This is a genomic window from Serratia sp. root2, from assembly GCF_031931805.1.
Lineage (GTDB): Bacteria > Pseudomonadota > Gammaproteobacteria > Enterobacterales > Enterobacteriaceae > Serratia > Serratia inhibens.
The window spans coordinates 968,149-1,082,829 of the sequence record NZ_JAUJXB010000001.1; the positions used below are offsets into that span (position 1 = coordinate 968,149).

General features: G+C 56.6%; 106 protein-coding genes, 1 pseudogene and 1 riboswitch (2 of these 108 cut by a window edge). Of the genes and pseudogenes, 50 read left to right on the top strand and 57 right to left on the bottom strand.

Annotated elements, in window-relative coordinates; genetic code table 11:
• Together dacD and QZQ97_RS04570 are read left to right on the top strand one after the other, a co-directional pair.
• Positions 1-731: the 3' portion of a serine-type D-Ala-D-Ala carboxypeptidase DacD gene (dacD, locus tag QZQ97_RS04565; protein WP_311992435.1), read on the top strand. The gene continues 439 nt to the left of window position 1, outside the view; the window shows 731 of its 1,170 coding nt (coding positions 440-1,170); its start codon lies off the left edge, out of view; the stop codon is at positions 729-731.
• Positions 732-803: 72 nt separating this feature from the next.
• A complete protein-coding gene (locus tag QZQ97_RS04570) occupies positions 804-1,703 on the top strand; it encodes a LysR family transcriptional regulator (protein WP_311992436.1) in 900 nt (299 codons plus the stop codon).
• Here QZQ97_RS04570 and QZQ97_RS04575 read toward each other — a convergent pair whose 3' ends face one another.
• From QZQ97_RS04575 to sapA, 6 genes are all read right to left on the bottom strand, one after another.
• On the bottom strand, positions 1,704-2,894 hold the full coding sequence (locus QZQ97_RS04575; RefSeq protein ID WP_311992437.1) for a CMD domain-containing protein: 1,191 nt from the start codon (positions 2,892-2,894) through the stop codon (positions 1,704-1,706).
• A gap of 421 nt (positions 2,895-3,315) precedes the next feature.
• Entirely contained in the window at positions 3,316-4,128 is an 813-nt protein-coding gene (gene sapF, locus QZQ97_RS04580) for a putrescine export ABC transporter ATP-binding protein SapF (RefSeq protein ID WP_311992438.1), read from the bottom strand.
• A 1-nt stretch (position 4,129) separates the two neighbouring features.
• Complete coding sequence (sapD, locus tag QZQ97_RS04585; RefSeq protein WP_311992439.1) at positions 4,130-5,122, bottom strand: putrescine export ABC transporter ATP-binding protein SapD; 993 nt, start codon at positions 5,120-5,122, stop codon at positions 4,130-4,132.
• Positions 5,122-6,012: a putrescine export ABC transporter permease SapC gene (gene sapC, locus QZQ97_RS04590; RefSeq protein ID WP_311992440.1), complete on the bottom strand. Its 891-nt coding sequence runs from the start codon at positions 6,010-6,012 to the stop codon at positions 5,122-5,124. The genes sapD and sapC overlap by 1 nt, the downstream gene beginning before the upstream one ends.
• The gene (sapB, locus tag QZQ97_RS04595) at positions 5,999-6,964 is read right to left on the bottom strand and encodes a putrescine export ABC transporter permease SapB (protein ID WP_311992441.1); all 966 of its coding nucleotides are present in this window, start codon (positions 6,962-6,964) and stop codon (positions 5,999-6,001) included. The genes sapC and sapB overlap by 14 nt, the downstream gene beginning before the upstream one ends.
• Positions 6,961-8,613, bottom strand: a complete 1,653-nt coding sequence (gene sapA, locus QZQ97_RS04600) for an ABC transporter substrate-binding protein SapA (protein ID WP_311992442.1) — start codon at positions 8,611-8,613, stop codon at positions 6,961-6,963. Before sapA ends, sapB begins: the two co-directional genes overlap by 4 nt.
• Positions 8,614-8,819: 206 nt before the next feature.
• Between sapA and folE2 the strand changes: the two genes are divergently transcribed.
• From folE2 to zigA, 3 genes are read left to right on the top strand one after another with little or no spacing between them, the layout of a single operon-like run.
• Positions 8,820-9,749: a GTP cyclohydrolase FolE2 gene (folE2, locus tag QZQ97_RS04605; RefSeq protein WP_311992443.1), complete on the top strand. Its 930-nt coding sequence runs from the start codon at positions 8,820-8,822 to the stop codon at positions 9,747-9,749.
• Positions 9,739-10,299: a carbonate dehydratase gene (locus QZQ97_RS04610; protein ID WP_311992444.1), complete on the top strand. Its 561-nt coding sequence runs from the start codon at positions 9,739-9,741 to the stop codon at positions 10,297-10,299. Before folE2 ends, QZQ97_RS04610 begins: the two co-directional genes overlap by 11 nt.
• Before the next feature lie 12 nt (positions 10,300-10,311).
• A complete protein-coding gene (gene zigA / locus QZQ97_RS04615) occupies positions 10,312-11,499 on the top strand; it encodes a zinc metallochaperone GTPase ZigA (protein WP_311992445.1) in 1,188 nt (395 codons plus the stop codon).
• 193 nt (positions 11,500-11,692) lie between these two features.
• Here zigA and pspF read toward each other — a convergent pair whose 3' ends face one another.
• Complete coding sequence (pspF, locus tag QZQ97_RS04620; RefSeq protein ID WP_311992446.1) at positions 11,693-12,700, bottom strand: phage shock protein operon transcriptional activator; 1,008 nt, start codon at positions 12,698-12,700, stop codon at positions 11,693-11,695.
• Positions 12,701-12,884: 184 nt separating this feature from the next.
• On the opposite strand from pspF, the gene pspA reads away from it, so the two are divergent.
• The 7 genes from pspA to tyrR all read left to right on the top strand — a co-directional run bounded on the left by pspA (position 12,885) and on the right by tyrR (position 18,893).
• Positions 12,885-13,550: a phage shock protein PspA gene (gene pspA, locus QZQ97_RS04625; RefSeq protein WP_311992447.1), complete on the top strand. Its 666-nt coding sequence runs from the start codon at positions 12,885-12,887 to the stop codon at positions 13,548-13,550.
• 59 nt (positions 13,551-13,609) lie between these two features.
• Positions 13,610-13,837 carry an envelope stress response membrane protein PspB gene (pspB, locus tag QZQ97_RS04630; protein WP_006319541.1) on the top strand — a complete coding sequence of 76 codons (228 nt, stop codon included), beginning with the start codon at positions 13,610-13,612 and terminating at the stop codon, positions 13,835-13,837.
• A complete protein-coding gene (gene pspC, locus QZQ97_RS04635; RefSeq protein WP_311992448.1) occupies positions 13,837-14,196 on the top strand; it encodes an envelope stress response membrane protein PspC in 360 nt (119 codons plus the stop codon). The genes pspB and pspC overlap by 1 nt, the downstream gene beginning before the upstream one ends.
• Positions 14,197-14,291: 95 nt before the next feature.
• Complete coding sequence (gene pspD / locus QZQ97_RS04640; RefSeq protein WP_006319543.1) at positions 14,292-14,558, top strand: phage shock protein PspD; 267 nt, start codon at positions 14,292-14,294, stop codon at positions 14,556-14,558.
• On the top strand, positions 14,539-15,936 hold the full coding sequence (locus QZQ97_RS04645) for a YcjX family protein (RefSeq protein ID WP_311992449.1): 1,398 nt from the start codon (positions 14,539-14,541) through the stop codon (positions 15,934-15,936). Before pspD ends, QZQ97_RS04645 begins: the two co-directional genes overlap by 20 nt.
• Positions 15,933-16,994 carry a YcjF family protein gene (locus tag QZQ97_RS04650; protein ID WP_062870999.1) on the top strand — a complete coding sequence of 354 codons (1,062 nt, stop codon included), beginning with the start codon at positions 15,933-15,935 and terminating at the stop codon, positions 16,992-16,994. The genes QZQ97_RS04645 and QZQ97_RS04650 overlap by 4 nt, the downstream gene beginning before the upstream one ends.
• Positions 16,995-17,321: 327 nt before the next feature.
• Positions 17,322-18,893 carry a transcriptional regulator TyrR gene (gene tyrR / locus QZQ97_RS04655; protein WP_311992450.1) on the top strand — a complete coding sequence of 524 codons (1,572 nt, stop codon included), beginning with the start codon at positions 17,322-17,324 and terminating at the stop codon, positions 18,891-18,893.
• Positions 18,894-18,955: 62 nt separating this feature from the next.
• Here tyrR and tpx read toward each other — a convergent pair whose 3' ends face one another.
• On the bottom strand, positions 18,956-19,459 hold the full coding sequence (gene tpx / locus QZQ97_RS04660) for a thiol peroxidase (RefSeq protein ID WP_006319550.1): 504 nt from the start codon (positions 19,457-19,459) through the stop codon (positions 18,956-18,958).
• Positions 19,460-19,682: 223 nt separating this feature from the next.
• Between tpx and ycjG the strand changes: the two genes are divergently transcribed.
• Positions 19,683-20,663, top strand: coding sequence for an L-Ala-D/L-Glu epimerase (gene ycjG / locus QZQ97_RS04665; protein ID WP_311992451.1), 981 nt, complete (start codon positions 19,683-19,685; stop codon positions 20,661-20,663).
• Here the strand turns inward: ycjG and mpaA are convergent.
• Positions 20,660-21,367, bottom strand: coding sequence for a murein tripeptide amidase MpaA (gene mpaA / locus QZQ97_RS04670; RefSeq protein ID WP_311992452.1), 708 nt, complete (start codon positions 21,365-21,367; stop codon positions 20,660-20,662). The genes ycjG and mpaA overlap by 4 nt on opposite strands.
• A gap of 207 nt (positions 21,368-21,574) precedes the next feature.
• Between mpaA and QZQ97_RS04675 the strand changes: the two genes are divergently transcribed.
• Both QZQ97_RS04675 and QZQ97_RS04680 read left to right on the top strand, forming a co-directional pair.
• Positions 21,575-21,925, top strand: a complete 351-nt coding sequence (locus QZQ97_RS04675; RefSeq protein ID WP_311992453.1) for a hypothetical protein — start codon at positions 21,575-21,577, stop codon at positions 21,923-21,925.
• Between the two features lie 158 nt (positions 21,926-22,083).
• A complete protein-coding gene (locus QZQ97_RS04680) occupies positions 22,084-23,718 on the top strand; it encodes a peptide ABC transporter substrate-binding protein (protein ID WP_311992454.1) in 1,635 nt (544 codons plus the stop codon).
• Positions 23,719-23,781: 63 nt separating this feature from the next.
• Here the strand turns inward: QZQ97_RS04680 and QZQ97_RS04685 are convergent, their stop codons facing one another.
• Complete coding sequence (locus tag QZQ97_RS04685; protein ID WP_311993870.1) at positions 23,782-24,843, bottom strand: hypothetical protein; 1,062 nt, start codon at positions 24,841-24,843, stop codon at positions 23,782-23,784.
• 146 nt (positions 24,844-24,989) lie between these two features.
• Here QZQ97_RS04685 and zntB point away from each other — a divergent pair, with 146 nt between their 5' ends.
• Positions 24,990-25,973, top strand: coding sequence for a zinc transporter ZntB (gene zntB / locus QZQ97_RS04690; RefSeq protein WP_311992455.1), 984 nt, complete (start codon positions 24,990-24,992; stop codon positions 25,971-25,973).
• Between the two features lie 219 nt (positions 25,974-26,192).
• Here the strand turns inward: zntB and QZQ97_RS04695 are convergent, their stop codons facing one another.
• The 4 genes and pseudogenes from QZQ97_RS04695 to QZQ97_RS04705 form a co-directional block, all read right to left on the bottom strand.
• The gene (locus QZQ97_RS04695) at positions 26,193-26,591 is read right to left on the bottom strand and encodes a VOC family protein (RefSeq protein ID WP_311992456.1); all 399 of its coding nucleotides are present in this window, start codon (positions 26,589-26,591) and stop codon (positions 26,193-26,195) included.
• A 142-nt stretch (positions 26,592-26,733) separates the two neighbouring features.
• Positions 26,734-27,672 carry a tRNA 2-thiocytidine(32) synthetase TtcA gene (gene ttcA / locus QZQ97_RS04700; protein ID WP_311992457.1) on the bottom strand — a complete coding sequence of 313 codons (939 nt, stop codon included), beginning with the start codon at positions 27,670-27,672 and terminating at the stop codon, positions 26,734-26,736.
• Between the two features lie 139 nt (positions 27,673-27,811).
• Positions 27,812-27,957 (bottom strand): annotated as a pseudogene (locus tag QZQ97_RS24535) (site-specific integrase); the annotation flags it as partial.
• A 15-nt stretch (positions 27,958-27,972) separates the two neighbouring features.
• Complete coding sequence (locus QZQ97_RS04705; RefSeq protein ID WP_311992458.1) at positions 27,973-28,686, bottom strand: B3/B4 domain-containing protein; 714 nt, start codon at positions 28,684-28,686, stop codon at positions 27,973-27,975.
• A gap of 43 nt (positions 28,687-28,729) precedes the next feature.
• Between QZQ97_RS04705 and QZQ97_RS04710 the strand changes: the two genes are divergently transcribed.
• Positions 28,730-29,332, top strand: coding sequence for a helix-turn-helix domain-containing protein (locus QZQ97_RS04710; RefSeq protein ID WP_311992459.1), 603 nt, complete (start codon positions 28,730-28,732; stop codon positions 29,330-29,332).
• 69 nt (positions 29,333-29,401) lie between these two features.
• Positions 29,402-30,643, top strand: coding sequence for an alginate lyase family protein (locus QZQ97_RS04715; protein WP_311993871.1), 1,242 nt, complete (start codon positions 29,402-29,404; stop codon positions 30,641-30,643).
• 4 nt (positions 30,644-30,647) lie between these two features.
• On the opposite strand, the gene nifJ is transcribed toward QZQ97_RS04715, so the two are convergent.
• Positions 30,648-34,181 (bottom strand): pyruvate:ferredoxin (flavodoxin) oxidoreductase, encoded by a 3,534-nt coding sequence (nifJ, locus tag QZQ97_RS04720; RefSeq protein WP_311992460.1) that lies wholly within the window; start codon positions 34,179-34,181, stop codon positions 30,648-30,650.
• Between the two features lie 248 nt (positions 34,182-34,429).
• Between nifJ and QZQ97_RS04725 the strand changes: the two genes are divergently transcribed.
• Both QZQ97_RS04725 and QZQ97_RS04730 read left to right on the top strand, forming a co-directional pair.
• Complete coding sequence (locus QZQ97_RS04725) at positions 34,430-34,762, top strand: SMR family transporter (protein WP_311992461.1); 333 nt, start codon at positions 34,430-34,432, stop codon at positions 34,760-34,762.
• Between the two features lie 550 nt (positions 34,763-35,312).
• Positions 35,313-35,573 carry a DUF333 domain-containing protein gene (locus QZQ97_RS04730; protein ID WP_311992462.1) on the top strand — a complete coding sequence of 87 codons (261 nt, stop codon included), beginning with the start codon at positions 35,313-35,315 and terminating at the stop codon, positions 35,571-35,573.
• Positions 35,574-35,617: 44 nt separating this feature from the next.
• On the opposite strand, the gene hslJ is transcribed toward QZQ97_RS04730, so the two are convergent.
• Both hslJ and QZQ97_RS04740 read right to left on the bottom strand, forming a co-directional pair.
• Positions 35,618-36,046 (bottom strand): heat shock protein HslJ, encoded by a 429-nt coding sequence (hslJ, locus tag QZQ97_RS04735; protein WP_311992463.1) that lies wholly within the window; start codon positions 36,044-36,046, stop codon positions 35,618-35,620.
• Positions 36,047-36,065: 19 nt separating this feature from the next.
• Entirely contained in the window at positions 36,066-37,058 is a 993-nt protein-coding gene (locus tag QZQ97_RS04740) for a 2-hydroxyacid dehydrogenase (RefSeq protein ID WP_311992464.1), read from the bottom strand.
• A gap of 473 nt (positions 37,059-37,531) precedes the next feature.
• Between QZQ97_RS04740 and QZQ97_RS04745 the strand changes: the two genes are divergently transcribed.
• Genes QZQ97_RS04745 through QZQ97_RS04755 form a run of 3 tightly spaced genes read left to right on the top strand, consistent with a single transcriptional unit; the run spans position 37,532 to position 40,675 of the window.
• A complete protein-coding gene (locus QZQ97_RS04745) occupies positions 37,532-40,144 on the top strand; it encodes a YdbH family protein (protein WP_311992465.1) in 2,613 nt (870 codons plus the stop codon).
• Entirely contained in the window at positions 40,141-40,338 is a 198-nt protein-coding gene (locus QZQ97_RS04750; RefSeq protein WP_311992466.1) for a YnbE family lipoprotein, read from the top strand. The genes QZQ97_RS04745 and QZQ97_RS04750 overlap by 4 nt, the downstream gene beginning before the upstream one ends.
• 13 nt (positions 40,339-40,351) lie before the next feature.
• The gene (locus tag QZQ97_RS04755; RefSeq protein WP_311992467.1) at positions 40,352-40,675 is read left to right on the top strand and encodes a YdbL family protein; all 324 of its coding nucleotides are present in this window, start codon (positions 40,352-40,354) and stop codon (positions 40,673-40,675) included.
• Between the two features lie 128 nt (positions 40,676-40,803).
• Here QZQ97_RS04755 and azoR read toward each other — a convergent pair whose 3' ends face one another.
• Positions 40,804-41,409: an FMN-dependent NADH-azoreductase gene (gene azoR / locus QZQ97_RS04760; protein ID WP_006319569.1), complete on the bottom strand. Its 606-nt coding sequence runs from the start codon at positions 41,407-41,409 to the stop codon at positions 40,804-40,806.
• 269 nt (positions 41,410-41,678) lie between these two features.
• Between azoR and hrpA the strand changes: the two genes are divergently transcribed.
• Positions 41,679-45,566 (top strand): ATP-dependent RNA helicase HrpA, encoded by a 3,888-nt coding sequence (hrpA, locus tag QZQ97_RS04765; RefSeq protein WP_311992468.1) that lies wholly within the window; start codon positions 41,679-41,681, stop codon positions 45,564-45,566.
• 33 nt (positions 45,567-45,599) lie between these two features.
• On the opposite strand, the gene QZQ97_RS04770 is transcribed toward hrpA, so the two are convergent.
• On the bottom strand, positions 45,600-46,421 hold the full coding sequence (locus QZQ97_RS04770; protein ID WP_311992469.1) for a trypsin-like serine peptidase: 822 nt from the start codon (positions 46,419-46,421) through the stop codon (positions 45,600-45,602).
• Between the two features lie 303 nt (positions 46,422-46,724).
• A complete protein-coding gene (gene asr, locus QZQ97_RS04775; RefSeq protein WP_311992470.1) occupies positions 46,725-47,018 on the bottom strand; it encodes an acid resistance repetitive basic protein Asr in 294 nt (97 codons plus the stop codon).
• A gap of 186 nt (positions 47,019-47,204) precedes the next feature.
• Between asr and QZQ97_RS04780 the strand changes: the two genes are divergently transcribed.
• The gene (locus QZQ97_RS04780) at positions 47,205-48,110 is read left to right on the top strand and encodes an alpha/beta fold hydrolase (RefSeq protein ID WP_311992471.1); all 906 of its coding nucleotides are present in this window, start codon (positions 47,205-47,207) and stop codon (positions 48,108-48,110) included.
• A 172-nt stretch (positions 48,111-48,282) separates the two neighbouring features.
• Here QZQ97_RS04780 and QZQ97_RS04785 read toward each other — a convergent pair whose 3' ends face one another.
• From QZQ97_RS04785 to folM, 4 genes are all read right to left on the bottom strand, one after another.
• A complete protein-coding gene (locus tag QZQ97_RS04785) occupies positions 48,283-49,782 on the bottom strand; it encodes a carboxypeptidase M32 (RefSeq protein ID WP_311992472.1) in 1,500 nt (499 codons plus the stop codon).
• 65 nt (positions 49,783-49,847) lie between these two features.
• A complete protein-coding gene (gene rstB / locus QZQ97_RS04790; RefSeq protein WP_311992473.1) occupies positions 49,848-51,152 on the bottom strand; it encodes a two-component system sensor histidine kinase RstB in 1,305 nt (434 codons plus the stop codon).
• Positions 51,149-51,874, bottom strand: coding sequence for a two-component system response regulator RstA (gene rstA, locus QZQ97_RS04795; RefSeq protein WP_004945009.1), 726 nt, complete (start codon positions 51,872-51,874; stop codon positions 51,149-51,151). The genes rstB and rstA overlap by 4 nt, the downstream gene beginning before the upstream one ends.
• Before the next feature lie 73 nt (positions 51,875-51,947).
• Positions 51,948-52,670, bottom strand: coding sequence for a dihydromonapterin reductase (folM, locus tag QZQ97_RS04800; RefSeq protein ID WP_311992474.1), 723 nt, complete (start codon positions 52,668-52,670; stop codon positions 51,948-51,950).
• 130 nt (positions 52,671-52,800) lie between these two features.
• Between folM and QZQ97_RS04805 the strand changes: the two genes are divergently transcribed.
• Complete coding sequence (locus QZQ97_RS04805; protein ID WP_311992475.1) at positions 52,801-53,208, top strand: hypothetical protein; 408 nt, start codon at positions 52,801-52,803, stop codon at positions 53,206-53,208.
• A gap of 37 nt (positions 53,209-53,245) precedes the next feature.
• Here the strand turns inward: QZQ97_RS04805 and QZQ97_RS04810 are convergent, their stop codons facing one another.
• Entirely contained in the window at positions 53,246-54,637 is a 1,392-nt protein-coding gene (locus tag QZQ97_RS04810) for an amino acid permease (RefSeq protein WP_311992476.1), read from the bottom strand.
• Between the two features lie 245 nt (positions 54,638-54,882).
• Positions 54,883-55,833 carry a DUF1471 family protein YdgH gene (gene ydgH, locus QZQ97_RS04815; protein ID WP_006319620.1) on the bottom strand — a complete coding sequence of 317 codons (951 nt, stop codon included), beginning with the start codon at positions 55,831-55,833 and terminating at the stop codon, positions 54,883-54,885.
• Positions 55,834-56,420: 587 nt separating this feature from the next.
• On the opposite strand from ydgH, the gene pntA reads away from it, so the two are divergent.
• The gene (pntA, locus tag QZQ97_RS04820; RefSeq protein WP_311992477.1) at positions 56,421-57,950 is read left to right on the top strand and encodes a Re/Si-specific NAD(P)(+) transhydrogenase subunit alpha; all 1,530 of its coding nucleotides are present in this window, start codon (positions 56,421-56,423) and stop codon (positions 57,948-57,950) included.
• A 10-nt stretch (positions 57,951-57,960) separates the two neighbouring features.
• Positions 57,961-59,355: a Re/Si-specific NAD(P)(+) transhydrogenase subunit beta gene (gene pntB, locus QZQ97_RS04825; RefSeq protein WP_006319624.1), complete on the top strand. Its 1,395-nt coding sequence runs from the start codon at positions 57,961-57,963 to the stop codon at positions 59,353-59,355.
• A 56-nt stretch (positions 59,356-59,411) separates the two neighbouring features.
• On the opposite strand, the gene uspE is transcribed toward pntB, so the two are convergent.
• The 3 genes from uspE to ogt form a co-directional block, all read right to left on the bottom strand.
• Positions 59,412-60,374, bottom strand: a complete 963-nt coding sequence (gene uspE / locus QZQ97_RS04830) for a universal stress protein UspE (RefSeq protein WP_006319628.1) — start codon at positions 60,372-60,374, stop codon at positions 59,412-59,414.
• A 126-nt stretch (positions 60,375-60,500) separates the two neighbouring features.
• Positions 60,501-61,265 carry an FNR family transcription factor gene (locus QZQ97_RS04835; protein WP_006319629.1) on the bottom strand — a complete coding sequence of 255 codons (765 nt, stop codon included), beginning with the start codon at positions 61,263-61,265 and terminating at the stop codon, positions 60,501-60,503.
• A 376-nt stretch (positions 61,266-61,641) separates the two neighbouring features.
• Positions 61,642-62,166 (bottom strand): methylated-DNA--[protein]-cysteine S-methyltransferase, encoded by a 525-nt coding sequence (gene ogt / locus QZQ97_RS04840; protein WP_126482939.1) that lies wholly within the window; start codon positions 62,164-62,166, stop codon positions 61,642-61,644.
• 1,028 nt (positions 62,167-63,194) lie between these two features.
• On the opposite strand from ogt, the gene QZQ97_RS04845 reads away from it, so the two are divergent.
• From QZQ97_RS04845 to QZQ97_RS04860, 4 genes are all read left to right on the top strand, one after another.
• The gene (locus tag QZQ97_RS04845; RefSeq protein WP_311992478.1) at positions 63,195-64,916 is read left to right on the top strand and encodes a lysophospholipid acyltransferase family protein; all 1,722 of its coding nucleotides are present in this window, start codon (positions 63,195-63,197) and stop codon (positions 64,914-64,916) included.
• A gap of 318 nt (positions 64,917-65,234) precedes the next feature.
• Positions 65,235-66,956 (top strand): ornithine lipid synthase OlsF, encoded by a 1,722-nt coding sequence (gene olsF, locus QZQ97_RS04850; RefSeq protein ID WP_004944970.1) that lies wholly within the window; start codon positions 65,235-65,237, stop codon positions 66,954-66,956.
• A gap of 97 nt (positions 66,957-67,053) precedes the next feature.
• Positions 67,054-67,836 (top strand): N-formylglutamate amidohydrolase, encoded by a 783-nt coding sequence (locus QZQ97_RS04855; RefSeq protein ID WP_311992479.1) that lies wholly within the window; start codon positions 67,054-67,056, stop codon positions 67,834-67,836.
• Positions 67,837-67,909: 73 nt separating this feature from the next.
• Positions 67,910-68,623 carry a flagellar brake protein gene (locus tag QZQ97_RS04860; protein WP_311992480.1) on the top strand — a complete coding sequence of 238 codons (714 nt, stop codon included), beginning with the start codon at positions 67,910-67,912 and terminating at the stop codon, positions 68,621-68,623.
• A gap of 44 nt (positions 68,624-68,667) precedes the next feature.
• On the opposite strand, the gene pdxY is transcribed toward QZQ97_RS04860, so the two are convergent.
• The 3 genes from pdxY to QZQ97_RS04875 are packed head-to-tail and all read right to left on the bottom strand — an operon-like array spanning position 68,668 to position 70,475.
• The gene (gene pdxY, locus QZQ97_RS04865) at positions 68,668-69,507 is read right to left on the bottom strand and encodes a pyridoxal kinase (protein WP_311992481.1); all 840 of its coding nucleotides are present in this window, start codon (positions 69,505-69,507) and stop codon (positions 68,668-68,670) included.
• On the bottom strand, positions 69,508-70,224 hold the full coding sequence (locus tag QZQ97_RS04870) for a glutamine amidotransferase (protein ID WP_311992482.1): 717 nt from the start codon (positions 70,222-70,224) through the stop codon (positions 69,508-69,510). It lies immediately after the preceding gene.
• Complete coding sequence (locus tag QZQ97_RS04875; protein ID WP_311992483.1) at positions 70,221-70,475, bottom strand: hypothetical protein; 255 nt, start codon at positions 70,473-70,475, stop codon at positions 70,221-70,223. The genes QZQ97_RS04870 and QZQ97_RS04875 overlap by 4 nt, the downstream gene beginning before the upstream one ends.
• Before the next feature lie 68 nt (positions 70,476-70,543).
• Between QZQ97_RS04875 and QZQ97_RS04880 the strand changes: the two genes are divergently transcribed.
• The gene (locus QZQ97_RS04880) at positions 70,544-71,848 is read left to right on the top strand and encodes an aminotransferase class I/II-fold pyridoxal phosphate-dependent enzyme (RefSeq protein ID WP_311992484.1); all 1,305 of its coding nucleotides are present in this window, start codon (positions 70,544-70,546) and stop codon (positions 71,846-71,848) included.
• Positions 71,849-71,923: 75 nt separating this feature from the next.
• Here QZQ97_RS04880 and QZQ97_RS04885 read toward each other — a convergent pair whose 3' ends face one another.
• From QZQ97_RS04885 to QZQ97_RS04900, 4 genes are all read right to left on the bottom strand, one after another.
• A complete protein-coding gene (locus tag QZQ97_RS04885; RefSeq protein ID WP_311992485.1) occupies positions 71,924-72,910 on the bottom strand; it encodes an LLM class flavin-dependent oxidoreductase in 987 nt (328 codons plus the stop codon).
• Positions 72,911-73,055: 145 nt separating this feature from the next.
• Positions 73,056-73,889: a D-alanyl-D-alanine endopeptidase gene (pbpG, locus tag QZQ97_RS04890; RefSeq protein WP_311992486.1), complete on the bottom strand. Its 834-nt coding sequence runs from the start codon at positions 73,887-73,889 to the stop codon at positions 73,056-73,058.
• A 161-nt stretch (positions 73,890-74,050) separates the two neighbouring features.
• Positions 74,051-74,965: a polyphosphate kinase 2 gene (ppk2, locus tag QZQ97_RS04895; RefSeq protein WP_311992487.1), complete on the bottom strand. Its 915-nt coding sequence runs from the start codon at positions 74,963-74,965 to the stop codon at positions 74,051-74,053.
• 26 nt (positions 74,966-74,991) lie between these two features.
• Entirely contained in the window at positions 74,992-76,602 is a 1,611-nt protein-coding gene (locus QZQ97_RS04900) for an inorganic phosphate transporter (RefSeq protein ID WP_311992488.1), read from the bottom strand.
• Between the two features lie 204 nt (positions 76,603-76,806).
• On the opposite strand from QZQ97_RS04900, the gene QZQ97_RS04905 reads away from it, so the two are divergent.
• Entirely contained in the window at positions 76,807-77,835 is a 1,029-nt protein-coding gene (locus QZQ97_RS04905) for a transporter (RefSeq protein WP_311992489.1), read from the top strand.
• On the opposite strand, the gene QZQ97_RS04910 is transcribed toward QZQ97_RS04905, so the two are convergent.
• The 9 genes from QZQ97_RS04910 to QZQ97_RS04950 form a co-directional block, all read right to left on the bottom strand.
• Entirely contained in the window at positions 77,836-78,369 is a 534-nt protein-coding gene (locus QZQ97_RS04910; protein ID WP_311992490.1) for an SRPBCC family protein, read from the bottom strand. It lies immediately after the preceding gene.
• A 3-nt stretch (positions 78,370-78,372) separates the two neighbouring features.
• Positions 78,373-78,720 (bottom strand): ArsR/SmtB family transcription factor, encoded by a 348-nt coding sequence (locus QZQ97_RS04915; protein WP_006319643.1) that lies wholly within the window; start codon positions 78,718-78,720, stop codon positions 78,373-78,375.
• A 90-nt stretch (positions 78,721-78,810) separates the two neighbouring features.
• Positions 78,811-80,037 carry a Zn-dependent hydrolase gene (locus QZQ97_RS04920; RefSeq protein WP_311992491.1) on the bottom strand — a complete coding sequence of 409 codons (1,227 nt, stop codon included), beginning with the start codon at positions 80,035-80,037 and terminating at the stop codon, positions 78,811-78,813.
• Complete coding sequence (locus tag QZQ97_RS04925) at positions 80,034-80,525, bottom strand: L-2-amino-thiazoline-4-carboxylic acid hydrolase (protein WP_311992492.1); 492 nt, start codon at positions 80,523-80,525, stop codon at positions 80,034-80,036. Before QZQ97_RS04925 ends, QZQ97_RS04920 begins: the two co-directional genes overlap by 4 nt.
• Positions 80,526-80,547: 22 nt before the next feature.
• Complete coding sequence (locus tag QZQ97_RS04930) at positions 80,548-81,708, bottom strand: branched-chain amino acid ABC transporter substrate-binding protein (RefSeq protein ID WP_311992493.1); 1,161 nt, start codon at positions 81,706-81,708, stop codon at positions 80,548-80,550.
• A 34-nt stretch (positions 81,709-81,742) separates the two neighbouring features.
• On the bottom strand, positions 81,743-82,456 hold the full coding sequence (locus QZQ97_RS04935; protein ID WP_311992494.1) for an ABC transporter ATP-binding protein: 714 nt from the start codon (positions 82,454-82,456) through the stop codon (positions 81,743-81,745).
• The gene (locus QZQ97_RS04940) at positions 82,449-83,219 is read right to left on the bottom strand and encodes an ABC transporter ATP-binding protein (RefSeq protein WP_311992495.1); all 771 of its coding nucleotides are present in this window, start codon (positions 83,217-83,219) and stop codon (positions 82,449-82,451) included. The genes QZQ97_RS04935 and QZQ97_RS04940 overlap by 8 nt, the downstream gene beginning before the upstream one ends.
• A complete protein-coding gene (locus QZQ97_RS04945; RefSeq protein WP_311992496.1) occupies positions 83,216-84,328 on the bottom strand; it encodes an ABC transporter permease subunit in 1,113 nt (370 codons plus the stop codon). The genes QZQ97_RS04940 and QZQ97_RS04945 overlap by 4 nt, the downstream gene beginning before the upstream one ends.
• A 9-nt stretch (positions 84,329-84,337) precedes the next feature.
• A complete protein-coding gene (locus tag QZQ97_RS04950) occupies positions 84,338-85,288 on the bottom strand; it encodes a branched-chain amino acid ABC transporter permease (protein ID WP_311992497.1) in 951 nt (316 codons plus the stop codon).
• Positions 85,289-85,458: 170 nt separating this feature from the next.
• Between QZQ97_RS04950 and QZQ97_RS04955 the strand changes: the two genes are divergently transcribed.
• From QZQ97_RS04955 to QZQ97_RS04965, 3 genes are all read left to right on the top strand, one after another.
• Positions 85,459-86,370 (top strand): LysR substrate-binding domain-containing protein, encoded by a 912-nt coding sequence (locus QZQ97_RS04955; protein WP_442995020.1) that lies wholly within the window; start codon positions 85,459-85,461, stop codon positions 86,368-86,370.
• A 68-nt stretch (positions 86,371-86,438) separates the two neighbouring features.
• Positions 86,439-88,319 carry a potassium transporter Kup gene (locus tag QZQ97_RS04960; protein ID WP_311992499.1) on the top strand — a complete coding sequence of 627 codons (1,881 nt, stop codon included), beginning with the start codon at positions 86,439-86,441 and terminating at the stop codon, positions 88,317-88,319.
• Between the two features lie 99 nt (positions 88,320-88,418).
• The gene (locus QZQ97_RS04965; protein ID WP_311992500.1) at positions 88,419-88,724 is read left to right on the top strand and encodes a cupin domain-containing protein; all 306 of its coding nucleotides are present in this window, start codon (positions 88,419-88,421) and stop codon (positions 88,722-88,724) included.
• On the opposite strand, the gene QZQ97_RS04970 is transcribed toward QZQ97_RS04965, so the two are convergent.
• Complete coding sequence (locus QZQ97_RS04970; RefSeq protein WP_311992501.1) at positions 88,721-89,314, bottom strand: TetR/AcrR family transcriptional regulator; 594 nt, start codon at positions 89,312-89,314, stop codon at positions 88,721-88,723. The two genes, QZQ97_RS04965 and QZQ97_RS04970, sit on opposite strands and share 4 nt — an antisense overlap.
• Before the next feature lie 141 nt (positions 89,315-89,455).
• On the opposite strand from QZQ97_RS04970, the gene QZQ97_RS04975 reads away from it, so the two are divergent.
• The 3 genes from QZQ97_RS04975 to QZQ97_RS04985 are packed head-to-tail and all read left to right on the top strand — an operon-like array spanning position 89,456 to position 92,332.
• On the top strand, positions 89,456-90,511 hold the full coding sequence (locus QZQ97_RS04975; RefSeq protein WP_311992502.1) for a sugar phosphate isomerase/epimerase family protein: 1,056 nt from the start codon (positions 89,456-89,458) through the stop codon (positions 90,509-90,511).
• A 29-nt stretch (positions 90,512-90,540) separates the two neighbouring features.
• Positions 90,541-91,437 (top strand): alpha/beta fold hydrolase, encoded by an 897-nt coding sequence (locus QZQ97_RS04980; protein WP_311992503.1) that lies wholly within the window; start codon positions 90,541-90,543, stop codon positions 91,435-91,437.
• A complete protein-coding gene (locus tag QZQ97_RS04985; RefSeq protein WP_311992504.1) occupies positions 91,427-92,332 on the top strand; it encodes an alpha/beta hydrolase in 906 nt (301 codons plus the stop codon). The genes QZQ97_RS04980 and QZQ97_RS04985 overlap by 11 nt, the downstream gene beginning before the upstream one ends.
• Before the next feature lie 94 nt (positions 92,333-92,426).
• Here the strand turns inward: QZQ97_RS04985 and QZQ97_RS04990 are convergent, their stop codons facing one another.
• Entirely contained in the window at positions 92,427-93,860 is a 1,434-nt protein-coding gene (locus QZQ97_RS04990) for an NAD-dependent succinate-semialdehyde dehydrogenase (protein ID WP_311992505.1), read from the bottom strand.
• Positions 93,861-94,095: 235 nt separating this feature from the next.
• Between QZQ97_RS04990 and QZQ97_RS04995 the strand changes: the two genes are divergently transcribed.
• Positions 94,096-94,923, top strand: coding sequence for an AraC family transcriptional regulator (locus QZQ97_RS04995; protein ID WP_311992506.1), 828 nt, complete (start codon positions 94,096-94,098; stop codon positions 94,921-94,923).
• Positions 94,924-94,981: 58 nt separating this feature from the next.
• Here the strand turns inward: QZQ97_RS04995 and QZQ97_RS05000 are convergent, their stop codons facing one another.
• Positions 94,982-95,398 (bottom strand): MarR family winged helix-turn-helix transcriptional regulator, encoded by a 417-nt coding sequence (locus QZQ97_RS05000; RefSeq protein ID WP_311992507.1) that lies wholly within the window; start codon positions 95,396-95,398, stop codon positions 94,982-94,984.
• Complete coding sequence (locus QZQ97_RS05005) at positions 95,398-95,760, bottom strand: GIY-YIG nuclease family protein (RefSeq protein WP_311992508.1); 363 nt, start codon at positions 95,758-95,760, stop codon at positions 95,398-95,400. Before QZQ97_RS05005 ends, QZQ97_RS05000 begins: the two co-directional genes overlap by 1 nt.
• Before the next feature lie 361 nt (positions 95,761-96,121).
• Between QZQ97_RS05005 and QZQ97_RS05010 the strand changes: the two genes are divergently transcribed.
• Positions 96,122-96,784, top strand: a complete 663-nt coding sequence (locus QZQ97_RS05010; RefSeq protein ID WP_311992509.1) for a DUF2239 family protein — start codon at positions 96,122-96,124, stop codon at positions 96,782-96,784.
• A 135-nt stretch (positions 96,785-96,919) separates the two neighbouring features.
• Entirely contained in the window at positions 96,920-97,885 is a 966-nt protein-coding gene (locus tag QZQ97_RS05015) for a DMT family transporter (protein ID WP_311992510.1), read from the top strand.
• Between the two features lie 33 nt (positions 97,886-97,918).
• On the opposite strand, the gene fusA is transcribed toward QZQ97_RS05015, so the two are convergent.
• From fusA to QZQ97_RS05040, 5 genes are all read right to left on the bottom strand, one after another.
• Positions 97,919-100,024, bottom strand: coding sequence for an elongation factor G (fusA, locus tag QZQ97_RS05020; RefSeq protein ID WP_311992511.1), 2,106 nt, complete (start codon positions 100,022-100,024; stop codon positions 97,919-97,921).
• Between the two features lie 201 nt (positions 100,025-100,225).
• Entirely contained in the window at positions 100,226-101,263 is a 1,038-nt protein-coding gene (locus QZQ97_RS05025) for an ABC transporter ATP-binding protein (RefSeq protein WP_311992512.1), read from the bottom strand.
• Complete coding sequence (locus QZQ97_RS05030) at positions 101,260-102,843, bottom strand: ABC transporter permease (RefSeq protein ID WP_311992513.1); 1,584 nt, start codon at positions 102,841-102,843, stop codon at positions 101,260-101,262. The genes QZQ97_RS05025 and QZQ97_RS05030 overlap by 4 nt, the downstream gene beginning before the upstream one ends.
• 25 nt (positions 102,844-102,868) lie before the next feature.
• Complete coding sequence (locus QZQ97_RS05035) at positions 102,869-103,885, bottom strand: iron ABC transporter substrate-binding protein (RefSeq protein WP_311992514.1); 1,017 nt, start codon at positions 103,883-103,885, stop codon at positions 102,869-102,871.
• 251 nt (positions 103,886-104,136) lie between these two features.
• A complete protein-coding gene (locus tag QZQ97_RS05040) occupies positions 104,137-105,042 on the bottom strand; it encodes a LysR substrate-binding domain-containing protein (protein WP_311992515.1) in 906 nt (301 codons plus the stop codon).
• Between the two features lie 121 nt (positions 105,043-105,163).
• Here QZQ97_RS05040 and QZQ97_RS05045 point away from each other — a divergent pair, with 121 nt between their 5' ends.
• The 7 genes from QZQ97_RS05045 (at position 105,164) to QZQ97_RS05075 (ending at position 111,550) form a co-directional block, all read left to right on the top strand.
• Positions 105,164-105,559, top strand: a complete 396-nt coding sequence (locus tag QZQ97_RS05045) for a VOC family protein (RefSeq protein ID WP_311992516.1) — start codon at positions 105,164-105,166, stop codon at positions 105,557-105,559.
• Positions 105,560-105,668: 109 nt separating this feature from the next.
• Positions 105,669-107,333 carry an ABC transporter substrate-binding protein gene (locus tag QZQ97_RS05050; RefSeq protein ID WP_311992517.1) on the top strand — a complete coding sequence of 555 codons (1,665 nt, stop codon included), beginning with the start codon at positions 105,669-105,671 and terminating at the stop codon, positions 107,331-107,333.
• Between the two features lie 145 nt (positions 107,334-107,478).
• Positions 107,479-107,652, top strand: a riboswitch (M-box (ykoK) riboswitch).
• 72 nt (positions 107,653-107,724) lie between these two features.
• Complete coding sequence (locus tag QZQ97_RS05055) at positions 107,725-108,747, top strand: magnesium transporter (RefSeq protein WP_311992518.1); 1,023 nt, start codon at positions 107,725-107,727, stop codon at positions 108,745-108,747.
• A gap of 143 nt (positions 108,748-108,890) precedes the next feature.
• Complete coding sequence (gene mgtS, locus QZQ97_RS05060; protein WP_013813036.1) at positions 108,891-108,983, top strand: protein MgtS; 93 nt, start codon at positions 108,891-108,893, stop codon at positions 108,981-108,983.
• 113 nt (positions 108,984-109,096) lie between these two features.
• Positions 109,097-109,276, top strand: a complete 180-nt coding sequence (locus QZQ97_RS05065) for a hypothetical protein (protein ID WP_311992519.1) — start codon at positions 109,097-109,099, stop codon at positions 109,274-109,276.
• A 26-nt stretch (positions 109,277-109,302) separates the two neighbouring features.
• Complete coding sequence (locus QZQ97_RS05070) at positions 109,303-110,679, top strand: cation diffusion facilitator family transporter (RefSeq protein WP_311992520.1); 1,377 nt, start codon at positions 109,303-109,305, stop codon at positions 110,677-110,679.
• Positions 110,680-110,782: 103 nt separating this feature from the next.
• Complete coding sequence (locus tag QZQ97_RS05075; RefSeq protein WP_311992521.1) at positions 110,783-111,550, top strand: AraC family transcriptional regulator; 768 nt, start codon at positions 110,783-110,785, stop codon at positions 111,548-111,550.
• Positions 111,551-111,553: 3 nt separating this feature from the next.
• Here QZQ97_RS05075 and QZQ97_RS05080 read toward each other — a convergent pair whose 3' ends face one another.
• The 3 genes in view from QZQ97_RS05080 to QZQ97_RS05090 are tightly spaced (at most 2 nt apart) and all read right to left on the bottom strand, a layout consistent with a single transcriptional unit that may run on beyond the window.
• Positions 111,554-113,140 carry a DHA2 family efflux MFS transporter permease subunit gene (locus QZQ97_RS05080; protein ID WP_311992522.1) on the bottom strand — a complete coding sequence of 529 codons (1,587 nt, stop codon included), beginning with the start codon at positions 113,138-113,140 and terminating at the stop codon, positions 111,554-111,556.
• Positions 113,133-114,251, bottom strand: coding sequence for an HlyD family secretion protein (locus QZQ97_RS05085; protein ID WP_311992523.1), 1,119 nt, complete (start codon positions 114,249-114,251; stop codon positions 113,133-113,135). Before QZQ97_RS05085 ends, QZQ97_RS05080 begins: the two co-directional genes overlap by 8 nt.
• A gap of 2 nt (positions 114,252-114,253) precedes the next feature.
• On the bottom strand, positions 114,254-114,681 hold the 3' end of the coding sequence (locus QZQ97_RS05090) for a TolC family protein (RefSeq protein WP_311992524.1). The gene runs 1,072 nt beyond the window's last position; the window shows 428 of its 1,500 coding nt (coding positions 1,073-1,500); its start codon lies beyond the right edge, outside the window; it ends in the stop codon at positions 114,254-114,256.

A 114,681-nucleotide genomic window follows, 5' to 3' on the forward strand; every position in this document is an offset into this window, starting at 1 on the left:
CCGCGTTCGTCAAACTGATGAATGAAAAAAGCACTCAGCTTGGCCTGAAAAATACCCATTTTGAAACCGTTCACGGGCTGGACGCGCCAGGCCAGTTCACTACGGCCGGCGATCTGGCGTTGATTTCACGTGCCATCATCATGAGCGAACCGGCGGAATATCATATGTACAGCGAAAAATCGCTGTCCTGGAACGGGATTACCCAACAGAACCGCAATGGGCTGCTGTGGGATAAAAACCTGCGGGTGGACGGCCTGAAAACGGGGCATACCGAATCGGCCGGTTTTAACATTATTGCCTCCGCAACGGAAGGCGACCGGCGTTTGATCGCCGTCGTGATGGGCGGTAAAAGTGCAAAAGGGCGAGAAGATCAGGCCCGTAAACTGCTGACCTGGGGCCTGCGAGATTTCGCCACCGTGCATCTGTTTAGCGCCGGGCAAACTCTGGGGCAGGAAAAAGTGTGGTATGGCGATCGCCACCTTGTGCCGGTGGGCAGTGAGCAGGATCAATACATCAGCCTGCCAAAGCGCGAAGCGGACAAGTTGAAAGCCCAGTATGTGATAAATTCCTCGCGTCTTGACGCCCCGTTGGCAAAGGGACAGTCAATTGGGGAGATTCGCATCAGCGATAACGGCATGCTATTGAAAACCCTGCCGCTGGTGGCGCTGCAGTCGGTAAATAACGGCGGTATGCTCTCGCGCCTGATGGACTACGCGAAGCTGAAACTCTGAACCATGGGCACCGCGCCCAAAAAGCTTCCGCGATGATATACTCAGGGTAGTCATTATTTTCCGAGCCGCTTTATGGACATCAAACAACTGATTTACCTCTGTAACCTGGAAAGAGAGCGCCATTTTGGACGTGCGGCGGAGGCCAGCTTCGTTAGCCAGCCGACGTTATCCATGCGGTTGAAAAATCTGGAAAAAGAATTGGGAGTTTCGTTGATTAACCGCGGTAATAACTTTGAAGGTTTTACTGCGGAAGGCGAGCGTGTATTGGCGTGGGCGCGCGAGATTGTGTCGGTTTATCAGGGGCTGAAACTGGAGGTGGAGTCGCTCAAGCACGGCTTTAACGGCACCCTGCGTATCGGGGCCGTGCCGCAGTGCAGCATTTCGCTGGCGCAGATGCTGAAGGCGGTCAGCGAACGTTTTCCTCAGTTGGACTATCGGATTGCGGTGCTGAGCGCCGATCAGTTGCTGGAAGCCTTGACGGCGCATACCGTGGATATCGGTATCGGTTTCTTCGAGTTGGCGACATTGAAAGAGCTGCACTTCCAGTCGCAACCTTTGTCGGACACGGGTATCGAATTGGTATTCCATCCGCAGCACTTCCCGCAATTGGTGGGGGATAAACCGTTGACGCTGGCGGAGGTGACCGCGCTGCCGCTATGCCTGGCTGAACCCACACGTTACTTCCGGCGTTACCTCGATCAACACTTCCGCGAAGCCGGGTTGACGCTGCATGCACGCATGGAAACCACATCGATATTCCAACTGCTGGAAGGCATTTTCGTTGGTCTGGGGTGCGGTCTGTTTCCGCAAGGTAATCTGCTGCCGGCCATGACACCGGACCTGCAGCGGCGGCCAATCGCCATTCCTGCCATGTCACGACATGCGGCAGTGGTGATTGCTGAGCCGGGGCGGGCAACGCCGTTGGCTCAGCACTTTTTTGACGCTGCCGGCAATTGGCTGCTGCAGCAGTAATTATGCCGGTTGACTCTCGCCGATCGCCTGCGCATCGCCGAGAGTCTGACGTAAACGGTTCTCCCAGGCGTAGAGCGCGGCGGTGAGGATCACGTCCAGCGCCTGGGCCTGATTCAGGCCGCTGTTAAACAGCGGTTGCACACTGCGCGGGGTGAATTTTTCCGGCGTGCGGGTCAGGTCTGCGGCAACGCGGATCACCGCCTGTATCACAGGATTATCGCTGCTTTCCAGCCCGCGGTTAATGTCGGTGAAGAGGGCACCTGCCAATGCGCCGTCCTGAATATCCTGGGCCACGGTCGATGCGCAGTAGCGGCTGCCGTTAATGCGAGCAACAGCCAGTGTCGCCAGCGCTTTCAGCCGCGCCGACAGGCCGTAGCCGTCCGCGTTGATGCTGTTAAAAACGCCGTTGCGTTCACGTAACGCGGGGGCATCGTGGGCCAGCAGCAGAAAATAAGGCTCGCTGCGGGCGTCCGGGTGACTTTGATCGAGTACGTCGAGTTGTTCAGCCCGAGCGTCTTCCAGCGTTATCGGCGGTAACCGGGATTGCCACGCCAGTTCCTCTTCGGTGAATTCCACCCCTTCGGCATCGTCTATGTTCGGGAAACCGGGCACTACCCCCGTTGGCCGCCCGGCTAGCGCAGCCACGCCGGCGACGACGCGCGCCTGGTAACTGACAAAACCGATAATCTGCGAAAAGGTCACGATATCCGCCGGGCTTAAACCGACATCACTGAGCTGTTGCAGCGCTTTGCTGCAAATCAGGGTCGGTTGGCTGGCTAGCTGGCGGGCGTATTGTGTGATCTGGGCGAGGCGGATATTGCTTTCACGAGAGGCGTCGGGGCTGTGCAACGGGGCGAGGCGGGCAGCGTAATGGCTACAAAGAGATTGTACGCCGGTCACCTGAGCCACGGTCAGGGCGGTGCTAAGACGATCGTAAGGTGACAATGTCACTAGCCTTGTCAATTCCACCTGGTCTGGGAACAGCACATGATAACTGGCATGCGAGGCGTTAAACACCCCGGCACGGGCGGTCAGTGCGGTGTTCAACGCTTCGTCGGCAAATGCGCCCAACCCCAGCAGAAATCTGTCGCGTAGGGTGGCCGCCTGCGGCTCAAGCGGCTGGTCTCCGCGAACGCTGCTTTGGGTTTCGTGATACCACTGGGCATTATGTTGTCGACGTAGTAGTTCCATAGGGCGGTAATCCTTAATCATGAGCAACAGCCACCGGTGCGACAGGCAGCGGCGGCGAGACAAAAGAGGCACATGCCCGGATACGGGCACGGAAAGGCAGGATCAGCGGCGATCATCACAACACAATGCGTGACCATAAACAGAGAAACCTGCGGCTAAAGCGAGCAGAAACTGCGCGAGTTGGCGATTGCGTGGGCTGTTCATCAGTGCGATATCCTGTCGTTTAATAAGCTCAACGTAGGGGATATCCTCACCGATTCGATTGGCGAGATAAAATAATGTTAAGTGCTAATCAATAACTGAATGGAATAAAATATAATGATATATAACAAATTTGTAATTTGTATTTGAGGATATTGGATAAGCGCAGTGGAGGGTTAGGCAATAAAAAACCCGCTCGAAAGCGGGTTTCCTGCAAGCGTCAGAATCGGCCGCCGTCGCGCCGCCAGGCATCTGCGGTGAGCGCTTCGCCGAAGTGGCTGGCGATCAGCCGTTTGGTCAGATCGTGCAACGGCGCAGCCAGAACTTCGGCGGTGCTCCCACGTTCAACGATTTCCCCTTCGTGCATCACCATGACCTGATCGCTGATGTGCTTCATCATGCCCAGATGCTGAGTTACATAGATGTACGAAATTCCGTGTTTCTCCTGCAGTTCCAGCATCAGGTTGATGATCTGCGAACGCATCGACATGTCCAGCGAAGCCAGTGCCTCATCGGCGACGATGACCTTGGGTTGCAAGATCAGCGCACGGGCCAGCGCCACCCGCTGTTTCTGGCCGGAGGCCAGCATATGCGGATAGTAATAAGCGTGGTCCGGCAGCATCCCCACCTGCCGCAGAGTCTGATTGATGCGCTGCTCGCGCTGTGGGCCTTCCAGATCGGTATTCAGCCGCAGCGGGGCGTCAAGCAGTTGGCCGATGCGTTGGCGCGGATTAAGTGACGTGCTCGGATCCTGAAATATCATGCGGATGCGCTGGCTGCGGTAGCGGTAATCGCCGTAGTCGAGCCGGTGATCGTCGATCAGCAGTTCGCCGGATGAAGGCTCAACCATGCCGGACAACATCTTCGCCAGCGTCGATTTGCCGGAACCGTTTTCACCGATGATCGCCAGCGTCTGCCGTTCACGGAGGGTAAAGCTGACTGATTTCACCGCTTCAACGTGCTGGCGACGGAACAGCCCGGTGCGGTAACGGTAGGTTTTGGTCAGGTTGCGCACTTCCAACAGCGTTTCCATGTTATTGCTCCTCCATGTTCAACGGGAAGTGGCAGGCGAAGAAGTGGTTTTTCACCGGGCGCAGGCGCGGCGTTTCGATGCACTTTTTCTGCGCGTAAGGGCAACGTGGCCCCAGACGGCAACCGATCGGCAGATGTTCCAGCGACGGAATGGCGCCCGGCAACGTATTGAGCCGGCTTTTATGCGGCAACGAACGGCCAAAATCCGGCATTGAGCGGATCAGCGCCTGAGTGTACGGATGATGAGGCGCCGCCAGCAGATCTTCACACTGCGCGCTTTCTACCGTTTGGCCGCAATACAACACGTTCACCCGGTCGGCCCATTTGCTCATCATCTGCAGATCGTGGCTGATCAATAAAATGGTGGTGTTGTTGTTTTGATTCAGCCGGGCCAGCAGGCGGAAAATTTGCGCCTGGGTGGTGGGTTCCATGGCGTTGGTCGGCTCATCGGCAATCAGCAGGCGCGGCTGGTTGGCCAGGGCGATGGCGATCATCACTTTCTGGCATTCGCCTTCGGTCAGCTCATAAGGGAAGCTGCCCATGATGTCGACATGATCTTTGATGCCAACCCGGTGCAGCAGCTCAATGGCGCGACGTTTGCGCCAGTTGAAACGCTGCCACCAGCGGCCCTTATAGGTCCAGCCAGGGATCGCCTGCGCCAGTTGGCGGCCGATGCTCTCAGAAGGGTCCAGGCACGACTGTGGCTCCTGGAAAATCATCGAGACGTTATGCCCGACCAGCTTGCGTCGCTCGCGTGGCGTCAATTGCAGCAGGTCGATATCATCAAAGCGGAAACGGTCTGCGGTGACGCGCCAGTTGTCTTTGGTTACGCCGCAAATCGCTTTGGCGATCAGGCTCTTGCCCGAGCCGGATTCACCCACCAGGCCACGCACTTCACCTTCGGTCAGCGTCATGCTGACGCGGTCGACCGCCTTGACCGGCCCGTCGGCGGTCATAAATTCAATCGTCAGGTTGCGGATATCAAGTAACGGCATTATTCCACTCCTGCGTTGATTGCGCGGCGCATACCGTCGCCCAACAGGTTAACCAGCAGCACGCTGATCAGGATCGCCGCACCGGGCAACATGACCGTCCAGGGCGCGACGTACACCAGCTCCAGCGAATCGCCTAACATGGCGCCCCATTCCGGCGAAGGCAATTGCGCGCCGAGATCGAGGAAGCCGAGTGCGGCGATATCCAGGATCGCCATCGACAGCGCGCGAGTAAATTCGGTTACCAGCACCGCAGCGATATTCGGCATCACCGCGTACCACAAGATTTGCGGCGTGGAGGCGCCGTCGAGACGCACCGCCACCACATATTCTTTTTCCAGCTCGTCGTGCACCGCGCTGTAAATGGTGCGCACCATGCGCGGCAACAGCGCCAGCCAGACCGCCAGCATCGCGTGCTCGAGCTTTGGCCCAAGGAACGCCACCACCACAATCGCCAGCAGCAGCGAGGGAATGGAGAGCAGGGTGTCGAGAATGTGGTTCAGCACCGCCGAGCGCAGGCCGTGGGTAACGCCGGCAAACACGCCGAGGATCACGCCGAAAAAGGCGGCGGCCAGGGTAACCAATAACGCGGATCCATAGGTCGCGGCAGTGCCGGTCAGCAGGCGGCTAAGAATATCGCGGCCAAGATCGTCAGTGCCGAGAAAGAAGGAAACGTTGCCGTAACGCGACCAGGAAGGCGGCAGCAACTGATAGCCCAGGAACTGTTGATCGAGTGCATAAGGCGCCAGCAGGCTGCCGAATACGCACAGCAGCAGCAGCGCGATCACGCCGTAGAAGCCGATCATCGCCAGGGCATCGCCGTAAAAAATCCGCCAGGTGTAAAGCAGCGGGCTGGGCATTTTCTTTTCGCGGTATACGTTATCTAAGGGCATACCATTCCTTATGTTTCAATGGGTTGGTTGCTGCACCCAAAATGTCGGCCAGGACGTTAATGGTGATCACCAGCGTGCCGACCACCATTATGCCGGCGGAGATCGCCGCATAATCCTGCTGGCGGATGGCGTTAATCATCCAGCGGCCGAGGCCAGGCCAACTGAAGACCATTTCGGTGATCATCGCCAGCGTCAGCATGGTGGAGAATTGCAGCCCCAGCTTGGGCACGATAGGCGGCAATGCATTATGCAGTACGTGGCGGCGGATAATGGTAAAGCGGGATAACCCCCGGGTGGCGGCGGCTTTGATGTAGTTTTGGTTGAGCACGTCGTCGGTGCTGATCCGCATCAGGCGTACCACTTCGGTCGTGGGCGCTACCGCCAGCGCGGCAATAGGCAAAATCATATGGCGCAACGCGCTGCCGATCATCTCGGAACGGTACGGCGAATCTGACAGCCAGGCATCAATCAGCGCAAAGCCGGTGATGGGTTTGACCTGATACAGCAGATCGAAACGGCCCGAAACCGGCAACCAGCCAAGGTGCAGCGAGAAAAACAGCATCAGCAGCAATGCCAACCAGAAAACCGGCATCGAAAACCCGAGCAGTGCAAAAGTGCTGATGGCGGTGTCCTGCCATTTTCCGCGCATTACGCCGGCGATAATCCCCAACGGAATGCCGATAAATAACGCCAGAGTAAAAGCGAGTATGCACAGCTCCATGGTGGCGGGGAATACTTCACGCAGTTGCTCACTGATAGCCTGGCCGTTAATGCTGGAAACGCCAAAATCCCAGTGCAGCAGGCTGACAAAGTAAAAGTGGTAGGCATCGAGCAGGGCGGCGCCGTTCAGCGGCGCGCGTGGCGTGAAATAGCTCAGGCTAAAGCTGACCAGAGTCAGGAAGAACAGTGTGATCAGCAACAACAAGATGCGGCGCAAGGTAAAGATAATCACTTTTTCGGCCCCTCCGCGGATTCACGGTACACCCCGGCAAATGACGCGTTGCCGAACGGGCTCAATACCAGACCTTTGATGTCGTAGCGGTAAGCCTGCAGGCGCAATGAGGACGCCAGCGGCAACACCGGCAGTTGCTGCTCAAGAATTTTTTGCGCCTTTTGGTAGTTTTCGATGCGTTGCGACAACTGCTGTGACAGCAGAGCATTTTGCAGCACCTCGTCAAACCCAGGCTCACACCAGTGAGCATAGTTGGTTTGCGAGCGGATTGCCGCGCAGCTCAACAGCGGCCGGAAGAAACTGTCCGGGTCGTTGCTGTCGGTGGCCCAGCCGGTGAGGGTCAGATCGTGATTCATCTCCATCAGTCGCGCTTCCTGGAAGCGGCCTTCTACCGGCACGATAGTGACGTTAATGCCAACCTGGCCCAAATCGGCCTGGATCAGTTCGGCGGTCTTCAGTGGGCTGGGGTTATAGGACTGTGATGCGGTAGGGACCCACAGCTTCAGATTCAACGATTCAATACCCGCTTGCTTGAGCATTTCGCGCGATTTTGCCGGATCAAACTCGGTGACGTGGGCTTCATTGTCGTAGGCCCACGAGGCGCGCGGCAGAATGGAGGCAGCGGTTTCCGCCGTGCCGTAATAAATCGACTGCATCAGGCGTTGGTTGTTGATAGCCAGTGAAATGGCCTGACGCACTTTTAAATCGTTCAACGGCGGTTTGCGGGTATTGAAAGCCAGATAGGCGATGTTCATGCCCGGCCGAAGCGTAAGGCGCAGGCGCGGGTCGTCGCGCAGAATCGAGAGCTGGCTGGCTGCGGGATAGGCGAGCACGTCGCACTCGCCGGTCAACAACTTAGACAACCGGCCGGTGCCGCCGGCGCCCAGGTCGATCACCACCTGCGGCATGCGCGGCAGGCCTTTCCAGTAGACGTCATTGCGCGCCAGACGGATATATTGCCCCGAACGATATTCATTCAACAGGAAGGGCCCGGTGCCGACCGGCTCACGATCGATCATTTCCTGATGGCCTTCGCGCGTCAGGCCTTGCGCATATTCTGCCGACATCACCGGGGCGTAGTGGGTCGCGATATGCCACAAAAACGAGGCGTCCGGCGCCTGCAGGCGGATCTCGACGGTGTAGTCGTCGAGCTTCTTCACGCTTTGCACCGAGTCGCCAAACTGCAGGCTGTCGAAGTAAGGGTACTCGCCGCCGTTGACATCATGATACGGATGCTTCTGATTAAACATGCGTTCAAAGCTGAACACCACGTCGTCGGCGTTCAATTTGCGCGTTGGCGTAAACCAGGCGGTGGTCTGGAATGGCACGTCCTTGCGCAGGTGGAAGCGGTAGGTTGCGCCGTTATCGAGCACTTCCCAGCTTTGCGCCAGTTCGGGGATCAGCCGGTAGGTATAAGGGTCGACATCCAGCAGGCGGTCGTACAGCTGTGCGGCCAGGGTATCGACAGTCAGCCCGCTGCTGGCCATCTGCGGATTAAAGGTGTTCAGTATGCCGCTGACGCAATAGACAAAGCCGCTCTGGCGGATGTCCGGCAACGGCGTCGCCGCGGTGGGCGCAGGCGGTGTTGAGGCCAGAGCGGAATTCGCCAGGCAGCTCAATGACAGAATCCAAAGGGGTAAACCACGCATAGACGCTTCATGGGTTAATAAGCAATAGCGTTAGTGTATCGCACTCTGGCGAACTGCCCAATCCATTGAGCAAAATGGCTGAGTTTTCTGCGACTTGATTGAACACTTTGCCGTCACAGGCAAAAAATAACACAAATGATATGTTATAACATAACAAATTCATGTTACCGTTCCCAGGCACGATATCAATAACCGCAAGGGGACATATGAACAAGATTGCACCTCCACCACCCCAGCCGTTGCCGGATGCCCAGGCCTGGCAGGGTGAGATGAGTGAAGTCGGGCTCGATTGGGTCGGGATGCAAGAGATAGCGCTGCCATTGGAATTGGCGGGCAAGCCGTTGATGACGAAGGTCAACGTTGGCATCAATCTTCTCGCCAACCGTCAAGGCTCGCGGGGAATACACATGTCACGGCTGTATCTGGCGCTGGATGAATTGACGCAGGGCGAACTGACGCCGCAGTGCATCGGGCAGACGCTAAAGGCCATTTTGGCTTCTCAGCCCGAACACAGTGACCGTGTGAGCTTGAGCATCAGCGGCGAGCTGCTGCTGTCGCGGCCGGCATTGCTGTCGCCAAACCGCGGCTGGAAAGCCTACCCGCTGCGCATTGACGCTACCTTGAACAAGACTCTGGCGCTATCGCTGACGGTCGGCGTGCCGTATTCCTCTACCTGTCCCAGCTCGGCGGCGCTCAGCCGTCAACTGGCGCAACAGCAGTTTCAGTTTGATTTTGAACAGGAGTCGGACAGGGTCGATCGGCAGCAGGTGATCGAGTGGCTGGGTGAGCAGGGAATGCCCGCTACCCCGCACAGCCAGCGCAGTTGGGCCTGGGTGACGCTGACGCTCAGTGGCAGTGAACCGGCGTTACCGGTGGTCAATTTAATCGATCGCATTGAGCATGCGCTCGGCACGCCGTCGCAAACGTTGGTAAAGCGCCGGGACGAACAGGCATTTGCCCTGGCTAATGGCCAGAACCTGATGTTTTGCGAGGACGCAGCGCGTCGTCTGTACCGGATGCTGCGCAGCCAATGTGGCCAGCGGGGGTTCTCGTTGCGGGTGGAGCATCAGGAAAGTCTGCACGCCCACAATGCGGTGGCCGAATTGAGCTGGCGGGAGGAAGGCGATGCTGCGTAAAAATCCCAGTGGCCACCTGCCGCAAGTATCGCCAAAGGCTTATATCGATCCTACCGCCATTATCTGTGGCCGGGTGGTTGTCGAAGATTTTGTCTACGTTGGCCCCTACGCGGTGATCCGCGCCGATGAACTGAATGCGGCCGGCGATATGGAACCGATCGTTATCGGTTCTCACTCGAATATTCAGGACGGCGTGGTGATCCACTCGAAAAGCGGAGCGGCGGTCAACATCGGCCGCTACAGCTCCATCGCCCATCGCGCGATTGTTCACGGCCCATGTCGCATAGAGGATCGGGTGTTTATCGGTTTCAACAGCGTGCTGTTCAACTGCCATATCCGTTCCGGCTGCGTGGTGCGGTACAACGCGGTGGTGGATGGCGTCACGCTACCGGAGAACCTGTATATCCCATCGACCGAGCGTGTGGGCGCCGACAGCGACCTGTCGTTGTATCGCCAGGTTGATCGCAGCGCGCTGCAATTTTCTGAAGAGGTGGCCGCCACTAACGTCGAACTGGTTCGCGGCTACCAGGCATTACGAAATGAGTTTTAAGTGAGGAACCTGATGAATCCGTTACCCGTTACCGTACTTTCCGGTTTTCTCGGCGCCGGTAAAACCACGGTGCTGAACCATATTCTGAATAACCGCCAGGGCATGCGCGTGGCGGTGATCGTTAATGACATGAGCGAAGTGAACATTGATGCTGCGCTGATCGAGAACCAGGTCCAGCTCGATCGCCGACAGGAAAAACTGGTGGAAATGAGCAATGGCTGCATTTGCTGCACGTTGCGCGAAGATCTGTTGGTCTCGGTGCGTGAATTGGCGCAGGCCGGTCGCTTCGATTATCTGCTGATTGAATCCAGCGGTATTTCAGAACCGCTGCCGGTGGCGGAAACCTTCACCTTTGAAGATGAACAGGGTGAAAGCCTGTCGCAGTTCGCCCGGCTGGATACGCTGGTCACGGTGGTGGATGGCGTGAATTTCATGCAGCAATACCAGCAGGCTCAGACCTTGCAGGAGGCCGGGCAAAGCCTGGGCGAGGACGATCTGCGCAGCGTGGCGGACCTGCTGATCGAGCAAATCGAATTTTGTGATGTGATGCTGGTGAGTAAAACCGATTTGCTGACGCCAGAACAGCAGGGGGAAATCATGGCGCTGCTTGCCAGCCTTAACCCGGTCGCCAATATTATCCCTATTTCCCCCGGCAAATTACCGTTGAAGGCCGTATTGAACACCGGCAGCTTCAGCTTCGAAAAGGCCCAACAGGCGCCGGGCTGGTTGAAGGAATTGCGGGGTGAACATGTTCCGGAGACGGAACACTATGGTATCAGCAGCTTTGTCTATCAGGCTCGGCGACCGTTTGATCCCGATAAGTTTTATCGGATGATCAACGGCGACTGGGGGGGCGGCAAGCTGTTGCGTTCAAAGGGGTTCTTTTGGCTGGCTACTCGCCCGCGGCAAGCGGGGCAGTGGAACCAGGCCGGTGGCATCGCTCATTATGGGCTGGCGGGCACCTTCTGGCGCGCGCTGGCGCAGGAGAACTGGCCACAAGATGAAGAAACCCGAGCGCAAATTAAGGCAAAATGGGTGGAGCCGTTTGGCGATATGCGCCAGGAATTGGTGTTTATCGGCCAGCACCTGCGGCAGGCGGAAATCACCCGTTTGCTGGATGCCTGCCTGCTGAACGATGACCAAATGGCGGCGGGTGTGGACTATTGGCTGGATATGGCCGATCCCTTCCCTGAATGGTAAGTGCACAGTATCAGTGTGGTAATGAGAAATATTCTCAACAAAGCGCTTTACAGGTGATACTGATAACTATTATCATCACCTGGCAGTTTACGGAAGGCCAGAGTTAGTGGCCCGGTAGTGAAAGGCACGACATTGCTCACATTGCTTCCAGTGTTTTTTAAGCCAGCTCGGGTGCTGGCTTTTTTTTTGCCCATTATTCTTCGTCCGCATCTCCATTTTGCAGGAGTGCATGTTTTTTCAGCATCCCCCGCAACTGATGATAGGTCAGCCCCAGCAGGCCCGCTGCCTTGCGTTGGTTAAATTTCCCTTGTTGCAGCGCCGCTTCGATCAACGACTTTTCCTGTTCCAACTGCCAGTTTTTTAAATCCAGCGGCAGCGTCGGTCGATCATTGTGCGTTTCGCGCTCCGGCAGCGGAAGGGGGCTTTCCCGTTGGGCAAAGGGATTGATAACAATCTCATCGAGCGCGCTGGCGCTGGTGCCGTGCCGGTACACCGAGCGTTCCACCACGTTTTTCAATTCCCGCACGTTGCCCGGCCAGCTATAGGCGAGCAGCGTATCTCTGGCGCGTTCGGTAAAGCCGGGGAACAACTGCAGCGACAGCTCGCGGCACATCTGAATCGCAAAGTGTTCAGCCAGCAACATGATGTCTTGCTGGCGTTGGCGCAGCGGCGGCAGTTGAACGACGTCGAACGCCAGCCGATCCAGCAGGTCGGCGCGGAATTTTCCCGCGGCCGCCAGCGCAGGCAAGTCATCGTTGGTGGCGCACACCAACCGCACATCAACCTGCAGTGGTTGGCTGCCGCCTACACGCTCCAGATGGCCGTATTCAATCACCCGCAGCAGTTTTTCCTGCACCAGCATGGGGGCGGTGGCCAGTTCGTCGAGAAACAACGTGCCACCGTCGGCGCGCTCAAAGCGGCCCAGGTGGCGTTTCTGCGCACCGGTAAAGGCACCCGCTTCATGGCCGAACAGCTCGGAATCCAGTAAGTTTTCATTCAAAGCCGCGCAGTTAAGCGAGATAAACGGCCCTTGCCAGCGGTTGGAAAGGTAGTGGAGACGGTGGGCGATCAGCTCTTTGCCGGTGCCGCGTTCGCCGATCACCAACACTGGCTTGTTCAACTTTGCCAGTTGCGAGACTTGTTCCAATACTTCGACAAAGGCGTTCGCTTCGCCCAGCAGGTTTTCTAACTGTTCGCTCATGATGAAATTCGCCAATGTTTGGTGAAAATAATCACTCTACAGCATGCTGGTGGAGAGTCAAAAATAAATAATGCTTAATATTCAATGAAGTAAAAGTTGGCACGGGTTTTGATTAAGTCTTTGGGCAAGATGTATTACTTAACGCGGCGCTTCAGACGCCATCAGAACCAAGAGGAAGTGAATTATGGGTATTTTTTCTCGTTTTGCCGACATCGTGAACGCCAATATCAATACGCTGCTGGATAAGGCAGAAGATCCGCAAAAACTGGTACGCCTGATGATCCAGGAGATGGAAGACACGCTGGTTGAAGTGCGCTCCACCTCGGCGCGTGCGTTGGCGGAGAAAAAGCAACTGCTGCGCCGCATTGAGCAGGGTGAAAATCAGCTCAACGATTGGCAGGACAAGGCCGAACTGGCACTGCGTAAAGATAAAGAAGACCTGGCCCGCGCGGCGTTGATCGAAAAACAGAAAGTGGCTGACCTGATCTCAACGCTGACCCACGAAGTGTCTATCGTGGAAGAGACGCTGGCCAGGATGAAAAGCGAAATCGGCGAGCTGGAAAACAAGTTGACCGAAACCCGTGCACGCCAGCAGGCGTTAACGCTCCGTCATCAGGCAGCATCCTCCTCTCGCGACGTGCGCCGCCAGCTCGACAGCGGCAAACTGGATGAGGCGATGGCGCGTTTCGAACAGTTTGAGCGCCGTATCGATCATATGGAAGCCGAAGCGGAAAGCGTCATCATCGGTAAAAAGAAGTCTCTGGACCAGGAGTTTGCCGAACTGAAGGCCGACGATGCCATCAGCGAACAACTGGCGGCGCTGAAAGCCAAAATGAACCGCACTGAGTAAGGCTACAGCGGCCACTATGATGTGGCCGCCTATTACAGACGCAATAAGAAGGAAAAGAAATGAGTGCTCTACTACTTGCCATTCCGTTGACAATCTTTGTGTTGTTTGTCGCACCGATTTGGCTTTGGCTGCATTACAGCAATCGGCAACAAAACGGCATTCAACTGAGCCATCAGGAAATGCAGCGTCTGGCACAGTTGGCCGACGATGCCAAGCGCATGCGTGAACGCATTCAGGCGCTGGAAGAAATCCTCGATGCAGAACACCCGAACTGGAGACAGTCTTGATGAGCAATACTCTGGGCAGTAAAAAACTTTATCGCGTACCTGAGGAAGGCATGGTGAAGGGCGTCTGCGCCGGTCTGGCTCATTATTTTGACGTGCCGGTGCGCCTGATCCGCGTAATAGTGGTGCTGTCGATGATTTTCGGCCTGTTTTTCTTCACGCTGGTGGCCTATTTCGCGCTGGTTTTCGTGCTGGATGAGGCACCGGCCAGCCGTTTCGAAGGCGAAAACAACAAGACGCCGCGCCAGTTGCTCGATCAACTGGAGTACGAACTGGGCAGTGGCGAACAGCAACTGCGTCAGGTTGAGCGTTACGTCACGTCGGATACCTTCGGCGTACAGAGCCGTTTCCGCAAGCTGTAACCCTGCCTCGCGTGCTATGACCTGCGCGTGGCGCAGGTCAGGCATTGTACTTGCCAACATCCTTTTAAAGTGAACCGTGCCGGAGGGCATTGATAATGAATAAAACCTATGCCGCAAAAGCCGTTAAATCCGCTGGAATCAAACAAGGAGCAGGTACAGTGTTGAAGACTTTGTCTAAAGTGATCATCATAGCATTACTGAATTACGGCCCTGCCGGCGCGGCCGGCTGGTTGCTGCGGACCGTTGGTCGCAAACCGATTCGCTTTGTACTGGCACTGGTGCTGGAACCCCTGTTCCGCAAAGGCCTGAACAAGGTATTTGGGCGTTACGCCAAGGAGAACAATGAAACGACTGCAAAATGAGTTAACCTCGCTGGTCAACCGCGGGATGGATCGCCATTTGCGTCTGGCGGTGACCGGCCTTAGCCGCAGCGGCAAAACCGCCTTTATCACTGCCTTCGTCAACCAACTGCTGCATGTTCACAGCGGTGCGCGCATGCCGCTGTTTTCGCCAGTACGCGAAGAACGTTTGCTGGGCGTGAAACGCATTCCGCAGCGCGATCTTGGCATTCAACGTTTTACCTATGATGAAGGGCTGGCTCAGCTTTATGGCACCCCGCCAAGTTGGCCGACCCCGACGCGCGGCGTCAGCGAAATTCGCCTGGCGCTGCGCTACCGTTCCAACGATTCGTTGCTGCGGCATTTTAAAGATACCTCGACGCTGTATCTGGAGATCGTCGATTACCCCGGCGAGTGGTTGCTGGACTTGCCCATGCTGGAACAGGACTATCTGGCCTGGTCGCGCCAGATGGCCGGTCTGTTGCAGGGCGATCGCGCCGAGTGGGCCAAGCCCTGGCTAGAACTGTGCAAAGGTTGCGATCCGCTCGCGCCGGCCGATGAAAACAAGTTGGCGGCTATTGCTCAGGCCTACACCGATTATCTGCTGCGCTGCAAAAGCGAAGGCTTGCACTTTATCCAGCCGGGCCGCTTCGTGCTGCCGGGCGATCTGGCCGGTGCACCGGCGTTGCAGTTTTTCCCGTGGCCCAATGTCGACAGTCTCGGCGAATCGAAACTGGCGCAGGCTGACAAGCACACCAACATCGGCATGCTGCGGGCGCGTTTCAATTACTACTGCCAGTCCATCGTCAAAAACTTCTATAAAGAACATTTCGTCCGTTTCGATCGGCAGATTGTGCTGGTTGACTGCTTGCAACCGCTCAACAGCGGCCCACAGGCGTTCAACGACATGCGCCTGGCGCTGACCCAACTGATGCAAAGTTTCCACTACGGTAAGCGCACGCTGTTTCGCAGGTTGTTCTCGCCGACCATCGACAAGCTGATGTTTGCCGCCACCAAGGCGGATCACATTACCGCCGACCAGCACGCCAATCTGGTGTCGTTGTTGCAGCAGTTGGTGCAGGAAGCGTGGCAGAACGCGGCGTTTGAGGGCATCAGCATGGACTGTGTGGGGCTGGCCTCCGTGCAGGCGACCGAAAGCGGCATCGTCGATCACCAGGGGCAGCGGATCCCGGCCTTGAAGGGTAATCGCCTCACCGATGGTGCGCCACTGACGGTGTTCCCCGGCGAAGTGCCGGCGCGTTTGCCGGGGCCGGCTTTCTGGCAAAACCAGGGTTTCCACTTTGATGAATTTCGGCCCAGGGCCATGAGCGTGGACAGCCCGTTGCCGCATATCCGCCTGGATGCGGTGATGGAGTTTTTATTGGGAGATAAATTGCGATGAGCGAACCTATAAAGCCGCGTATCGATTTTGAAGAACCGTTGCAGCCGCCGCAAGAGCCAATATTGCGCGCCAACGTCGCTTTTGATGAACAGCAGGCGGAGCGTTTTTTCCCGGCTGCGCCGGAGTTGGAGCAGGAAGAGGAAGAAGGGCGCGCCGAAGGCATTATCAATGCCGCGCTGAAACCCAAACGCAGCCTATGGCGCAAAATGGTTACCGCCGGGTTGGCGCTGTTCGGCGTCAGTGTAGTGGCGCAGGGCGTGCAGTGGGTGCATACCGCTTGGGTGCAGCAGGATTGGATTGCCATGGGAGGCGGCGTGGCAGGCGGCTTGATCGTGTTTGCCGGGGTGGGCTCGGTAGTGACCGAATGGCGCCGGTTGTATCGTCTGCGCCAGCGTGCGGAAGAGCGCGACGTAGCGCGAGAACTGTTGCACAGCCACGGGTTGGGCAAGGGCCGAGAGTTCTGCGAGAAGCTGGCGCGGCAGGCCGGCCTCGATCAGGGCCACCCTGCGTTACAGCGCTGGCAGGCTTCACTGCATGAAACTCAAAACGACCGTGAAGTGGTGGCGCTTTATGCCAAGCTGGTGCAACCAGTATTGGATAATCAGGCACGCCGTGAAATCAGTCGTTCGGCGGCCGAATCTACGTTAATGATCGCCGTCAGCCCGCTGGCGCTGGTAGATATGGCGTTTATCGCCTGGCGCAACATTCGGCTGATCAACCGCATCGCGGCGTTGTACGGCATCGAGCTGGGTTATTTCAGCCGTCTGCGGCTGTTCCGCCTGGTGCTGCTGAATATCGCCTTTGCCGGTGCGTCAGAACTGGTGCGCGAGGTGGGGATGGATTGGATGTCACAGGATCTCGCCGCACGGCTGTCAGCCCGCGCAGCCCAGGGGATTGGCGCAGGTTTGCTGACCGCCAGGCTGGGCATCAAGGCCATGGAGCTGTGCCGGCCGCTTCCTTGGCTGGAAGGTGAGAAGCCCAAACTTGGGGATTTCCGCAGCCAGTTGGTCGGTCAACTGAAAGACGCCATGAAAAAAAGCGATAACAAAGCCAAATAACTCGCTGCTGCGCCCACCCGGGCGCAGTTGCTTATTTCTGCATCGATAACCGCCGCGCAGCTCAATACGTAACCTCTGGTTGACGAAAGACGATCTCCCTGCAATCACATTATATTTATCTGAAAAATTATTGCCGGTTATGATAACTCTCTGCAAATGAACTAAAATGACGCCGATGGTGTTATTTACTTGCGTTTAAAATCATCAACGACGGCGATAAATCAGAGTTCTGTCAACTTTTGCTGACAGATTGCTTCTACCGCTCGGGGTGAGAGAGTATCATCATCGTCAGTCATCCCCGCACTTGCAGAGATAAGGCCAATACTGATGCGTTTGGAAGTATTTTGCGAAGACCGGCTCGGTCTGACTCGAGAATTACTCGATCTTTTGGTATCGCGCAGCATTGATTTACGGGGTATCGAAATCGATCCCATCGGCCGCATTTACCTCAATTTTTCCCAGCTGGATTTTGACACCTTCCGTGCGCTGATGGCGGAAATCCGCCGCATTGCCGGTGTGACCGACGTGCGCACCGTTAACTTCATGCCATCCGAGCGCGAACACCGTGCGTTGCGGGCGCTGCTGGAGTCGATGCCGGAGCCGGTATTTTCGATTGATATGCGGGGCAAGGTCGAGTTGGCCAACCCGGCAGCGCAGGCGCTGTTCAACTTCAGCGAAGATAAAATTCGCAATCAGACCGCTGCGGCGCTGATTGGTGGCTATAACTTCAGCCGCTGGCTGGAGAGCGAACAAACGGAGCCGCATTCTGAACGAGTCGTGATCCGCAGTCAGGATTTCCTGATGGATATCACGCCCATCTATCTGGAAGACGAAAACCAGCAGAAGGCTACCGTTGGCGCGGTGGTCATGCTGAAATCCACCGCTCGCATGGGGCGCCAGCTGCAGAACTTGTCGGTGAACGACGATACCGAATTCGATCATATCGTGGCCGTCAGCCCGAAAATGCGTCAGGTGCTGGAGCAGGCGCGTAAACTGGCGATGCTGGATGCGCCATTGCTGTTGGTCGGCGACACCGGCACCGGCAAAGACATTCTGGCTCGCGCCTGTCACTTGCGCAGTCCGCGCGGCAAACAGCCGTTCCTGGCGCTAAATTGCGCCGCTCTGCCGGATGACGTGGTGGAAAGCGAATTGTTCGGCCATGCGCCTGGCGCTTACCCCAATGCGCTGGAAGGCAAGAAGGGTTTCTTCGAGCAGGCGCACGGCGGCTCGGTACTGTTGGATGAGATCGGTGAAATGTCGCCGCGCATGCAAACCAAACTGCTGCGTTTCATCAACGACGGCACTTTCCGCCGCGTAGGGGAAGAACATGAAGTGCACGTGGATGTGCGGGTCATCTGCGCTACCCAGAAAAATTTGACGGAGCTGGTGCAGCGCGGTGAATTCCGCGAGGATCTCTATTATCGCCTTAACGTGCTGACTATCACCATTCCGCCGCTGCGCGAGCGTCCGCAGGACATCATGCCGTTGACCGAGCTGTTTGTGGCACGCTTTGCCGACGAACAGGGTGTGGCGCGGCCGAAGTTGGCGAACGATCTGGGCAGTTTCCTCAGCAAATACGGTTGGCCGGGCAACGTGCGGCAGCTGAAAAACGCCATTTACCGCGCTCTGACGCAAACGGAAGGCTTTGAACTGCGCCCGCAGGATATCGTATTGCCTGAGTTTGAGGTTGAGATGTCGCTGGGCGACGAAGTACTGGACGGTTCTCTGGACGATATCAGCAAGCGTTTCGAGCGTTCGGTGCTGACGCGGTTGTACCGCACTTACCCGAGTACGCGAAAACTGGCGAAACGTCTGGGGGTCTCGCATACCGCGATCGCCAACAAGCTGCGTGAGTATGGGTTGAGCAGCCGCAAGGCGACAGGGGAAAGCGAAGAATAAAAAACGGGCGCCGTGGCGCCCGTTTCGCTTATCAGAGCCCGCGAAAGCCGGCCCTGTTCATATCACTTCAGTGCAGCCAGCGCAGCATCGTAATCCGGCTCGTTGGTGATCTCATTCACCAACTCGCTGTACAGCACATTGTCCTGGCCATCCAGCACCACGACCGCACGTGCAGTCAGACCCGCCAGCGGGCCTTCAGCGATTTCGACGCCGTAAGCCTGTTTGAACTCTGCGCCGCGCAGGGTGGACAGCGTCACTACGTTGCTCAGGCCTTCCGCGCCGCAGAAGCGTGACTGGGCGAACGGCAGATCGGAGGAGATGCACAGCACTACGGTGTTATCCAGACCGCTCGCCAGCTGGTTGAATTTACGTACCGAGGCAGCGCAAACGCCGGTATCAATACTTGGGAAGATGTTCAGGACTTTGCGTTTACCTGCGAAGCTGCTTAGCGCTACGTCTGACAGGTCTTTGGCAACCAGAGAGAATGCTTTGGCTTGTTCGCCCGATTGTGGCAGGTGGCCTGCAACGCTGACCGGGTTACCTTGGAAATGTACTGTCTGAGTCATTGGCTTGGTTCCTTTTACAGGTGTTTATACAAAGGGTATGAGCCTAATAAAACAGTCCCAATGGCTGGGTTTACCATTAGGTTCACGCCCTGGCGTCAGTTTAAGTCAACAATTGTGGGTTGGATATATAAAGTTTGCTAAATAGTTGTATATATTAGGTTGTGTCCAAAAACTATCCGCCTGTTCGCCCGATTTTATGCGCTATTTTTGCTCAGGAGCCGTTATGAGAAGCATGCGTTTTTACCCAGAAGCCTGGCCATTGCATACCGCCTTTGTCATTGCCCGCGGCAGCCGCACCGAAGCGAAAGTCGTGGTGGTCGAGATTGAACTGCAGGGTGTGCGCGGTATCGGCGAATGTACGCCGTATGCACGCTATGGCGAAAGCGAAGCCTCGGTGCTGGCGCAACTGGCCGAGGTGGTACCGGCTATCGAGCGGGGAGTGACGCGTGAGCAGTTGCAGCCTCTGATGCCGGCGGGCGCGGCACGCAATGCGGTGGATTCGGCGCTATGGGATCTGGAGTGCCGTCTCAGCGGCCAGAGCCGCTGGCAGCGCAGCGGTGTCACGGAGCCGGAACGCATCCTGATGGCGCAAACCGTCAGCATCGGCTCGCCGGAGGCAATGGCGTTCGCTGCGCGCGAGCTCGACCAGCAGGGCGCAGGTTTGTTGAAAATCAAGCTGGATAATCACCTGATCAGCGAGCGACTGGTGGCTATCCGCGCAGCGGTGCCGAATGCGACGCTGATCGTCGATGCCAACGAATCCTGGCAGGCGGAGGGGTTGGCGGCGCGTTGTCAACTGCTGGCGGATCTGGACGTGGCGATGTTGGAACAGCCGCTGTCTGCAGCCGATGACGGCGCGCTGGAGAACTTTATCCACCCGCTGCCGATTTGTGCCGATGAGAGCTGCCACACCCGCAGCGATCTGCCTGCACTTATCGGTCGTTATCAGATGGTCAATATCAAACTGGATAAAACCGGCGGCCTGACGGAAGCGCTCGCGCTGGCTGCGCAGGCGCGGGAGCAGGGGTTTGCCATTATGCTCGGCTGCATGTTGTGTACTTCGCGGGCAATCAACGCGGCGTTACCGTTGGCCCCGGGAGCGCGCTTTGTGGATTTGGATGGCCCAACCTGGCTGGCACGGGACGTTGATACGGGGCTGGATTTCGACTATGGGGCGATCAATCTCGCCCCGCGGCAGAATTAATCCTGGTAGGTCAGCAGCTCTACCATCGCATCGAGGTAACTCTCGCTGGCTGCATCGGCGGAAATTGGCGGGAACTCGGCGGTAATGCAAGGCAGCGACAAATCGGCGCACCAACTGCCGAACGAACCCGGCGTTTCGTAACCTACGCTGGTGACCAGCGGCAAGGCAAACTTATGCGAAAGCCAGACTCCGAGCTGGGAGCTGGCGGGATCTTCAATGCAGGCCAAGGGTTCGTGAAACGACACCACCCAGCGCGGTTTCAGCCGATGAATCAGGTGACACAGCGCCTGGGTTTCCGGTTCCGAACCGGGGCGGCCGCCGGTTGACAGTTTGACATCCCGCGCTTCCGCCGCACTGTTCCAACGATAAACCGTATCGCCTGAGCGCCAGTTGGCGGCGGGGAAATTACGGTTCAGGTCAACGCCGTTGGCATTGGCGCGCAACCCCAGTTGGCAACCGTCGGGATTGACCGCCAACACCACGTGATGGCGCAGCCGGTTTGGCGCAATGCTGCGTAGCGCACAAGAAAGGGTGACGATAGCGGCTCCCTCGTCACCGTGGGTACCGGCGATGATCAGTCCGGTTTCCGGGCCGCTGATGGCTGCGGGGAAATAGAGCAGCGGCGCGCCTAACAGCGAACTGCCGTAATTCTCTCCTGCAACGGCCAATTGGCCACGTTCACTGCGCGGTCGATGCTGGATCATGGTGTTGTCCCTGGGTTAAATGTCGAGAGTCATTATCATTTTATTCAGTGTATTACGCTTTGGCTCATCTTTCCCAGAGCAATTGTTTCACCTTTGCCTGATATGTGAGCTGTGCGTTGGCGCAGGCAGCAATAAAACCGCGCCGGTCATTTCGCTGTTGTTATACTATCGGCAAAGCTAACCCAATAACCAAGCAGGGGATTTAACATGCCAGTAGCCAGAATAGTTGCCAGCTATAGCGAAAATGAAAAGGATACCATCACGCTGCTGTGCGGCGTGGATGAGGAAAACCAGATCCGTCAGGGGGAATGGTTCGGCGTGGTGAAGAACGACGATGGGCACGGCGATGAGTCCAATTATCCCTTTACCCTGCACGTCGATTACCAGAAAAACACCTTCTATCTCGACTATGGTTATGACGATGCCGAGTCGCGCCAGATGCAGAAGACCGATATTTATTCTAAACCGCTCGCCGAACAAAGCTTCTTCACCATTTTCGACGAGGAAGAGGGTGAAGAGTTCAGCTACCGCATCAACAGCATTCACCTTTACGACTAATCACGCCTGAGACAAAAATGCCCGTGCCGACGCTGTCGCACGGGCATTTTTTATTGCCTGGCCCTCAGTTTTTGCATCTTGCCCGCCTTGGACTATAGGTGAGACGGATCTTGTGCTATATGATAAAAAATTCAGATGGTTAACGGGGATGAATCAGAATGACGAGAAGAAAAATTCAGCAAGGTTTTCGTTTTACGTTGTGTGCAGTGGCTATTGGCGCAGGATTAAGCAGCGCGATGGCGGCGCAGGTTCCCCCAGGCACCACTCTGGCGGAAAAGCAGGAAATTGTTCGTCATATTAAAGATGAGCCGGCTTCACTGGATCCGATCAAGGCCGTGGGTTTGCCGGAGGCGCAACTGGCACGCGATCTGTTCGAAGGGCTGGTGAATCAGGATGCCAACGGCAAGGTGATCCCCGGCGTCGCTACCCGTTGGCAAACGTCCGATAACCAAACCTATATCTTCACGTTGCGCAAAGATGCACGCTGGTCAAACGGTGACCCTGTAACGGCAAAAGATTTTGTTTATAGCTGGCAACGCCTGGTCGAGCCGAAAAATCTGTCACCCTTCGCCTGGTTCGCCCAACTGGCCGGCATTCAGAACGCGGACGAGATCATCGCCGGCAAGCTACCAGCCGACAAGCTGGGCGTAACGGCGCTGGACGATTACACCTTTAAAGTGCAATTGAACAAACCGGTACCGTATTTTGTCAGCCTGACCGCCAACTTCAGCCTGTTCCCGGTGAACCGGTCGGTGGTGGAAAAGTTCGGCAATGACTGGACCAAAGTCGACAATCTGGTGGGCAACGGCGCGTTCAAACTGCAAGAACGTGTGGTCAACGAGAAACTGGTGCTGACGCCAAATGAACATTATTGGGATCACGCACATACCGTGCTGACCAAAGTGACCTTTGTGCCGATCAACCAGGAGTCCAATGCCACCAAACGCTACCTGGCCGGCGACATTGATATCACTGAGTCCTTCCCGAAAAATATGTACCAGAAGTTGCTGAAAGATATCCCGGATCAGGTTTATACCCCGGATCAGCTAGGTACTTATTATTACGCTTTCAATACCCAACGTGCGCCGACCAACGATGTGCGAGTGCGTAAAGCGCTGTCTTATGCGATCGACCGTAAAATTATCGCCGAAAAAGTGCTGGGCACCGGTGAGAAGCCGGCTTATCACTTCACGCCGGACGTCACCGCCGGGTTCAAACCGGAAGTGAGCCTGATGCAGCAGCAATCGCAGGCGGAACTGAATGCGCAAGCCAAGGCGCTGATGCAGGCTGCCGGCTACGGCCCAAATAACCCGTTGAAATTGACATTGCTGTACAACACCTCTGAAAGCCATCAGAAAATCGCGATCGCCGTGGCTTCGATGTGGAAGAAAACGCTCGGTATTGACGTCAAGCTGCAAAACCAGGAATGGAAAACCTACATCGACAGCCGTAACACCGGTAACTTCGACGTAGTGCGCGCTTCCTGGGTGGGCGATTACAACGAGGCATCGACCTTCCTGTCGTTGTTGAGCTCATCCCACAGCGGTAACATAGCCAAATTCAAGAGCGCGAAGTATGACAATTTGCTGGCGCAGGCCAGCCGGGAAACCAACGCAAAGGCTCTGACGGCGGATTACAATAAAGCGGAACAGATTATCGCGGAACAGGCGCCGATCGCGCCAATTTACCAGTATACCAACGGTCGCCTGATCAAGCCTTGGGTAAAAGGCTACCCGATCACCAATCCGGAAGACGTGGCTTACAGCCAGACGATGTATATTTTGCAGCACTGATTTATCAGCGTCGTTCCTAAGGTACTTTTCAGGCCCCGCTCAAATGCGGGGCTTTTATTTAGTTCATTGCGACACAAACAACGCGCTGCGCGCAACAGAGGAAGGAAATATGCAAGACACATCGTGCGCGCAACCGGGGACGATCAATAACCGACGTTTGGCTCGTGGGGCTAAAAAATGCCGATCGTAAGCCGCATAGGCGATGCCGCGTTGCAGACGATAGGGGCCCTGAGCCTGCGCAGCACAGGATTTGTCGAGTATCTTGTAGAAGGTGCCGGGCGCGATGCCGGTATCTTTTCCGCCTTCAATGTAGGTGATATCCGCCGCGGCATAGCGTTGACGCACAGTTTCGCGGGTTTGACCATGAAAAGCGGGGATATTTTCAATACCGTATTTCCAGCGATTTAGGTTTGGGCATGAGTCGTCGGTAATTTCCGTCCAGGTAAAGTCGCAACCTTTTTCCTGACTGCAACTGAGCCAGTCGACAGCCGGCTGTGGCCGAAAGCGATCAAAGTAAAGCCAACTGCCGGGGTCGGAAACGACATAACCTATGCTCACGCCGGTGGGGGGGGCCGCAAACCCGACATAGTGTTGCACGAACTGCGCGCCGGCAGAAAACCCAGCGACAGTTATCCGCTGTAACTGCGGCCATTTGATTTTCAGCTCGGCGAGCAATTGGTCAAGCGCGGCAAACGAGCTGACTTTTGACTGTAAATCCAACCCACCCTCGATCCAGGAGCTGCAACTCCACAATGCATCATCCGGCTGCGCCGAAGGAACGCCGGGCGAATGGCAGCGCCTGGCCTGCGCAGCGGGGACCGGATAGAGCGGCGCAACCAGTAAAGTGTCGTCGGTTTTATCTGCCCGTTGGGCCGCCTTTAGGGCCGCAGCCAACGTTTTTCCGGCGTCCCTGGGGTGGCCGTGCAGCACGATTAACGCGGAATGCGGTGTTCGCCCGTGGGTTTTGGCGACGTAGTAAGGCAAATTACCCGCCGAGTCGCCGAGCTTGAGCTGATAGGCATCGGCGATACCCTTGAGTGAATTATCCGCGGCAAACAGCGGAGAAAAAGGCGTAGCAGCAAGTGTCAAAACTGAGGCCAACAATAACGTTGATGTGCATTTCATGGGGGACCGGGCTGAACGTTGGGTATTATTCACCCATGTTAGCGCATAAGGTGCGGGTCAGGGGTAACCATCGAGTGGCTTTATCTTTGAGTGGCAAAGCATTAACGCTAGACTCTGGTGTAACTGAAAAGCGAAGGGGATAAGGAATGGATGTCATTGAGGGGCGCGAGTTACAGGTTCCTGATGCGGTGTATGCCTATCAGCTCGATGGCAAGGGCGGCGTAACATCGATTGACTACGATGATAAAATCACCTGCGATGAGCCTTGCTGGTTGCATCTGGATTATGCGCACCCGGCCAGCGCTGAATGGCTGAACACTACGCCGCTGTTGCCGGATGCGGTAAGAGAAGCGTTATCAGGGGAAAGCTCACGCCCGCGGGTCAGCCGCCTGGGCGATGGCACCATGATCACGCTGCGCAGTATTAATTTCAACGCCAACTCGCGGCCGGATCAGTTGGTGACCATTCGCGTGTATATGACCGATAAACTGATCGTCTCCACCCGACATCGTAAGGTGTACTCCATCGATCAGGTGGTGAGCGATCTGCAAAGCGGTGCTGGGCCAACCAACAGCGGCAACTGGCTGGTGGAGGTTTCTGATGCGCTGAACGATCACACCAGCGATTTTATCGAGGATCTGCACGATAAGATCATCGATTTGGAAGATGCGCTTTTGGAGCAGCAAATTCCGGAGCGCGGGCAGTTGGCACTGATCCGCAAACAACTGATTGTGTTGCGCCGGTACATGGCGCCGCAGCGCGACGTATTTTCCCGGCTGGCGAGCGAGCGGTTGCCCTGGATGAACGATGACGACCGACGCCGCATGCAAGATGTTGCCGACCGTCTGGGGCGTGGCCTGGATGATCTGGATGGCAGCATTGCGCGTACTGCGATCCTTTCCGATGAGATTACCACCGTGATGGCCGACGCCATGAACCGCCGTACTTACACCATGTCGCTACTGGCAATGGTGTTCTTGCCCACCACATTTTTGACCGGGTTGTTCGGCGTTAACCTGGGTGGTATTCCCGGTGGAGGCAATCCTTTTGGCTTTGCCACGTTTTGCCTGATGCTGACGGGCCTGGTGCTCGGCGTCGCCTGGTGGCTGAAACGCAGCCGTTGGCTGTAGCCAAAAAAGCGTGAAAACCCGGTTAACATTGAGCGATATCAATTTTTGCCTCGGGGAAATGGGGCATGATCTCTCTCGCAGGTGAATGCAACGTCAAGCGATGGGCGTTGCGCTCCATAATTGTCTTACTTTCTTATTTTTTAGAATTACTGCATAGCACATTGATTCATACAATGCCGGTCTAACCACCGGCATTTTTTTGTCTGCAGTTTACCGCCTTCAGGCCGCGCTTTCGTCCCAGAAACTGGCCTCGATTTTATGCCCGTCCAGATCGCGCACAAAGCAACCGTAATAGGCTTCGCCATAGTGTGGTCGTGAACCTGGGGCTCCTTCATCTTTCGCGCCGGCCTGCAACGCCAGCCGGTAAAAATCATCGACCTGCTGTTTGCTGGTGGCGAAAAAACCTACGTGCATACCGTTACCGGTACCTGCGGGTTGGTTGTCGATCGGCACCTGCAACCAGAACTCCGGGTAATCACGCCCATAGCCAATAGCGCCAGGGTGCTCCAGCACTCGTCGGCAACCTAATGCGGAGAGCGTGCGATCGTAAAATTCGGCGGCGGCATCGAAATGATTGGTGCCCAGAGAAACGTGGGATACGCAGGGGGTAATGTTCATCGGCAATCTCCTTGTGACTGTATAAATACACAGTATAGAGTAAAGGCGGCACTGTCCGATAAATTATGCTGGAATTGTGAGCAGGATCGAAAACTGTCTGCGGGAAGAAACGCCGCCCGCAGAAAACGGGCGGCGCAGCGGTTTACTTTATTTCGAGAACGTTTAAACGCTCCAGCGCCGGTGCGGCTTCATCCGCATCTTCTGGCTGCCAGCCGACCGGTTGCATCGGAACATCTTCACGATCAAAAGCCAGATCGCCACCGTCAACCACTTCACTGCCGTGGTGAATCTCTTTGAAATCAAAAAGGTTGTAATCGCTCAGGTGGGAAGGCACCACGTTTTGCATTGCGCTGAACATGGTTTCCAGACGGCCCGGATAGCGTTTATCCCAGTCGCGCAGCATGTCGCCAATCACCTGACGCTGCAGGTTTGGCTGTGAACCGCACAGGTTACACGGAATGATGGGGAATTCTTTAGCCACCGAGAAGCGCTCGATGTCTTTTTCGCGGCAATAGGCCAGCGGACGGATCACCACGTGCTTGCCATCGTCGCTCATCAGCTTGGGTGGCATGCCTTTCAGTTTGCCGCCGTAGAACATGTTGAGGAACAGCGTTTGCAGAATGTCGTCACGGTGATGGCCGAGGGCAATCTTGGTTGCGCCCAGCTCGGTGGCGGTGCGGTAAAGAATGCCGCGGCGCAGGCGAGAGCACAGTGAGCAGGTGGTTTTGCCTTCAGGGATCTTGTCTTTGACGATGCTGTAGGTGTTTTCCTCGACAATCTTGTATTCCACCCCCAGGCTTTCCAGATAAGCCGGCAGGATATGCTCGGGGAAGCCCGGTTGTTTCTGGTCGAGGTTGACCGCAACCAGCGAGAAGTTCACCGGCGCGCTTTGCTGCAGGTTGCGCAGGATTTCCAGCATGGTGTAGCTGTCTTTGCCGCCGGACAGGCAAACCATGATGCGGTCGCCTTCTTCAATCATGTTGAAATCGGCGATCGCCTGGCCCACGTTGCGACGCAGGCGCTTTTGCAATTTGTTGAGGTTGTACTGCTCTTTTTGACTAACGGTTTGTTTTTCTGACATTTAAATCGTGCTCGTTTTCAATGGGGGGCACTATGGGGGCATGACATGTTGACCGCGAGTTTAGCATTCAACAGGCTATTTGGGTCAGTATTCATTGATCCCCGCTTCGCACTTTAGGTCTTGAAGGTCCTTTGTGCATATCATGCCCCATCTGGTTTGCGATAAAAATGGGTTCGCGCCTGCTGCTGACAACCAGCAGGCAAAAGTATGTCGCGTATGGTACGGATTACGACGACGAATACCAGCGCGTTTTATGCATGAGCCCCAGACATGGCCCAATGAGGAGCGAAAGCCGTTTTTTTACTTTGTTTGATGCTCTTCAGCCAGATCGAAACCAATCAGTGTCTGTTCGGTTTTTACGCCCGGCATCATCTGATGCAGCCCATTGATCAACTCTTCGCCGGCATCATACAGCGCCTGTAACGGCATGGCTGGCAGGCTTTCCAGAATGAACCACATCTTGCCGGCGTCCGCACTCAACCGGGTTCTTACCCCCTGGCGCCAGTTCCAACGACGGCAGGTCACCCCCAGATCGTCGCGCCAGACGACTTCCCCGGGTTCCGGCGATTCATGCGCAACCTCACCGTCTTTCACCGTATCAAACAGCTCGCTTCCATCGGCAATCACCAATCTCGGTTGCCCGCTATAGGCTTCAATATTTTCCCCGCCAACGGGAATGGCATACCGAATGCTGATGGCATTATAAAGATCAACAACGGGATCAATACTGGGGAGTGAGCCGTCTCGCAGGACCCGTTTGCGCAAAGCTTCGGCTGAACAAGGGGTGCGCTTGGGTTTGGCGCCGAATTTTTTAAAGACCTCCCCCCAGGCGGCAAGATGAGCCTCGGCCCAGGGCGCGTCACCCGCAGAAATCGAATGACAAGCCTGTTCCAAAGCCTGACCGGCAATCCTCGGGTTGGTGATAGGTGCGGCCTCAACGGCAATGCTTAGGGCTCTGAAGCCGGGTGCCGAGGAGGACACTTTGGGATCGATTGACGGAAGAACTGAAAACATCTGATAATCCTATAATGACTAATTTATTTCATGGTAATGACTAATGACCAATAAAGTCAATATATCGACCGAGAACGGCGCGGATATCCAAACCGTCAATGAAGCGGTTTCAAGCACCATCAAACAACACCGCAAAAATAAGAAATTGACGCTTGATGAGCTATCACGCAGGGCTGGCGTCAGCAAAGGGATGCTGGTAGAAATCGAGAAGGGAGCGGCTAACCCGAGCATCGCCATATTGTGCAAAATAGCGGCGGCGCTGGGTTTGTCTGTAGCCGATATCGTGAATGTCACCGATGCACCCTCCGCTTACTTTATCGATAAAAAAGAAATACCTACATTATGGAAGGGGGATTCGGGCGGCACCGCCCGTCTGCTGGCGGGGACGCGTGGGCCGAATATGATTGAGCTATGGCGCTGGGAGATGTTTCCTGATGAGCTGTTTGCCTCAGCGGGCCATCCCCAAGGCACCTTAGAGCTGTTGCATGTTGAGCAGGGCGTTCTCAACCTGAAGGTGGGGAGTACCGAGATGATTATTCCTGAGGGCTCCTCTGCCGTCGCCAGCACCGATGTACCGCATTATTATTCAAATCGGGGTGAGGGAAAATTGGTCTTCACCATGACCGTGGCCGAACTTCACTCCTGACATATTGCCGGTTTGCCGGGGGTATCCAAGGGCGGATCCGTATAAGGGTTCATCATGGTAGTGGGGATTATGCGTAAATTCTTGCAGGCCGGATTATTGCTCTGTTTTACGTCGTTTACGGCCCACGCCGCAGAGTGCTGCATTTTCTTGCAGCAACCTTCTTTGGCACAGGTAAAAGCCCATCTCAGCGGCGACGTTAACTATCGGCGTCTGCTGCAGGATGCCGACAGCGCATTGCAAAAACCGTTGCTCAGCGTCACCGACAAAGGTTTGACCCCACCCAGCGGCGACAAGCACGATTACCTGAGCCTCGGTGCCTATTGGTGGCCGGATGCCGGCAAACCGGACGGGTTACCCTGGGTGCGCCGCGACGGGCTTGTGGATCCGGCCAGTAAAAATGAACAGAGTGATGGCGTGCGACTGGCGGAGTTCACTCAACGGGTACAGATACTGACGCTGGCGGGCTATTTCTCCGGGCAACAACGCTATAACGACAGGGCGATTGCGTTGATCCGCGCCTGGTTTATCAACCCGCAAACGCGGATGAACCCGAACCTCAACTATGCTCAGGGCATTCCCGGGCGCAACAACGGCCGCGGTAACGGCATTTTGGACGGGCGTTATTTTGCCACGCGTGTTGTCGACAGCCTGTTGCTGTTACGTCAAACGCCCGGCTGGACGGTGGCCGATGAGAGCCGGATGCGACAATGGTTTGCCCGCTATCTCGATTGGCTGTTGCACAGCGGCGCCGGTAAGCAGGAGGCCGCGGCGAAGAATAACCACGGCAGCTGGTACGCCGTTCAGGTGGCGGGAATTGCCGCCTGGTTAGGGCGTGATGACGTAGTGAGGGAGATGGCGAGGCTGACGCAGCGTAAGCTTGATTTCCAACTCGCCGTTAACGGTTCGCAATCGCAAGAGTTATTGCGTACCCGTTCGTTCCATTACAGCTATTTCAATCTGCAGGCGTTGGTGCTGATGGCCGGGGTGGCGCAACGACAGGGCATTGATTTGTGGCATTACCGCTCTGCACAAGGCAGTTCGTTGTTGGCGGCGTTGGACTTTATGGCACCTTACGTTGATGCAGGGCGGAAATGGCCCTATCCAAGTCTGGATCGGGTTGGGATACGCATTGTACCGCTGTTGATTCAAGCGGATAGACTAATGAAAACAGATCGTTACCTGCCAGAGATTGAGAAGGCGCAGTTCGACATTGCTCAATGGCAGGGAAAAGAAAGCTACCTACGCGGTGCGGTAAAAGAAGCGCAGCGGCAAAGCTGGCTGGAAGCAGGGCGCGAACCTATCGCGCCCTGAAGGGTTATTCGACGGACGATTTTTCCGTCTTGCCGGCCAACATGCTGAGGAAGTCGTACTTCTCTTTCAGTTCTTTCTCTGCGGCCTGGTACAGCGCGCTGGCGACCTCCGGCTGCTGCGAGTTCAGGCGGCGGAAGCGCTGCTCTTTGAGCAGGGTTTCGGTCAGCTCGCTGTTTGGCGGCCGAGAGTCCAGCGCCAGCGCGGGTTTGCCCTGGTCGGTGCGGCGCGGATCGAAACGGTACAGCGGCCAGAAACCGGTGGCGGTCAACTGTTTCATCTGATCGTGGCTGAGCGCCAAATCGTAACCGTGCTCCTCGCACGGGCTGTAGGCGATAATCAGTGACGGGCCCGGATAGGCCTCCGCTTCCTGAATGGCCTTCACCGTCTGGTTGAGCTGCGCCCCCAACGAAATCTGCGCCACATACACATGGCCGTACATCATCATACTGACGCCCAAATCCTTGCGTGCCTTGCGCTTGCCGTGCTCGCCGAACTTGGTTACCGCACCGAGCGGCGTGGCTTTCGACTGTTGCCCGCCGGTGTTGGAGTAACACTGGGTATCCAGCACCAGCACGTTGACGTTCTCGGTCAGACTGAGGACGTGGTCCAAACCGCCGAAACCGATATCGTAGGCCCAGCCGTCGCCACCAATCAGCCAGATGGATTTATCCACCAGATAGTCGGCGTCGGTCGCCAGTTGGCGAGCGTCGTTACCTTCGATCTGTGCCAGCAGGCCGCGCAGTTCAGCGATCTGTTTGCGGCGCGGCTCCGGCGCGATATCGCTCATCTGCAGAGCGTTAACCAGCGCTGCCGGCAACTGCGGCGCCAGGCTGTTCAGCAGGCGCAATACGCGGCTACGATGCTGATCGACCGTCAACCTGAAGCCCAGACCAAATTCGGCGTTATCTTCGAACAGCGAGTTGGCCCACGCCGGGCCGCGGCCTTCGGCGTTGGTGGTATAAGGCGTGGTCGGCAGGTTGCCGCCGTAAATGGATGAACATCCGGTGGCATTGGCAATCAGCAGTCGGTCGCCGTAGAGCTGGGTCAGCAGCTTGATGTACGGTGTCTCGCCGCAGCCCGAACAGGCGCCGGAATATTCGAACAGCGGTGAGATCAACTGCGAAGTGCGGATGTCGATGCGCTCAATCTGCGCCGGATCTATCTCCGGCAACTGCAGGAAGAAATCGTAATGCTGCTTTTCCACCTCAAGATTATCGAGCCGCGAAGCCATGTTGATCGCCTTGATGTCCGGGTTCTGGCGATCTTTGGCCGGACACACCTCTACGCACAGGTTACAGCCGGTACAATCTTCCGGCGCTACCTGCAGCACATATTTCTGGCCGCGCATATCACGCGCTTTGACATCCAGCGACTGCAAGCTGGCAGGGGCGTGCTCCATCGCCTGCGGTTGCACCACTTTGGCGCGAATGGCCGAGTGCGGGCACGCGGCGACGCAGTGGTTGCACTGGGTGCAGAGATCCGGCTGCCAGAGCGGGATCGTCTCGGCGATATTGCGCTTTTCCCATTGGGTAGTGCCGACCGGCCAGGTACCGTCCGGTGGGAAGGCCGAGACCGGCAGTGCATCGCCCAGCCCTGCCAGCATCGCGGCGGTAACGGTTTTGACAAAATCGGGTGCGGCATCCGAGACTATCGGCGGGCGCAGCGGGCTGCCGGCGTCAACCGGTTGCAGCGGGATCTCAACCAGTGCATCAAGCGTGGCATCCAGCGCCTGCCAGTTGCGCTCAACGATCTCCTGGCCTTTGCTGCTGTAGCTGCGAGCGATCGCGTCTCGCAGTTGTTGCAGCGCCACCTCGCCCGGCAGAATTTGCGTCAGTTGGAAAAACGCCATCTGCATAACGGTATTGATGCGCGCTCCGAGCTGGCACTCGCGTGCCAGTTTTGCCGCGTTGATAATATAGAAGCGGGCCTGGCGCTGTTGCAGCACAGCCTGAACTTCCTGCGGTAGCCGTGACCACGCTTCTTCGGCACCGTACGGCGTGTTAAGCAGAAAAATACCGCCAGGCTTCAGACGCTCCGCCATCTGATAGGTATCGATAAATTGCAGTTGATGGCAACCGACGAAGTCGGCGCGGCTGACCAGATAGGCCGAATTGATCGGTTGTTCGCTGACGCGCAGGTGAGAAACCGTCAGGCCACCGGCCTTTTTGGAGTCGTAGACAAAATACCCTTGTGCATACATCGGTGTGCTGTTGCCGATGATTTTGATGTTGTTCTTGGTGGCGGAGACGGAGCCGTCGCTGCCCAGGCCGTAGAATAACGCCTCCAACGAAGCGCGCTGCGGCAGGGTTTCTTCACTTAACGGCAGGGAAAGGCCGGTCACATCGTCGAAAATACCGACGGTGAAACGCGGACGTGGCCTGGCAAGTTGCAGTTCATTGAATACCGCCAGCGCACAGTCCGGCCCGAACTCCTTCGAAGACAAACCATAACGGCCGCCGATTACCATCGGCATGTCCGCGCGTTCACCACGGCTGAAAGCCTCGGCCAGCGCGGTCATCACATCCAGGTACAGCGGCTCCGCCAGCGCGCCAGGCTCTTTGGTGCGATCCAGTACGGCGATTTTCCTGGCACTTTCCGGCAGCACGCTGAGCAGGTGCCGAGCGGAGAAGGGCCTGAACAGCCGTACTTTCAGCACACCGACCTTTTCACCGCGCGTCAACAGGGCGTCAATCGCCTCTTCGCAAGTGCCGATTGCGGAACCCATCAGGATCACTACGCGTTCGGCCTGTGGGTGGCCGTAATATTCAAAGGGTTGATATGCCCGCCCGGTGATCTGCGCAAATTTATCCATTGCATCAATCACATGCTGGCAGGCGCCGTCGTACCAGGGATTGGTGGCTTCACGCGACTGGAAATAGGTATCCGGGTTAGCGGAAGTGCCGCGCACCACTGGGTGATCCGGCGATAGCGCACGGCTGCGGTGGGCGTCAATCGCCTGCTGCGGTAACATCTGACGCAAGGCATCGTCGCCCAGCGGCACGATTTTATTGATTTCGTGCGAGGTGCGGAAACCATCAAAAAAATGAATAAACGGCAGACGGCTGTTGAGGGATGCCGTTTGGGAAATCAGCGCAAAGTCTTGCGCTTCCTGGACGCTACTGGCGCACAGCATGGCGCAACCGGTCTGGCGTACGGCCATTACGTCGGAATGGTCGCCGAAGATCGATAATGCATGGGTCGCCACGGTGCGTGCGGCGACGTGCAACACAAACGGCGTCAGTTCACCGGCCAGTTTGTACAGCGTCGGGATCATCAGCAGCAGACCCTGCGATGAGGTGAATGAGGTAGACAGCGCGCCGGTTTGCAGCGCACCGTGCACGGTGGCGATGGCTCCGCCCTCGGACTGCATTTCCATCACGCGCGGCACGTCTCCCCAGATGTTTGGGCGACCGTCGCCGGACCAGGTATCCGCCTGTTCCGCCATGGTTGAACTGGGGGTGATCGGGTAGATGGCAATCACTTCGCTGGTGCGATAGGCGACGGAAGCGACTGCATTATTACCATCTGTAGTAATCATCGACTTTACCTTTCATTGCTCAAAAAGCTGCAAAAGTTGCCTCTCGCAGTAATTAACAAAGTCTAGCAGAGGGATATATTGGCCCTTTATCGCGTTTGTGTGGCGTGCGAAAAATCGCCGGGAAACAGGCGAAAGTAATATTTTCGATAAAAATCGTTTTCAAACGGCGAATTAACCGGGTGGTTTAACGACAATTTATTCGCGACGCGCCATACTGGTGAGCATGTTCACTTACAGAAGAAAAGACGATGAGCGGATTTATCTATTTGACCATGGCGATTGTTGCTGAGGTGATCGCCACCACCATGTTGAAAGCCTCTGAAGGTTTTACCCGATTGTGGCCGTCGCTGGTGGTTGTCGTGGGCTACGCCGTGGCTTTCTGGGGGCTGTCGATGGTGGTGAAAACCATGCCGCTGGGGATTGTCTATGCTATCTGGTCGGGTATGGGCATTGTTCTGGTGTCTATAGCTGCCATATTTGTCTATCAGCAAAAACTGGATCTACCCGCAGTGATCGGCATGGGGTTAATTATTGCCGGTGTGCTGGTGATTAATTTACTGTCGAAAACGGCGGCGCATTGATTGTTATTTTAATGTAAAAATAGCCAGCGTGACATTCAGTGACGCTGGCTGAATAATTCAGGCATAAATAACGGAAAATAAGGGATTACACTACCCTGGGCATTTCAGTTGAGGCCAATGAAGCTGCTACCTGAATGTCACGAATGCATTAACCCGTAACAGCATAGTTCGCACTCTCTCCCGCGCCGGTAGCTAAGAGTGACGCAGCCGCCCAAGGCCACCGATACGACTTCACTCGCCGCAAGATTTCAAACTTTGGCTGTTACTGCCCCCTCGCCATTGCGACTCTTTTACCTGCAATCCTCGCCATGCCGCCGACCTTTGACGCCTGATTGGCATCAAAGGGAAAGAAATCCTGTAACGATAATAATGTCGATTCTGTTCAAATAAACGCCAAATAATTGCAGGAATATATTTCCATAATTAATTTATCAGGCTAAATTAAACAGGTTTGCATCAAAGATAACTGAACGTGTCCGCATTAAAGTGACGCGAGTTATCAGCAATGGCGATTTTACACAGCGCAGTTCCGGGTTCAGGAGTGAAAATAATGCAAAAATCAACGTGGCTGCTTGCCGGCGCCGTACTGCTTTTGGCCGCATGCAGCAGCAAGAATGAAGAACCAGTTCAGCAGGGCAACAGCGCAAGAATCAATACGTTACAGACCAGCGCCAATTGCGCCAGTGTTGGCGGTGTTACTACCGTGGCTCATAATTTAAACGGCGAAGCGGTAAGAATGTGCCAGATGCCGAACGGTAAGCAGTGTGAAGAGTGGACCCTGGGGAAAGGAGCCTGCTCAACCGCCGGCTAAGAAGAAAGAACACCAGGCCGCTTGAGCAGCCTGGTAAACAGGGTTTACTGCACCCAATCTCGCAGGGTGTATACCAGGGTATGGCCGCCACCGCTCAGCGTGAGTTGCTGAGCGTTGAGACTGACTTTTGCGCCGTTATCCAGCACTGTACCGATCGTCTGATCCCACTGATTGCGTTGCGCATCGGTGCACAGCTTGCGCGTTGAGGCCAGGTTTTTCACCGTCAGCACGCCGTCTTGCAACTGGCCGCTGCCGAAGAAACGGTTACACATCGCGCCGGAAACATGCATTTTTTCACCGAACTCAATACTTGGGGCGTTACCGGGCTGTGGCTTCACCGCAACGCCGTCCACGCTTTGCAGCACGAAATTGTGATGTAACAGGTCGCCTTCCGTGACCGTTTTACCGCTCTGGTTCATTCCACACCCCGCTAAAAACAGCGCCGCTAACGCCGCCGACAGACACTTTTTCATGCATGTTCCTCACTACAATTCAGGCATTAAGCTGATTAGGGCAATTTTCACCGCGATCCAACTGGCTGACGTTTTTGAGCGTAGTTTCCGAAATACTGGTCAACGCCTCCTCGGTCAGGAAAGCCTGGTGACCGGTGAACAACACATTGTGGCAGGCTGACAGGCGACGGAATACGTCATCCTGAATCACGTCATTGGATTTGTCTTCGAAGAACAGATCGCGTTCATTCTCATACACGTCCATCCCCAGGGCGCCAATTTTTTGCTGCTTAAGCGCGTCAATCGCCGCCGAGGAGTCAATCAGGCCACCGCGGCTGGTGTTGATGATCATGACGCCATCCTTCATCATCGCGAAGGCGTCGGTATTCAGCAGGTGATGGTTTTCCGGCGTCAGCGGGCAGTGCAGGGTGATCACGTCTGATTGTGCGTACAGCGTTTTGAGATCGACATATTCTGCGCCCAACTCCAGCGCCTGCGCACTTGGGTAGGGATCGTAAGCCAACAGTTTCATGCCGAACCCTTTCAGGATGCGCATGGCCGCCACACCAATTTTACCGGTGCCAATCACCCCAGCGGTGCGATTATGCATGTTGAAGCCGATCAGCCCCTCAAGCGAGAAGTTTGCGTCTCGAGTGCGTTGGTAGGCGCGGTGGATGCGGCGGTTAAGGCACATCATCATCCCCACGGCGTGTTCCGCCACTGCTTCCGGCGAATAAGCCGGCACGCGTACCACGTTGATGCCCAATTCTTTGGCGGCGTCCAGGTCTACATTGTTGAAACCGGCGCAGCGCAGGGCCAGGATCTCAACCCCCAGTGCCGCCAGTTCTTCAAGCACTTCGCGGCTGCCGTCATCATTGACGAAAATGCATACCGCTTTGCAACCCGCGGCCGTTTTGGCGGTTTTCTTGCTGAGCAGGAAGTCGAAGAACTCCAGCTCATAGCCAAACTGTTGATTCACCAATTCGAGATATTTACGGTCATACTGTTTGGTGCTGTATATCGCCAATTTCATCGTGGTTTCTCCACCGTGATTTTGTGACGAATTTAACAGATTTTAGTAAATTCTACAATTGGTTAGCTTATTTTCAGTATGGGTAAAACCCTTTATTGGGGGCAGGTTAAGGGTAACGGGAGGCGGCGGAGAGGGAGGAAAAAAATCCCCACGGGGGGTGGGGAATGGCTTCTCTAGTACAGTAAGCTCGTGGCTGACTTTTGTTAGAATGCTTGCAAGACTATTAATGAACAACGGCAACTACAATAACAAAAGTCCGAAACATAACGTATTCACGAAGTGAATATGTAACTAAACTCTACAGAATCAGCATTGATGACTGGAAACCCGCCTGTACAGACGTTGCCTGCGCTATCGACTTCACCCTATGTCAAATTCGTGCCATCATTATTGCCAATTCAGGCATAGACTTACCCTACACGGCGTTCGGTTCGGGCGATTAATGCCTAACTCAGGAATGAAGCAATCATTTAATGACTAAGCGATTGAAAGTATTCATAGGGATTGTGGTGGGGATTGTGATCCTGCTGTTGGCGTTGTGGCAAACTCTGCCACGCTGGCTGCCGCGCGTGCTCACCCATTGGCTGCCGCAGGGCAGTCAGCTGGTTTTGCAGGGCAAACTGCGTTGGCAGCAGGGTGCCTTGCAACTGGACGGTGCCCGATTTACCGCGCAGGATTGTTTGCTGGCCGCCGTGGGGCCGACCCGGTTGGCCTATCGGCAGGGGCGCTGGCAACTGATCGGCGACAAACTCAGCATCGATAGCGCCTGTTTATCAAAATTGCCTGCCGGCGATGCCGACAGCGCTCCTCTGGCACTCGACAGGGTGCAAAAACAATTGCCGTTGCTGGATGTCACCATCAATGATTTCACGGTGATCCCGTGGCAACACTACGCCGGCAAACTGCAATTGCACGCTTCTGCGGGTGGCCAACGCCTGCAGTATCAGGGGAAAAACCTCAGCCTCGAAGCCGTGTTGGATGACCATCAACAACTGACGCTGAACAGCCTGACGCTGACTCCGCCCAACAGTCCGCAACCGCTGCATTTGACCGGCAAGATGGCCATTCCGCTGGATTTGGACAGCATGCCCGTCCAGGGCGCGTTGCAGGGCGAGATGCAAACCGGTTATCTGGAAAAGCCGTTGCTGCTCGATATGCGCTGGCAGCATCAACAAGGCGTGTTGACGCTAACGGAAAAGGGCGACGATAAACCGCTGGTAACGTTACCCTGGGAAATCACCCCGCAGCAGGTCAGCATCAATCAAGGCGAGTGGCGTTGGCCCTACAGCCAGCAGCCGCTTAACGGCGGGCTGAGCGTGGCACTGCACGACTGGAGCAAGGGGCTGGATGAAACCCAAGTCAGCGCTCGTTTGAATGTCATTACCGCAGGTCACAATGGTAAAGGCAATGCAGTGTTGACGCTGGGGCCGGGCAAGGTCGGATTGATTGACAGCGATCTGCGGTTCCAACTGACCGGCCAGGCGAATCTGGCCGATTTTTCCATGACCGCCTCTATTCCCGGCATTCTCAGTGGCACTATCCTTAATCCTACGCTGGTCTTGCAGCCAGGGGCGTTGCTGCGTCTATGGGGTAACGCCTCGCCAGAAATGAAGCTGGAAGAAGCGCGCCTGCCGCTGGCCGGCGTCAAGGTTACCGCCGCCGGCATTACCGGCCGCCTGCAGGCCATTATCAACGCCAGCGATAGCTACTGGGGCCGCTTTAAACTGCATCTGGACGGTAAAGCGCAGGATTTTTGGCCGGATCACGGCAACTGGCAATGGCGCTATTGGGGAAATGGCCAGTTGCCGCCGTTGCAAGCGGCCTGGGACGTTGCCGGCAGCGGCAGTTGGCAGGACACGACAGTTATTCTCGACCGTCTTTCCACCGGTTTTGACAAGCTGAAGTACGGTCTGGTGACGGTGGATGCGCCGCGTCTCAGCCTTGGTCAGCCACTGCGCTGGCAGCGTGGTGAGCAGAACCCGGCGTTCAATGCCGATATACAACTGGTTGCCGGCAAGGTCAGTTTCACGGACGGCGGTCACTTACCCGCACCTAGGCTGGCGTTACAGCTTAAAGGCACTACGCCGGACAGCTTCCAGTGGCAGGGCAAATTGCAGGCGGAACAGATTGGGCCTATCGCCCTGCGTGGTCGCTGGGACGGAGAACGGCTGCGTGGTGAAGGCTGGTGGCCGAAACAATCGCTGGAAGTATTCCAACCGCTGATCTCGCCGGATCTCAATATCAAACTGCGTGACGGCGACTTTTATGCTCAGTCGGCCTTTTCGGCTGCCCGAGTGCAGGGCTTTGAAGCCGGTGGCCACTGGGTCGTGAACAATGGCGGCATGTGGCTGAAGGACGGTGAGATGAGCGGTCTGGATTTTGTCATGTCCTACCGATTAAAAAATCATTTGTGGCACCTGGGTGCCAAACGGCCGGTAACGTTGCGCATCAAGTCACTCAGCAACCTGTTTGAAATGCAGAACATCACTGCCGATCTTCAGGGCTTTTATCCCTACAGCGAGCCGGCACCGTTAACGTTGAGCAATGTCGGCCTGGATGCGCTGAACGGGCATATCAGCCTGTCGGCGTTGCGAATGCCGCAGCATGATGCTGCGGTGCTGAAGCTGGATAAAGTGGATCTCAGCGCGCTGTTTACCGCGTTGAAGCCAAAGCAGTTTGCCATGTCCGGCAAGGTCGACGGTGAGCTGCCTCTGTACCTCAATCACCCCAAATGGCTGGTTCGCAATGGGTGGATCGCCAATGCCGGCATGCTGACGCTGCGGCTGGACAAGGACATGGCCGATGCAATCGGCAGCAATAATCTGGCGACCGGCGCGGCGATAGACTGGCTGCGTTATATGGAGATCAACCGTTCGCAGGCCCGTGTCGATCTCGATAATCTGGGCGAGCTGACGCTAAAAGCGCGTATTGACGGGGTAAACCCGCAGAAAAGCGCCAAACGTGAGGTTATCCTGAATTATACCCATCAGGAAAACGTGTTTCAGCTATGGCGCAGTCTGCGCTTTGGCGACAATTTACAGGAGTGGCTTGAGCAGGCCCTCTCAAAACCTGGGGAACAACCATGAAAATCATCAGCGGACCCTTGCTGGTCGTCGCGTTGGGCACTTCTTTACTGAGCGGCTGCGTGCCGCGTATTGAGGTCGCGACGCCCAAAGACCCGATTACCATCAATATGAACGTGAAGATCGAACATGAAATTCATATCAAGGTGGATAAAGACGTTGATAATCTGCTGAAAACCCAGAGCGGTCTGTTTTAGGAGCCAAACAAAAATGAAAAAACGTTATTCAGGCTTGATGGGGGCAATCTGGTTATTCAGCGGTATGGCGATGGCGCTGACGCTTGATGAGGCCAAACAGCAAGGGCGCGTGGGCGAGACGCTCAGCGGCTATATTGCGCCGGTCAAACAGGACGCCGAAACCCTGACGCTGGTGAAAAACATTAACGCCGGGCGTACCCTAAAATATCAGGAAGTGGCGGACGGCAACCATATCGCCATTGATGAAGTGGCGCGCATGGCCGGGCAGAAGCTGGTGACGCGAGCGCCTGCGGGGGAGTATGTGCGCGGCATTAATGGCCAGTGGTTGAAGAAATAAAAAAAGCGCGCCGTTTGGCGCGCAATCGCGATAAAGATCTGGAATTATTTTGAGGGCAGAACAACTTTGACAGGCGTTAACGCAGACCTGTGTGGTTCGGCAGGGGCATATTGCCCCTGCGATAAGCATCAGGCGGCAACAACCTGCGCCAGTACGGCTTTGGCATCGGCCTGCGCTTTGGTTGCGACGTCCGGACCGTAGGCGATACCTTCGGCGAACACAAACTCAACGTCGGTAATGCCGATGAAGCCCAGGAACAGACGCAGATAAGGTTCAACCAGGTCGGTTGCGGTGCCTTTGTGAATGCCGCCGCGGCTGGTCAGGATGATGGCGCGTTTGCCTTTCACCAGGCCTTCCGGGCCGTTTTCGGTATAACGGAAAGTTACGCCGGCACGGGCAATCAGGTCGAAATAGTTTTTCAACTGGGTCGGGATGTTGAAGTTATACATCGGCGCAGCCATAACGATGGTGTCATTGGCCTGCAGCTCGGCAATCAGTTCGTCTGACAGCGCCAGCGCTTCTTGCTGACGTGGCGTCAGTGGCGTATCGGAAGGGCGCAGCGCGCCAACCAGCTCGCCGTCAAGCACCGGGATTGGCTGTGCGGCCAGATCGCGGACGGTGATGGTGTCGTTGCCGTGGGTATTGGCCCACTGTTCTACGAAGAAATCGGCCAGTTGGTTAGACTGAGAATAACCCGCCAGGATGCTTGATTTGAGAACCAATACTTTGCTCATCGGTAATTCCTTACGTTATGACAGTGACATCAGGACAACGTGTCCCTTGCATGCAGTACACTTTATTCACATTCACCCAACAGTGATAGCGCAATATTTCGAGATCTTTGTTCGATTTTATTGAATGATCTAAGACTGCCTAAGCAGATGGATTATGGGGAAAAAGCGGCTTGTGATACTCTGAGCGGCTAAAGCTGAAAACGTGCTAATACATAATTAAACCGTTGCTAAACCTTGATACGGCAGCGATGAGACAAGGAATACCGAACGTGAAATCTCCGCTCGCGGCATCCTCTGCCCAACTGGGCGAACTGATGCTCCGTGATCAACAACGCCTGCAACGTCGGTTGCAGGGCGCACGAAAAATCAAAAATCCCGATGCTCAGATGGCGGTCGCCGCTGAAGTAGAAAGTGACATTGCGGCGGCGTTGCAGAAAGTGCAGGCGCGCGCTGCCTCTTGCCCGACAATCACCTATCCGGAAAACCTGCCGGTCAGCCAGAAAAAGCAGGATATTCTGAACGCGATCCGTGACCATCAGGTGGTGATTGTCGCCGGGGAAACCGGTTCGGGGAAAACCACCCAGTTGCCGAAGATCTGCCTGGAGTTGGGGCGTGGGGTGAAGGGGCTGATCGGGCATACCCAGCCACGGCGTCTGGCGGCGCGCACTGTAGCAAACCGCATTGCCGATGAACTGGAAACGCCGCTCGGAGGCAGCGTCGGTTACAAGGTGCGCTTTAACGATCAGGTCGGTGAAAATACGCTGGTCAAGCTGATGACCGACGGCATCCTGTTGGCGGAAATCCAGCAGGATCGGTTGTTGATGCAGTACGACACGCTGATTATCGATGAAGCGCACGAGCGTAGCCTGAACATCGACTTTATCCTCGGCTATCTGCGAGAGCTGCTGCCGAAGCGCCCGGATCTGAAAGTCATCATCACTTCGGCGACCATCGATCCGCAGCGGTTTTCGCGTCACTTCAACAACGCGCCGATTATCGAAGTTTCCGGCCGCACTTATCCGGTCGAGGTGCGTTATCGCCCGGTGGTGGATGACGCCGAGGATACCGATCGCGATCAGCTGCAGGCGATTTTCGACGCGGTAGATGAACTCGGGCGCGAAGGGCCGGGGGATATCCTGATCTTTATGAGCGGCGAGCGGGAAATCCGCGATACCGCCGACGCGCTGAACCGCCTTAACCTGCCGCACACCGAGGTGTTGCCGCTGTATGCGCGTTTATCGAACAGCGAACAGAACCGGGTGTTCCAGTCACACCACGGCCGTCGCATTGTGCTGGCGACCAACGTGGCGGAAACCTCGCTGACGGTGCCGGGCATCAAGTACGTCATCGATCCGGGTACCGCACGCATCAGCCGCTACAGTTTCCGCACCAAGGTTCAGCGTCTGCCGATCGAGCCGGTATCACAGGCCTCTGCCAACCAGCGTAAAGGTCGCTGTGGCCGCGTGTCGGACGGCATCTGTATTCGCCTGTACTCCGAACAGGATTTCCTGTCGCGACCGGAGTTCACCGATCCGGAGATCCTGCGCACCAACCTGGCGTCGGTTATCTTGCAGATGACGTCGCTTGGGCTGGGCGATATCGCCGCATTCCCGTTTGTCGAAGCGCCGGACAAGCGCAATATTCTGGACGGCGTGCGCCTGTTGGAGGAGCTCGGTGCGATAAAAACGGCCGAAAATGGCCATTACCAACTCACCCCGCAGGGCCGCCAATTGGCGCAGTTGCCTATCGATCCGCGCCTGGCGCGCATGGTGCTGGAGGCGCAAAAGAGCGGCAGCGTGCGTGAAGTGATGATTATCACTGCCGCGTTGTCGATCCAGGATCCGCGAGAGCGGCCGATGGACAAACAGCAGGCGTCGGACGAGAAACACCGCCGCTTCGCCGACAAAGACTCGGACTTCCTGGCCTACGTTAACCTGTGGGACTACCTGAAAGAGCAGCAAAAAGAGCACTCCTCCAGCCAGTTCCGTCGGCTGTGCCGCAATGATTTCCTTAACTATCTGCGGGTGCGCGAATGGCAGGACATCTACACCCAGCTGCGCCAGGTGGTGAAAGAGCTGGGGCTGCCGGTTAACAGCGAGCCTTCCGATTACCGCAGCGTGCATACCGCATTGCTCACCGGGTTGTTGTCGCACATTGGCCAGAAGGATGCCGACAAGCAAGAGTTCACCGGTGCCCGCAATGCCCGGTTCTCGATCTTCCCCGGCTCAGGTTTGTTCAAGAAGCCGCCGAAGTGGACGATGGTGGCCGAACTGGTGGAAACCAGCCGCTTGTGGGGCCGTATCGCCGCGCGCATCGAGCCCGAGTGGATTGAGCCGCTGGCCCAGCACCTGGTGAAACACAGTTACAGCGAGCCGCACTGGTCGAAATCCCAGGGCGCGGTGATGGCCAATGAAAAAGTGACGCTGTTTGGGCTGCCGATTGTCGCTGCGCGACCCGTCAATTACAGCACTATTGATCCGCTGCTGTGCCGTGAGCTGTTTATCCGCCATGCACTGGTGGAAGGTGACTGGCAGACGCGGCATGCGTTCTTCAGCGCCAACCTGAAGCTGCGCGCCGAAGTGGAAGAGCTGGAACACAAATCGCGTCGCCGTGACATTTTGGTGGACGACGAAACCCTGTTCAGTTTCTACGACCAGCACATACCGAGCGATATTGTGTCCGGGCGTCATTTTGACAACTGGTGGAAAACGGCCGGTAAACAAAAGCCGGATCTGCTCAGCTTTGAAAAAGAGATGCTGATCAAGGACGGCGCCAACAAAATCAGCGCGCTGGACTACCCGAATACCTGGCACCAGGGCAATCTCAAGCTACGTCTGACTTATCAGTTCGAACCGGGCACCGACGCCGATGGCGTCACGGTGCACATTCCTCTGCCTATTCTCAACCAGATTGAAGATCAGGGCTTTGAATGGCAGATCCCGGGTATTCGCCGCGAACTGGTGATTGCGCTGATCAAGTCGCTGCCGAAGCCGGTTCGCCGTAACTTTGTCCCGGCGCCGAACTACGCCGAGGCTTTCCTCGGGCGGGTGACCGCGCTGGAGCTGCCGCTGCTGGATGCGCTGGAGCGGGAATTGCGGCGCATGACAGGAGTGACGGTGTCACGTGACGACTGGCATTGGGATCAGGTGCCCGATCATCTTAAAATGACTTTCCGGATCGTCGGTGAAAATCACAAAACCTTGCTCGAAGGTAAAGATCTGACGGCGCTGAAGCTGCAACTGAAGGATAAAGTGCAGGAGACGCTGTCGGCGGTGGCGGATGACGGGCTGGAACAAAGCAATTTGCATATCTGGAGTTTCGGCAAATTGCCCGAGTTTTATGAGCAGAAACGCGGCGGCTACTCGATGAAAGCCTACCCGGCGCTGGTGGATGAAAAAGACAGCGTGGCGATCCGCCTGTTCGACAGTGAGCAAGAGCAGCAACACGCGATGTGGCAGGGTACGCGCCGCCTGTTGTTGCTGAATATTCCTTCTCCGATCAAGTATCTGCATGAAAAGTTGCCCAACAAAGCCAAGCTTGGGCTGTATTTTAACCCCTATGGCAAGGTGTTGGATTTGATCGACGACTGCATTTCGTGCGGCATCGACAAGCTGATTGCCGAACATGGCGGGCCGGTATGGCAGGAAGATAACTTCGCGCGCCTGCAGGAGTTGGTGCGCGGCGAGTTGAATGAAACGGTGGTGGGGGTGGCCAGGCAGGTAGAGCAAATCCTGACCACGGTATTCAACATCAACAAGCGGTTGAAGGGCCGGGTGGACATGTCGTTGGCGCTGGCGCTCTCGGATATCAAAAATCAGCTTGGCGGCCTGATTTATCGTGGATTCGTCACCAATAATGGCTGGAAGCGCCTGCCCGATACGCTGCGTTATTTGCAGGCGATTGAACGCCGGCTAGAGAAGCTGGCGATTGATCCGCACCGCGACCGCGCACAGATGCTGCGGGTGGATCAGGTGCAGCAGGCCTGGCAACAGTGGCTGAACAAGCTACCGCCGAAACGCCGAGAGGATGACGAAGTGAAAGAAGTACGCTGGATGATCGAAGAGCTGCGCGTCAGCCTGTTCGCCCAGCAACTCGGTACGCCTTATCCGATTTCGGACAAGCGTATCCTGCAGACTATCGAGCAGCTTTCAGCTTAAACAAAGAGAGGGGCAGCATGCTGCCCCCCGTTGTTATTTTCCTGCTGCCAGGGCGTCCAGCGCATCGCGAATGCCGGTCACTGCCAAGGCTCGGTTATCGGCACGGTAACGGTCTTTGGCTGCCGGCGCGGAGCTTTGAATGGCGATCAACGACCAGCCGTCAGCAGTTTTCAGCAGTAAGGGTGAACCGCTGTCTCCGGGCAGGGTATCGCACTGGTGCGACAACACTCCCTGTTGCGCCCAACCTGTCACTTTACAGTTCTGGTGGCTGTAGAGATCGTCCAGGTGGTCTTCCGGGTAACCCGCTTGAGTAATCAGTCGCTTGGCCTGTTTCATCGCCAGAGTCAGCGCTTTGCTGTCGCCTTGCCACAATGGCAGAGGTTTAATCGGCAGCGATTTTTTATCCTTCAGGCGGATCAGCGCAAAGTCATAGGCTGCTGCTGCCGGCGGCACGATCCAGCCCTCACCGTCAGGCTTGAGTTTTTTCCCCAACTTGCGGTCGACCAAGGTTTCGATATTGTCGGTCTGGTATTTCCAGCTTTTATTGCCGACAACAAAACGCAGGGAGATGGCTTTATCCAATTGACCCGGCGGCGCCAGTACGCAATGGCCGGCAGTAAGCGCCAAATGAGGAGAGATCAGCGTGGCGGTGCACAAGTTGCCGCTGGCAGTTTCTACCTGGCCAATCGCCTGCCAGGGCCAACCCTCGGTTTCTGTGACTTTTATCCGTTCATCCTTGCCAAAAAATAAGCGGGTTTGCTCAGCCGTCGACGTGTCGGATGGGCTATCGGCCCGTGCTGAGAGGGGGAGTGCGAGCGGGAATGAGCACAGCAACAGCAAAACGGTTATGCGCATAGGTCTCTTGCCTGGCAAATACGAATTATCCATAAACACACGGAATGCTAACTATAGACTGATTTAGCTATTGTGTGGATGGGCAGTGATTGATTTTTCGATAATTTATAACCCGAGGGGGATCTGCGGCTACAAATAAAAGAAGGTGGCGATCAACCCACACAGGATCAGGGCGATCAGAATGATTTCAAATAAGTAGCGGCGCAGCATTGATGAGAACCCCCGATGAAAAAACACCCGGCGAACCGGGTGTTGGACAAATCAATTCTGGTTTGGTGAGGGGAACCTCACATCAGATTGCTGTTACGCAGCTTTTTTATGGCTGGCTTTTTTGTGGTGTTTTTTTGCTGCCTGGGCTTTCTGAGCCGGGGCTTTTTTAGCGGTGGCTTTGTGATGCTTTTTAGCCGCCTGCGCTTTTTGAACCGCCGCTTTCTTCGCGTGATGTTTTTTCACGTGAGTGGTTTTAGCCGGTGCAGCAGTAGTTGTGGTGGTAGCCGTCGCCGCAGGTGCGGTAGTGGTGGTAGCCGCGTCAGCAGCGAAGGCAACAGAAGACAGACCCATTGCAGCGGCAACAACCAGAGCTAATACTTTTTTCATCAAAGAATCCTCAAATTACTTGTCATGTATCAAGCCCACTGCGGGGCCGGTGTTAAGATAGTAGGCAAATGGCGGAATGCTTTCCGTGAGTGATTGGTTTCGGCGTGTAACCTAATGTACAAGCCGTGGGAGCTAGCCTGCGGCCGCTATAATGCACGGTGCCACAACGCTAAAAAGGGACAGGAAATGAACGATATCGCCATCCGCCGTGGGCTCACCGAACAGGGTGAAGTTCCGATAGCTTATGAAGACTGGGGCAATATCGCTCATCCGCCGCTGCTGTTGATTATGGGCATCGGCGCGCAGATGTTGCTGTGGCCGGAGGCGTTCTGCCGGGCATTGGTGGAGAAGGGCTTTCGGGTGATTCGCTTCGATAACCGCGATGTAGGCTTGTCCGGCAAGACTCAGGGCAAAAGATCGCAGCCTTTGTGGCTATTGATATTACGGGCTCAGTTGGGCTGGCAAACCCGGGTACCTTATTCGCTTGAAGACATGGCGAAAGACGCGGTGCACTTGCTGGATCACCTGCAAATAGCTCAGGCGCACGTATTGGGCGCATCGATGGGCGGAATGATTGCGCAGGTGCTGGCGGCTGAATATCCGCAGCGGGTAAAGGCGCTGACCATTTTGTTTTCCAGCACCAACCAACCCTTATTGCCGCCGCCGGCACCTTCGCTGCTGAAGCTGCTGTTGCGTCGCCCGCCGGCAAATGCGACGCCGCAACAGCAATGCCAGTCTCTGAAAGAGGGGTTGCGCGCACTGGGCAGCCCGGCCTATCCGGTAGAGGAGGCGGAGCTTGATACGCTGGTAAGGCGGTTATTAAAGCGGGGGATGGATGCCGAAGGCCTGCAACGTCAATTATCCGCGTTACTCGGCAGTGGTGATTTGCGGCGTTACAGCCGCCGGATCACGGCACCGACGCTGGTGATCCACGGTAATGCCGATCGCCTGGTGCGCAAAGCCGGTGGCGTTGCCGTCGCCAGAGCGATAGCCCATTCGCAGCTGCAGATCATCCCGAGGATGGGCCACGATCTGCCGCCTCAATTGCGCCCGCAATTGGTAGCGATGATCAGCGCACACGCGGCGCGGTAGCCCTGCCACCGTAGCGATACGATGGGTTTTCGTTTTTTAGTTACAACATACATATGAAGGATAACCAACCGGCACTCTGTAACAAAGGTGTCGCAAGTAAAAACTGTGCTATATGGAAGGACATTGGCCGGGCAGGAGGATAAAGGCACGGGCATACCCGTGCCTGGGAGCGTTACAGGTAGCGATTTTCCAGATGCTGACGGAAATAGCGCGGGTTTAACGCTTCGCCGGTCGCGTTAGTGATCAGCGCATCGGTTGAGAAGCGGCTGCCGTGATGCCAGATATTCTGTTTCAGCCAGTGGAACAGAGGGTTCAGGTTACCTTCGGCGATGTCATCGTTCAGCGAAGGCAGAGCTTCGCGTACGCTGTGGAACAGTTGCGCGGCATACATCGCGCCTAGCGTGTAAGTCGGGAAGTAGCCGAAAGCGCCGTCGGTCCAATGAATATCCTGCATGCAACCGTTGCGGTAGTTACCGACGGTGTCCAGGCCGAGATAATCGCGCATTTTTTCGTTCCACAGCGCAGGGATGTCTTCCACTTCGATATTGCCTTCGACCAGGGCTTTCTCTATTTCATAGCGCAGGATCACATGCGCCGGATAACTCACTTCGTCCGCATCCACGCGGATCAGGCCGGGTTTAACGCGTTGATTCAGCCGGATGAAGTTGGTTTCTTCCAGCGCCGGTTGCTCACCGAACTGCTTGATAATCAAAGGACGCAGAATTTTCAGGAAATCGCTGCCACGCGCCAACTGCATTTCAAACAGCAGGCTTTGCGATTCGTGGATCGCGGTAGAACGTGCCTGCGCCACCGGTTGGCCCAGCCAATCACGCGGCAGGTTTTGTTCGTAACGTGCATGGCCGGTTTCGTGGATAATCCCGAGCAATGCGGTATGGAATTCTTTTTCATTGTAGCGGGTAGTGATACGCACATCTTCCGGCACGCCGCCGCAGAAGGGGTGAGCGCTGACGTCAACACGGCCACCGTCGAAGTTGAAACCAAGCAGTTTCATCACGCTCAAGCCCAGTTGGCGTTGGGCATCGACCTTGAACGGGCCTTCGGGAACGAGGCAAGGTTCCTGAGCCTGCTTGGCTACCACTTTTTGCAGCAGGTCGGGCAGCCAGGTTTTCAGGTCGCCAAAAATGCGGTCGATATCGCTGCCGCGCATGCCCGGTTCATACAGGTTGAGCAGGGCGTCGTAGCGGCTGGAACCTGCCGCTTCAGCGCGGATCTGCGCTTCCTGACGGGTCAGTTTGACCACTTCACGCAGGTTCTCCGAAAATCCTTCCCAGTCGTTGGCTGGGCGTTGGGCGCGCCAGGCATGTTCACAACGTGCACCGGCGAGCGATTTAGCCTCAACCAGCGACTCCGGCACCAGTACGGCGTTGTCGTACTGGCGGCGCATTTCCAGCAAATTGGCCTGGTCAAAGCCATCGAGCATTTCCTGCTGAGCACGTTCAAACAGATGGCCGGTTTTTTCCGCCGTTAAAATCTGGTGCTGCAGCACGCTCAGTTCGGCCAAGGCTTCCGAGCGCGCTCTGTTGCCGCCCGGCGGCATCATGGTCTGCATATCCCAGCCGGCAATGGCGGAAAGGTGGCCGAAGCGCGACAACCGGGTGAAAATGGTGCGCAGTTCGTGATAGGCGGATGAAGGCGAATGTGCAGATGTCATTGTTTGGCTTCCTGTTATTGTGAGCCGGATAACCTGATCGTTCCGTCAGTTGCGCTGATGGGGGGTTACACCGGGTCTGCTTTTAAATTGAAAGTGGGTTTCACGGGCCAGCAGAAACGGAAGCTGGCACCGCCGAGTGAGCTGGCGTCTACGTAAACCTGGCCCTGATAAGCGACCGCGATAGAATGAACAATCGCCAGGCCCAGTCCGCAGCCGCCGGTGGCGCGATCGCGGCTGGGATCGAGACGCACGAAGGGTTCGAACACGCGCTCACGCTCTTCAGCTGGAATGCCCGGCCCGTCGTCTTCTACCTGCAGGCAGGCGCCGTCACCGTCAAACCACAGGCCGATACGCAGTCGCTGCTCGCTGTAGCGCAAGGCATTGTTCACCAGATTATCCAGTACCCGCTCCATCAGCCGTAAATCGACGCCGCCAAAATCCCCGACATGCGGAATATCCAACTGAATTTCGCGCTCGGGATGGATCAGGCGCATATCCTCCACTTTATCTTCCAGCCACTTGGGCAGATCGAGCGGCTCTATGTTCAGCGCCACCTGCGGACGATCCAGCCGCGCGTAAGTCAGCAACTCGTCTATCAGCGATTCCAACTGGCCGATATCGCGGTTTAGCGCCTGTTGTTCGCTATCGGAAAGGTTATCGCTCATTGCCAACCGATAGCGCAGCCGCACCAGAGGAGTACGCAATTCATGGGCGATACCGTCTATCAACTGCTTTTTACTGGCAATCAGGGTATTGACGTTGTCCGCCATCTGGTTGAATGCCACCCCCAGACGGTTCAGGCTGGAGGTCGGGTCGAAATGGGTACGCTCATCCAGATGTCCGGCGCCAAGGCGCTGAGCGGCATTCTCCAGCTTGAGCAAATCCTGCCAGTGCGGGCGCATCCATAAAAATACAGGTAACGCCAACGACATGCCGATAAACACCAGCAGCGCCAGATCCAGCAGCCGCATCTGATGCAAATAGAACAGATAAGGAATGGGGCCGACCACCAACACATAATGGCTGCGCGGAATGCGCTGCATAAAGGTGTATTGATCGTCGAGAGCGATAATTTCGCCGAGGCGTAACCGTTTTTTCAGATCTTCACTCAGATCCTGTTTGCCGAGTGGTTCGATGTGCAGCTTAAACGACAGGTTCAAGTCCAGCGTCGCGATAGTCTTGTTCCAGTCCTTCAACGGAATTTCCCGCAGTTCGCTGCGCATCAGGTACAGCGAGCTTTTCATCAGGTCGTCCATTGACTGGCGGCCGGCGCGTTCGGCCGTGACCTTGTACACCAGGCCCACCAACATCGCCATCACCAGAAAGCAGACGAACAGCAGCAGGAAGAACTGCACGAAAAGCTTTCTCATTGCTGCACGAACTCCCAGGCGTTCGGGGCGAACAGGTAGCCTTTATTGCGCACGGTTTTGACACGGAATGGCTCCAGCGCATTGTCGTACAGTTTGCGGCGCAGGCGGGAAATCGCCACGTCGATGCTTCGATCAAGGCCGTCGTAGCTCACGCCGCGCAAATTTTGCAGCAACGCCTCGCGGTCCATGATCTGCCCGGCGTGGGTGGCCAGCTCCCACAGCAGATCGAAATCCGAGGTGGAAAGGGTGATCACCTCTTCGCCCAGCGTTACCTGACGGTTGACCGGATCGATGCATAACAACCCGAAGTGCAGCGCATTGTGCTGGGTGATCGGTTGCGTTGACTCTTCCTTGGGGTGATTGCCATGCTGGCGCAGGTGCAAACGCAGCCGCGCCAGTAAAACCGCCGGCGGCGTGGTTTTCAGAATGTAATCGTTGGCACCCATTTCCAATGAAAGGATATGGTTCATATCGCTGTCGAGTGACGTGAGCAGTACGATCGGCCCAGGAAAGGTCGGGCGCAAATCGCGGCACAGCGTCATGCCGTCTTTTCCGGGCAGCATAATGTCGAGCAGGACCAGGTCCGGCAATTCTTGTTCAATGCGAGCTTGCGCGCTGTCGCCGCGTGGCTCAATCAGCACTTCAATATCGTGCTTGCCCAAATAGGCGGCAATCAGCTTGCCGACTTCCGGATCGTCTTCCACAAAAACAATTTTATGCATATTCAGCGGTTTTATAAGAATAACGGAGTTCAGCATAACGCGGGGCTCAGCGATACGCCATGCACATCTTTGCCTAGCGCAGGGGCCGCCCTCCGTCCACACCATGGGTGCGGCCGGTGACATAACGGCTGTCCAGCAAATAGTTGACCAGATTGACCACTTCACTTTCACCCGGAGCGATTTTCATCAACGACTTTGCCAGCGCTTGCTGACGATAAGGCTCATCATCGCCGGGATTGAAAATAATCAACGCCGGCGCGATGGCGTTGACCTTGACCTCCGGTGCCAGTTTCCGGGCGAAAGAGCGGGTCATATTGTCGAGTGCGGCCTTGCTGGCAGCATAAGCGATATGCTTGTCGCTGCCTTTTTCCACTACATAGTCGGTCAGATGGATAATATCGGCGCCTGCCTGCCCCTGGCCAAGCAGACAGGGCTCCAGTAACTGATTCAACAGATAAGGGGTGTAAACGTGAATTTGCAGCATCGCCGCCATAACCTGTTCCGGTGGCACCTCCGCGGACTCGGCCTGCCAGGCGCTGGCGTTGTGGATCACTGCACGCAGTTTCGGTGCGGCCCGGCGAACCAGTTCGGCAAAGCGGTAAATGCCTTCGTGGGTCGAAAAATCGCCCTGAATGCAAGTTGCCCCCAGTCCTTTCAGCTCTTTCAGCGCCGGGTAATCGCTACGATAGGCAATGATAACGGGGATGTCGCGTTGCAAGAAGGACCTGGCCAGCGCCAGCCCAATCCGGCGCGCGCCGCCCGTGATCAGCACCGGCGCTGAGTTGTGTTGTTCCATTGATTAAAGCTCCTGGACAGACTGGCAAACAATAGGGGAATTATGCCATTATACGTCGGAAATTCGTTAAAGCTTCGCATCGATTATCCATTTCAGGATGTAATACACTGGCAATGAGAGGAAGGAAGGGATGAACAGCAGTCACCTTGCATCCGTCGCGCGCAGTGAGAAAATCTGTTTTGATTACATGGATTTTCTGTCCGCATCGTGCAAGAAGCACTGGCGCTTTGTTGATGCAATCTATGGTGTGATGCCATTTTTTGGCATGGTATTGAAATCTCAGCCTTGCGTTTCGCAAACGCGGAAAGAGCAGTTGAAGGAACTGGCGCTGCAGGTGGTCTCCACCCAGGTCAGCGACGAAACCAATATCGTGCGCCTGATCGATCTGGCGCAGCAGCAGGGGTTGGCAGTGTTCGACATTAAACTGCCGTATGCGCTGGACCAACAGCAGTTGGCGGCCATTCAGCAGGAGTGCATTGAGGGGGTTACCATCTCTCAGGTAGAGGAGCGCATGACCATTACCCTGCGCGCATCCTAATGTAATTGACCGGGTGGTTCCACCCGGCCGCCATTCACTACTGCAACATAAACCAGCCGGCCGGTACCGTGGCCATCAGTAACAGAAAAATGCTACTTTTCTCTAGCTGATTCAGCAGCTTGACATCTTCATGTCCGCGTCTGGCATAGATAAATACCAGCAACCCCGGTGCATACAGCAGCACCGACATCAACAGATGCATCAACCCTGAAGCGTACAACAGCCAAATGCCATACAGACAAGCGCCGGTGGCGGCGAACATCAGCCGTTTGTCCTGGCGGCGCAACGCAACCTTGAACAAGAAGGCGCCAACCAGGAAGTAAGGCACCAAAATCATTTCCGAGGCGATAGTCAGCAGCGAATTATAGTTGCTGCCGGTCAGCCAGATCACCACCAGAGCGAGTTGCACTGCAATATTGGTTAGCCATAGCGAAGCCGAAGGCGCGTGATTCTTGTTCTGCTTGCGGAATATTTTAGGAAAAGCACCGTGCTGTGCGGCCAGCAGCGGCACTTCAGCGGCCATGATCGTCCAGCTCAGATAAGCGCCGCATACCGAAACGATCAGGCCGGCGGCGATAATCACATCCCCCCAGGGGCCAATCAGATCGACCATCAGCACTGCCATAGAGGGATTGCGCATCCCGGCCAGTTCACTGCGCGGAACCACCCCCAACGACAACAGGGTCACCAGCAGATAAACCGCCAGCGCGGAAAGCACCGCCAGCATGGTGGCACGGCCCACATCTTTTTTATGGCGTGCCCGCGCGGACACCACCACCGCGCCTTCCACGCCGATAAATACCCACAGGGTAATCAACATGGTGTTTTTAACCTGTTCCCACACCGGTTTGCCGAGCGCGACGCCGTGAAAATCCAGAGTGAATACGTCCATTTTGAACGCAATGGCTGCCAGTACGGCAAACAGCCCAAGCGGCAAAAGCTTGGCCAATGTTGCCGCCAGGTTGATGCTGGCGGCGGTTTGCACCCCGCGCAGCACCAGCGCATGCACGACCCACAGCAGCAAGGATTCCGCCAACAGCGCCTGCCAGGTATTGCCGTCACCCAAAATGACATCGCCACCGCGATCGGTAAACAAGCTCAGTGCGGCAAACACGATCACCAAATAAGAGACGTTGGCGATCACCGCACATAGCCAATATCCCCAGGCGGAACAGAAGCCCACCAGCTCACCAAAACCTTCTTTTGCATAGGTGAAGATCCCGCCGTCCAGGTCGGGCCGCAGGCGGGTGAGCAACAGCATGGCGAAAGCGAGAAACAGGATGCCGACACCGGTGATTGCCCAACCCAGCAGCAATGCGGCAGGGCTGGCGACTTGCGCCATGTTTTGCGGCAGGCTGAAAACCCCGGCACCCAGCATGGAACTGAGCACCAATGCGGTTAACGCGGTAAGACCTAGTTTTTTTTCCAATGACGGATCCTGAGCGCAGAATAAACAACTGTGAATGAACTTCTTGGCAGTAACAACGCAATGACAATTACTGAACAAATAGACAATAGCCCTAAAAACAGGCGCAAATTCTACGGATGGATCGTTACGGATGCAATGATTGAATATGCGGAATTTACAAAAAATTATTCAACCGGTGGGGGCGGTAAGTTGCAAAAAAAACGGGCAGCTCAATGGCTGCCCGAGAGTAAACCGCGAAGTGAAGCTTATTTGAACAGATCGGCGCTCACGGTCAGGTTGCCGCCACTCTTGTTCTGCCACTGACGAGTCACGTGGTAGAACTTGGCACCTTTCGCCGCGGCACGCTTCGCCACTTCGGTGGAAATGTCCGTCATGCTGTTGAAGTGACCGGTGAAAGTCACGGAATCGAACGGCACCATCTGTGCGGCGGTAACGTTGTTCACTTCCTGGATCTTGGTGCCATTCGGCAGCGTGACGGTATAGCGTTGACCGGTAGAAGACTGAGTTTCAAAGAAACGGCCTACGTCACGGCTTGGCGATCCTGAAGACGCGACGCCCGGGATTTCAACATTGGCGGCGGCTGCGCCACCGGCAGCAAGTGCGGCTTTGCCGGCTTCAGAATCGGCAGGAATGGCATCCGGGCTCTGAACTACGCGCTTGGGCGCATCGGCTTTATAAATGTAAGCGGTAATGAACTGGTTGCCGCCCTGATTGGCATCAACCTGGCGCACAATAAAGAACGAGGCTGCGCCTTTCTTTTTCGCTTCTTTGGTGATGGCATCGTTGATGTCCGGCTGGCTGCGGTAGAAACCGCTGACGCTGACCGTATCGTAGGGCTCAAGCAGGAAGGCCTGTTCTTTCGGCAATTCGGTCACGCCGTTAATGACGCGGTACTTCGGCTCTTTGCTCACTTCTGCCGCATCTTTATGATAAAGATCTGCGGTGACGCGCCAGTTGCCGCCGTTGTTGCTGTTGTTGCTGTCCTGGATGTAGAAGGAGTCTGCGCCCAGTTTGTCTGCACGGCGGGATACGGCATCAACGGCTTCATTGATGGCATTAAAGCGGCCGGTAATAGTGATGCGATCAAACGGCTTCAACGCCGCTGCTTTTTCAGGAGTTAACTCAAGCGCAGCATGAGCAGACAGCGCAGTGAGTGATAACAAGGCTGATGCGATGATCGTGTTCTTCAGCTTCATAAAAAATCCTTTCGCCAAGCGCATTAACGTTTATAACGTGCTGAACTGTTTATGGGTAATTCAGCCGCCGATTATTACATGTAATCTCGACAAGTGTCTCAGCATTTTATGTCATCGCATGAGACAAATCCCATGAAGGATTGTTTACGTCATTTGCCGTGTAATCGCCATAAGTTTCAATAATAAAGTCTTTGATGGCATAAGTGTTAATTATTCACAATTTTATAACTTTCATTCATTTTGTCCGCGCTGGGCCAGATTTCTCCAGGCAAGCGCCCGTCACAATTCTGCAGCAAAAACGGCGTTGCACACGGCTTTTTTACTTAAAATTGCGATTTGTCATGTCGTTGTCTGAATTTTTATGTAAAAACGGGCATGAATGCGTAAGCAATTATGGATCATCGACCCTATTTTCAGTAGGTTATAGATGGTGCCTTAAATCGATGCCGACAAGTATGCCTCCTGCTTTCAAATTGCGGCCACCAACGCGCAGTCTTGAAAGCCGATGGGTCTAGATGTCAGCCGGCGCTACTGCTATGGGCAGGAAGATAATAAACATCATCAAAGACAGGTGAGAAGGGAACATTATGCGTATTGGTGTACCAAGAGAACGGTTGGCCAATGAAGCCCGGGTTGCAGCAACGCCGAAAACGGTGGAACAACTGCTGAAGCTGGGCTTTACCGTCGCTGTCGAAAGCGACGCGGGTAAACTGGCAAGTTTTGACAATGCGGCGTATGAAACCGCAGGAGCAACGATCACCGATACCGCCGACGTCTGGCAATCGGATCTGATTTTGAAAGTGAATGCGCCACAAGAGGACGAGATCGCGTTAATGCGTGAGGGCAGTACGTTGGTCAGTTTTCTCTGGCCGGCGCAAAACCCGGAGCTTATCGAAAAGCTGGCTGCACGTAACGTCACCGCGATGGCGATGGATTCGGTGCCGCGCATCTCCCGCGCGCAGTCGATGGATGCGCTGAGCTCGATGGCCAATATCGCCGGCTACCGCGCGATTGTTGAAGCGGCGCACGAGTTTGGCCGTTTCTTCACCGGCCAGATCACCGCCGCCGGTAAGGTTCCGCCGGCAAAAGTGATGATCATCGGCGCAGGTGTAGCGGGTTTGGCGGCGATTGGCGCCGCAGGGAGTCTGGGAGCGATTGTGCGCGCCTTCGACACCCGCCCGGAAGTGAAAGAGCAGGTGCAGAGCATGGGCGCGGAATTCCTCGAGCTGGACTTTGAGGAAGAAGCGGGCAGCGGCGACGGTTATGCCAAAGTGATGTCCGAAGCCTTTATCAAAGCGGAGATGGCGCTGTTTGCCGCCCAGGCGGCAGAGGTCGACATTATTGTCACCACTGCGCTGATCCCGGGTAAACCGGCACCAAAGCTTATTACTAAAGAGATGGTGGCTTCGATGAAGCCGGGCAGCGTGATCGTCGATCTGGCCGCGCAAAACGGCGGCAACTGTGAGCTGACGGTGGCCGACCGCGTGACCGTCACCGATAATGGCGTAAAAATCATTGGCTATACCGATCTGCCAAGCCGCTTGCCGACCCAGTCTTCACAGCTTTACGGTACCAACCTGGTTAACCTGCTGAAATTGCTGTCGAAAGAGAAAAACGGCGAAATCGATATCGACTTCGAAGACACCGTGATCCGCGGCGTCACCGTGGTGCGCAGCGGCGAGGTGACCTGGCCTGCTCCGCCAATCCAGGTTTCCGCCCAGCCGAAACAGGCGCAAGCGGCGGCTCCTATCGCTAAACCGGCGGCAAAACCGGTTTCTCCTTGGCTGAAATACGGGCTGATCGCGCTGGCGATTGTTCTGTTCGGCTGGCTGGCCAATGCGGCGCCAAAAGAGTTCCTGTCTCACTTTACCGTGTTTGCGCTGGCCTGCGTGGTGGGTTACTACGTGGTCTGGAACGTCAGTCATGCATTGCATACCCCATTGATGTCGGTCACCAATGCGATCTCAGGGATTATCGTGGTCGGTGCGTTATTGCAGATTGGTCACGGCGGCTGGGTGAGTTTCCTCTCCTTCATCGCCGTGCTGATTGCCAGCATCAATATTTTTGGTGGGTTCACCGTCACTCAGCGCATGCTGAAGATGTTCCGCAAGAACTAAGGGGTAACACATGTCTGGAGGATTAGTTACAGCTGCATACATTGTTGCCGCTATTTTGTTTATTTGCAGCCTGGCCGGCCTGTCGCGCCATGAAACGTCGAAGCAGGGCAACCTGTTTGGCGTCGCCGGGATGGCGATTGCGCTGATTGCCACCATCCTCGGGCCGGATTCCGGCAACGTGGGCTGGATCATCATTGCGATGATTATCGGCGGTTCCATCGGCGTCTATCTGGCGAAAAAAGTCGAAATGACCGAAATGCCGGAGTTGGTGGCGGTGCTGCACAGTTTCGTTGGCCTGGCGGCGGTATTGGTGGGCTTGAACAGCTACCTGGATCACGGCGCGCCGATGGAACCGGTGATGGAGAATATCCATCTGACCGAAGTGTTCCTCGGCATCTTTATCGGTGCGGTCACGTTCACCGGTTCGATTGTCGCTTTCGGTAAACTGCGCGGCATCATCTCATCCAAACCACTGGCCTTGCCGAATCGCCACAAGATGAACCTGGCGGCGTTGGTCGTCTCCTTCCTGCTGCTGGTGGTGTTCGTTCGCGCCGACAGCGTGGGCTGGCAGGCGGTGGCATTGGTGCTGATGACCGCGATCGCGCTGGCTTTCGGCTGGCATCTGGTTGCTTCCATCGGTGGCGCGGATATGCCGGTCGTCGTGTCGATGCTCAACTCTTATTCGGGCTGGGCGGCCGCCGCTGCGGGCTTTATGCTGAGCAACGATTTGTTGATCGTTACCGGCGCGTTGGTGGGTTCCTCTGGCGCCATCCTGTCTTACATTATGTGTAAGGCGATGAATCGTTCGTTTATCAGCGTTATCGCCGGGGGGTTCGGTACCGATGGTTCCTCGACCGGCAATGCGGAGGAAATGGGCGAGTATCGTGAAACCACGGCGGAAGAGGTGGCTGAGCAGCTGAAGAACTCCACTTCGGTGATCATCACCCCAGGTTATGGCATGGCGGTCGCGCAGGCGCAGTATCCGGTGGCGGAAATCACCGAAAAATTGCGCGCGCGCGGTATCAAAGTGCGCTTCGGCATTCACCCGGTTGCCGGGCGTTTGCCGGGCCACATGAACGTGCTGCTGGCGGAAGCCAGGGTGCCGTACGACGTGGTGTTGGAGATGGACGAAATCAACGAAGATTTCCCGGATACCGATACCGTGCTGGTGATCGGCGCCAACGACACGGTGAACCCGGCCGCGCTGGAGGATCCGCGCAGCCCAATCGCCGGCATGCCGGTGCTGGAAGTGTGGAAAGCGCAAAACGTGATTGCCTTTAAACGATCGATGAACACCGGTTACGCCGGCGTGCAGAACCCGCTGTTCTTCAAAGAGAACACCCAGATGCTGTTTGGCGATGCCAAAGAGAGTGTGGAAGCGATACTGAGAGCGTTGCAGGCTTAACCGCAGCCAATAAAAACACGGGCCTTAATTGGCCCGTGTTTTTTTATGCCCGAAAATCAGTCCTCGTCGTCGTGCTCATCGTCTTCATCGACTTCGATAGGGCAGTTGAAGTTATCTGGCTTAATCACCAGCAGGTCACATTTTAGATGGTCGATCACATGTTCTGCCGTGTTGCCGATAAACGCCGCCGAGATACCGGTGCGGCCCAATGTCCCTAACACCACCACGCCCGCCTGCAAGTGTTCGGCCAAATCCGGGATCACCTCTTCCGGCAGGCCTTTTTCAACGTGGGTGAACTCTTCGTTAATGCAGAACTTCTGCCTTAATGCCTTCATGGCGATCAGATGCTGTCCGCGAATGGCGTCGTTATAGACGCTGGGATCAAAATCAGGCAGTTCGATGGCGATATTGATGGGGGTAACAGGGTAGGCTCCGACCAAATGCACTTCCGTCTGGTTGACGTTTTGCGCCAGTTCGACGGTTTCCTGCACCAGCCTGATGTTCAGCGGATCGTGATAGGGTTCTTCGCTGGCCAGATTGACGGCGACCACCGCTTTGCCGCCTTCCGGCCAGGGTTGATCTTTGACCATCCATACCGGGCACGGACATTTGCGTAACAGGTGCCAGTCGGTCGGGGTGAAAATGACCGATTCCAGCCGGTCGTGCTGATGTGCCATTTTCAGCAGCAAATCATGCTTGGCGGTGATCACTTCCTGAATAATTGCCTCGAAAGGGCGGTTATGCCAGACAACTTTGATTTCAATAGGAACGCCTTCGTCGAGGTAAAAACGGCATTGCTCGTTAATCCACGCGGCGCGTTGGCTGATAACGCCTTGCCGCATCGCCGTCCGTTCGTCGGGGGAGAGCAGGGTCGTCATCTCGTAAGAGAAGTCATAGATAGGAAGGAAGGCTTTGATACGCCCGCCGTTCCGTTTGACCAGGTAAACCGCCCGGCGCAACGCCGGTTGATCGTCCTGATTGGGGTCAATAGCCACCAGAAGATTCTGATACTTCGCCATAGGGCCTCCTTACAGCTGAAAATCAACAGTCTGTTAATTTACAGAGTAACCCAACATTGAAAAACAGAACAGCGGTGGAGATGTGCCGGGTCAATAATTCTGCGGAATTATTGACCCGGCATAGGATCAGGCGCTTACGGCTACGTTGATGCGGGGTGTGCCGGCCAACACCGACAGGGCGTCGACGTTTTCGATGGTGATGTACTTGCCTTTCACGCTGAGGATTTCGCTTTTCTGGAAGCGGCCCAGCAAGCGGCTGATGGTTTCAACCGTCAGGCCGAGATAATTGCCGATGTCGCCACGGGTCATGGTCAGGCGGAACTCACGCGGTGAGAAGCCCCGTTCCGCAAAGCGGCGCGACAGGTTGTAAACGAACGCCGCCAGGCGCTCTTCGGCGTTTTTCTTCGACAGCAGCAGGATCATATCCTGGTCGCCTTTAATCTCGCCGCTCATCAAACGCATGATTTGCTGGCGCAGGTTAGGCATTTTACCGGAAAGGTCGTCCAGGGTTTCAAACGGGATCTCGCAGACCATTGCGGTTTCCAGCGCTTGAGCGAAGCTTGGATGCTTCAGGCCGCCAATGGCGTCGAAACCGACCAGATCGCCTGCCAGATGGAAGCCGGTGATTTGCTCGTCACCCTGTTCGGTAATGGTGTAGCTTTTGATGGTCCCGGAGCGGATAGCGTACAACGATTTCAGTTCATCGCCGGCCTTAAACAGAGTCTGGCCCTTCTGGATAGGCTTTTTCCTTTCGATAATGTTGTCGAGCTGGTCCAGCTCATGAGCATTAAGAGTAAAAGGAATGCACAGCTGGCTGATGCTGCAGTCCTGACAATGGATCGCACAACCACCAGACTGGATACGACGAATCACGCGTTTTTCCGGGATCATAGATTACGCTCGTTCAATAATTGATATGCGTCAATTTTAACATCTTTTGCCGCAGGTGATAAGAGTAGCATTAACATGAACAGGGGCATTGTGTGCGAATTTTGTTCTGTTATGCCGCTGATTATCCTGTAGCTGGCTGAATACTTTTGATTTTTTCATAACTTATGCAAATGCTTTTCCCGCCCGACAGCTGTCTGCAATCGTCAGAAACCCCGGGTAAGGCCGAGTTTTTTAGCGTAAGCACTATTTCACTATCGGTGTTTGCCCTATGAGATGCGCATTTATGGCCGGAGCCCGGTGATATTGCCTGATTGGCTCCGGCCAACTTCTTTTCCCTCTCACCGCAGAAGCACGCCGGCACGGCTGGCGACGTCAATTAAAGCAGATCGTTCTGCAAATAGCCTTCGTGTTTCAACAGCCACTGTTTGCGTTGTACGCCACCGGCATAACCGGTCAACGCCCCCTGTGAACCAATCACCCGGTGACAAGGCACCACGATGCTGATCGGATTGGAGCCATTGGCCATACCGACCGCGCGGGAGGCGGTAGGGCGCCCGATGCGTTTCGCCAATTCGCCATAGGTAATGATCTCGCCGCAGGGTATCCGGCGCAGTTGCTGCCAGACGGTACGCTGGAACTCCGTGCCCGCGGTCATGACTGGCAGGCTGTCAATCACGGTCAGCTCACCGGCAAAATAGCGCTGCATGATGTCGGTCAGGCCGCCGGGGTTAGCTTTCTCCTGCAATTGGAAACGGTCGGCGCGGTAATGGGTATTCAGCAGTTTCATCAGGCGCACTTCGTGCTCGGTCCAGTCGATAGCGCGTAAACGGTCCTGTTCGTCGGCTATCAGCACCAGTTCGCCAACGGGTGTCGCCATACGATCAATAAAAAAGGTCTGCATTTTGATTACTCCTCTCGTTTGATGGGGAGATTATTGCACGAAATGTGGCGGTGCGATGGCGGATTTCGGACATGAAGATGGCGGGGCAATGGAACGTTGCCAATCGCAGGAATAGACGGTGTCGGATGGCGAGAAGTCATTAATGAATATGTTTATTGGTAAGTTATTTTTATGTTTTTTTGCCCGGGTTTTTTAATCGATTTTCATGATTGGCGCACTATTATTACAAGGCTGGTTATAATTGATGATGACTTTATGTATCCTGACGTTATTATTTATACTATCAACGGTTATGACTAAAATTAATTCATGTGATATTTTATTTAGCGATGTAGTGATATGGGTAACATAATCACAGGTGATTTTCCTATAGCAGACTGAAACGGAGGTGCCGTTAATTTTACGTATTAAATAAGTAGGGGTGAATATTAAAAATGCAAAGTGTTACGTATAAATTGTGTTGATTTATATTGATTTATTTTCATCTCGCCAGGTGATTGTAACGCCAGTGTCATAAGTGAATTGGATATCAATACTTTCTGTTTTTAAGTGATGCAACATGAAGGTAATTAACAAAATATTAAGTGAAATGCATTGATTTAAAACAAGCAAACCCATTAAAAACCCTTCATGTATAAAAATGTTTTAAGGCATACCCTTATTCTCCCCGTTGCTTGCCTTGAATAATGGTGAAGAGGGTGAAGCTATGCCGCACTCTGGATTATAGTGAAGATTAATTAATGTTTTTGTAGTGAGCAGGGAGGGTTGCGGGTATAGTGCGCGATGTATCGCATATAGCCCGCTCTGGCGCAATGTGCGACGGCATGTTTACTGCAGGTACCTATGAGCGATCGTTTCAGAAGCATTAAATGCTGTGGTGGCGATGGTGGAAAAATCCTCGCCACCCTCTCTTCAATAATTTGATGCGCCTGACAGGTCGAGGGATTTCATTGTTTTGTCATGTAACTGACATGTTAGGGCTATGGCGCTGTCATAGGTTTGCAGCGGCAAAGCCGGGAGATAACGCGATGTTCAGCTTGGATTCTCTGTTGCAAGATGCATTTCCACACCGCAATACCCCTGCCTGGCAGCGTAGCCTGCTGAGAACCTTACTCTTCGAAAAAGAACTCAAACAGTTTGCCGCCGATTATCCGCACCTGAAGGGGCTGGATTTGATCGAGCAAGTGGTGGACCACTTCAACCTCAGCTGTGAACTGGTGGACGGCGACCTGGAAAACATCCCCAGCCAGGGGCCGGTGGTGCTGGTGGCAAATCACCCGATCGGCTCGCTGGACGGGCTGGTGCTGCTGCGTACGATTGCCGCGGTGCGGCCGGATGTGAAAGTGGTAGCCAGCCAACTGCTGACCTATATCGAACCGCTGCGCAGCCTGTTCGTGCCGGTGGGGAACGTGGGCGACAAAACCAGCCGCGAGCAAATCGAAGGCATGCAGGCGCAACTCGATAAGCAGGGCGTGCTGATCCTGTTCCCTGCCGGTGAAGTGTCGCGCATGAGCCCCAAAGGCATTCGCGACGGTCACTGGCATACCGGTTTCCTACGCCTGGCGGCCAAGGCCCGGGCGCCGATTGTGCCGATCCACATCACTGCGCGTAACAGCACCCTGTTTTACTTCACTTCGCTGTTTTACCGCCCGTTATCCACCTTGTTGCTGGTGCGTGAAATGTTCCAGCAGCAGGGGGGCCGTATCAAAATCCGCGTTGGCGGCCGGATTCCGTTTGCCAACTGGCACGAGGGCCACACCAGCGCCAAAGATTTGGCCGACCGTTTTCGGCGCCACGTCTATCGTCTGGGCCAGGGCAAGGAAGGGTTGTTCGCCAGCGAATCGGCCATCGCGCTGCCTGAGGATCGGTTGGAGCTGAAGAAGGCGCTGGCAAACTGCGAACAACTTGGCGTAACGCCGGATGGTAAAATCATTTACCTGTATCGCCGCCAGGATGAGGCACGTACCCCGATCCTGCGTGAATTAGGTCGCCTGCGCGAGATCGCCTTTCGTGCGGTGGGCGAAGGCTGCGGTCGTCGGCGCGATCTGGACAGCTACGACGACGACTATTATCACCTGGTGCTGTGGGATACGGACGAGTTGGAAATTGTCGGTGCCTACCGTTTTGTTTCTACCGTCGAGCAGATGGAACGCAAGGGGCCGGAAAGCATCTACAGCAACAGCCTGTTCCATTTTGGTCGCGAGATGGCGCCGATTCTGGCGCAGGCTCTCGAGCTGGACCGCAGCTTTATCCAGCCGGCCTACTGGGGCAAGCGTGGGCTGGATTACCTGTGGTTGGGCATTGGCGCTTATCTGGCCAAATACCCGCAGCACCGCTATCTGTTTGGTCCGGTCTCCATCTCCGGCAAAATGCCGGTGGCAGCGCGTGATTTGTTGATAGCTTTCTACCGGCTGTATTTTTCACAAGGGGGCGCGCGGGCGCAGTCGCGCCAGCCATATCCGGCTTCATCGCCGCAGGTCCTGGCGCAGTTCGCCGGCGATAACTACCAAGAAGATCTGGTGCGGCTGAAAAGCCTGCTGAGCAACATCGGTTGCTCGATCCCCACCTTGTATAAACAGTATACCGAGCTGTGTGAGCCGGGCGGGGTACAGTTTATTGATTTCGGCACCGATCCGGCGTTCAGCAACTGCATCGACGGGCTGGTGCTGGTCGATCTCACCCGGATTAAACCCTCGCGCTACCAACGCTATATTGCGGTCCATCAGCCGAAGGAAGTTTGCGTAGAGTAATCTCATACGTTTTTGCTCTAAGCCTCGGTTTGGGGGCGGCGGTGAGATAGCGCCAGGGGGAAGATGTAGCCCGCCTTGGCGCAGTGTGCGGCTTTGATAGGCAGCAGTAACGGCATGCCGGCAATCAATCCCTCCGGGCACCTGTGTCAGTAGCTTAAAATGCTGTGGTGGCGATGGTGGAAAAACCATCGCCCCCCTCTCTTCAATAATTTGCTATACCTGATAGGTCGAAGGATTTCATTTTTTTGTCATGTAACTGACATGTTAGGGTCATGGCGCTGGCATAAGTTTGCAGCGACTAAGCCAGGAGATAACGCGATGTTCAGCTTGGATTCTCTGTTGCAAGATGCATTTCCACACCGCAATACCCCTGCCTGGCAGCGTAGCCTGCTGAGAACCTTACTCTTCGAAAAAGAATTCAAACAGTTTGCCGCTGATTATCCGCATCTGAAGGGGCTGGATTTGATCGAGCAAGTGGTGGACTACTTCAACCTCAGCTGTGAACTGGTAGACGGCGACCTGGAAAACATCCCCAGCCAGGGGCCGGTGGTGCTGGTGGCAAATCACCCGATCGGCTCGCTGGACGGGCTGGTACTGCTGCGTGCCGTCGCGGCGGTGCGGCCGGATGTGAAAGTGGTTGCCAGCCAACTGCTCACCTATATCGAACCGTTGCGCAGCCTGTTCGTGCCGGTGGACAACGTAGGCTATAAAACCAGCCGCAAGCAAATCGAAGGCATGCAGGCGCAACTCGATAAGCAGGGTGCGCTGATCCTGTTCCCCGCCGGTGAAGTGTCGCGGATGAGCCCCAAAGGCATTCGCGACGGCCACTGGCATACCGGTTTCCTACGCCTGGCGGCCAAGGCGCGGGCGCCGATTGTGCCGATCCACATCAGTGCGCGTAACAGCAACCTGTTTTACTTCACCTCGCTGGTCTACCGCCCGTTATCCACCTTGTTGCTGGTACGTGAAATGTTCCAGCAGCAGGGCGGCCGTATCAAAATTCGCGTTGGCGGCCGCATTCCGTTTGCCAACTGGCACGATGGCCACACCAGCGCCAAAGATTTGGCCGAGCGCTTCCGTCGTCACGTCTATCGTCTCGGCCAGGGCAAGGAAGGGCTGTTCGCCAGCGAATCGGCCATTGCCCTGCCTGAGGATCGGCTGGAGCTGAAGAAGGCGCTGGCAAATTGCGAACAACTTGGCGTAACGCCGGACGGTAAAATCATTTATCTGTATCGCCGCCAGGATGAGGCACGTACCCCGATCCTGCGTGAATTAGGTCGCCTGCGCGAAATCGCTTTCCGCGCGGTGGGCGAAGGCTCCGGCCGTCGGCGCGATCTGGACAGCTACGACGACGACTATTATCACCTGGTGTTGTGGGATGCGGACGAGCTGGAAATTGTCGGCGCCTACCGTTTTATTCCCACCGCAGAGCAACTGGAGCGCAAGGGCCTGGAAAGTATTTACAGCAACAGCCTGTTCCATTATGACCGCGATATGGCGCCGATCCTGGCGCAGGGCATCGAACTGGGTCGCAGCTTTATCCAGCCGGCCTACTGGGGCAAGCGTGGTCTGGATTACCTGTGGTTGGGCATTGGCGCCTATCTGGCTAAATACCCGCAGTATCGCTATCTGTTTGGTCCGGTCTCCATCTCCGGCGGCATGCCGGTGGCAGCGCGGGATTTGTTGATAGCCTTCTACCGGCTGTATTTCTCACCGGGGAGCGCGCTGGCGCAGTCACGCCAGCCATATCCGGCTTCGTTGCCGCAGGTTCTGGCGCAGTTTGCCGGCGATAACTATCAAGAGGATCTGGTGCGGCTGAAAAGCCTGCTGAGCAACATCGGTTGCTCGATCCCCACGTTGTATAAACAGTATACCGAGCTGTGTGAGCCGGGCGGGGTACAGTTTATTGATTTCGGCACCGATCCGGCGTTCAATAACTGTATCGACGGGCTGGTGCTGGTCGATCTCACCCGGCTTAAACCCTCGCGCTTCCAGCGTTATATTGCTGTTCATCAACCACAGGAAGCTTGCATAGAGTGATCGGCCACGCAATCATGCGTTTTTGATCTAAGCCCCGGCTTGGGGCCAGCGGTGGGATAGCGCTAGGATGAGGGTTTATCCCACCCAGGAGTTTCGCATGTCACAGTCTTTTGTCCCGCAATTGCTATCCGCCGATGAGCCTCCCGCCGTTGCGGTTGAAATACCCAAGGGTGCCGCGCCCTTTTTATTACTGTGCGATCATGCCGGCCAGGCGATACCGCAACGTTTGGGCGATCTGGGCCTGCCGCCCGGTGAAATCGACCGTCATATAGGTTGGGATATCGGTGCCTTGGCGGTTTCACGTCATCTTAGCCGCCATCTGGACGCCACGTTGATTCATCAGCGTTACTCGCGTTTAGTGATTGACTGCAATCGGGCACCCGGCATCGCCAGTTCGATACCGCATCTGTCGGAACTGACGCCTGTTCCCGGCAATATCGGCATCGATGCCGAGCACGCGCTGGCCCGCGAGCGTGAAATTTTCCTGCCGTATCATCACAGCATTGACGATACGCTGGGCGAACGGCAGCTGCGCGGAAAGCCAACCGCCATTATCGCGATGCACAGTTTTACGCCGGTGTTCAAAGGTAACTCGCGCCCCTGGCAGGTTGGATTGCTGTTTAACCGCCAACCGGAGTTTGCCCACCTGCTGGCTGAGTTGCTACGGGAGGAAGGGGATTTGCAGGTAGGAGTCAACGAACCTTACGCGATGACCGATGCGACGGATTACACCTTGCCGGTGCATGCGGAACGACGCCGGTTACCTTACGTTGGCATCGAGATCCGGCAGGACCTGATCGCCGATGAACCGGGCCAGCGGGCCTGGGCAAAACGCTTCGCAAGACTGCTCCCACAGGCCTGGCATCGCTGGCAAATTTGACTTTAGGAATATTCCCAGTGATGATAACTGCAAGGAATTTGTAATCGCCATCGGGAAGAGTCAGGAGAGACGTGTGGAGCACAATGATAACGGACTGTTTATCAAACGGGAGCGTTTTGAAGTTCTGGCGATTTTGCGCGAAATTTGTAAACAACGCACACCGCTGCGGGTCGTTAACCAGCAGCAGCAGTTTCAGAGTCTGTTATTGAGCGTCGGGCCGGACAATATCGTCTTCAGCGGCGACAAGGCGGATAGCGTGGCGGACGGTGAGTTTACCGTCGTGATTGAAAGCCACGACGCGAAGATCGAATTCACCGTCGGCCAACCCAAATTTACCGACCAACTGGGCGTTCAAGTCTGTTCTACCTGCCTGCCAAAAGAGCTGGTTTACATTCAGCGCCGCCGCCAGTTCCGCGTCACCACGCCACACTGGCGCCAGTTTCTCTGCAGCGGCGAATATGCTGATGGCACCGCATATCAGTTAAGGATCCACGATCTCTCTGCCGGCGGTGTGGGCTTGCGCTTCGACGGCCCGTTACCGGACAAGCTTCAACCGGGCATCCTGTTCAAAAAGGCGCTATTGGATCTGGGCAGCTATGGCAGCTTCAAGGTTAATATGGAACTGATGGTGATCAATGAAGATCAGGAGCTGGACGATGATGACAAACCGGTAAATTTCTCGCGTTTGTCGTGCCGCTTTATCAATCTCGGCCTGGCCATGGAAAGAAAAATCCAGAGCGCGGTGTTTGCGTTCGAATTGGATTTCAATAAAAAGAAGAAGCGCTGAAGCAGGCGAACAGGGGCAACGGGCTGCCCCTCGATGATTCTGTTCTATCTCAAGGCACGCAAGCTGCCAATCTCTTCCCACCCGAAATGTTCCGCTTCCGCCAACACGTCGCACACTTCGCCACTGGCGGTAACGATGGCGTCGTTGAGGCTTTTTCCATGCAGCAGATGGCTGACCAGCAGCGCGGTAAACATGTCGCCGGTGCCTTTCACCCTGGATTTGATTTTGGGGTGGGTATAGCTTTGTACCTGATTGCGGCTGACCAGCAATAACCCAAGCTCATCGTCGTTTTCCGCAATGCCCGGTGCGCTGGTCACCAACACCCATTCGGTAGTGTCATTCAACAGCGCCTGTGCGGCATGCAGCGTCTGTTCACGCGTAACCAGACTGTGCTCGCAAAGCTGTTCCAGTTCAAACCCATTGGGAGTCAGGCCGTTGGCGAGGCGCAGGAGTGGCGAACGATAGTAATTGACGATACGCGGGTCCACGTACACGCCTTCACCGTAATCGCCCATCACCGGATCGATATAGATTTTTATCTGCGGATTGATAGCGCGAACGCGCTGCAACCAAGCGTCCAGAATATGACATTGGCCGACATCGCCCAGATAGCCGACGATCACCGCTCGGGCGCGTTTCATCACGCCGCGAGCGATCAAATCGTCCAGAAAGCCGCTGAACCATTCGGCTGAAATCACGCTACCGCTGGGGGCACCGTAATAGGGCGGGCAGCCGAACAGCACGCTGGGCACCTGCAGCGCTTCCAGCCCCTTTTTCAGCAGGGTGCGATAGGCGATACCGTTGCCGACGCTGCCATACACCACCTGCGATTGAATGCTGATCACATCAATTTGCGGCGGTTGCAATTGAAAAGTCTGTTGCATCTAACACGTCCTTTGTTCGTTTTTATCCAGCCACCGCGCAAACACCTGGCGGGCGCGCTGTTCCAATTGTGCGCCATGGCGTGCGGCCTGATCGCGCAATTGCTGTGGAGCAATGCCGGCCAACTCCAGCTCACAAGCGTGGCCAACCAGCCAGCGTTCAATATCGCGATGGTCGGCTTCCAGGTGGAACTGCAATCCCAGCGCGAAATCCTGATATGCAAACGCCTGATAACGGCAAGCCTCGGTGCTGGCCAAACAGGTTGCACCCTCAGGCACAGTAAACATATCACCGTGCCAGTGCAGCACCGGCGTTGCCGCCAGCGGCGCCAATACGGAGTCTTCATTTTCCGCCAGCGTCAGCGGCGCGTAACCGATCTCTTTCACTCCCAGCGAGACAACGCCGGCACCCAAAGCCTGAGCCATCACCTGTGCCCCCAGGCAAATGCCGATCGTGGGCCGACGTTGCTGTAACCGCTGGGTGACCAGCGCCAATTCGTCGTTGAGAAACGGATACTGCTGCTGCCCGGCAAAATGCTGTGCGGCGCTGATCGGCCCACCGAGCAACACCAGCAAATCGGTGTCTTCATTATGAATGGCGCGGATATCGTCACGGCCTGCATCGTAATAATCAATCTGATAGCCACGCAGTGAAAGCAGTGATCCCAGAATACCGAGGTTTTCAAAATTTACATGCCTGATAGCGACAACTTTTTTCATTGTTCTACCTCCCTGGCATCGTGATAAGGCTCCAGTTCCAGCGCATCGCCGAGCACGGTAATACCGCTGGTACCGCTCTGATAAACAATCCGGCGCTCTTTGACCTGGCTGATGTGCAATTGATAGCCCTGCGCTGCGGGGAATAACGCGCAGGCCTGTTGCAGGTGTTCGGCAGCCCAGGGCGTGAACATCTGCAAGCGAGCGAAGGCTTTGCCGGCATGCTGTATGTCGAGTACGTAATGTTTTTCCATTTTGACCCCTTAACTTTTGCGTTCGAAACGGGTAATCTAGTTTGAACTAATACAAAAAGGCTTTATGTATGAGTTCATTGTATGCAAAAGGCGGCAGCGCTGTCCAGATTGCTGAACGGATCGGCGCGCAGATAAAGCGGGGTGACTTGCAACCGGGTGACCTGTTGCCGCCGGTGCGTCAGTTGGCCGGGGAACTGGGAGTGAACCCCAATACCGTGGCCAGTGCGTACGCCAAGCTGAGGGATGCCGGGTTGGTGGCCACTCGTGGCCGCGCCGGTACTCAGGTGCTGGAGCCGCCGTTAAGGGCGGTGCGTAGCGTAAGACAGGTGCCAGAAGGCCTGTGCGATTTGGCCAGTGGCAATCTGGATGTGGCGCTATTACCGGCGCTGTCGCTGGGCAAGGATGACGTATTCCCGCAGCAGAATGGCTATGACGTCAGCGGTGATTTACCGGCATTGTGTGCGCTGGGCAGCGAGTGGCTCAGCGAACAAGGTGCAAGGCTGGGCGAACCGGCGGTGTTTTCCGGCGCGCTGGACGCGATTGAAAAGGCGCTGCGCTGCCATGCGGCACCGGGGGCGGCGGTATGGGTGGAAGATCCTTGTTGGCCACCGTTGTTGACCTTGCTGCGGCATCTTCGCCTAAAACCGCTGCCGTTGGCGATAGATGAACAAGGGTGCCAATTGCCGGAGAAGGATGCCGCAACGCTGGGTTGCGCGGTGATCCTCACGCCACGCGCGCAGAACCCGACCGGGATGTCGCTCAGTGCTGCCCGCGCCAGGTGTTGGCGTGAGTTCCTGGCGCAACGGCCCGGCTGCCTGGCGATTGTCGATGATTTCTGGGGGCCGCTGTCGCAACAGCCGCTGCATTTACCCTGCAGTGCCGACAACGGCCTGTATGTGTTGTCACTGAGTAAGTTCCTCAGCCCGGATCTGCGCATTGCGTTGGCTTGTGGTGCACCGCCGTTATTGCAAGCGATGCGTGCCGATCAATATATCCGTGAGCGCTGGGTTAGCCATATCTTGCAGCAGATTGCCGTCAAATTATGGACGCAGGTGCAGGGCGATGGCCTGCTATTGCGGGCGCAGGAAATCTATCAGGCGCGGCGCGATGCGCTGGCAGCGCGAATGGGCGCTCTGGCCGGCTTGTCGTTGCCACCGGGAGAAGGCGTGCATATCTGGTTGCCGGTGCGCTCAGAAGCCGCCGCTAGCCAAATCATGGCGCAGCGCGGCTGGCTGGTGCAAAGCGGTGAGCCGTTCCGACTGAAAAGTGGTCCGGCTGTCCGCATCAGCCTGGCCAACCTGCTTGAGGAAGAACGAGAGCGACTGGCGCAGGATTTGGCGGTGGCGATGGTCGCCGGCACCTCGGTTAACTGAATGTAAGGCAGCAAATCGGTATGGCCAATGGCCAATGGTCAATGCCGATTTAACGCTTATAGCCCCGCTCACCGATCAAGCCAACGTCAGACGCTCCTGCGCCAGCAGTTGCAAAGAGGCCAGGCGAGCGGCGGGTTGGCTGACCGGTGTATCAATAACGAACTCTTCCACGCCATAGAGCTGGTGCAATTGGTCCAACTGCCGGCGCACCTGCTGTGCAGTGCCGAGCAGAATGTGGCTTTCGCGCGGCTCGATGCGGTAATCGGTGGCGCCGGCCTGCTGAACAAAACTCTCCGCCTGCTCCAGGCTGCCCACCGTCACGCTCTGCCCGCCGGCCACGTGCACGCGGTATTGCTGGATCCCGGCCGCCAACTCTTTGGCCTGCGCGGCCGTGTCTGCGACTATCGCCGCTACCGCCAGCAGGGCTTTGCGGCCACCGCTTTGCGCGGAGTAGTGCGCCAGCGCCCGCTGAATATCGTCTGGATTGCCATTGAGCTGTGCGGCAAAAACAAACGCCCAGCCGTGTTCGGCGGCCAGTTGAGCGCTTTCGCTACTGGCACCCAGCAGAAAGCGTTGAGCGGATTGCTCAGGCTGCGGTGTGGCGCTCAGGCCGGGTTGCGCATCGTCATTCAGATAAGCGTTGAGCTGCGCCAACTGCTGCGGAAAATCCGGCTTATTCTGCTGGTCATGCGCGGCCTGCAATGCCTGGGTAGAGAGCGGCAGCCCGCCGGGGGCTTTCCCCACGCCCAGATCCACCCGGCCCGGTGCGAGCGTTGCCAGCAGGTTGAAGTTTTCCGCAACCTTATAAGCGCTGTAGTGTTGCAACATTACGCCGCCTGAACCGATGCGAATACGTGAGGTTTGCCCGAGCAAATAGGCGATCAATACTTCGGGCGAAGGGCAGGCGAGCTGTGGGGTATTGTGGTGCTCCGCCAGCCAGAAACGGCGATAGCCCCAGAGTTCCGCCTGTTGCGCCAGATGCAGCGTACGCGTCAGCGCCTGGGCGGCGCTTTCTCCTTCGGCAATCGGACTTTTATCCAACACGCTCAAGGCATAAGCCATTTTCCTGCTCCTTTATCATCAATTATTTATGACAAATACCATGCAGGAGGCAAAGGGCTTAATACTGATTCGGGATAGGATATTCCATTGATAAAAAACGGATTTAGATATGCGTGACGCGGTTTAAGCCAGGCGGCGCTTGCGCTCAGGACTCCAGCCAGGTTTTCAGGCGCAGCGCATCAGCGTAATGGCCATAACGCTGCTGCGCGCCCAGCAGAATTATCACGATCGGCTGCCCTTTGATGACGGTTCTCATCACCACACAGTGACCGGCCTCGTTGGTATAGCCGGTTTTTTGCAGCTGAATTTTCCAGTTGCGATTATTGATCAGACCGTTGGAACTGCGGTACACCAGTTGGCCGCGCCCGGGGTACACGACATGCTGCTTATCGGTACTGAAACGACGAATGGTTTGATAGCGATAAGCGTGATTGACCATTTTAAGCAGATCGTTGGCGCTGGCGACATTACGCGGCGTTAGCCCGGTAGGGTCGTAGAAACGGGCGTGTTTCATGCCGATGCTGCGCGCCTTCTGATTCATTTTCGCCACAAATGCCTTGCGGCCGCCGGGGTAGTTACGGCTCAACGCGGCTGCCGCACGGTTCTCGGAGGACATCAACGCAATGTGCAACATATCACGGCGGCTGAGTGACGAACCCAGGGTCAGCCGCGAGTGGGTTTTCTTCAACAAATCCCGATCGGCGGCGGTCACTCTCATTTTATTGCCCAGCGGACGGCGGCTATCCAGCGCCACCATAGCGGTCATCAGTTTGGTCAGTGAAGCAATGGGTAACGTGCGATTGGCCTGTTTCTGGAACAGCGTTTTGCCGGTGCGCTGATTGACGACCAGCACGGCTTTGGAGTGTAACACCAGCGGCGCGGTGGCCTGTGCCGGAGCGATAACAAACAGCAGGCTGAGCGCGATAACGGCGCGAAAACGCCGAAGGGAAAAAGGGATAACACAATTCAGGAATGTCATGACAAGCGAGGCTCTTACCCTAAACGTCTAAAAAATATCAGCAAGAGTTTGCACAACAAATGTGGAGAAAATAGGGTGAAGACGGTGAATATGCCGGTAAAAGACCAGAGTATTCATCATGATGTCAGGTAGGGGGATAGCAAGCCATCCCCCATTGAAAATCAATACACTTCAGGGACGACCATATCGTCAGGCACCGGATGGCGGTTATAGTCCGGGCTGCGCTTGCGCGGCGGCAGAGTGATCACGTTGCCTTCAGTCTCTTCGTAAGGCAGTTGCTGGAGCAGGTGGCTGATGCAGTTCAACCGAGCTTTTTTCTTGTCGACGCCCTGAACTACCCACCACGGCGCTTCCGGAATGTTAGTGCGCGCTAACATGATTTCTTTCGCTTCGGTGTAGTCTTCCCAGCGGCGGCGGCTCTCCAAATCCATCGGGCTGAGCTTCCACTGTTTCAGCGGATCGTGAATGCGGCTGAGGAAGCGCAGCTCCTGCTCGTCATCGGTGATCGAGAACCAGTATTTGATGATTTTGATGCCGCTGCGTGTCAGCATTTTCTCAAATTCCGGCACGCTGCGGAAAAACTCTTCATATTCCTCGTCGTTGCAAAAACCCATCACTTTTTCCACCCCGGCGCGGTTATACCAGCTACGGTCGAACAGCACGATTTCACCCGCCGCCGGCAGGTGAGCGATGTAGCGCTGGAAATACCATTGGGTGCGCTCGCGGTCGTTCGGTGCCGGCAGCGCGGCCACGCGGCAGGTGCGCGGGTTCAGGCGCTGGGTGATGCGTTTGATCACCCCGCCTTTACCGGCGGCGTCGCGGCCTTCAAACAGGATCACCACCCGGTGGCCGGTGCGCATGACCCAGTCTTGCAGCTTCACCAGTTCGCCCTGCAGACGCAGCAGCTCGCGGAAATACTGTTTGCGCCAGGCTTTTTTCTGATCGCTGTCCACTTCTGTGTCGTCAAACCGCAGGTCATCCAGCTCCATTTCCAGCTCCTCGTCATAGCTGTCATAAAACTCCTGCAGCAGGCGCTGGTTGAAGGTATCGTCGCGGTTAAATTCATGCATGGCCATAATTGATTCTCCGTGTTAACCCGGTTTTAGAAATGAGTGAAAACCCAGTACAGCGCAGCAGAAAGCAGCACCGAGGCCGGCAGCGTCAAAACCCAGGCCATCAGCAGGTTGCGCAGGGTCGACATTTGCAGGCCGGAGCGGTTGGCCGCCATGGTGCCGGCGATGCCGGAGGACAGAACGTGGGTGGTCGAAACCGGCAGGCCGAAGGCGTCTGCCGCACCTATGGTGGTCATCGCCACCAGCTCGGCGCTGGCTCCCTGGGCGTAGGTGAGGTGACTTTTACCGATTTTCTCCCCCACGGTAACCACGATGCGCCGCCAGCCGACCATGGTGCCAAGGCCGAGGGCAATCGCCACCACCACCTTGACCCAGAACGGGATAAAGCGGGTGGCACTGTCCAGATCGCCTTTCAATGCATCCAGATTGCGCTGTGAGTCGGCGGAAAGCTGAAGCTGTTTTTCCGCTTTCAGGTGCTTGATGGTTTCCGATGCCAGATACATATCGTTACGGGTGTTGGACACCGCCTGCGCCGGGATCTTGTCGACCGATCCGTACTGGCGGACTTGATCGCCGATGGCGCCGGTCAACTGCGCCAGCGCGGGCACTACGTCCGGCGTCAGCTCATTGGTGCGCACGTAACCGGTGAGCACCTCGCGCGGCGGTACCTGGCTGAACGCCGGAAATTGACGCAACAGATCGTTTTTGGTGACCTCCGCCAACGCGGCCACGCGCGGGATTTGCTCCGGCGACATTGAGCGGTTCAGGGCATAGGCGATCGGCATGGTACCGACCAGGATCAGCATGATCAGGCCCATGCCTTTTTGCCCGTCGTTGGAACCGTGGGCGAAGGAGACGCCGGTACAGGTGAGGATCAACAAACCCCGGATCCACAGCGGCGGCGGCGCATCATTTTTGGGGGCGGTGTACAGCTGACGGTTTTTAACGAACACCTTCAACGCCAGCAGCAGCAGGGCGGCGAACACAAAACCGATCACCGGTGAAAGCAGCAATGCGTAACCCACTTTAAGCGCCTGTCCCCAGTCCACGCCGCTGGTGCCGGTGCGGCCGTGGATCAGGGCGTTGGCCACGCCCACGCCGATGATGGAACCAATCAGCGTATGTGACGAGGAGGCAGGCAACCCGAGCCACCAGGTGCCCAGGTTCCAGATAATCGCCGAGAACAGCAGGGCGTAAACCATGGCAAAGCCGTTACCGGTGCCGGCTTGCAGAATCAACTCAACCGGCAGCAGCGAAATGATGCCGAACGCCACCACGCCGCTGGAGAGCAAAACGCCGAGGAAGTTGAAAAATCCCGACCAAACCACCGCCACCATCGGCGACAGTGAATGGGTGTAAATAACGGTGGCTACCGCATTGGCGGTATCGTGAAAACCGTTAACGAATTCAAAGCCCAGCGCAATCAGCAGCGCTAACCCCAATAAAAGAAAAGGGAGGTAGCTGGTATATACTGCCCCGGCGTCGGTCACGTCGTTAAATAGATTTACTCCGGCAAAAGCGATCCCCAGTACTAATAAAAAAACAAAAAAAAGAACAGTGAGTCGGCTGTTCTTTTGGTAGATCTTTGGCAGGCTGGACGCAGCTGGAACACCTGCTTGAACGGCGCTGTTATCGCTCATAAAGGACCTTCCCGATAAACTTCATTAGAATACTGACGGTGTTGAACGGCGTTGCCATGAAAGTATTGGGAAATAATGTGACTTTTTTATGACGGTAATATTAATCATCTGGAAAAGTGAAAATAATTAACGTTGGTATTTAAAGATTGATATAAAGGCTGAGTCTGGTTTATTGATCAATGCGGTTATTCGGGATAAAGATTTATGGTTCAAACGGTTGCGGATAAAATGCACAAGCTTGATTTTGATGATGAGGTTACCGGGCTGATTTACGGCCACGTGTTCCGCACGGGAGAACCGCCGCTGCGCGTCTCTTCGCAGCAGGCTTGCCAGGCTTACCGGGATCTGTCGCCGGGTGGGGGATTTATCTGGTTGCACCTCAATCTGAACCATGCGGCGGCAGAGAAATGGCTGAAAAATCACTTTGCGATCTCCGACTTTTTCTTCGATGAAATCCGTCACGGCTCCCATACCACGCGCATCGAACGGCAGGGTGACGATCTGTTTGCCGTGCTTAACGACGTAATTTTCCACCCTAAAGAAAATAATCCGGAGATCGCCACGCTGTGGTTGTATTGCCGCAGCGGGCTGGTGGTTACCGTGCGGCACAAGCCGTTGCGGTTGATCGAACGGCTGCTGGGCCGTCTGGGGCCGCTGCAACTGGCCTCGTCCACCGAGCTGTTGGCGCACTTGCTGGAAGAACAGGAAGAGGTGCTGGAACAGGTGGTGCGGCAGGCCAACCTGTATGTCGACACCATCGAAGATCGCCTGCTGAGTAACCATGTGAAACGCAACCGCACAGAACTGGGACGCATGCGCCGCATGCTGTTGCGTTTTCAGCGCCTGCTGGCACCGGAACCGGCCGCGCTGTTCCGCCTGCTGAACCGGCCACCGGCCTGGCTAAGCCGGGACGTGGTGCAGGATCTGCGGCAGTTTACCGAAGAATTCACCGTGGTATTGAACGATCTGGCCAGCCTGACCGAGCGCATTCGCCTGCTGCAAGAGGAGATTGGCGCCAAGCAAATGGAGCAGAACAATCGTACGCTGTACACCCTGACGGTGATCACCGTGCTGGCACTGCCGATCAACATCGTCGCCGGTTTCTTCGGCATGAACGTGGGGGGGATCCCGCTGGCCAGCAATCACCACGGCTTTATTCTGCTGGTGTTGCTGGTCGGCGGTTTTACGTTGGTCACCGGTTATCTGGCGTTCAGGCGCCGGGATGAAAGCTGATTACAGCCTCGCCCGGTACTCTTCTTCCAGCTTGGCGTGGGTGCTCCAGAACGGGCGTGGCTGGCGATCGTGCAGGCGGTCGAGCAGGATATCGAGATGGGTATGCCATCCGCCGGCCACGCTGAGCATGTCGTCACGGTTGGCCAGGCGTCGGTGAGTGACCGTCAGCAGCACCGCATTGTCCTGTTCGGTCAGTTCAAACGTCACTTCGGAAGGGCGACCCTGCTCCTGTTCCGCCCAGGTAAAGCTCAGTAGCCGCGGCGGGAAAAGGCAGGTGATATGGCCCAGGTGTTTGCCGCTGCAGTCGCTTTGTCTGTATTTGGCGGGGGCCTGCTCGTGTTCGCCCGTCAGATCCGAATTGCGAAATACCAGCTCCACCGCCGCGCCTTTTTCCAGTGTCATCACGCCGGCGGCCAACCAGGTGGCGCGCTTGTCGGATTCCGTCAGGTAGGCCCAGACCCGTTCGATCGGGCCGGGCAGCAGCCGCTGAATGCGCAGCGTGCCGGTTTCAATAATCATACCGTAGTCGTTCATGGTTCACTCCTTGGGAGGATACTGTTCGGGCTGCCGCAGCGCGACTTCCAGCGCGTCCAGCCGTTCTGTCCAGAAATGCTCGTAGGTTTGCAGCCATTGCATGGCCTGCGCCATTGGCCCGGGTTCAAGCCGGCAGATATGGTTTCTTCCCTGCACGGTTCGCTGCACCAGCCCAGCAAGCTCCAGTGCTTTGATATGCTTGGAGGCGCCGGCAAACGACATCTGCAACGGCGCGGCCAGTTCACCAATGCTGTGCTCGCCGTCGGCCAGCGCACGCAAAATAGCGCGGCGCGTTGGGTCGGAAAGCGCGTGGAAAATGGCGTCCAGCTGTGAGGAAGATAATTTAACCATATGGTTGAATATAGAACACGGAGGTGAATATTCAACCGATTCGTTGAATATTTTTTGCTATTGCCCCGGCCGGTTAACCGGGGCGAGGGGTCAGGCGCCCGTTTGCGCCAGCAGCGCGTTGAGCAGCACGTCGGCACCGGCGGTGGCCCAGGCGGGCGAAATATTTTCCAGCTCGTTGTGGCTGATGCCGTCCACGCAGGGAATAAAAATCATCGCCGTGGGGGCCACCCGGCTCAGATAGCAGGCATCGTGACCGGCGCCGGAAACCATCTCCCGGTGCGAATAACCCAGCGTTTGCGCGGCCTGGCGTACGCTGTCGATACAGTTTTCATCAAAGCGTATCGGTTGATACTGGAAGATGCGTTCGGCGCGAGCGCTCAACGTGCCGGCATCGATCTCTGCGACCGCCGCCAGCAACCGCTGCTCCATCTGTTCCAGCACCGCTTCCTGCGGATGACGGAACTCGACGCTGAAAAACACCTTGCCCGGCACCACATTGCGCGAGTTGGGGGTGATTTGCGCCATGCCTACCGTGGCGCGTGCGTCCGGCATGAAATCCTGGCCGATCTGATTGACCGCCGTGACCATAGCGGCAAAACCGAGCAGGGCGTCGCGGCGACGATCCATCGGCGTGGTGCCTGCATGGGCGCTGAAACCGAGGATCTCCAGCTCGTACCAGCGCTGGCCCTGCGCGCTGGTCACCACGCCAATCTCGATGTTTTCCGCCTCGAGGATCGGGCCTTGCTCGATATGCAACTCAAAGGCGGCGTGGATTGGTCTGCCGCCGACCGGGTCGTCGCCGTCATAGCCGATTTGCTTCAGCGCTTCGCCGATACTGATGCCCTGCGCATCGCGGCGCGACAGGCCGTATTCTTCATCGAACACGCCGGCAAACACACCGGAGGCGATCATCGCCGGGGCGAAACGGGCACCTTCCTCGTTAGTCCAGTTAACCACCTCCAGTGCGCGCTCGGTGGCAATCTGACGATCGTTCAGGGTGCGGATCACTTCCAACCCGGCCAGCACGCCGTAAATACCGTCAAAGCGCCCGCCGTTGGGCTGGGAGTCGACGTGGGAGCCGGTGACGACCGGTGCCAGTTCCGGGCGGGTTCCTTCGCGGCGCAAAAACATATTACCCATGCGATCGACCCGCACGCTGCATCCCGCTTCCAGCGCCCAGGCACGCAGTTGGTCGCGCGCCTGACGATCTTCCTCGCTCAGCGCCAGCCGGGTGACGCCGTCTTTCGGGATGGCACCGAACTGCGCCATATCGCGCAGGCTTTGCCACAGCCGCTCGCCGTTAACCTGGGGGATCATTTTTTCTCTCCCGACGGCTTTGCGGCATAGCGGAAATCGCAGCAGGGCGCGCCGGACATAATGGTTTGGGTGCGTTGCAGCTCGACGTCCGGCGCATAACCGACGATAAACTGACTGTCGCGGGCGCAAGACAGCAGATGGCCAATCTCGCCCAGCCCCATCTCATGATACATCTCGGCATAACGGCAGCGGGTGACGTTATAGTCGAACTGCCGCTCGTCTTGGTGGATCACCGTCACCTGGAGCGCGTCGTCTTTTTCCCACAGATACTGCAAGGCGGCGAAACTCTGCAAATCGGCGCCATTCGGCTCCTGCGCAGCAAACTGCCTGCCCGCATCGATGGCGGCGTTTTCAATGGCCTCGCCAATCACCGCCTGCGCGCGCTCTTTGCCGATTTCACGCACCAGAATCTGGTAGATCGGCTTGATGATCTCGGCTTCGATACGCCGACGGGCCAGAATGCCCAATTCGTTTTTTGCACAGCTCATCACCTTGCTCCCCTTTGCTTTATTATTGTGTTTTAGCGCCGCCCAACACGCTCTGCGGCTGCCATTTGCCGTCGATCACCTTGTAGAGGGTGAAGCTTGGCTGTTGCAGGTTACCCTGCGGATCGAATGCGATGTTGCCGGTGACGCCCTGATAATGAATGGTGTGCAGTTTCGGCAGATAATCGGCCGGATTGGCGGAGCCTGCCTGTTCCATGGCGGCAATCAATACCCGGGTGGCGTCATAGGCGAACGGCGCATGCAGTTCGATGTGGGTCTTGTAGCGATCGCGGTATGCCTGCTCAAAGGCTTTGCCGCCCGGCATCTTTTCCAGCGGCAGGCCCGGCTCCAGCGCCACCACGCCTTCGCCTTCCTTCTGCGCCAGCGTCAGGAAGGTTTGGCTGACAAAGCCGCCGGCACCCATCAGTTGAGTGTTCATGCCCAACTGTTTGATGCGGCGGGCCAGCGGTGCCGCCTGTGAATCCACGCCGCCGAAGAAGATCAGATCGGCATTCTTGCTGCGAACGGTAGTCAGCACCGCACTGAAATCGACGGTTTTGTCATCGACGTATTCACGCGCTACCGGCTGTATGCCTTGCGCCGCCAGCGACTTGATAAACTCGTCCGCCAGCCCCTGGCCGAACGCGGTGCGATCGTCGATGACCGCAATGCGTTTGGCTTTCAGCACCTTGACCGCATATTCACCGGCGTAATTACCACCGTCATCATCATGGCCCATCACGCGAAAGCTGGTATCAAACCCCTGTTGAGTATAGGCATGGCCTGTGGCAACCGGCGCAACCTGGGCAATGCCGGCATCGTGATAAATGCGCGCCGCCGGGATACTGGTGCCGGTATTCCAATGGCCGACCACGCCGGCGACGCCTTCGTCCACCAGACGCTGCGCCACTGCCACGGCGGTTCGCGGGTCGGACTGGTCGTCCTCGGAAAGCAGTTTAAAGGTGACAGGCTTGCCGTTCAGCGTCGGTTTCTGGGCGTTGGCGTCGGCGATCGCCAACTGAGCGCCGTTTTCCAGATCCTTGCCGATACGGGCGGAAGGGCCGGTCAGCGGGCCGGCCAGACCGATCAGAATGGTGTCGGCGGCCTGCGCAGGCGCGGCTGTGCCAAGGGTAGCCAGAACGGCGGCGGCAAGGGCCAACGGCTTAAAGCGAGTTATCTTGTTCATGTAAAACTCCCGGTGCGGTTAAAAGTAAAAACGGTTATTCGCCCAGATAGGCTTGTTTGATTTTTTCATCGTCGAGCATGCCGGCAGACCGGCCGCTGTGGCTCAGGCTGCCACTGTCCAGCACGTAGGCGCGATCGGTCGATTCCAGCGCCAGCCGGGCATTCTGTTCTACCAGCAATAGCGTGACGCCGTCACTGGCGAGGGTTTTGATCACGTCAAAAATGGCTTCGACCACGATCGGCGCCAGACCCATTGACGGCTCATCCAGCACCAGCAGACGAGGCCGGCTGAGCAGCGCACGGCCCATCGCCACCATCTGTTGTTCGCCGCCGGAGAGCAGCCCGGCTTGTTGCCGCAGCCGCTCGCGCAGGCGTGGGAAAAGGGCGCAAACCCGTTCCAGATCATGCCGTACCGCCGATTTATCGCGGCGGGAGTATGCACCCAGCTGCAAATTTTCCAGTACCGTCATGCGGGCGAAAATGCCACGGCCCTCCGGCACCATCACCAACCCCTGTTGCAGCAGCCGATGCGGGGGAACGTCACGGATGGACCGACCGTCGAACAGGATCTCTCCTTCGAAGGGTTGCAGGCCGGTCAACGCGCGCAGGCTGGAGGTTTTGCCCGCACCGTTGGCACCGATCAATGTCACCTGTTCGCCGTGATTAACCGTAAAATCGATGCCTTTCACCGCATGAATACCGCCGTAAGACACTTTTAGCCGTTTGACTGACAGTAAGGGTTCAGACATGTGCCGCTCCTCCCAGATAAGCCCGGATCACCGCCGGTTCGCGCCTTACCTGCGCCGGTTCGCCTTCGGCGATGACTTTGCCGTAGTCGAGCACCGTCAGGCGGTCGCACAGCCCCATCACCAGCTTGACGTCGTGTTCTATCAGCAGCAGGGTTTTGCCGCTTTCGCGGATGCGTTGCAGCAACTCGCGCAGCGCCACTTTCTCTGCGGCGTTCATGCCGGCGGCAGGCTCATCCAGCGCCAATAATTGCGGGTCGGTAGCCAGGGCCCGGGCAATTTCCAGCCGCCGCTGGTGACCGTAGGAAAGATCGCCGGCACGGTAATGGGCGAACTGACTGATGCCGACGTACTCCAGCAACGCGTGGGATTTCTCGCGAGTTGCCCGTTCTTCCGCGCGGGCGCGGCGGTGGCGTGAAATAGCCGCCCACAGGCCGTTGCGGGTGCGTACATGGCAGCCCACCATCACGTTTTCCAGCACGCTCATCTCGTTGAACAGCCGCAGGTTCTGGAAGGTGCGAGCGATGCCGGCCTGCACGACTTTGTCGATCGCCTGCGGTTTGTAGCGACGATCCAACAGGTGGAACTCACCGCTATCGGCGCGGTACAGGCCGGTAATCAGATTGAAACAGGTGGTTTTACCGGCGCCGTTCGGCCCGATCAACCCATAGATTTCCCCCCGGCGGATACTCATGCTGACGTCATCCACGGCGGTCAGCCCGCCAAAACGTTTACTGACGTGGTTGAGGGTGAGCAATGGCGTCATGATGCGGCTCCCGATTGATGACGCGCCGGCCACAAACCCGCCGGGCGATACAGCATTACCAGAATCAGCGCCAGGCCGTAGAACAGTTGGCGGATAATTTCCGGATCGATCCACACCTGGCCGAACAGGGCTTGTTGCAGTGGCCCCATGGTGCTGCGCAACAGCTCCGGCAGCGCCGCCAGCAGCAACGCGCCGAGGATCACGCCGGGAATGTGCCCCATGCCGCCCAGCACCACCATCGCTAGTACGGCTATCGACTCTTGCAAGGTGAAGGACTCCGGTGAGACAAATCCCTGGAACGCGGCAAACAGCGCGCCGGCGATGCCGCCGAACGTGGCGCCGATGGCGAATGCCAGCAGTTTGAAGTTACGGGTGTTGATGCCCATCGCCCGCGCTGCGTCCTCATCTTCGCGGATGGCGATCCAGGCGCGGCCAACTCGTGAGTGCTGCAGGCGCAGGCAGATAAACAGGATCGCCAGCAGCAGGGCGGCGAACAGGTAGTAATACAAATACAGCGAGGAAAAACGGATGCCGAACCATTCATGCATGCCGGAAAACTTCAGGCCGAACAGGCTGACCGGATCGATGCCGGAAATGCCCTTTGGGCCGTTGGTGATATTGACCGGGCGATCGAGGTTACGCATCAGAATGCGCACGATTTCGCCAAATCCCAGAGTGACGATCGCCAGATAATCGCCGCGCAGGCGCAGCGTCGGTGCGCCGAGCAGGATGCCGCACAGCGCCGCCAGCACGGCGGACAGCGGTATCAGCAGCAGGATGGACAGATGCAACCCATTTGGGAACCAATGCAACAGCAACGGAAACTGTTCGGTCAGATGCGGCGATGACAGCAGCGCGGTCAGATAGGCACCCACAGCGTAAAAGGCGATAAATCCCATGTCCAGCAGGCCGGTCAGGCCGACGACGATATTCAGCCCCAACGCCAGCATCAGATACAGCAATGCAAAGTCGATCACCCGGACCCAATAGTTGCCGCCGGCGGCACCCGCCAGCCAGGGGGCCAGCAGCAGGCCGAGCATGAACAGCGCGGCACCGAGTTTGGCGCGGCCGGGGGTGGCGGTTTGCAAGGGGGTAGTCAGAACGGTCATTTTATCTCCTCAGGCGCGGGTGGCGACGCGCTCGCCCAGCAGCCCGGATGGGCGTAGTACCAGTACCGCAATCAGTATCAGGAAGGCGAAAACGTCCTGATAATTGCTGCCGAAGGTGCCGCCGGTCAGTTCGCCGAGATAGCCGGTACCCAGCGATTCAAATAGCCCCAGCAATAGTCCGCCGAGCATCGCGCCGCGCAGGTTGCCTATGCCGCCCAGCACCGCGGCGGTAAAAGCCTTGATGCCCGGCAGGAAGCCCATGGAGAAGCCGGCGTTACCGTAGTTGCTGGCCATCATGATGCCTGCCACCGCCGCCAGCGCGCCGCCGAGAGCGAAGGTCAAAACGATGACCCGGTTGGGATCGATGCCCATCAGGCCGGCGACCTGCGGATTTTCCGCCGTGGCACGCATCGCGCGGCCAAAGCGCGAATGTTCGACCAGCAACAGCAGCCCGGCCATCACCAGTACGGCGACAACCAGCGTGGCGATACCGGTACCCGTGATCACTGCCGGCGCATGCCCGGCGCTGCCCTGAGTCAAGGCGATGGGGGACATGGGCAGCAGTTGCGGGAACATCAACGGATTGCGCGACCAGATCAGCATCGCCAACGTTTGCAGCAACAGCGAGACGCCGATACCGCTGATCAACGGCGCCAGACGTGGGGCATTGCGCAGGCGGCGGTAGGCCAGGCGTTCAATGCTCATCGATACCAGTGCGCACACCGCCATGGCGATCGCCGTCGCCAGCAACAGCACTGTATACGGCGGCAGAAAGGGGAAATGATGCTGCAACACGCCGATAGCCGACAGAGCGCTCAGTGCGCCGACCATCAGCACATCGCCGTGGGCGAAATTGATAATGCGCAGAATGCCGTACACCATGGTGTAACCCAGGGCGATAAGCGCATAAATACTGCCGAGCATCAGTCCGTTGACGGTCTGCTGTACCAGCGTATCCATAGGGAGAGTCCCGAAAATAATGATTCAGGAGGCTCAGAGTAGAGAATTAAAAAAAATTGTAAAATACGGAAAAATAATTTCTTATATAAAAAATGCGTGTTTTTAATTTATTGATTTATTTGTATATTAATTTAAATCCGCAACCGATTTTTTACCAAAATAGTCAATATATGAAAAAAACAGAAGAGTACGACGCCCTGTTGCCGAACGATCCGCCGCTGCGCGCCGTACGGGCGTTCGAGGCTATCGCCCGCCTGGGCAGCATTACCGCGGCGGCGAAGGAGCTGGCGATATCTCCCTCGGCGGTCAGCCATCAGCTCAAAACGCTGGAGGCTTTTCTGCAAATGCCACTCACCGAACGGCAGGGCCGCAAGCTGATCCTGCGCAGCGAAGGGCGCGAGTATTACCGCTCGATCCGCTCGGCGTTTAACGTGTTGCGCCAGGCAACGGAGCATGTTCGTGAGCAATCGGCCTCCCGGCAGGTGACCATCAGCCTGATCCCGCTGTTCGGCATGGGCTGGTTTATTCCGCGTTTGCACGGTTTTTTGCGTGAGAACCCCGACATCGACATCAACGTGGTGTACGCCAATCATCGCAACTATCTCAGTGATGCCGCCGATATTTCGATTCGCTTTGGCGTGGGGCAATGGACGGGCTATCGCAGCGAAAAACTGATGTCCGGCAAAATGGTACCGGTGTGCAGCCGCAGTTTTATCAGGTTGCACGGGCTGCTGGATACGCCGGATCAGCTTTTGCCGCTGCCGTTGTTGCACGACGAAGAACGCAATACCTGGATGCAGTGGTTCCAGCAGGCCGGCGTCAGGCGGCCGCTGCGCAGCACCGGGCCGATGTTTGAGGATGGCCTGCTGACGTTGGCTGCCGTGCAGTCGGGGCTGGGCTGTGCCCTGATGCGCGAACCGCTGATCGAGCCCTATCTTAACAGCGGCGAGCTGGTTAAGTTGTTTGACAGGCCGATTGACGATGGCCGCGATTATTACCTGTGCGTGCGGGCAGACAGCGAGCTGTCGCAAGAGGGGCTTAACCTGCAGCAGTGGCTGCTGCGAGAGGTTGCAGGCCAATAAAGAGACACTCGCTAACTGCCTGAATTGACTATCCTGAATAGAGTGCAATGGGCCAACAGGAGTGTCCGATGACTGCAGAGAACGAGCTGGAACAAACGCCGAAAATGAGCCTGCCGCTGCTGGCCGGTGGCGCGTTGGGCGTGGTGTTCGGCGATATCGGCACCAGCCCGCTGTATACGCTGAAAACCGTGCTTTATCTGTCTGGCGATGCGCCGTCCGCGCCGGTGATCCTCGGCCTGTTGTCGCTGATTTTCTGGACGCTGGTGATAGTGACGTCGCTCAAATACGCCATGTTCGCCATGCGCATCGATAACCGCGGCGAGGGCGGCATTATGGCGCTGATGTCGCTGCTGGTCAGCAAGAAAAACAGGCGGCCCGTCGTGGTGTTCGCCGGGCTTTTCGGTGCGGCGCTGATTTACGGTGACGGCGCAATCACCCCGGCGATCTCGGTGCTTTCGGCGCTAGAGGGGTTGAACATTGTATTGCCCGAATCCAAACCCTTTATTTTGCCGGCGGCGGTAGTGATTCTGGTCACTTTGTTCGCCATTCAGCCTCTGGGCACTGCACGCATCGGCAAGGTGTTTGGCCCGATCATGGCGCTGTGGTTTTTCTCGATCGCCGCCCTGGGCGTTTGGGGGATTATCCAGCATCCGGCGGTGCTGGTGGCCGTCAACCCAGAGTACGGCGTGGCGTTTCTGTTCTCCAACGGATTAACCAGCTTTCTGGTGTTGGGCGGGGTGTTCCTTTGCGTGACCGGCGCGGAGGCGCTGTATGCCGACATGGGGCACTTTGGCAAAAAGCCTATCTGGCTTGCCTGGTTCGGCATCGTGTTCCCCAGTTTGTTGCTGAATTATGCCGGGCAGGCCGCGCTGATCCTCTCCGGCGCCGATGTGACTCAGAATATTTTCTTCCGCCTGTGCCCACCAATGATGCAAATACCCTTGGTGATCCTGGCTACCCTGGCCACCATCATCGCCAGCCAGGCGATCATCAGTGGGGCCTTTTCCATGACCCGTCAGGCAATCCAGCTTGGCTGGTTGCCGCGCCTGCGGGTGAAGCAAACCACCGAGGAGAGCTACGGCCAGATTTACATCGGTGCCATCAACTGGCTGCTAATGGCGGTGACGGTTTTTCTGACGGTGTTCTTCAAATCCTCCGATAACCTTGCCGCCGCTTACGGCATCGCCGTTTCGCTGACCATGATCATGACCAGCGGTTTGCTGTTTGTGGCGATGCGCGAGGTGTGGCGCTGGGGATTCACCGCCAGCCTGCTGATTGCCGGCGGTTTTTTTATCGTCGATCTCAGCTTTCTGGTGGCCAATCTCAGCAAGGTACTGCAAGGGGGCTATGTACCGTTGCTGCTGGCGAGTCTGGTTTATGGCGTGATGCTGATCTGGCATCGCGGCGTGGCGGCGGCTTCACGCACGCTGGGTGAAAAGAGCATGCCGCTGGCGGATTTCCTGGCACAAATCGAAGCGCAGGCCATTCCTCGGGTGCCGGGTACGGCGATATTTCTTACGCGCAATCTGAATGGCACACCGCCGGTGATGAAATGGCACGTCAAACGGAACGGCTCGCTGCACGCCGATGTATTGACGCTGAACATCATGATCGTGAACGAGCCGCGAGTGGCGAATGCCGAGCGGTTGGTAATGCGGCAGCAGTCGCCGGGCTTCTGGTCCGGCGTGGCCAGCTACGGTTTTATGGAACGGCCGAACATTCCCCGGTTATTGCACCACGCCGAGGCGCAGAAAACCGGGTTGAATTTTGACGACGCCACCTATTATCTGGGACATGAAACCGTGGTGCGCCGCGAAGAAAACGACAGGTTACCGGCGTGGCAGCGCAGCATCTTTGCGCTGATGGTGCGTAACGGCATGCACGTGACGGATTACTACTATCTCCCCAGCGATCAGGTGGTGGAGATCAGCCGCCGGGTGCCGGTGTGACGGTCTGGCTATAGGTTAAAAGCAACGGTTATTTAGCCGCAGGCACGGCGCACGCTATAGTGCGGTGGCGCGATGTGCGCGGCTTTGCTCTGGGGACCTATGTCACTGTGTGATCTTACTGCTTTGGCTGCCGACTTGCCGCTGGCATGGCGTTCCAGCATTCTGGGGCGCGTCGGTTCGGCCAACATCAAAGTGCTGAGAATGGATCAGCGCGCCATTGACGATGAGGTTCACGAGTACCATGAGGCGCTGCTGGTGATCGAAGGCCAGCTGAGGTTGGCGGTGGAGGGCGAGGAAATTACGGTTAACGCCGGGCAACTGTATCAGGCCGCTGCCGGCGTGCCGCACCGCGTGTTGGCAGGTAGCCACGGCACGTTGGTGATTGTTGATTTACCCGAGAGTTAATGCCGGCTACCCAGCGCGGACAACGCCACGTCAACCGCCGCTAACAGCCGTTCTTTTGTGACGCCGTCACGTGCTTGTATCGATAAACCGTGCAAAAAGACCGCGAAGTAGTCGCCAAGGCTGTCGGCGTCGGTATCCGCCGGCAATTCTCCGTTTGTCACCGCCAGTTGCAGCCGCTCAATAATGCCCTGGGTACGCAGCCGGCGGTGTTCCGCCAGCCAGGTTTTGATGCCGCCGTTTTCAGCGCTGACGCTGGCAGCGGAAGAGACCACCATGCAACCCTGTGGCAGATCGCCACGGCTGTAGAGCGCCACCGCGTCTTGCAGCAGGCGCTTTATCGCCGCCCGCACGCCGTTTTCTTCGCTGAACGCCCGCTCGGCAAAGCCGCCTTCATGGTTTTCGTAGCTGGCGATGGCTTCGCGGAACAGCAATTCCTTCGAACCGAACGCCTTGTAAATGCGCGCTGAGGCGATGCCCAGTTCGGCCACCAGATCCGACATCGAGGTGCCTTCGTATCCCTGGCGCCAGAAGAGATCCCGTGCCTTCAGTAATGCCTGTTCACGGTCGAATTCGCGTGGTCTGCCTGCCATCGGTCGGCTCCTGTTTGCCTGTCATTCAGTGAGATAGGATCGCTTAAATCCCCCCTGACGCCAACGAATTTCTAAAATCTGCTTGCCGCGGGATTCATTTAAGCCTATTGTTTGTCAATCGACAACCAATTGGAGTTTACGATGAAAACCTTAAAAGGTCCAAGCCTGCATCTCGCACAATTCAGTGACGATGCCGCCACCTTTAACAACCTGCCCGCCATTGCACAATGGGCGGCGGAAACCGGCTTTAAAGCGCTGCAAATCCCCGCGTGGGATCGCCGCTTGTTCGATTTGGCTACCGCAGCGGAAAGCCAGACTTACTGTGATGAATTGATTGGCATGCTGGCAGACAAAGGGCTGGTGGTCAGCGAACTGACCACTCACATTTTTGGTCAGTTGATGGCGGTGCACCCGGCTTATGACGCGTTGTGCGACAGTTTTGCGCCGCCGGCGCTGCACGGCAACCCGCAGGCGCGTGGCGAATGGGCGCGGCAACAACTGCTGTTGGCGGCCAAAGCCTCCGCACGGCTGGGGCTGAGCGACATGGGCACCTTTTCCGGTTCGCTGGCATGGCCCTACCTGTTTCCGTTCCCGCAGCGCCCGGCCGGGTTGATCGAGACGGCCTTCGATGAGCTGGCGAAACGCTGGTTGCCGGTGCTCAATGCCTGCGACGAACAGGGCGTAAACCTGTGTTATGAAATTCACCCCAGTGAAGACCTGCACGACGGCGTGACGTTTGAAATGTTTCATCAGCGCGTCGGCGGCCACCCGCGCTGCCAGATCCTGTTCGACCCGAGCCACTTCGTGCTGCAACAGCTGAACTACCTGGATTACATCGATATTTATAAAGATTTTATCCGCATGTTCCACGTCAAGGACGCCGAGTTCAACCCGACCGGCCGACAAGGCATTTATGGCGGTTACCAGTCGTGGACCGAACGCGCCGGGCGTTTCCGCTCGCTGGGCGACGGCCAGGTGGATTTCAAAGGCATTTTCTCCCGGTTGACACAGCACGGCTACGCCGGTTGGGCGACGCTGGAATGGGAATGTTGCCTTAAGCACCCGCAGGACGGCGCCCGTGAAGGGGCGGCGTTTATCCGCGACCATATCATCAACGTCACCGACAAGGTGTTTGATGACTTTGCCGGCGCGCCGGTTGACCAGCAACAGATCAATACCTTGCTCGGCCTGCGCTGAGCCGCGCCATTCCACCACGGAGAACACCCATGAAAATGCAAAATAACGGGTCCATGCTGTATGGACCTGAACCCGAACACGTCTATGCACGGGTCAACGGTAACCGTATTCACTGCGTCACCCTCGGCGAAGGTCGGCCAGTGTTGCTGATCCCAGGCTGGCCGCAGACCTGGTATACCTGGCGTTATGTGATGCAGGCGCTGGCAGCAGCCGGTTTTAAGGCGATAGCGGTGGATCCGCCGGGCATCGGCGATTCTGATAAACCCACCGGCGGTTATGATACCGGTAGCGTCGCCGCCGTGCTGCACCAGACCATGCTGCAGCTTGGGCACCCGAGTTATTCGCTGGTCGGCCACGATATTGGCATGTGGATCGGCTATGCGCTGGCCAGCGACTATCCGCAGGCAGTGGAAAGACTGGTGCTGACCGAAGCGGTGATCCCTGGGCTGGCGCCCGCACCGCCGATCTTTGTGTCGCCGGACCAAAACATCTTCCTGTGGCATTTCATGTTCAACCAACTGGCAGATCTGCCGGAGGCGTTGACGCTGGGTCGCGAGAGGGAGTATCTCGGCTACATCTTTAACCGCTGGTCTTATCGCCGCGATCGGGTGGCCGCAGAAACCTATATTGCCGCTTATTCTGCGCCGGGCAGCCTGCGGGCCGGTTTTGATTACTACCGCGCCATTCCCGAGACCGTGCGGCAAAACCAGCGGCGTGCCGAGAGCAGGCTCGAAATGCCGGTGATGACCATCGGCGCAGAGCACGCCACTGGCGATGCGCCTTTTGTTACGCTGCGGGATAACGCCGTGGATCTGCGGGGCGAAACGGTCGCCGGCTGCGGTCATTTTATTACCGAAGAGTGCCATGAGGCGTTTATCGCCCTGGTGGTGCCATTCCTGTCGGAGGCGCAGACCGATGCCGCTTGATACGCAAATTGCCCGTTTTCTGGCGGATACGGCAGGTGCGGCGGCACCCGGCTCCCTGGCCGAGATGCGTGCCGCCGCCGAGGCCGGGCTGCTGCAACTGCAGGGTGAAGCGGAAGCGAGCGGCGGCGTACGGGATTTTGCGATAACCGCCAACGACGGCCATGAGATCGCCATTCGCGCTTATCTTCCGCAGGGCGCGGCGGCAGAACCTTTGCCGGCCATGCTGTACGCCCATGGCGGCGGCTGGTGCCTGGGGTCTTTGGCGCTGTATGACCGGCCTTGCCAGGCGCTGGCCAATGCCACGGGCCGGTTGATCCTGTCGGTCGATTACCGGCTGGCACCGGAGCATCCGTTCCCGCAGCCGCTGGAGGATTTTTACCAGGCATTGTGCGCAGTGGTTGAGCGGGCGGATGAACTGGGGATTATCGCCGGACGCATCGCGGTCGGCGGCGACAGTGCAGGCGGCAATCTGGCGGCTGCCGTGGCATTGCTGGCCCGCGACCGAGAAGGGCCGCAGATCGAACATCAGCTGTTGCTGTATCCGGCGCTGAGCGGCGCTATGAATACCGCCAGTTATGACGACTACGCGCAGGGCTATTTCCTGACCCGGGAAGTGATGGCGTTTTGCTGGGAGACGTATCGGGGTAAAGAGGGGGAACCGCGCAATCCTTACGCCGAGCCATTGCATGCCGAAACCTTGCGGCAGTTGCCACCGGCGACCATTCTGAGCTGTGAGTACGATCCGTTACGCGATGAGGCCGAGCAGTATGCGCAACGACTGCGTGAGGACGGGGTAGCCGTGCGCTGCGAGCGATTGCCGGGCATGGTCCACGCCTGCATTCATATGCTGGGGTTAACCCCGGCGGCGCGGGTGCTGTTCGACAAGGCCGTGTAATACTTCGGCAGGTGCTGCACGCTGCACACGTCGAACTTTGCCATAAAACCCATGCCCCGCATTGCGGGGCATGGGTGTTCTCGGCTGCGAGGGGTTAACGGCCGGCAACGGTCACGAAGCGGGTTTCCAGATAGGACTCGATCGCCTCGCTGCCGCCTTCGGTGCCGTGACCGGAGTCTTTCACCCCGCCAAACGGCGTTTCAGGCAGGCCGAAACCGATATGGTTGATGCTGAGCATGCCGCTTTCCACATCGCGGCCCAGTGCGCTTACCGTGGCGATGCTGCGGCTGTAGGCATAGGCCGCCAGCCCGTAAGGCAGACGGTTAGCCTCGGCTATCGCTTCCTCATAGGTGGCAAACGGACGCAGGAGGGCGACCGGGCCAAAGGGTTCTTCAGACATCGCCCGCGCGCTCAACGGGACGTCGCGCAGCACCGTTGGCTCAAAGAAGTTGCCGCTGCCCGGCAGACGGTTGCCGCCGGTACTGGCTTTGGCGCCCTGGGCGATGGCGTCCTTCACGAAGGCCTCGATGGCTGCGACGCTGCGTTCCAGCACCATTGGCCCCATGGTCACGCCTTCATCCAATCCGTTGCCCAGCTTGATGTCGCGCACCGCTGCGGTGAATTTCTCTACAAAGGCTTCATAGACGCCTTGCTGGATCAGGAAACGGGTCGGGGCGATACAGACCTGGCCGGCGTTGCGGAACTTGGCCAGTGCCAGCTCTTTGGCGGCGGCGTCGAGATCGGCATCGTCAAAAATCAACACCGGCGCGTGCCCGCCCAGTTCCATGGTGGCCTTTTTCATATGCTGCCCGGCCAGCGCTGCCAAATGTTTGCCCACACGCGTGGAGCCGGTGAACGAGATCTTGCGAATGGTCGGGTGCGGGATCAGGTATTCGGAGATGTCCGCCGGGGTGCCGTACACCAGCGCGATCACGCCGGCCGGGATGCCGGCGTCGGCAAAGGCTCTGATCAGCTCTGCCGGCGAGGCTGGGGTTTCTTCCGGGCCTTTGATGATGATCGAGCAACCGGCGGCCAGCGCGGCGGACAGCTTGCGCACGATCTGGTTGATCGGGAAGTTCCACGGCGTAAAGGCGGCAACCGGGCCGACCGGCAGCTTAAGGGTTTGCTGTTGGACATCACGGTTGCGGGCAGGGATGATTTGGCCGTAGGTGCGGCTGGCTTCGCCGGCAAACCAGTCAATGACGTCTGCCGAGTTAAGGATCTCAACCTTGGCCTGCGCCACGGGTTTGCCCTGTTCCTGGGTCATGATGGCGGCGATAGATTCTGCGCGCTCGCGCAGCAAGGCGGCGGCTTTACGCATCAGGATGGCACGCTGATAGGCGGAGGTGTCGCGCCAGAGTTTAAAACCGCGTTCGGTAGCGGCCAGCGCCAGATCGAGATCGGCCTGTGCGGCGTGGGCCACGCTGCCAATGACCTCATCGGTAGCGGGGTTGGTGACCGGCATGGTGTTGCCGGCGGCTGCGTTGCGCCATTGTCCGTCAATATAGAGTTGAGTATCTGGATACATTGTTGCCTCTTACTTTCAGGGAGTTAAACACCGTTTTCCCGCTCTGCGGCGGGATAATCAAACCCGCTGACGCCGATCAACAGGCGTCAGGCGATGGGTAAAATACCCTACGCCGAATGAGCGCGATCGTCCAGGGAACCGCGTTGCGCACTACTCAAACGGCGTTGGTTTGTCTATCATACAAACCAGGTTCGGCCTTGATGCAGGGCGGTATTGTGCAGGAAAGGGAGGTAAAGTGCAGGGTGTTCCACAGCAGTTCCCCTTCGAAAAAGATTGCGCACAGTTTCGGCAACTGCCGCAACTGCCGGGCGTAGAGCTTTACCACGCCCATATCGAGCGCTATATCTTCGAACCGCATACCCACGACGCTTTTGCCATCGGCACCGTCGATGTCGGCGCCGAGCGCTTCCGTTATCGTGGTGCGCAGCATCTGGCGGCACCGGGTTCGCTGGTGTTGATGAATCCGGACGAACTTCACACCGGCGAGGCGGAAACGGTCGGCGGTTGGAATTATCGGATGCTCTATCTTGAACCCGAGACGCTGGAGCTGCTGTCCGGCGAACAGGGGTTTTGGTTTACCGATGCGGTACGCCAGGATCCGCAGGCGGCGCGGCAATTATCAGCGACGCTGGCCGCACTGTGGCAAGCCCGGGATCCGATGACGATTGATGACCTGCTGCTGCAAGTGGTGGCGATTTTTCGCCCCCACGCACGTACCGCCCGGCCGCTGAAAGATGAGCCGGCGCACCGTTTTGACATCGTCAAAACCTACCTGCGCGACAACTTTTCCTCTGCCATCACGCTGGATCAGTTGGCGGCATTGGTGTCGCTCAGCCCGTACCATTTTTTGCGCAAATTCAAAGCCGAATACCATGTCTCACCGCAGCAGATGCTGATGGCTATCCGCCTTGCGCAAGCCAAACTGATGCTGGGGCGCGGCATGCCGGCCGCGCAGGTAGCCGCCGCTGCGGGGCTGACCGATCAGGCGCATTTAACCCGCGCTTTCGCTAACCGTTACGGCGTCACGCCAGTGCGCTATCAAAAACAGGTCATGGCCCGCTGAGTATCGCCATTAATGTATGCCCAACTTTTCGATACTGGCGGTGTTGCTCTTGAGAGTATCAAGGCGCATCTGCCAGCGTTACCATTGCGGCTAAAACAGTTGCAACCACTGCTGGGGTAAATGACTCGAGAGCTTTTGTGCCAACGCTAGCTGCAGTTTCACGCGCCACGTTCACCAATACGCGACCGGGCGCACGAAGCACGACCTGACGCAGTCCATCGCTGCTGTTGCGTGCTACGAGGCCAATCTTTTCGAGAACGATCAATTGACGCACTAGTGCTGATTGCGGCTTACAAATCTGCTCCCCAAGTACTGATATATTTACCCGACCACCGTCCGATCGCGCGATAACATTCAGTAGCGTAAAGTCACTGAAGCTGATGCCATGATATGTGCCCAATTCATCGTCAAGCTTAAGTTGCAGACTGGCGTGGGCACGATATAGCGCCAAACAAAAATCGAGATTTGTGTTCATCAAGGCTGCTTCCTGGGTTCGTCGTAGCTAAGTTCATCGGGGCAGAGGATTTCCTGGCGCCACAGGCTAACCAACATTTCCAATTCCCGTGCGGCATCGAAAGCGGGATCTTCACTGGCTTTAACCCTGTCGAGTACCTCAAAGAGAAAGTTACTCTCACCATGCTCGACCCAATCCTGCGCAAGTCTCATGTTCCGATGTTGTGCATATCGCAGTTCAAAACGATGCCGGTTGAGTGTGCCTTGAACGTTAGCGCTGCCCGCAACCAATACCCGCCCCGTAATCTTGTTACGGATCGCATACACCCCTGCTCGAGTTTTCGTCTCCAGGTACTGCTGTTTCAGCGCTTGCTTGTTTGTCATCATCCTTCCTTTTCGTTACAGGTAAGTCGTGGTGTTGCTGTCAGCGGCATGCGCTTTCACGAATAATACCCGGATAATATTCCGCGTCAATAATACCCGGGTAAAAATTCTTATCGCTATACCGCATGAAAATGTGGGGTTGATGGCGAATGGGGCAGACAGCCCCTGGAAGAGGGTGCCTCATCATCGGTAAATGGGGTTATAGTCTGAATTTACTGCTGTTTTGAGTCACCGGTGGTTGCAAGCTTTCCGGATATCGTCAAAAAGATGACTAATCAGAATGAAACTGTATTCATAATATTTACTATTAATTTTATCCGGGTATATTAATGGCCCTTAACATCCCATTGAGGTTGAATGCATGTCTGAATACCTGTCGAAGGCTTCGACAGCCTTTGGTGACCAACAGTTGCTGTTCTCAGGTCCGTTGGTCGAGGTTGCACTTGCCGTTAAAAATGAGCTCGAAAAGGGATCGTTAAGAACATTTCTTGTGTTTGATGATGTGACAGGCAGCGTGATCGACTTGGACCTGCGAGGGTCTGATGCCGATGTTGTAGAGAGGCTTTCCTGTCCTCCCCAGCAATTCACGGGGCGTTATGCCACTCGCCGGGACAAGTCGGCAGAGACGGTGGATGACGAGTCTGCCGAATCGAAAGGACGGGGTCGACCAAAATTAGGTGTCGTTGCTCGCGAGGTAACTTTACTGCCAAGGCAATGGGACTGGCTAACCACCCGACCCGGTAGCGCATCCGCTATACTTAGGCGTCTGGTAGACGAAGCCATGCGCTCTGAGGGGGCGAGTGAACAAAAACGGGCAGCTCATGAGGCTGCTTATCAGTTCATGCAAGCGATCGCCGGAGACTTGCCTGGCTATGAGGAGGGAATTCGCGCGCTCTTCGCAGACAATCGTACCGAACTTGAACAATGTCTTGCAGCATGGCCTGTAGACATTAAGGCTTATACTCTACGCCTGGCTTTCGGTTTATCAGATCAGCCAACTGAGAGATCTACTAAGACCGGCTAAAATATCACCTTACAAAAAACGGGCTTAACGTAGTTTCCCAGCTTGGCCCGCTAAAACAGCAACCTGCTACAATATCGCCACGAGCAATTGCGCTACGCTGCTCCTGAAATTCATTCACGGGTTGATGGAGTCACTATGTTTGTTGGCGTGTTATTTGCCCTCTCTGCCGGGCTGATGTGGGGGTTGATTTTTGTCGGCCCGGTATTAATCCCCGAATATCCTGCGGCGTTACAATCCACCGGGCGCTACCTGGCCTTTGGCCTGATCGCCTTGCCGTTGGCGTGGTTCGATCGCCGCCGGTTGCGAAAGCTGCAGCGTAAAGACTGGCTTGAAGCGCTTAAACTGACGGCGATTGGCAACCTGCTGTATTACCTTTGCCTGGCAAGCGCGATTCAACGTACCGGAGCACCGGTTTCCACCATGATTATCGGTACGCTGCCGGTGGTGATTTCGGTAACCGCCAACCTGTTTTACAGCCGGCATGACGGGCGGCTTTCCTGGCGGAAGTTAACGCCGGCGCTGATATTGATCGCCTGCGGGCTGGCGTTCGTCAACGTCGCCGAACTGAAGGGTAATACGGCACCGCTCGATCTCTGGCGCTACACCAGCGGCCTGGGGCTGGCGCTGTTGGCGGTGGCCTGCTGGACCTGGTTCCCACTGCGTAATGCCCGCTGGCTGCGGGAAAATCCAGACCAAAGGCCGGCCACCTGGGCGACGGCGCAGGGGGTAGTCACCTTGCCGTTGGCATTGGCGGGTTATCTGTTGGTTTGCGGCCAGTTGGCCCTCACTCAGCCGGCGTTCGCGCTGCCGTTTGGGCCAAGGCCGGGCCTGTTTGTCTCGCTGATGATTGCCATCGGCATGCTGTGCTCGTGGATTGGCGCGTTGTGCTGGAATGAGGCGAGCCAGCGCTTGCCGACGGTATTGGTGGGGCCACTGATCGTCTTCGAAATTCTGGCGGGGCTGGCCTACACCTTTATGCTGCGCCAGACATGGCCGCCGCTGTTGACGCTGTGCGGCATCGCCTGCCTGATTATCGGGGTGGTTTACGCGATGCGCATCAAGCCGCAGCCCGTTGTGGTGCGGCTGGCGGAGAAAGAGTGACGCCTGCTGCAAGGGCGGCAGGCGGTGAACCCCTTAACGTTTACTGTGATGAATGATCTCTTCAGCCACATTGCGCGGCGCTTCGGCATAGTGGCTGAACTCCATGGTGTAAGTCGCGCGGCCCTGCGACATCGAGCGCAGAGTGGTCGAGTAACCAAACATCTCGGACAGCGGCACCTTGGCGCGGATCTCTTTGCCGCCGCCGCCGGGGATATCCTCCATGCCTTGCACCAGACCGCGCCGCGACGACAGGTCGCCCATCACGCTGCCGGCATAGTCTTCCGGCGTTTCCACCTCTACCGCCATGATCGGCTCCAGGATCACCGGGTCAGCCTGGCGGCAGGCGTCTCTAAAGCCAAAGATCGCCGCCATGCGGAAAGCTTGCTCAGAGGAGTCGACGTCATGGTAAGAGCCGAAGGTCAGATGCACTTTGACGTCAACCATCTGATAGCCGGCCAGTACGCCGTTATTCAGCGCCTCCAGCACGCCTTTTTTCACCGCAGGTATATATTCGCCCGGGATCACGCCACCCTTGATTTCATCGAAGAACTCGAAGCCTTTACCCGGCTCGTTCGGTTCCACCGTTAACACCACGTGGCCATATTGGCCTTTGCCGCCGGACTGCCGCACAAATTTGCCCTCCACGTCGACCACGCGTTTACGGATGGTTTCGCGGTAAGACACCTGCGGTTTACCGGTGGTGGTGGCGACGCCAAACTCACGTCGCATGCGATCGACGATAATTTCCAGATGCAGCTCGCCCATGCCGTAAATAATGGTCTGACCGGAGTCTTCGTCGGTGCGTACGCGAAACGACGGATCCTCGGAGGTGAGGCGCTGCAGCGCGATACCCATTTTCTCCTGGTCGGCTTTGGTTTTCGGTTCAATCGCCTGCGCAATCACCGGTTCCGGGAACACCATTTTCTCCAGCGTGATAATGGCGTTAGGATCGCACAGGGTGTCGCCGGTGGTGACGTCTTTCAGCCCCACGCAGGCGGCGATATCGCCGGCGTGCAGTTCTTCGACCTCTTTTCGGTCGTTGGCGTGCATCTGCACGATGCGGCCGATGCGCTCTTTCTTGTCTTTCGTCGGGTTATAGACGCTGTTGCCTTTGGCCAGCACGCCGGAATACACCCGCACGAAGGTCAGCTGACCCACAAAGGGATCGGTCATCAGCTTGAACGCCAGCGCCGAGAATTTTTCGTCGTCGGCGGCCCGGCGAATGACGATGTTGTCGTGCTCGTCGTGGCCTTCCATCGGCGGAACGTCGAGCGGCGAGGGCATCAGTTCGATCACCGCGTCCAGCATGCGCTGCACGCCCTTGTTGCGGAAGGCCGAACCGCACAGCATCGGCTGGATTTCACCGGCGATGGTGCGCAGGCGCAGGCCGCGAACAATCTCTTCTTCGCTCAGCGGCTGTTGGTTGAGGTATTTGTCCATCAGCTCTTCCGAGCCTTCGGCGGCAGCTTCGATCATTTTATCCCGCCATTCTTGCGCGGAATCGCGCAGTTCGGCCGGGATCTCTTCAAAGCTGAAACTCATGCCCTGCGAAGCTTCGTCCCAAAGGATGGCCTTCATGCGCACCAGATCCACCACGCCGGTGAAGTGGTCTTCGGCGCCAATCGGGATGACGATCGGCACCGGATTGGCTTTCAAACGTTCGATCATCATTTTGCGCACGCGGAAGAAGTCGGCGCCGACGCGGTCCATTTTGTTGACGAACGCCAGCCGCGGGACCTTGTATTTATTGGCCTGCCGCCAGACGGTTTCTGACTGTGGCTGCACGCCGCCCACCGAGTCATAGACCATGACTGCGCCATCCAGCACGCGCATTGAGCGCTCGACCTCAATGGTAAAGTCAACGTGCCCTGGGGTATCGATAATATTGATGCGGTGCTGCGGATAATTATGGTGCATGCCGTTCCAGAAACAGGTGGTCGCCGCCGAGGTAATGGTGATGCCGCGCTCTTGTTCCTGCGCCATCCAGTCCATGGTGGCGGCACCGTCGTGCACTTCGCCCAGCTTGTGACTGACCCCGGTGTAAAACAGAATCCGCTCGGTAGTCGTGGTCTTGCCGGCATCGATGTGCGCCGAGATGCCGATATTGCGGTAGCGTTCGATAGGGGTAGTACGTGCCATAATTAACCTTTCTTAGCCGCATTAAAGAAGGGCGGCTTAAACAGCATGAATAATTATGATAATCCTCAATGGGTTACCTTCTTGGCCGTCAAGTGAATGAATCGGTCACAGAATAATCGTAGTTGATGAAAGGGGATTTATTAAGCAATGGCTGCGATAGGTGGGGCCTGAATGATCGGGGCGGCGAGCCGCCCCGGAAGGTTACCCGGCAAAGATATGCGCCTGCCCGATGATATTCAGGCTGACGTGGGAACCGGTGCGGATGCCTTCGCGGCTGACGGTTTTTATTTCGATAGCGGCGTCGCTGCCGCTCATACGCAGGTTCAGGGTCGAGACAAAACCGGCGAAATCGATGCTGGTGACCACTGCCTGGCCCTGCTGCGCCGGTTCGGACAGGCTGATTTGGATCTGCTCCGGGCGCAGCATGATGCGGGCAGGCCCCTGGCGATGACGGTCGTCCACCGCAATCCGCCCCAGCAAGCAATCGGCCCAGCCTTGTTCAAGTTTGGCGGAAAGCACCAGGGTTTCCCCCAGGAAGGTGGCGGTCGGTTCATCTACCGGCCGCAGATAGAGATCCTGCGGCGGGCCGACCTGTGCCAGCCGGCCATTGCGCATGACGGCGACCTGATCGGCAAACGACAGTGCTTCCGTCTGATCGTGGGTCACCAGAATTGACGCCACCTTGGCTTCCGCCAGCAGCTCCGCCACCGCTTTGCGGGTGGCGGCGCGCAGGCCGGTATCCAGGGCGGAGAAAGGTTCGTCCAACAGCATCAGCTTGGGTTGCTGAGACAGCGCGCGCGCCAGCGCCACTCGCTGCTGTTGCCCGCCGGACAGCTCATGCGGCCACAACGCGCCCAGCCGCCGATCCAGCGCCACCATGTCCATCAACGCATCAACTCGCTGCTGCTTGTCGCGCTTGCTTCCCTTCAGGCCGAAACCGATATTCCCGGCCACGGTAAAGTGCGGGAATAGCGCGCCGTCCTGCGGCACAAAACCAATGCCGCGCAGGTGCGCCGGTACCCAGCCGCTGCCGTTGGCCATCGGCAGGCCCTGCAAGATAACCTGGCCGCTGTCCGGTATTTCAAAGCCGGCGATAATGCGCAGCAAGGTGGTTTTTCCCGAGCCGGAAGGGCCGACAATCGCGGTACGGCTGCCCTGTGCCACCTGCAAATCCACGTGTTCCAGTACCTTGACCGAATTATAGGACTTACCGATACCCTGCAGTTGAAGCGTGCTCATAATCCCGCCGTGCGTTTAGATTGAGAATAAAGAAGCCAGGTCAATGGCAGCGATAACGCCACCATAATCAGTGCGTAAGGCGCGGCCGCCACGTAGTCGATCTCGCTGGTCAGCGCCCAGAAACCGGTCGCCAGCGTGCGGGTGCCGTTCGGCGCCAGCAGCAGCGTCGCGGTCAGCTCATTGGATATCGCCAGAAACACCAAAGCTGCACCCGCAGCCGCGCCGGGGGCGGCCAGCCGCAAAGTGGTACTCCACAGCGCCTGCGCCGGCGAGCGGCCAAGGCTGCGCGCCACGTTTTCCAACTCTACCGGTGCCTGGGCAATACCTGCACGCAGGTTGATCAATGCCCGTGGCATAAACATCAGCAAGTAGGCCAGCAGCAGCGTGATTTCCGTCTGATAAATCGGCCGGAAGCTGTGAATGGTAATGGTCACCAGCGCCAGCGCCACCACGATGCCCGGCAGCGAACTGGTGACGTAGTTGCAGCCTTCCAGTAGCCGATACAACCGCGCCGGATAACGAACCGACAGCCAGGCCATCGGGATGGCGCACAGCGTGATCAATAGCGCGCCGCTGGCGGCCAGCGACAGCGTTTGCAGCAACGCCGGCAGTAACTCGGCATTGCGCCAGACCTCGACTCCGCCCAGCGTCAGCCAGCGGGCCAGGGTGATAAAGGGCACACCCAATGCCAACGCGGTAAGGCTCAATGGCAGTAACAGGGCAAGCAGGGTTACCACCGGGCCCAGGCGATAGGGGGTTTGGCTACGGGCACTGCCGGAACCGACGCGAGCGTAACGCGCACGGCCGCGGCTGGCGGCCTCCAACAGCAGTAAACCCAGGCAGCACAGCACCAGTACTCCGGCCAGCATATTGGCTGCCGGGCCGTTAAAGGTGGACTGGAACTGATCGAAAATGGCGGTGGTGAAGGTGTCAAAACGGATCATCGCGTACAGACCATACTCCGCGAGCAGATGCAGGGCGATCAGTAGCGACCCGCCCCAGGTCGCCAGTTTGAGCTGCGGCAACACCACGCGGAAAAACACCGCCAGGGGCCGGGTGCCTAGCGACGTGGCGACGTCTTCAATGCCGGGATCCAGGCGGCGCAGCACCGCTGCGGCCGGCAGGTAAATAAACGGGAAGTAGGCAATGACGGAAATAAATACCCCGGCTCCCAGCCCATGCATCGAGGGCACCAGGCTGATCCAGGCATAGCTTTGCACGAATGCCGGAACCGCCAGCGGCGCAGTTGCCAGCAGTGACCAGATGCGGCGGCCCGGCAGCGTGGTGCGCTCCGTCAGCCAGGCCAGCGCGACCCCCAGAATGGCGCAAATTGGCAGCGTGAAGACCACCAGTAACAGGGTATTGAGCAACAGTTCGGCCACCCGGGGGCGGAATACCAGAGCTTTGACCGTTTGCCAGCCGGTTTCAAACGCCACGCTGACGACAAACCCCAGCGGCAACAGGGCCAACAGGGAGAGTAAAAGAGCGACCGCCACGATAAACAGCCCAGGCCGCTGATGCCGCCGGGTGGTGGTGTAACGCGGCGTGACGCCGGTGGCGTTGAGGCCAATATTCGACATAGGGTAAAAGCTCTCTAAAACCGGCTTACAACAGCCCGGCCTCGGTCATCAGTTCAACCACTTTTTTACCGTTCAGCTGTGAAGCGTCGATTTTCGGCGCGTCCAGCTCTTTCAGCGGCACCAGTTTAGGATTGGAAGCCGCGTTCACGCCTACCGCATATTCGAAGGCGTTATTGGTACGCAGAATGTCCTGGCCGTTCTTGCCGGTGATCCACTTCACGAAGGCTTGTGCCTGCTGTTGGTGTTTGCTGGAAGCCAGTACGCCGCCGCCGGAAGTGCTGACGAACGCGCCCGGATCCTGGTGTTTGAAGTAATAGAGTTTGACGTTTTTACTGTTTTCGCCGGTCTTGGCACCGTCGACGAACGGATAATAGTGATAGATCACGCCGCTGTCGATTTGGCCGGCATTCACCGCTTTCATCACCGTGCTGTTGCCTTTATAGGCGGTGAAGTTGGTTTTCATCGCTTTCAGCCATTCCAGCGTGGCTTTTTCGCCTTTCAGCTCCAGCAGCGCGCTGACGATCGCCTGGAAATCTGCGCCAGACGGCGAAGCGGCCCAACGGCCTTTCCATTCCGGCTTGGCCAGATCCAGCAGCGATTTAGGCAATTGCGCTTCGGTCAGTTTCGCCGGGTTGTAGACGAATACGGTTGAACGGGCGGCAATGCCGATCCAGCGACCATGCTGCGGACGGTACTGCGGTTCAACTTGCGCCAGCGTCGCGGCATCCAGCGGGGCAAACAGCTTGGCGTTGTCCACCAACACCATCGCCGGGGAGTTCTCCGTCAGGAAAACGTCGGCGGGGGATGCGCTGCCTTCCTGCACCAGTTGGTTGCCCAACTCGCTGTCACCGCCGTTACGCAGGGTCACCTTTATGCCGGTGTCTTTGGTAAAGCCATCTACCCAGGATTTCACCAGGTTTTCGTGCTGGGCGTTATAAATAACGATGCCGTTATCGGCAGGGGCCGCATGGGCGGAAAACGCCAGCATCATCGATGAGGCGAGCAGAGCAACGGGGCCGAGAGAAGAAATACGCAGCTTCATACTGTTATCCTTTTTAGAGGTCGAAGAAGAAAAGCGAATATCGCCTGGCGAGCGCAAGCAGGCCCGATTGTAGCCAAGAACATTAATAATGATAGTGAAAACGATTCGTATTAATTTATTTTTTAAATTCGCTCATTAATTAACTCGCCCTAAGGAAAAATTAAGCTTCAGCCTGAATACTCTGGGCTGATTGCCTCATGTCGAAAGAATTCATCCAGTTGAAAATATCAACTCGGTGCCCGGCCGGTACGTTATATCCCGATTCGCTTCTCAGAAACCGCCATCTCAACCGCAAACCAGTCCGCCAGTTGCGCTACCGCGTGGCCGTGCTTGCCGTCGGGGTTGCTGACAAAATAATGCACGGCACCCGGCAGTGAGTGCTCGAACGGCGCCACCAGCAGGTCATTATCCAGCGCATGCCGCACCATCAGTTGGCTGGCGATAACGGCACCCTGGCCGGCGATTGCCGCCTGAATGGCGTGGGCCTCGTCGGTAAAGCGCGGGCCGGCGTCGACCGTCAGCGCCGCCGGGCCAAACTCGCTGCGCCAACGCGGCCAGTCGGGGGGCGGTTGCGGCACCTGGCGGCCATCGATGTGTATCAGCGTGGTTTGCAACAGATCCGCGATTGAAGTGATATTCAACTGCGGGCTGACGACCAGCACGAAGCGGTCCTGTTGCAGCAATCGCGGCGACAGCTGGTCATCCGGCCTGTTGCCGTAGCGGATCGCCACATCAATCTGTTTGCTGCGCAAATCCACAATGCGGTCATCGGCGTGCAACCGCAGGTCGATGGCGGGAAACTGCCGCAACAGCGCCGGCAAACGCGGTACCAACCAGTGGGTGATCAGCGCAGTGGTGGCTGACAGCGTCAATACCGCCGGCCGCTGGCGTTCACCGATGTTTTCCACCGCCGTCTGCAACAGGTTGAACGCCTGCGCGCTGGCCTGTTGCAGGATCTCGCCGTCGTCGGTCAATTCCACCTTGCGCGGCGTTCTTTCGAACACGCTGACGCCCAGCAGGCTTTCCAGCAGTCGAATTTGGTGGCTGATGGCCGTCGGCGAAACGCCAATTTCTTCCGCAGCCAGTTTAAAACTCTGCAGTCTGGCGACCGCATCAAAGGCCCGTAGCGCCCCCAGGGGCGGCAGTTTTCTTTTCATGATGAGCTATTTTCATCTTTGGCTGAGAACTATGACTTTGAGCCACCGACAGGTGGCAGGTTATTTTCTGTAGGCAGGTTAACAGATGAAAATTACTCAGCCAAATAACCAGGAGATAACCATGTCTGCATCATCGGTAAAACAGCTACGTCTGGTGATCACCACAGAAGATTTTGATAACGCCCTGGCTTTCTATCGCGATCGGCTGGGACTGACCCAGGTCGATGCGGTGCCGCCAGACAGCGGCAGGGTGGCGATCCTCGAGGCGGGCAAGGCCACGCTGGAGCTGGTGGAGCCTTCCACCGCCGCCTATATCGACCAGATAGAAGTAGGAGAACGCGTCTCCGGTTGGGTCAGGGTGGCATTTGAGGTGACCGATATTGCCGCAACCACGGCCAGTCTGGCGCAGGGCGGCGCGCAGGTCTTGTCTGAGCCGCGGGTTACGCCCTTCAATTCGATCAATAACCGGCTGGAAGCGCCGGCCGGATTGCAACTGACGCTGTTCCAACCGTTGTAAACCGATACCCGCCATCCCGGCGGGTATTTATTTGATAATGAAAGAAATTCATCACGGCTTTTGGTTATGAGTCATAGCAATTAATCATTTAATTTATTCAGCTGCTTCAATGAATATGGGCGTCGACAAAACACCAACAAGGGATAAAGACGTGAAATATTCATTCAGATTTGGCGGATTGGCTAGTCTAATCTTCCTTTCATTACAGGTAGCTTCACCGGTTCATGCTGCCGAAGTGCCGGCGGGCGTCAAGTTAGCGGCCACTCAGGCACTGGTGCGGGCCAACGGTTATGAGCCTGCGACGCTGGATCCCAATCTGGCTGAAAGCAACGTGGAGTTTAATATCTTCAATGACCTGTTCGAAGGATTGTTGCGGGTGGGTAAAAACGGCGAGGTTATTCCCGCTCTGGCGACCCGATGGGAAAACCAGGGCAATGTCTGGACCTTCCATCTGCGCCCGGAAGCCAAATGGTCGAACGGCGATCCGGTTACCGCCGAGGATTTCGTCTTCAGTTGGCGTCGCCTGAGCGATCCCAAAACCGCCTCGCCGTACGGCAGCTATCTGGCCTCGGCCTATGTGCTTAACGCCGCGGAGATTAATGCCGGCAGCAAACCGCCGACAGAGTTGGGGGTGAAGGCGCTGGATGCCAATACCCTGCAGGTCACGCTGTCTGAGCCGAACTCCTATCTCCTCAAACAGTTGGTGCATTTTCCTGTGTTGCCGGTGAACCGCAAGGCGGTGGAAAAATACGGCAAGAACTGGACGCAGCCGCAGAATTTGGTCAGCAACGGCGCTTTCAGGTTAACGCAGTGGGTAGTGAACGAAAAAGTGGTGGTGGAGCGTAATACCCAGTATTGGGACAACGTCCATACGGTGCTTAACAAAGTGACTTTCCTGCCGCTGCAAGGATTTCCCGAAGTGGCGCGCTTCAGGGCCGGGGAAATCGAGCTGGGCTATAGCACGCCGCCGGAACTCTATCAGCAGTTGAAAAAGAGCCTGGGTGATGAACAACTGGTGACTTATCCGTTACTGTCCACCAGCTATTTTGCCTTTAACACCCGGCAGGCACCTTTTAATGACGTACGGGTGCGGCAAGCGTTAAATCTGGCTTTGGATAAAGAGATTATCGCCACCAAGGTGTTGGGCTACGGCCAGCAACCGGCCTGGACCTTTACCCCCTCCGGGGCCGGTGGTTTTACGCTGAAGGCCGGGGAGGCGGCGGGGTGGTCGCAGGAACAGCGGGTCGCCCAGGCGAAAAAACTGCTGGCGGAAGCCGGATTCAGCGCTGAGCGCCCGTTGCAGTTCAATGTGTTGTACAGCAATGACGCCACCATCAAAAAGATTGTCATCGCCAGCAGCGCGATGTGGAAAAAGAATCTGGGGGTTAATGCTACGTTGCAAAGCCAGGAACGCAAGGTGACGTTGGATAACATCAACAATGGGCATTACAGCGTAGCTTTTTCTCGCTGGTTGGCAGACTACAATGATCCGTCCACCTTCCTGAACGTCTTCCGTTCTACCAGCAGTGAAAATTCTGCCAAATATGCCGACGAGAATTACGATCGGTTGTTGCATCAGGCCACAGCGGCGCAGACGCCGCAGCAGGTACAGCACTATTTCCAACAGGCCGAGGATAGGTTGGCGGTGGATACGCCGGTAGCGCCGGTTTATTACGAAGCCAACGCCACGCTGGTCAAACCCTATGTGAAAGGCATCGATTTTACCCGACAGGGGCCGTTGTACGACAAGAACGCCTATATTATCGCTCACTGATGTTCTAATCATCGGGGTGGATTTTTCTGCCCCATTTTTATTATCTTTGCAGTTAAAATGTTTTTTCTAAATGTTTCATAAACGGCCGGCCAGATTTACACCCGTCGCCCAAAAACCGCGTCTATAATGCCCCCGTAGTTTATATGCAGTATCTCGTTTGGCGAGGCTCCTATACAAACACAGGTTACTGATCTGACGACATCGAGAGATGCCCAAGGTTAAGACAGGCTTTATCGGATTAAGGTTTAGCCCAAGGTAACTTCTGATAAATACATCAGATACGTTGTATAGTGCTAAAACCTGGACGCGGAGATAGGCTGTCTGCACTCCCTCTGTGGTTAACGCCCCTATGCGATTCGCTGTTGAAGTTTAAACAGAAATAGGGACTAACATGATGAAGTCACATCAAAATTACTCATCTCCGACGCTGGCCAATGCTGAAGTTCTGGATGAGTCCTCGGTAGCAAGCTATATGAACGCCGATTTTATTACCGTTCCCGGTAATATGACGGTCAATAAAGCCAAAGAATACTTTTTTTCACAACTTAAAACGGATGAAATTCCGGCCCAGCTGTTTGTCACCGCCGACGATTATCAATTGCGCGGCACGCTGTCGGTTAAAAAACTGTTGCAGTGCGAGGACGATGATAAAGCCGTTGGGGTAATGATCAACCACAGTTATTTTCAGGTGTCGCCCGATGACGACCGCAATGACGTCGCCCATTTGTTGGGTAAGGGCGGGCTGGACGTGGTGCCGGTGGTGGTGAATAAAACCCTGGTTGGGGTATTGGGGGAAAAAGAAATTGCCCGGCTGATTGAGGATGAAAATACCGAGGATGCGCAACGACAGGGTGCCAGCCTGCCGCTGGACAAGCCCTATCTGGAAACCAGCCCTTGGGCGCTGTGGCGCAAACGCTCGGTTTGGTTGCTGATGCTGTTCGTCGCCGAAGCTTACACCGGCAACGTACTGAAGGCGTTTGAAGACCAGCTGGAAGCGGCGATCGCCCTGGCGTTCTTCATCCCGCTGCTGATTGGCACCGGCGGTAACAGCGGGACGCAGATCACTTCCACACTGGTACGCGCCATGGCGCTGGGCGAAGTCAGCCTGCGTAATCTGGGCGCGGTGATCCGCAAAGAGGTATCCACCTCGCTGCTGATCGCCGCCACTATCGGCATCGCCGCCTGGGTTCGTGCCTGGATCATGGGCGTGGGAATGGACGTGACGATGGTCGTCAGCCTGTCGCTGGTGGCGATCACCGTCTGGAGCGCGATTGTGTCCTCGATTATCCCTATGTTGCTGAAAAGAGTGGGGATCGATCCGGCAGTGGTGTCCGCACCCTTTATCGCCACCTTTATCGACGGTACCGGTCTGATTATCTATTTCAAAATTGCTCAGCACATTCTGAATATTTAAACCGAAATCCGCTTCGTGTCGCGGCCGGAGCGGATATTTAATCTCACCAAAAAAGGAGGCGCGTCAATAGCAATGAACAATCCATTAATCCACTTTTTAATTAAAGAGGTTTTTATCGATAACTGTTAGCCGAGGAAATAATAATGGGAAACATGACAATTTTTGTAGGATTCCTGAGCATCATCAGTTCACTGGGCCTGTTAGCCGCCTATATGAGCACCAAATGGGATGATTAATGAACGCCGAAGAACCGCCTGAATGCATCCTCCCCGAAGTGCTTTTATTTACGACGGGGAGGATACCGATAAAACTCTGACCGCCGTTGGCGGGATTAACGAGTGAAATGATAATGATTATTTTTATTCTTGGTTTGCTTTATGCCGTTTTAATGATCTCTGTGGGTGTTAACGAGATTTATTTTTATTCAACCGGAAAATCAGAATTTCTGGCTAGTTTAATGCTGACATTCTCGGGTAGTATGCTGCTGGTTGCTTTTGTCTGGCAATTGTCTGCAAAAATTAAAAAATAAATTCCAATGCGAATGTGAGCCGTATTATGCAAAATGAAAAACAGTCCGTTGCCAGAAACTCGATGATAGCCAGCGGGTTATTGGCTACCGGTAAATTTGCAGCGGGTATTTTTACCGGCAGTATTGGCCTTATTTCCGAAGGGATACACTCTTTCACCGATTTTGTCGCCACCAGCATTACCTGGCTGGCGGTGCGCATCAGCGACAAACCGGCCGATGAGGATCATCACTTTGGTCACGGCAAGGTCGAAAATCTGGCGGCGTTGTTTGAAGTGCTGCTGCTGTTGGGCGCGGCGGGCTGGATTGTTTATGAGGCCTGCACCAGCCTGCTGGGGCAGGCGCATGAGATTGTCGCCGCGCCGGTGGTGATTGCGGTACTGTTGATCTCGATTGTGGTCGACTACTTCCGCGTCAAGGCGTTGAATCGCGTGGCGAAGGCCACCGACAGCGCGGCGCTGGAGGCCGACGCGCTGCACTTCTTCTCCGATATGTTGTCTTCCGCCGTGGTGCTGCTGGGGATGGTATTTGTGTTGCTGGGCTTCAGCCGTGCAGATGCGATTGCGGCGTTGATCGTGGCCTGTTTTATCGTGGTCGCGGCCGTGAAGCTGGGCAAACGTTCGTTCGATTCGCTGATGGACACCGCACCCGCCGGTGCCAAAGAGGAGATCGGTGCGTTACTGGATAGCTTTCCGGCGATACTGGCGACCGAGAATATCCGCATTCGCAACGCCGGTGCGGCCCTGTTTATCGAGGTTACCGTCGCCGTCTGCCGCACCTTGCCGCTGGAGCGCATCAACGCGCTGAAGCAATCCATCGCCGAGCGTCTGGAGCGGCAGTATGCCCATGCCGAAGCCACGGTGATTGCCAACCCGCAAACCCGCACCGATGAAGACATGGCGACCCGTATCCGGGTAATTGCCGCCAATCACGGGGCGGTGGTGCAAAACGTGGCGCTGCAGCAGTTGGCGGAACGCATGTCGATCAGCATGGATCTGGCGGTGCCGGCCAGCGCCAGCGTGGCGCAGGCGCACGATATCGCCAGCGAGATTGAAAACCTGTTGCGCCAGGCCATCGGCGAAGATACCGAAATCGAAACTCACCTTGAGCCGCAAATGCCTCACTGGGTCGCCAGTGAGGACGTAGAGCCGGATGAACTGGCCAACATTCGCCAGATCTTGCGAACTGCGGTGGAGAAGGGGGAGATGGTACAGGACGTGCATAACATTCGGGCGCGCAAAACGGCAGAGGGCATTATCGTCAATTTCCATTGCCGGGTGTCGCCGGCTGCGTCCATTGTGGCGGCTCACGACGCGGTGGACCACATAGAACGCCAACTGCGGGCGCTTTACCCCACCATTTCTCGGGCGGTGGGGCACGTGGAGCCGATCAAACCCGCTTTGTGAGCCTGCATTGCTGCGACAGTGGGATGACAATAAAGACCCAAACAAGATAAAATATCGGTAAACCAATAAGTTGGTATTGCTGTTTGAAACCCGAGGACGAGCGATGGCCGAGTTTGCTTCCGATCACTATCATGATTCCATCGCGATGCCCGTCACCGGCGTAGCCGTCGATTACTCCAACGGTCACGTGATCCCCGCGCACAGCCATCGGCGTTCGCAGCTGGTTTATGCGGTTGAAGGGGTGTTGGTCATTGAAACGGATGTAGGCCGTTGGGTCGTCCCGCCGAGCCGTGGCGTGTGGCTGATAGCGGGCGTCAGCCACACCGTACGTATGCGCGGTGTGGCACGAATGCGCAGTATTTTCGTCAATCAGGATGCTATTCCCGGATTACCCGACGCAGACTGCGTGATCGAAATTTCACCTTTGCTGCGTGAGTTGATCCTTGCCGCGACCAAAGTCACGGGCCATTACGATCTGCAAAGCCGCGACGGCCGTTTGATGCGCTTTATTCTCGATGAGCTATGTTCTTTGCCCGTACTGCCCTTTAATCTTCCCTGGCCGCAGGATGCGCGGATACTGCGCGTTTGCCAGACACTGTCCGAAGATCCCGCCGATAACCGTGCCGCCGATGACTGGGCCGCTGATTTAGCGATGAGTGCCAAGACGTTCCATCGTCAGTTTCAGCGGCAAACCGGCATTACCTTTGGGCGTTGGCGGCAGCAGGCGCGCCTGCTTTTGTCACTCGAATGCCTGGCTCAAGGCATGCCGATTGTGCAGGTGGCGCTGCAACATGGTTACGAAAGCCAAAGCGCCTTTGCCGCCGCCTTTAAACGCCAGTTTGGATTGCGGCCTTCCGAGTTTTATCGTTAACGATCAGTTTTTTCGCAAAAAGAACCCAGCCAGCACGCAGGCCAGCATTGCCAGGCCGGCAATGTAAAAAGCGTCGCTGTAGGCCAGCAGCAGGGCATCACGACGCACGATCTGATCAATCAACCCCAAAGCCTGCAGACGCAACCTTGCCGCCCCCGCGCCATACAGGGCTGCGGCGTGATCGAGATGACCGTGCGAGAGCATTCTGACTGTCTCGACCAGCCGTTCCTGCGTCGCCTGAGCAAAAGAGGTCACCGATTCGCCAATGCGCTGCGCATGCAGTTTTTCACGCTCAACCACGATCTGGCTGGAAAGGGCGATACCGATAGCCCCGCCGATGTTGCGCACCATCGAAAAAAGCCCCGATGCCGATCCCACCTGGTCCTTTTCCAGCCCTTGAATTGCCATCACCCCCAACGCCACCACCACTAACGATTGCCCGATGCCGCGCACGATCAGCGAAGGAACAATGACGTTATAAGCCGCATCGGGATTGAGGTGAATGTTCATCAGGCAGCCTAGGCCGGTAATCAAGAATCCGGCCACGATCGCGGTGCGGGCGCTGGTCCAGCGCATCAGTCGAGGCGTAGCGAACGACATGATAAATTGAATAATGCCGTACGGGATCATCATTGCCCCGATCTGGCTGGCGTTGTAACCGTGCACTTCGGCGAAATAGTTAGGCACCAGAAACACCACGCCAAACACCACTGCGCCGAAGCAAAACTGCATCAGACTGGCGAGGCCGAAATTATAGCGGCCCAGCAAGCGCAAATTAATAAACGGCGTCTTGCTCTTAAGCTCCGCGTAAATAAAACCGGCGATGCCCAATACGGCCAGCAAGGTGCAATTGACGATAAAGGACGAAGCAAACCAGTCCTCTCGCCCACCTTCTTCCAGCATGATTTGCAGAGAGGAAAGGCCCATCGCCATGGTGATAATTCCCCACCAGTCACCCTGCTTGAGTTTCTCAAGCCGCATGGGCTGCGGTTTGACCGACCAGCCAATGGCGGCCAGCAGCACTATCCCAGGGGGGACTTGCAGATAAAATATCCAGCGCCATGAGTAGGCATCGGTTAACCAACCGCCCAGTGACGGGCCTGCCGCCTGCGCAACATTGTTAGCCACCGCAAACAGTGCCATGCCGAGAGAATGCTTGTGGGGAGGCAATTCACCGACGATTAGCTGAAACGACAAGGGGATCAGCACGCCGCCAAACGCGCCCTGCAGCGCACGGGCGAGGATCATGGTCTGAATATTGGGGGCCAGCGAGCAGGCCATGGAGAAGAGCACAAATCCAGAGGTTCCGACCATCAGCACCCGGCGCATGGAAAATATCGAGACTAACCAACCGGTTATCGGGATGATGATGATCTCGGCCACCAGATAGGCGGTGGTGATCCAGGATCCTTCTTCAAAGGTAGCACCCAGCGAACCCCGCACGTCGGGTAATGAGGCGTTGGTGACGTGTACATTCATGCCCGCCATAAAACACCCGACGACGCTGCCCAATACGGCCACCCAGGTGCGTAACGAGATCTTGTCTGTGTTGGGCATGACCGTGGCCTGGGTCGAGATACGGCTACTCATGGCGGGTGTCCACCGTCACCATCACCGACATTCCGGGGCGAACCTGTTCAACTCTTGGCTGGCCGGCATCAAGGCGAATTCGCACCGGCATCCGCTGAACGATTTTAGTAAAGTTTCCGGTGGCGTTATCCGGGGGAAGCAGCGCAAATTGCGCTCCGGACGCAGGGGAAAAGCTTTCGATCTCGCCCTTGAAAACCTGCCCATCAAACGCATCTACCCGTACCTCGGCAGGTTGGCCAACCCGCATTGGGTCAATTTGCGTTTCCTTAAAATTGGCAATCACATAAGTATTGCCGGGAACCACGGCAAGCAGCGGCGAACCCGTCTCGACATATTGGCCGGCCCGCAAAGTATGCTCACCCACAGTACCGTCGATCGGACTGACAATCCGGGTGCTCGCCAGATTAATGCGTGCGATCGCCAGCATGGCCTGCGCTTGCGTCTGCATGGCTTTCGCCTTGTCCCGCTCGGCCTCGGTAGCCTGTTGGCTGCTGGCGAGTACGGGCAGTGCCTGCTGCTGGCCGGCAAGTCGCGCCTGGGCCTGCGCCAGCTGTGCGGCGGTTTTACGGGCATCCGCGTCAGCCGATTCTACCTGTTGGGCGCTGCTGATGTTTTGGCGAGCCAGGCGGTGCTGACGCTGGTCCTCCGATGCCGAGCGATTTGATTCTGCGACGGCGGCGCGGACGGCGGCTTGAGCTTCTGCTATCAGGCTTGTCTGCTGCTGCTGGCGAGCGGCCAGGTTGGCGATACGAGCCTGTTTCACGTCATTTTCGGCAACCGCCGCCGCGACTGCGGCCTCGGCCAGATCAACCTTGACCTGATAATCGCGGGAGTCGATTCGGGCCAGTACCTGGCCGGTTTTTACCTGTTGATTGTCCTGCACCTCCACGGCGACCAGATAGCCGTTGATGCGAGGGGCCAGCGTGACAATGTCGGCGCGCGCATAGGCGTCATCGGTCTCGATCATCCAGCGGCCAGTGGTCCACCAGTAAATTCCCCAAGTCAACGCCAACAGGGTGACCAACAGGATGCCGGCCAGAGTTCGGGCCCGCGGTTTTGCGCGTCGGGCAGCAAAAACAGGCGTTTTAGCAGGCGAAGTATTTTCGGTCATTATTATGATTCTCTTTTAAAAACAGGAGGAAATAACAGGCTGGAAGCGGTTTTGGACCGTTGGGGTACCGGGAGCACCACAGTGGGAGCCTGCTGCCACCCGCCGCCCAGGGCTTTAAATAACGTCACCTGAGCCTCAATCACCCGCGTATTTGCGCGCGCCAACTCACTCTGAACGGCGACGTCGTTACGTTGGTTATCGAGATAGTCGAGGGCGGTTGCCGCACCGTCCTGATAGGCAAGCGTCGATAGCTTCAGCGCTTGTCGACTGTTTTCGGCAGCCAGCTGAAGGAGTTTTTGCTGCTGCAGGGCCGAGTCATAGTTTGTCAGGCTCACTTGTACCTCTTTCAGCGCAGCCAAAATCGTGCCGTCAAAATGCGCGAGTGCCGCACTTTCTTTGGCTCCTGCCTGAGCGATACGCGCCCGTGCCT

Bases quoted from the DNA above. Each gene is read 5' to 3' on its own strand.
- uspE (WP_006319628.1), bottom strand. From the start codon at position 60,374: ATGGCGAAGTATCAGAATCTTCTGGTGGCTATTGACCCCAATCAGGAC.
- QZQ97_RS04650 (WP_062870999.1), top strand. From the start codon at position 15,933: ATGAGCGAACCTATAAAGCCGCGTATCGATTTTGAAGAACCGTTGCAG.
- QZQ97_RS05080 (WP_311992522.1), bottom strand. From the start codon at position 113,140: ATGAGTAGCCGTATCTCGACCCAGGCCACGGTCATGCCCAACACAGAC.
- QZQ97_RS04725 (WP_311992461.1), top strand. From the start codon at position 34,430: ATGAGCGGATTTATCTATTTGACCATGGCGATTGTTGCTGAGGTGATC.
- QZQ97_RS04755 (WP_311992467.1), top strand. From the start codon at position 40,352: ATGAAAAAACGTTATTCAGGCTTGATGGGGGCAATCTGGTTATTCAGC.
- QZQ97_RS04855 (WP_311992479.1), top strand. From the start codon at position 67,054: ATGTCACAGTCTTTTGTCCCGCAATTGCTATCCGCCGATGAGCCTCCC.
- QZQ97_RS04785 (WP_311992472.1), bottom strand. From the start codon at position 49,782: ATGACATCTGCACATTCGCCTTCATCCGCCTATCACGAACTGCGCACC.
- QZQ97_RS05030 (WP_311992513.1), bottom strand. From the start codon at position 102,843: ATGTCGAATATTGGCCTCAACGCCACCGGCGTCACGCCGCGTTACACC.
- QZQ97_RS04975 (WP_311992502.1), top strand. From the start codon at position 89,456: ATGAAAACCTTAAAAGGTCCAAGCCTGCATCTCGCACAATTCAGTGAC.
- QZQ97_RS04770 (WP_311992469.1), bottom strand. From the start codon at position 46,421: ATGCGCATAACCGTTTTGCTGTTGCTGTGCTCATTCCCGCTCGCACTC.
- QZQ97_RS04835 (WP_006319629.1), bottom strand. From the start codon at position 61,265: ATGATCCCGGAAAAACGCGTGATTCGTCGTATCCAGTCTGGTGGTTGT.
- azoR (WP_006319569.1), bottom strand. From the start codon at position 41,409: ATGAGCAAAGTATTGGTTCTCAAATCAAGCATCCTGGCGGGTTATTCT.
- QZQ97_RS04935 (WP_311992494.1), bottom strand. From the start codon at position 82,456: ATGTCTGAACCCTTACTGTCAGTCAAACGGCTAAAAGTGTCTTACGGC.
- QZQ97_RS04900 (WP_311992488.1), bottom strand. From the start codon at position 76,602: ATGAGCGATAACAGCGCCGTTCAAGCAGGTGTTCCAGCTGCGTCCAGC.
- QZQ97_RS04695 (WP_311992456.1), bottom strand. From the start codon at position 26,591: ATGAACATTACCCCCTGCGTATCCCACGTTTCTCTGGGCACCAATCAT.
- sapF (WP_311992438.1), bottom strand. From the start codon at position 4,128: ATGGAAACGCTGTTGGAAGTGCGCAACCTGACCAAAACCTACCGTTAC.
- folM (WP_311992474.1), bottom strand. From the start codon at position 52,670: ATGGAACAACACAACTCAGCGCCGGTGCTGATCACGGGCGGCGCGCGC.
- olsF (WP_004944970.1), top strand. From the start codon at position 65,235: ATGTTCAGCTTGGATTCTCTGTTGCAAGATGCATTTCCACACCGCAAT.
- QZQ97_RS04575 (WP_311992437.1), bottom strand. From the start codon at position 2,894: ATGGAACTACTACGTCGACAACATAATGCCCAGTGGTATCACGAAACC.
- pntA (WP_311992477.1), top strand. From the start codon at position 56,421: ATGCGTATTGGTGTACCAAGAGAACGGTTGGCCAATGAAGCCCGGGTT.
- zigA (WP_311992445.1), top strand. From the start codon at position 10,312: ATGAATCCGTTACCCGTTACCGTACTTTCCGGTTTTCTCGGCGCCGGT.
- QZQ97_RS04940 (WP_311992495.1), bottom strand. From the start codon at position 83,219: ATGACGCCATTGCTCACCCTCAACCACGTCAGTAAACGTTTTGGCGGG.
- sapD (WP_311992439.1), bottom strand. From the start codon at position 5,122: ATGCCGTTACTTGATATCCGCAACCTGACGATTGAATTTATGACCGCC.
- QZQ97_RS04685 (WP_311993870.1), bottom strand. From the start codon at position 24,843: ATGAAATGCACATCAACGTTATTGTTGGCCTCAGTTTTGACACTTGCT.
- QZQ97_RS05055 (WP_311992518.1), top strand. From the start codon at position 107,725: ATGATGAAGTCACATCAAAATTACTCATCTCCGACGCTGGCCAATGCT.
- QZQ97_RS04885 (WP_311992485.1), bottom strand. From the start codon at position 72,910: ATGGCTTATGCCTTGAGCGTGTTGGATAAAAGTCCGATTGCCGAAGGA.
- hslJ (WP_311992463.1), bottom strand. From the start codon at position 36,046: ATGAAAAAGTGTCTGTCGGCGGCGTTAGCGGCGCTGTTTTTAGCGGGG.
- pspA (WP_311992447.1), top strand. From the start codon at position 12,885: ATGGGTATTTTTTCTCGTTTTGCCGACATCGTGAACGCCAATATCAAT.
- QZQ97_RS05070 (WP_311992520.1), top strand. From the start codon at position 109,303: ATGCAAAATGAAAAACAGTCCGTTGCCAGAAACTCGATGATAGCCAGC.
- asr (WP_311992470.1), bottom strand. From the start codon at position 47,018: ATGAAAAAAGTATTAGCTCTGGTTGTTGCCGCTGCAATGGGTCTGTCT.
- QZQ97_RS04955 (WP_442995020.1), top strand. From the start codon at position 85,459: ATGAAAAAAACAGAAGAGTACGACGCCCTGTTGCCGAACGATCCGCCG.
- QZQ97_RS04905 (WP_311992489.1), top strand. From the start codon at position 76,807: ATGGTTCAAACGGTTGCGGATAAAATGCACAAGCTTGATTTTGATGAT.
- QZQ97_RS04945 (WP_311992496.1), bottom strand. From the start codon at position 84,328: ATGACCGTTCTGACTACCCCCTTGCAAACCGCCACCCCCGGCCGCGCC.
- pntB (WP_006319624.1), top strand. From the start codon at position 57,961: ATGTCTGGAGGATTAGTTACAGCTGCATACATTGTTGCCGCTATTTTG.
- QZQ97_RS04870 (WP_311992482.1), bottom strand. From the start codon at position 70,224: ATGAAAAAAGTTGTCGCTATCAGGCATGTAAATTTTGAAAACCTCGGT.
- QZQ97_RS05075 (WP_311992521.1), top strand. From the start codon at position 110,783: ATGGCCGAGTTTGCTTCCGATCACTATCATGATTCCATCGCGATGCCC.
- QZQ97_RS04780 (WP_311992471.1), top strand. From the start codon at position 47,205: ATGAACGATATCGCCATCCGCCGTGGGCTCACCGAACAGGGTGAAGTT.
- pspF (WP_311992446.1), bottom strand. From the start codon at position 12,700: ATGAGCGAACAGTTAGAAAACCTGCTGGGCGAAGCGAACGCCTTTGTC.
- fusA (WP_311992511.1), bottom strand. From the start codon at position 100,024: ATGGCACGTACTACCCCTATCGAACGCTACCGCAATATCGGCATCTCG.
- QZQ97_RS04645 (WP_311992449.1), top strand. From the start codon at position 14,539: ATGAAACGACTGCAAAATGAGTTAACCTCGCTGGTCAACCGCGGGATG.
- QZQ97_RS05040 (WP_311992515.1), bottom strand. From the start codon at position 105,042: ATGAAAAGAAAACTGCCGCCCCTGGGGGCGCTACGGGCCTTTGATGCG.
- ttcA (WP_311992457.1), bottom strand. From the start codon at position 27,672: ATGTCAGAAAAACAAACCGTTAGTCAAAAAGAGCAGTACAACCTCAAC.
- mpaA (WP_311992452.1), bottom strand. From the start codon at position 21,367: ATGATCCAGCATCGACCGCGCAGTGAACGTGGCCAATTGGCCGTTGCA.
- QZQ97_RS04920 (WP_311992491.1), bottom strand. From the start codon at position 80,037: ATGATCCCCCAGGTTAACGGCGAGCGGCTGTGGCAAAGCCTGCGCGAT.
- tyrR (WP_311992450.1), top strand. From the start codon at position 17,322: ATGCGTTTGGAAGTATTTTGCGAAGACCGGCTCGGTCTGACTCGAGAA.
- QZQ97_RS04910 (WP_311992490.1), bottom strand. From the start codon at position 78,369: ATGAACGACTACGGTATGATTATTGAAACCGGCACGCTGCGCATTCAG.
- ydgH (WP_006319620.1), bottom strand. From the start codon at position 55,833: ATGAAGCTGAAGAACACGATCATCGCATCAGCCTTGTTATCACTCACT.
- pbpG (WP_311992486.1), bottom strand. From the start codon at position 73,889: ATGACATTCCTGAATTGTGTTATCCCTTTTTCCCTTCGGCGTTTTCGC.
- QZQ97_RS04915 (WP_006319643.1), bottom strand. From the start codon at position 78,720: ATGGTTAAATTATCTTCCTCACAGCTGGACGCCATTTTCCACGCGCTT.
- QZQ97_RS04730 (WP_311992462.1), top strand. From the start codon at position 35,313: ATGCAAAAATCAACGTGGCTGCTTGCCGGCGCCGTACTGCTTTTGGCC.
- QZQ97_RS05010 (WP_311992509.1), top strand. From the start codon at position 96,122: ATGTCTGAATACCTGTCGAAGGCTTCGACAGCCTTTGGTGACCAACAG.
- pdxY (WP_311992481.1), bottom strand. From the start codon at position 69,507: ATGCAACAGACTTTTCAATTGCAACCGCCGCAAATTGATGTGATCAGC.
- QZQ97_RS04705 (WP_311992458.1), bottom strand. From the start codon at position 28,686: ATGTTTTCAGTTCTTCCGTCAATCGATCCCAAAGTGTCCTCCTCGGCA.
- QZQ97_RS04805 (WP_311992475.1), top strand. From the start codon at position 52,801: ATGAACAGCAGTCACCTTGCATCCGTCGCGCGCAGTGAGAAAATCTGT.
- QZQ97_RS04965 (WP_311992500.1), top strand. From the start codon at position 88,419: ATGTCACTGTGTGATCTTACTGCTTTGGCTGCCGACTTGCCGCTGGCA.
- QZQ97_RS04845 (WP_311992478.1), top strand. From the start codon at position 63,195: ATGTTCAGCTTGGATTCTCTGTTGCAAGATGCATTTCCACACCGCAAT.
- QZQ97_RS05045 (WP_311992516.1), top strand. From the start codon at position 105,164: ATGTCTGCATCATCGGTAAAACAGCTACGTCTGGTGATCACCACAGAA.
- rstA (WP_004945009.1), bottom strand. From the start codon at position 51,874: ATGCATAAAATTGTTTTTGTGGAAGACGATCCGGAAGTCGGCAAGCTG.
- QZQ97_RS04715 (WP_311993871.1), top strand. From the start codon at position 29,402: ATGCGTAAATTCTTGCAGGCCGGATTATTGCTCTGTTTTACGTCGTTT.
- sapA (WP_311992442.1), bottom strand. From the start codon at position 8,613: ATGCGTGGTTTACCCCTTTGGATTCTGTCATTGAGCTGCCTGGCGAAT.
- QZQ97_RS04925 (WP_311992492.1), bottom strand. From the start codon at position 80,525: ATGAGCTGTGCAAAAAACGAATTGGGCATTCTGGCCCGTCGGCGTATC.
- QZQ97_RS05050 (WP_311992517.1), top strand. From the start codon at position 105,669: ATGAATATGGGCGTCGACAAAACACCAACAAGGGATAAAGACGTGAAA.
- QZQ97_RS04985 (WP_311992504.1), top strand. From the start codon at position 91,427: ATGCCGCTTGATACGCAAATTGCCCGTTTTCTGGCGGATACGGCAGGT.
- zntB (WP_311992455.1), top strand. From the start codon at position 24,990: ATGGATGTCATTGAGGGGCGCGAGTTACAGGTTCCTGATGCGGTGTAT.
- QZQ97_RS04675 (WP_311992453.1), top strand. From the start codon at position 21,575: ATGCCAGTAGCCAGAATAGTTGCCAGCTATAGCGAAAATGAAAAGGAT.
- QZQ97_RS04950 (WP_311992497.1), bottom strand. From the start codon at position 85,288: ATGGATACGCTGGTACAGCAGACCGTCAACGGACTGATGCTCGGCAGT.
- QZQ97_RS05025 (WP_311992512.1), bottom strand. From the start codon at position 101,263: ATGAGCACGCTTCAACTGCAGGGTATCGGTAAGTCCTATAATTCGGTC.
- ppk2 (WP_311992487.1), bottom strand. From the start codon at position 74,965: ATGGCCATGCATGAATTTAACCGCGACGATACCTTCAACCAGCGCCTG.
- rstB (WP_311992473.1), bottom strand. From the start codon at position 51,152: ATGAGAAAGCTTTTCGTGCAGTTCTTCCTGCTGCTGTTCGTCTGCTTT.
- mgtS (WP_013813036.1), top strand. From the start codon at position 108,891: ATGGGAAACATGACAATTTTTGTAGGATTCCTGAGCATCATCAGTTCA.
- pspD (WP_006319543.1), top strand. From the start codon at position 14,292: ATGAATAAAACCTATGCCGCAAAAGCCGTTAAATCCGCTGGAATCAAA.
- nifJ (WP_311992460.1), bottom strand. From the start codon at position 34,181: ATGATTACTACAGATGGTAATAATGCAGTCGCTTCCGTCGCCTATCGC.
- QZQ97_RS04960 (WP_311992499.1), top strand. From the start codon at position 86,439: ATGACTGCAGAGAACGAGCTGGAACAAACGCCGAAAATGAGCCTGCCG.
- QZQ97_RS05015 (WP_311992510.1), top strand. From the start codon at position 96,920: ATGTTTGTTGGCGTGTTATTTGCCCTCTCTGCCGGGCTGATGTGGGGG.
- sapC (WP_311992440.1), bottom strand. From the start codon at position 6,012: ATGCCCTTAGATAACGTATACCGCGAAAAGAAAATGCCCAGCCCGCTG.
- QZQ97_RS04745 (WP_311992465.1), top strand. From the start codon at position 37,532: ATGACTAAGCGATTGAAAGTATTCATAGGGATTGTGGTGGGGATTGTG.
- QZQ97_RS04710 (WP_311992459.1), top strand. From the start codon at position 28,730: ATGACCAATAAAGTCAATATATCGACCGAGAACGGCGCGGATATCCAA.
- QZQ97_RS05085 (WP_311992523.1), bottom strand. From the start codon at position 114,251: ATGACCGAAAATACTTCGCCTGCTAAAACGCCTGTTTTTGCTGCCCGA.
- pspC (WP_311992448.1), top strand. From the start codon at position 13,837: ATGAGCAATACTCTGGGCAGTAAAAAACTTTATCGCGTACCTGAGGAA.
- QZQ97_RS04740 (WP_311992464.1), bottom strand. From the start codon at position 37,058: ATGAAATTGGCGATATACAGCACCAAACAGTATGACCGTAAATATCTC.
- tpx (WP_006319550.1), bottom strand. From the start codon at position 19,459: ATGACTCAGACAGTACATTTCCAAGGTAACCCGGTCAGCGTTGCAGGC.
- QZQ97_RS04570 (WP_311992436.1), top strand. From the start codon at position 804: ATGGACATCAAACAACTGATTTACCTCTGTAACCTGGAAAGAGAGCGC.
- QZQ97_RS04750 (WP_311992466.1), top strand. From the start codon at position 40,141: ATGAAAATCATCAGCGGACCCTTGCTGGTCGTCGCGTTGGGCACTTCT.
- folE2 (WP_311992443.1), top strand. From the start codon at position 8,820: ATGAACAAGATTGCACCTCCACCACCCCAGCCGTTGCCGGATGCCCAG.
- QZQ97_RS04990 (WP_311992505.1), bottom strand. From the start codon at position 93,860: ATGTATCCAGATACTCAACTCTATATTGACGGACAATGGCGCAACGCA.
- ycjG (WP_311992451.1), top strand. From the start codon at position 19,683: ATGAGAAGCATGCGTTTTTACCCAGAAGCCTGGCCATTGCATACCGCC.
- QZQ97_RS04980 (WP_311992503.1), top strand. From the start codon at position 90,541: ATGAAAATGCAAAATAACGGGTCCATGCTGTATGGACCTGAACCCGAA.
- ogt (WP_126482939.1), bottom strand. From the start codon at position 62,166: ATGCAGACCTTTTTTATTGATCGTATGGCGACACCCGTTGGCGAACTG.
- QZQ97_RS04680 (WP_311992454.1), top strand. From the start codon at position 22,084: ATGACGAGAAGAAAAATTCAGCAAGGTTTTCGTTTTACGTTGTGTGCA.
- QZQ97_RS05000 (WP_311992507.1), bottom strand. From the start codon at position 95,398: ATGAACACAAATCTCGATTTTTGTTTGGCGCTATATCGTGCCCACGCC.
- QZQ97_RS04875 (WP_311992483.1), bottom strand. From the start codon at position 70,475: ATGGAAAAACATTACGTACTCGACATACAGCATGCCGGCAAAGCCTTC.
- QZQ97_RS04970 (WP_311992501.1), bottom strand. From the start codon at position 89,314: ATGGCAGGCAGACCACGCGAATTCGACCGTGAACAGGCATTACTGAAG.
- pspB (WP_006319541.1), top strand. From the start codon at position 13,610: ATGAGTGCTCTACTACTTGCCATTCCGTTGACAATCTTTGTGTTGTTT.
- QZQ97_RS05005 (WP_311992508.1), bottom strand. From the start codon at position 95,760: ATGACAAACAAGCAAGCGCTGAAACAGCAGTACCTGGAGACGAAAACT.
- QZQ97_RS05035 (WP_311992514.1), bottom strand. From the start codon at position 103,885: ATGAAGCTGCGTATTTCTTCTCTCGGCCCCGTTGCTCTGCTCGCCTCA.
- QZQ97_RS05065 (WP_311992519.1), top strand. From the start codon at position 109,097: ATGATTATTTTTATTCTTGGTTTGCTTTATGCCGTTTTAATGATCTCT.
- QZQ97_RS04880 (WP_311992484.1), top strand. From the start codon at position 70,544: ATGAGTTCATTGTATGCAAAAGGCGGCAGCGCTGTCCAGATTGCTGAA.
- QZQ97_RS04930 (WP_311992493.1), bottom strand. From the start codon at position 81,708: ATGAACAAGATAACTCGCTTTAAGCCGTTGGCCCTTGCCGCCGCCGTT.
- QZQ97_RS04610 (WP_311992444.1), top strand. From the start codon at position 9,739: ATGCTGCGTAAAAATCCCAGTGGCCACCTGCCGCAAGTATCGCCAAAG.